This is a genomic window from Pseudoalteromonas sp. McH1-7 (genome assembly GCF_013366255.1).
Lineage (GTDB): Bacteria > Pseudomonadota > Gammaproteobacteria > Enterobacterales > Alteromonadaceae > Pseudoalteromonas > Pseudoalteromonas peptidolytica.
Map to the genome: position 1 here is coordinate 115343 of NZ_JABWPQ010000001.1, position 115343 is coordinate 230685.

The following is a 115343-nucleotide window of genomic DNA, read 5'->3' on the forward strand; positions in this document are numbered from 1 at the left end:
TCATGTTGACCTAGGTGAAGCGTTGGACAAAGGCCTAGATTTTGAAACGGGTGTTAAGTTAAGTGGCTCACGTTTTACCGTGATGCGCGGTGGCGTTGCGCGTATGCATCGAGCGCTTGTTCAGCTGATGCTAAACACGCACACTGAGCAAAATGGTTATACAGAAATGTATGTACCATATTTGGTAAATAAAGCGAGCTTATTCGGTACGGGTCAACTACCTAAATTTGCAGAAGATCTATTTCATACTGAAGCCTTGTCTGAAGATCAAGATGGCTTTAGCTTGATCCCGACTGCGGAAGTTCCGCTCACAAACTGCGCTCGTGATGTAATATTTGATGAAAAAGAGCTACCTGTAAAAATGACAGCCCACACACCATGCTTTAGAAGTGAAGCTGGTAGCTATGGCCGTGATACTCGTGGACTTATTCGTCAACATCAATTTGATAAAGTTGAGCTTGTGCAGTTAGTTAAGCCTGAAGATTCGATGGCAGCATTAGAAGAGCTTACAGGACACGCAGAACAAATCTTACAGTTATTAGACCTACCATATCGAAAAGTAGTCTTGTGTACTGGCGACATGGGCTTTGGTGCAACTAAGACTTATGATTTAGAGGTGTGGTTACCTGCACAAAACACATATAGAGAAATTTCTTCTTGTTCAAATATGTGGGATTTCCAAGCTCGTCGTATGCAGGCTCGTTTCCGCCGCAGTGGTGAAAAGAAACCAGAACTATTACATACATTAAATGGTTCAGGGCTAGCGGTTGGCAGAACTTTGGTTGCAATCCTTGAAAACTATCAACAAGCAGACGGTTCGATTGTTGTTCCTGACGCATTAAAGCCTTATATGGGCGGGTTGGAAGTGATTAAGGCGAGCTAAGTGCCAAGCACTTAACCGAGCAAATGCTTGCATTGAGATACAAGTTATTGAAAAAAGGCTGGATCTATCTGGCCTTTTTTTATGACTATCTTATGAATGTTTTTTTACAGGAATTACAATAAAAACAAGCCCAGATTAAATGCAAATTTAGCTTGCCTATCCAACTTATGATTAATCTAAAGCAAATTTATGCTTTTTGCTGCTGTACATCCAAGAATTACAATTATGATCATTGCATGACTCCCCTAGATATGATTTATTGAAGGCATGGGTTTGGCCAAATCTCATCGGTAAGTAGCGCATCTGTATTTTTATGATGTGGCTAGTGTTTAACTTTTCTCAATAAAATCTAAGTTTTAGTTTATTAGTTAGATGAGCAAAACCACGTTCGTGGATACTCGGAAAAGTGAGTTTTGTTCTAATCAAGTTTGAACTACGCAGTATCAGTACACTCAAAAGCTGATAGAGAAAAAGGTGAGGATATTACCTATGAAGAGACAGAAAAGAGACCGTTTAGAAAGAGCACATTCACAAGGATTTAAGGCTGGATTAGCCGGACGGTCGAAAGAAAATTGTCCCTATCAACAAGTAGAACACAGATCAGAATGGTTAGGCGGATGGCGAGAAGCGATGGACAATCGCAACATCTTTAAAACCTGATACCGAATTTTAGGAGAACAAAGCCCCGCTAGGGGCTTTGTGCGTTTTACAGAAAATCGTGAGATTATACCAATTTGACTTAATACTTGCTCAATTTTAAGGAGTAAATCTGACGCTAACCGCGTTAAAAATCTCTTATTTAGAACAACTAAAGAGCAAAATTTTTGCTTGCCTACAGGACTTAGGTACCTCGGCGTGAGCAGGACGCGGAAGCGGTGTTATCGACAAAACTTTCTCGCCTCAAAATAGACTACTTAAATAAGAAAATTGGTATTAAAAAGCGCTGGTGTCTTGGAAAAGGCCAACTTTTAAGTCTTTTGCTTCATAAATAACACGACCATCTACTTCAACGACGCCATCAGCAAGTCCCATAAATAGTTTTCGCTTTATTACACGCTTCATTTCAATACGGTAAGTCACTTTTTTCGCTGTCGGTAATATTTGTCCTGTGAATTTTACTTCACCAACACCAAGAGCGCGACCAAGGCCAGGGCCACCAGACCAACCAAGGAAAAAGCCAACTAGCTGCCACATTGCATCTAAACCTAAACAACCAGGCATAACCGGATCACCTTTAAAATGGCAATCGAAGAACCATAAATCTGGATTGATATCTAACTCTGCTATGATTTGGCCTTTGCCGTGTTCACCGCCATCATCGTTAATTTGGACAATGCGATCCATCATGAGCATGTTGTCACTTGGCAGTCGGCAGTTGCCTTCACCAAACATTTCGCCGCGACCACATAAAATAAGTTCTTCTTTTGTATAGCTGTTCTTAGGTTCCATAACTTTTCTTCTTAGCTTGCAAATTGACGCTACTTTAGCGTACAGATGTACGCTAAACAACTCCGAACAGTTAAAAAGCGTACGCTGACTTGTAAACTTTGCGCTAAGGATATGTCTATTTGATTAAATTTCAAAAAATTGAAGAGATTAAATGCAAATCAGTTCTGATTAGGGGCGATTTATAGTGGGAAAATCATTATAATCAACATTGATTTTTTGTAGGCTATTTTGGGTAATTTATGATCCTTTTTGTTGACTCTTTAACCGTGATTGATTTTTCGTACCTTTGCCCTCGTCGTGGTGCGGTAGGGGAAAGTTGGATCACGGATATCGTATTACATGGCGACTTAAACGCTGAGTCTATGGTGCTAGATTTTGCGAAAGTCAAAAAACAAATCAAACAAATTATCGATGAAAAGCTAGATCACAAATTAGCAATACCTAGCGCGCTTAGCGCTAATACCAAACACACAAATGGTCGATTTGAACTTGATCTTCATATTGGTGATAGTCATTTAGCAATGAGTGCGCCAGAGCAAGCTGTGTGTATGATTGAAGGTGAAGAAGTCAACGAAGTAAATACAATTGCCTATCTCAAATCAGTGATCTTGCCTCACTTACCGGATAATGTGAAAGATCTCGATATCACTTTACGACCAGAGGCGACAAGCGGCTTCTATTATCACTATAGTCACGGTCTTAAAAAACATGATGGTAACTGTCAGCGTATTATTCATGGTCACCGTTCACTGATTGGTATCAAGCTAAACGACGTCAGTATGCCGAGATTACAAAAGCAATGGGCAGATAAATGGCAAGATATATATCTCGCAAGTGAGGAAGATTTGATATCCTCAGCTGAGCTCAAACATATCGTAGCGGAAGAGGGAGATTACGCGTTTGCTTATACGTCATCACAAGGCTACTTTGAGCTTGCGATAAGTAAATCGCGCTGTGATATTTTGCCGTGCGATACCACCGTTGAGTGCATTGCCGAATACTTGGCAGGTCAGATAAAAGTGCAGCATCCTAACGATCATGTGCAAGTGCGTGCCTATGAAGGTGTGGGTAAAGGAGCGATTGCTTATGCTTAAAGCGCTCATGTTTGCCGTAATTGCAAGTACAGCACTTTTTACTGAAGCATTAGAACTAAAAGGCAATTTAACCCAAGGTGGTATGGTCATTGGTAAACTGCCACAGGCCAGTAATATAAAGTTAAATGAAAGAGCAATAAAGCGTTCAAAAGAAGGCTACTTTGTTTTTGGATTTGGTCGCGATGCTGAGTTAAGTCATACGTTAAGCTGGCAATCTCAAGACGGCAAAAAACACTCTCAACCTCTGCTTATTACTAAACGTGATTATGATATAGATAAAATTACAGGGGTGGCTAAAAAATATGTTTCACCGCCTGAGTCAGTCCTCAAACGTATTCGTGAAGAAGCGCAAGCTGTGTCGAAAGCCAGACAAGGTGACTCAGATTTATTGTATTTTAAAGAAACAGTATACCGACCTGCCAAAGGCCGAATATCAGGCATATATGGAAGCCAAAGATACTTTAATGGTGAGCCGAGACGCCCTCACTTTGGTTTAGATATAGCGAACAAAACAGGTGAGCCAGTGTATGCACCTGTATCCGGTGTGGTTGTTTTTGCAAATTCAGATCTATACTACAGTGGTGGCACATTAATTATCGACCATGGTCACGGTATTACGTCAACATATATTCACCTCAGTAAGTTAGATGTAAAAGCAGGCGACAAAGTTACAACAGGTGACAAAATTGCTGAGATAGGTGCTACGGGAAGAGTAACCGGCCCTCATTTAGATTGGCGATTTAATTGGTTTGGGGAAAGACTTGACCCAGCTCTACTTATGAAAGAAACATTAGCAAACAAAGCAGTTAAAAAATGACAGAAGAACAAAGAAAGATAATTATAGAGCAGCGTATCGCAAGCTCTATTACTCACGTAACCAAGACAGTGTTTCCTGGACGTACTAATCATCACAACACTTTGTTTGGTGGGGATGCACTAGCGTGGATGGATGAGGTGGCGTTTATTGCAGCCACACGCTTTTGCCGTAAACCGCTTGTAACTATTTCTTCTGATCGTGTTGATTTTAAAGAGGCGATACCAGCCGGCACGTTTGCTGAACTGGTATCAAAAGTAGTGCATGTTGGTAATACAAGTTTGAAAGTAGATGTTGAGATTTATCTCGAGAGAATGCACAAAGACGATAAACACCTAGCAATAACGGGGAGCTTTACCTTTGTTGCAGTAGACGATAACCACAGACCAACCCCAGTGGTATGTGACAAAATGCTAAATGGCTTTTGATGATTTTAACAAGGCATAGTCTTTATATGTCTTGTTAGTCCCTTACAACAAAAAGAACACATCATACAAATTGGTGTTAACTCAATATACGGTACGGTTTTGTGGAACTTAATCTTAATGTGCAAGTAGAAACCTTGAGTGATAGGGTCTATCAGACCGATATTTTCAGAGTTAGCGAACTATGTTAAACGCATTTTTGAATTCAACGGTTGGATAATAAAGCTTAAGAAAGGCACCATGATACAAGGTGCCTTTCATCAGTCAATATTTTGATAATTTATAGCACCATTGCAGCTATCCAACCAAAGCAGAGTAGAGGTATATTAAAATGAATAAATGTAGGTACTACAGAGTCCCAAATATGGTCATGCTGCCCATCAGCATTTAACCCTGATGTCGGACCTAGTGTTGAGTCGGAGGCTGGGGAGCCTGCATCACCCAAGGCACCAGCAGTACCGACCAAAGCTGCCGTTGCCATGGCTGAAAAGCCGACTTCCAATGATAGAGGCACGAACAGCGTCGCTATAATTGGCACTGTTGAAAAGGAGCTACCAATGCCCATCGTGATCAGCAGGCCAACTAATAGTATCATTGCTGCTGCGAGAGGTTTGTTGTCGCCAACAAAGTTTGCGCAACTAGAAACTAGGCTAGCTACATCACCTGTCGCTTTCATCACTGAAGCAAAGCCTTGTGCCGAAATCATAATAAAACCTATCATTGCCATCATGGCAACTCCTTTACTAAAAACGTCAGAGTTTTGCTCCCATTTTACAATACCAAATAAGCTGAAAATCATAACACCAACTAGTCCGCCTAGAATCATCGAGCCACTGATATTTTGCGCAATAAGCGATACAGCTACAGCAACAGCGCCAACTAGCATCACCTTTTTAGCTTCTTTGCCCTCGGGCAAAACAGGTGCTTGCTCGCTTTGCAGTTGACCTACTTGATATTCGCGTTTTTTTCTATAGCTAATGAATAGGGCAATGATCAATCCCAGTAACATACCAAGCGCAGGAATAACCATTGCGTAGGGCACATCAAACTTTGCGAGTGTTAAACCATTATCAATGAGGTTTTTATGTAAAATAGAATATAAATAAATACCTCCAAACCCATATGGAAGCACCATGTAGCTAGTCGCAAGGCCAAACGTCAAGATACAAGCAATGGCGCGGCGATCAAGCTTTAATTTATTCAACACTACAAGCAAAGGTGGGATCAGGATTGGAATAAATGCGATATGAACCGGGATCAGATTTTGCGATGCCACAGAGCAAGCTAAAATAACAACCATAATAAACATACTCAAGTATGTTGAACCTTCATTGCTATTAGCATTAACAAGCTTAAGGAGCCTTTGTGCTAAAATTTGTGTTAAGCCTGATTTCGAGATAGCGACAGCGAAGCCGCCAAGCATTGCATAACTAAGCGCGATCTCTGCACCACCAGATAACCCATCATTGAACGCATTGAGTGTTGTCTTTATGTCTAAACCAGCAACAAGTCCGGCAGCCATAGCACTAATAGTCATTGCAACGATGACATTAATTCTTACAAGGGTTAGCCCCAACATGAGCAACACGCCCAAAATAACAGCATTCATTTATTTCTAGCCTTTCTTTTTTATTTGCCTGTATAAGGTCTTTAATTTTTTTAACTCAGCCTTAGATAGTGGTTTTTGTTGATACTGTGACTTCTCAAATAACGCATAGAACTGCCAAAGTACCTTCTCATTCTCCGGAAGCAATTGTGTTAATTCCTGAATATTCTGTCGAACGCTACCACTGTGTGAGTCCCTATTTAAATAACGCACTATATCATTGTAATAAGCCAACTCGATAGGGGGAGTAGCCCTACGTATATAGTTTACCAAGAAGAAGAGAATGACAGATAGTATCGCAAATATTAGTAATGATATAATCCCAGCCCACAGTGTGCCGTATTTACCAAACCAATTTTTGAACAACCTGCTTTGTTTGTCTCTATCAAAGTTGATGACAACTCTAGTCCACTGATAATCTAGTTCTTCTAGTTTTAATCGCACCCAATTAATTGAATGCCAATTTGAAAAAGCGATTAAGCTGTATCCTAATCCTTGTTGAAACTCATTAGACAATTGCGCTAGCTGTGACAGGCTACCTGTCATGCGTTCTGGTGCTATCCATGCTGTCGGATCTAACCGTTGCCAACCTACTCCAGGCGTAAAATACTCGACCCAAGCGTGAGCATCATATTGATAAACACTATAATAACCTTGGTTTTTGTTTTGCTCACCACCTAAATAACCCGATACCAAGCGCGCTGGAATGTTTGCGCTTCTCAGCAAAAATGCAGCTGCCGAGGCGTAGTGCCCACAAAAACCATTTTGTGTATTAAACAAAAATTCATCAACTCTGTTATCAGACTGACTAGGTGTTGGGGTCAGAGTGTAAATAAATTGATTATTGAGAAAATACAGCCTCATTTTCTCAATAAACTCGCTTGTATTTGACGAACTCATTACCCAAGTTTGAGCTAACTGGGTTGTTTTAGGGTTAAACCCTTTAGGGATCTTTACATTACGTTGATAATACCAAGGTTTTAGCGTGCTTTCAGGTGAAAAGTCGCTAACCATAATTGAGTACTCAATAGGCTTTGATGTGAGACTTTTGAGGTAAACTGTGCCAAATACATTGCTATTTAACTTTGGGTTATTTGAGTATGAGTAGGATAAACCGTATAACCAAGGAATGTGACTTGGTTGAGCAATGATTGTTGCATGCTCGCCTTCATCGAGGGAAGGTGGCTTCATATTCGTTCTTTGATATTCAGATATTTTCCAGCGTTTTCCGTCAAATTCATCATGAATGATGGCTCGCCAGTAGTAAGGCCCTTCAATCTGCTCATTTTCAAAGGTAGCTCGGAATACGAGTTCTTCCGATTGCGATAAGCTAACAATATCAAACGGATCGACATTTTCAGACAGGCCTGTTTTAGCTTCCTTCTGGGGTTGTGGTAGCTGCCAAAATGCCGGTAACTTTGGTAAAAAAACCACTAAAAATGCAGCCACCGGCAACACTATTATCAAACCTTTGATACTTACTTTCAAAGCCGGTTTTAATTTTAAGTTCTGCTCTAGGTTAAGCATAATAGCTAGGTTTACAGCCAGCATGCAAAGCACTAACAAAGCAGCAAACAGGCTTTGTGTGAATAAAAATAAGCACGGATAAGTAAAAAAATTCAAAATACAAATTTGCGTGAACTGGTTTGCCTTTTTGGCATGTATCTGTTTCAGCAAGGAGGCTATTAACATGAGCGCGACGAAAACATTTACGCTATTTTTCAGACCAATTAAGCTTGCAGTTGTAACTGCCCCAAGTAAAGTAACGACATTAATGAATCGCACACTCAATATTGTTGGTGTTGTGAATATGCGAATGGTTTGCCAAAGCATCAGCACGCTTACTAAACCCGTAAAGCCAACCCCAAAGTCATCAATCAGAATGAGGCTAATCAACCAAACAAATACAGAGGTGCTATAGTACCATACTGGAAACTTAGAACTCACTCAGCGCCTCCAAGCATTTTTGCTTATGTGCGTTCCCGCTACCCAGTGGTATACGCAGTTGTTTGAGTTTTAGTGCATAATGAGCTTGCTGTTTATCGGCATCTAAAATTTGTGTGCAAAGCTTACCCAAGCGTTCCTCTTTTGTGCCAAGTAATAAGTCATAATCAACGACGGTTTGATTTGAAAAGTGGCCATTAGAGTTGTGTGTTTTAACTAACATCTGCTCGGTTTTGGCGTAATGTTTCCAAGCGACCCTGCTAAGGCTCATCCCTTTTTGATAAAGGGTAAGGTGGTCAAACTCAGATGCGCTATCCTGCTGTTGTGATAAAGTTTCGTTTTTATCTGGTATATGACTTGGTTGTTGCTCTTTTTCATCTAAAGGTAATGGTGTAGGGTAAATATAAAAGACATCATTTGGTCTTAAATAAGACCATGTCCGGATCAGCCCAAGTGGAAAGTAACTCATTATTTTAATGGTGCCTGTTTCATATTTACCCCGTGATAAGTTGGTAATAGGAAGCGCTATTTGTATCTCATCTTGAGTAATAGGAATATGTGAAGGTGTATGGTTGTATTCACTAGTGAGCCTTAGCGACTGTATCTCTGAGCTTGATGACAACTTTAAATTAAGGGTAGGGTGATAAGGGCTAAAGTTATCCTCAGCGCCCAAATACTGAATTTTAGCATTGTTAAAATTAAAAAAAGCGATAAACAAGGCCACGACCATGATCACGGCCATTATGTATGATGTCGCGAGGATCAGGTTATTTTGATAATTTATCCCCAAAATGAAGTTAATGAGTGCAACTGTGACAAAAAAGAAGCCATCTTTAGATGGCAAGATATAGATATTGCTGTGTGAAAACGTGAGTTCTGAACTTTGGTGCTTTTTATATATGTGCTGTTTGACTTGAGCTCGCAAGCGTTTGAACATATTTAATGTACCGGTACGTTATCAAATATTTGCAATTTGAGCTGGGCTTCATTTGTGCTCGTTACACCCAAACGATGTGCGCAAACAGAGGTAAAAACAGCTTGTACATCATCTGGGATGACAAAGTCTCGACCATTGATAAATGCGTATGCACGGCTTGCTGAAGCCAGTGCAATACTGGCGCGTGGCGATAGTGGATCGCTAAACATGCCTGAGTTTCTCGTATACGTGATCAAACGCAAAATATAGCTAACTACCGCGTCACTTAAAGTAATAAGAGGGATTTTTTGCTGAAATTTCAGTAGGGCGTCACTATCTATTACTTGCTGAGTCTTGACTGAGGCGCGAGGTATGCCAGCTTGGTGAATTAGCTGTACTTCAGCGGCCTCTGATGGGTAACCAAGACTAATCCTCATAAAAAACCTATCCAACTGAGACTCTGGTAATGGGTAAGTTCCAGATTGGTGTTGTGGATTTTGTGTTGCAATTACAAAAAATGGGCTAGGGAGCTTGTGACTCTCACCATCTATGGTCACTTGATGTTCTTCCATTGACTCCAATAACGCACTTTGCGTTTTTGGGCTTGCTCTATTTATCTCGTCCGCGAGTAAAACCTGTGTGAAAACAGGGCCTGGGTGGAATTCAAAAGATTGTTGTTCGCGGTTGAAAATAGAAGTCCCGGTAATGTCTGATGGCAGAAGATCGCTCGTAAATTGGACTCGCCGATAACTTAACCCAAGTACATCTGCCAGTGAATGCGATAAAGTTGTTTTACCCATACCCGGTAAATCCTCGATGAGTAAATGGCCTCGACAGAGCAAGCTACAAATCGCCAGTTTAATTTGCTCAGGTTTTTCCAAAATCACAGCAGAAAGAGAGTCTAAAACATCATTAATGACCTGGTTCATGTTACCAGCTCTAAACGTTTCATTACAGAGTCGACTTTGTGTGCATTGAAGGGTTTTGCAATAAAACCTTTAGCTCCTAACTCCCAAGTGTTTTGAACATTTTCCATACTGTTATGGCCGGAGCACATGATGACATGAGCTGTTGGAAAGTTTTCATTGATGTAAGCTAGAATTTCAGTTCCATCAGTATCTGGAAGCTCAATATCTAGAAAGACTACGTTGGGCTGTTTATGCTTTAGTAGCGGTTTTGCTGAATCGAAGTTTTCACAGCCGTAGACTTCTTCAAAGCCTAAATTTTCTAAAATTTGAGTAAGAAAATCTCGGATTTCAACAGCATCATCAATAATCAAAATGGGTTCTAGCGGTCTTACAAATTCCATATGTCGATACTTCAAATTACAAATTCAATCACATACTATAAAATGCTTATCCATAGCTCAACAGTTATTGTTGTAAACTTTATAGAAATGTCCGATACCGTCTAGTATTGGACATATTGCAGTAACGATAGTGCGTATAATGCAATCCACACATAACAACTCATAATTTATATTATGTTAAATAAGGTGTTTTATACTGCCAGCTGGATTCCTAATCAGTTCATTACTTCTCTTTTGCCATCTATGTGTTGCTTTAAAAGAAATACCGCACGCTCTAATGTCACATCATTACCATTTTCGTCCATATCACCTGGCATTATCACTGTCGGTTCGAAATCTTCACGGTAACGACCATCTACGTGATATAAACGTTCAAACCCCAGTTCAATCCAAGCATCGCTTTTGTCGAGTGATAATCGTTTTATGCCGCCCAGTAAATCAGCCATTGGAGTGCCAACCACAGCAATTGCACCAAGCGCGTCTAAACCGATTGTCATTCCTTCGCCTATGCTACCTGTCCATCTCCCAGCCAACGCAATAAATGGTATTTGAATACTTGGCTGCGCTGGTTGAGTGTTTGCTGTCTCAACTTGCGCGCGCTGGTAATGAATAGTCGGAGTTTGTATACGGTACTTTTGATATGCTGCAGCTGTGGTGGAAAAATGACCTAATATAGGCTCTGCAACACCCGTATTTCCACCACTTGGCGTATTGCGTAAGTCTATAATATACCCTTGAACTTGACCAAGTGCTTGCAATGCAGCTTTAAAGTCTGCAACGGTATGACTATTTCCCATGGCATTGTTAAAGCGAATGTAACCAAGTTCTTCAATTTTTTTGTATAAAACAGTATCTCCTTTAGAAAGCGCATTAATGGCGTCATAACTTGCAGGAAGTAGCATCTCAGATGTTCCCTGTTTCGTTATTAGCTTAAACCTTCTAGGTTGATAGCGCTTGCCGCCAAGCGCGATATTCAAAGCGTAATTTTTCTGAGCATCTGTTAGCCTGCTAAGCTCGACCTGCATTACATCTTCAATAGCACTCACTATTGATTGGCCATTCACTGTTGAAATTTTATTTCCTGGTCTTATGCCTTCAATGTCGGCTGCGCTGTCTCGTTTTACGTCCAAGACCACCGCTATATTTTCTTCAAACACGGCAAAAATATCTGCGCCAGTTGGATAAACAATATAGTCATCTTCATTTAGTGGGCCTAAATTGAGGTGTGGGTCGGTGAAGTGGCGTAAATAAGACTGGCTCAAATCGATAAAATCTTGCTTGTTGTAGACACCGTTTAACTTTTTTCTAAACGCTTGCTCAACAGCTTGATGATTTTCTGCATCCTCAAGATAAGCATAATGTGTTGCTAGTACCGTGTTTAGTTGTTTCCACGCGCCATTGACATCAAACGTCTTTGCTAAAGCGGCATTTGTGCTAAACAGCGCAAAGCCAAAACACCAAGCATGTACCGTTCTCATGTAGTGTTATCCTTGTCGTTATTTTTAGTTCCTAAGATAAAGCTTAGTGAAGTGCCGAGGTAAAAGGGATGGACTTACAAATCTCCGCTTCTGCAATTAAAATTTCTTCGAGCCGCTGGTCGATAATATGCTTGTCGAAATATTCATATCCAAGCTCTACAAATAGGTTTTTATGTTTCTCTTCTGACTTGGCAATGGCTACGTAAAACTCTTTCTCTTTGCCTTTAGGTAGTGCTTCAGCAACCAGTGAAAATCGTTCATGTCCCCTCGCCTCTATCACTGCGCCTATTAATAGCCTGTCAATCAGGTATTCATCACTCCCTTGACGAAATAATGCACGCATCTGTTTTATATAGGGATCTTTTTGGTCATTACCTAACAATGTGCCACGTTCTGTGAGTATTTTTAATACTTGCTTAAAATGTATCATTTCTTCTATGGCAAGATCAGCCATCGCTTTCACTAACTTTATTCTATCTGGATAATGTCCAAGCATTGCCATTGCCATGCCTGCTGCTTTCTTTTCCGCCGCAGCGTGATCTTGTAGAAAAGTATCGAAATCAGCTAAGACTGCATCAGTCCAGCTAAATGGAGTGTGATATTTTAGTTCAAACATAACTTCTTTTTAATTTTAAACCTTTAATTACTATTTTTAGATAACGTTATTGTATAGTGTTGCGTCTTTATCTGACTTTCCATTTCTTGTGGAGTCAATCTTATTTGAGTGTTGGAACCACTTCCATGCTGTGACTTTACCGTTAATGTTAACATGCGGGATCCGGATGTTTTGTCCAGGACAATCCATAAACTGTGCTAGTTTAGTCGTTATATCCGCATCAGTTAGCATCACCTCGATGTTTTCTATCTGGTTTGAAGCAACAAAATGACGAACTTTTCTTGTATGCTGGTTATAACATGTTAGCCAGTAATCATCATCTTCAAAGTGTTGCTCAAAATTTGGAAAGGTAGCTAGGTAACAACGTTTGATAGTGTCGTTAAACCCTCCTTGCTGAGAGAGTAAATTTGCACGCATTGATGACATTAACCGTCGAATTGAAGGCAGCCATTGCTCAAATTCTCGCGTTAAATGGATAATCTTAGAGCTTGGATACAAGGTATACAGCTTTTCAAAGTCTGCGAACACTGGCGTATCTGCTAAAAAGTTAGCGTCTTTTATAGCCTGTTTTGTATAGGCTGTGTGAGCTGTTTTATATCCTAAATTGAGGGCTGTAATACATAAGCTCGTGGTGCCAGTTCTAGGAAGTCCAGTGACGAGTATTTTCTGTGTGGCCATTATATTAACTAAATAAAATATAGGTATAAATTGGACAGAGATAAGGTAAGGATAACGCCATAGGTAGTGGCCATTGACACTTTGCGTATAGAGAAGTTATTGCGCTGTAGCGCGATAAAATGAGCAACTCGAGAAAAGACAAATGCCGCACCTAAAATGTGAACAAATAAAGCGCTAATATCTTGTAGTTCGAGCAGTAACATCATAATCAGCACAAACGGCGTATACTCAATGAAATTAGCATGAATTCGAATGGCACTACGCAATGTATCAATATCACCATCACCGAGTGAGATCTTATGTTTGTGCCTCAATGAAATGATATTAAAACTCAATTTAATATATAAAAGCGCCAACAGTGCCGCATATAATCCTGTAATCATAAAAAACCCTCCGATTGGAGGGATAGTTTATAACTTTACGGTATTGGCCGCTAGCTCTACTTGAGTAGATAAACGGCATAAACTTCAGCGTTTAGTGTTATTGAGCCTGTGTTATATGCGTCTTTATACGATCCTCGATCAGCTTCCATCGCCATAGCTGCTGTGCGAACATATGGTTGGATGGGTGTTTGCATAGGTTGGAACGACACAGAGTAAAGCTTGTCTAACTCGACTTCAAACTCGCCTGCTAATTCTTTGGCTGCTTTTTTGGCGTCTTTTATCGCCGCTTTTTTAAGGCTTTGCAGGTATTTACCTTCATTTTCTACACTAAACTCAGTGTTATTAAACTGATTAATACCACTATCTACAAACTCTTGTAAAAGCTTTGGGTATTTCGCAATGTCTTTGAGTTTTACTGTCAAACTGCGGCTGACCCGAAACCCATCAAACTCTTCTTCATTGGTTTGACGGTTATAACGCGTTTGCCTGTAAATGTTTAATTGATCTGCGTGAATATCACTTTCCTGAATGTTGAAATCTTTTGCTATTTCGATAGCTTTTGCCATGACTTTGTCCACATTTTCCTTGGCAGTTGGCAATGACTTGTGATTTTCAGTTATTGCCACGCGAACGGTAGCAACGTCAGGCTGTACTTGTATAAAAGAAGTTCCCTTCACATACAGGTGAGGTGAATCAGGCAAGCTGCTTGCCTTTGTAATGCTACTAAAGATCAAAATTAAGGGGAATAAAAGTAAGCGCTTCATATACACGTCTCGTAATGGTTTGGTCAGTAAAGTTTATTAGACCATAACTGTGTTAATCATTGCTGAACGCTAAACGCATTTTCCAGTGACTGGATTATATAAGGTTCCTCTAATTCAAAGAAAAGTCCTTTGTGAGCATCAATTATTTTTGCTTGCATTCTTGGCTCGGATAGAGCCTGTTGAAACAAACGAATTGCTGCTTTACCCTCGTCGCTTCTTGCGCATGCTATGTACCCAAAAATAGTGAAGTCGGCTTCTGTAATTGCATGAAAGCTATACTGATTGAGCGAATGTGCTGACGGGTGCTCAGCTATAAACACTGAACTGTATTCAATTATGCCATCCAACTTCCCTTGGCTTAGCATCGCTCTTAAGCGATAAGCGCTTTGGTTTCCCTCTGCGAACCAAAACGTGTCTTTGTGTTGTGATATTAAGTTATCTATTTTGTTACCGTACGAGCGGCCATCGGAAACCCCTATGCGCAGGCCTCTGTCTATAACAGTTGCCAGTGAGACAATGTCAGGTATCTCTTTTTGATTTCGCAGTATAAGTCGGTTGGCAGGAAATGACATCAGTGGTAAGTCTGTAAAAACCGCAACTTGCTCTCGCTCTGCTGTTTTTACTTTATTATAGAGGCAAGCGTTGGGGTTTTGGCTCAGCTCTCTCCACTCCCTTGCTCGACTGGCTGCAATAAATGACATTGTCATTGCATTACCCAAGCTTCTTTCCAATTTGATTAAGAGTTGAGTCGCTAAATCGTTTGGTGCGGTTTGCCTGTCGGGGTCGTAATCGGACACCACTTCTATTTTCAAATCAGCGGAGTACACAAATATACTGAAAATAGCTGCAAACAAGGCGACCAAATAGCGCATGCCATTCCCCTTTCAATAAACAACATGCAGTGATGCATATGCTCCTTGACCGAGTAACTGCATTTAAACGCTTAAGTGCTCCTAGCACCGTTGATTATAGAAGTATGGCGCAACTTTAACCATTGCGCCAAAATAAAGCGTTTAAATACTGCAACGCTTGTAGTTTCTGTATTCAGGCGTCCAATAGTTTTTCTCTAATGCTGCCCAAATGGCATCATCATCCATTTCAAGTGCGACGCCCTCTTCCATCGCCTTTTTCGCAACAGCGAATGCGATACGTTTACTCAACGGTTCAATTTCAGTGAGCGCAGGTAAAAGGCTTCCCTTGCCAGTGTTTGCACGTGGCGATGACTCAGCGAGCATTTCACTTGAAACCATCAGCATGCTGTCTGTAATGCGTGTAGCTTTAGCTGCTAACACACCAAGGCCAATACCTGGGAAGATATAGCTGTTGTTACACTGAGGGATAATAATAGTTTCGTCACCGTGTACCACAGGCTCAAAAGGGCTGCCAGTCGCAACGATAGCTTGGCCATCAGTCCACTCAATCACATCTTTTGGATGCGCTTCGACTTGCCTTGACGGATTACTCAATGGGAAGATAATCGGCTGTGCGCAGCCACTGTGCATAGCTCTGATCACTTGCTCAGTAAACAGACCTGCTTGACCCGATACGCCAATCAAGATGTCTGGTTTTGCACAGTGCATAACGTCTAGCAAAGAGGCAAACTCTCCGCTGTACGTCCAGTCATCTAAATTAGCTTTTTGCTGCACAAGGGCTTGTTGGAAGTCTCTTAACCCTTCCATTCCTTCTGTTAATAACCCAAAACGGTCAACCATGAATACTTGGCTTCTCGCTTGCTCATCTGTTATCCCTTCAGAGATCATTTGACTGATAATCTGTTCAGCAATTCCACACCCTGCCGAACCGGCACCAACGAAGACAACTTTTTGTTCAGAAAGCTTAGCGCCTTTCACGCGACAAGCCGCAAGTAGAGAACCCACGGTTACTGCTGCTGTTCCTTGAATGTCATCATTGAAACTACAGATTTCATCGCGGTAACGTTTTAGTAAAGGCATCGCATTAGGCTGAGCAAAATCTTCAAATTGTAGCAATACATTTGGCCAACGACGCTTTACTGCTTTGATAAATAAGTCAAGAAACTCATCATACTCATCTTGGCTAATACGTGGGTGTCTTGCACCCATGTACATCGGGTCGTTGAGTAGTTTTTCGTTATTTGTACCCACATCTAACATTACCGGTAGTGTATAAGCTGGGCTGATCCCACCACACACTGTGTAAAGCGCTAATTTACCAATCGGGATCCCCATACCACCGATACCTTGGTCGCCCAAGCCTAGAATACGTTCACCGTCAGTAACTACAATGACTTTTACTTTACCTTTCGTTGCGTTTCGTAAAATATCGTCAATCTGATGGCGCTCTTCATAAGAGATAAATAAGCCGCGAGAACTTCGGTAGATGTCAGAGAATTTTTCACACGCGTCACCTACTGTAGGCGTGTAAATAATAGGCATCATTTCCTCTAAATGATCACGTACTAGACGGTAGTACAACGTTTCATTGTTATCTTGAATGGCGCGCAGATAAATATGCTTATTAAGGTTATCACTGAAGCTTGAGTACTGCTGGTAGCAACGCTCAACTTGTTCTTCAATGGTTTCATAGCGAGGAGGAAGAAGACCTGCTAAGTTAAAATTTTCCCGCTCACGTTGAGAAAAAGCACTGCCTTTATTTAGTAGTGGCGTTTCTAAAAGTGTAGGTCCTGAATATGGAATGTAGAGATAATTTGGATCGGTTTGTTTAGTCATATTTACAAGCTTGACACGAATTTTTTAGTCTAAGGGTTTATTATTGTCGAAAAGGATTAAATTACAATGAATTTAGTGCTCATCAGACCAATATTAACGCGCTCCAGAGCGCATCGATGAATCGTTTTCTGGAACGCGAAATTATAGCTTAAAAGCACCTATATAACTATGGCTTATTCACTACTTTCACCAAGCGCGATGCCTTCTCTTCTTGGATCGGCACCACCTACTAAATGACCACCTTTAATCTCGATGGCATGCAGCCCTGAGTTTAAGTCACGGATCTGTACCTCGTGTCCCTTTTTTTCAAAAAATTGCACGTGACCTACAAGCTCGGTGCCTTTTTCAAGGGTGGTATATTTATTGCGGTTGGTAATTTTAGGCAAATCAATTGCAGCTTGAGGAGATAAACCCCAATCTAATACACCTACTAAGGTTTGTGCAACGTAGTTGATGATACGGCTTCCGCCAGGAGAACCAACAACGAGTTTTAGTGAGCCATCCTTATTAAACACCATGACCGGTGCCATGGAGCTTCTTGGACGTTTATGGGCTTCAACACGGTTTGCTACCCATTTATCTCCCGATTTAGGAGAGAGTGCAAAGTCCGTTAGTTGATTGTTAAGCAAATAGCCATTGACCATAACAGTTGAGCCAAATGCCATTTCAATCGAGCTAGTCATGGAAATTGCGTTACCGTCAGCATCGACTATTGATACATGGCTTGTAGAAGGTAACTCATAGCTATCATTCATAGCATAAGCCAGCTTCCCAGCAGTTGGATCGCCTACTGGAAAATCATGGTTATCCATCTCACTAATAAGTTTGCTTCTACCTTGTAAATATTGCTCATTGAGTAATTCGTTTGTAGGTACTTTAACAAAGTCAGGATCTGCTACATAAAAGTCCCGATCCGCAAACGCTAGCCTTGAAGCTTGAGTAAACAGGTGAAGCGCTTCAGGGGCATTGGCTTTGTATTTTCCTAATTCGAATGGTTCTAGCAACTTCATCATTTGTAATACAGCAATACCACCGCTACTTGGTGGTGCCATAGAGCACACTTTATAAACTCTATAGCTGGTACAAATTGCCGACCTTGTCTTGCTTTCGTAGTTTGCTAAATCACTTAACGCTAGTGTGCCAGGTGCAATCTCAGACTTTTGTACCGCTTCAATTAGCTGAGTAGCATTTTGCCCTTCATAAAAAGCTTGAATGCCTTGTGTTGCCAGTTTGAAATATAGATTAGCCAAAGGTTGGTTCTTGAGTAAGGTGCCAGTTTTTAGCGCTTCACCATTAGGGTAGAAATATTCTTTCGCAGGGCTTAGCTTTGTCAAACCTGGATTTAGCCTCTTCTCAAGTAACATATTTAATCGTGGTGATACGATAAAACCATCGCGGGCAAGCTCAATTGCCGGTTTAAAAAGCGTTTGCCAGGGTAGCTTTCCGTACTTGTCATGAGCAGACTTAAAAGCATGTAAGATCCCGGGAACACCGACTGAGCGCCCTCCAACAACGGCTTCTATCCATCTAACAGCGTTTCCTGAGTCGTCAAGGAATAGTTCAGGGCTTGCGCCTTTTGGCGCTGTTTCTCTACCATCAAAAGTAATTAATTCTTTGCTCTTCTTATCATAGTGCAAGATAAAAGCACCGCCGCCTATCCCCGAGGATTGCGGCTCTACTAAAGTTAACACCAGTTGCGTGGCTATCATGGCATCGACGGCACTACCGCCTTTTGACAACATCAGTTGTCCAGCTTTACTAGCATATGGATTTGCGGCTACCACCATATACTTTTCAGCAATGCGAGCTTCTTTTGACTGAAAGCCTGTCGCTGCTTCTGGCTCTCTAATTTCGGTTGTTTTTTCTTCAGCTAAGGTGTTTGTTGAAAAGCTGAATGCGGCTATCACGCTGAGTGATGCAAGTGTATGTTTCATAATACCCACTTTGCTAGCTACTAATATTTGGCATCATAAAAGCAATTAGGCACAATATGCAAAAAGAATAATGCGAAATTGTATGTTTGAGCTTCCGACCAACAAAGAATATGTCATAGCACCACTGTCTCTGGCGATTTTATCAACAGTATTAATGCTATTCAATCTTGGTTATTACCTAGATTTTGACCGAACAGCGATTGCCAATGGCGAGGTTTGGCGTTTATTAACAGGGCAATTTACCCACAGCAACTGGTATCATTTGTTACTCAACATATTGGGTATTGTGTTTATATGGTTATTACATGCTGAGTACACAACAATCAAAAAGTATTGGGTCAACGTCGGCCTTTTAGGCGCGTTTACGGGACTTATGATCTGGTTGTTTGCACCAAACATAGTTGTATATACAGGGTTGAGTGGCTTGCTACATGGTTTAATTGTCTGGGGGGCGCTTGAAGATATAAAGCGTAAGCTAACCACTGGATACCTGTTGTTGATTGGTGTTTGGGCAAAGGTTTTATGGGAGCAATATGCTGGCGCAAGTGCTGATGTTGCTATGCTTATAGATTCGAGAGTCGCCATTGAAGCGCATCTATTTGGTGCTATTGGAGGCGTACTGTTAGCCATTATTTATTTATTCTACAAAACAAAAAAGCCAGCTTAAGCTGGCTTTTTATTTGCGAGATATTGTACTAATTTAACTTGATACTTGCTCGAGTTGAAGACGCAAATATGCCGAGAACCGCATTAAATGTTTTTCATTTAGCATAGCTAGATAGCCATCTAACCATATGACTCTCGGCAAAGTTTTCTTGCCTCAATATAACGCTCTTCGTTGAGCAATTGGTATTATAAGTTTTCCTTAAACAGCTTGTATATACGACGGTATTCATCCAACCAACTTGATGGCTGTCTGAAACCATGTGGTTCCACCGGATAAATTGCGGTTTCAAAGTCTTCCTTTTCTAACTCAATCAAACGTTGTACAAGACGCACGACATCTTGGAAAAACACATTATCATCGACCATAGGTGCGTTGATGAGAAGTTTGTTTTTCAACCCTTCAGCATGGTAGATAGGTGAGCTGCGCTCGTATGCTATTGGGTCAACATCCGGTCGGTTAAGAATATTTGACGTGTAAGGGTCATTGTAATAAGCCCAATCGGTTACCGGACGCAGTGCAGCACCTGCTTGGAACAGGTCAGGCTGAGTGAATAACGCCATAAAGGTCATAAAGCCGCCATATGAGCCGCCGTAAGTTCCCACTGCGCCACGGTCAACGTTTGCATTATCAACCATCCACTCTACACCATCTGCCAAATCTTCAATTTCTGGTTTACCCATATGGCGATAGATAGCAGTTCTCCAATCACGTCCGTAGCCTTTCGAGCCACGATAGTCCATATCCATGACAACATAGCCTTCACTAGCTAGGAGTGAGTGGAACATAAACTCTCTAAAGTAGTTGGACCAACCCATATGCGAGTTTTGCAAGTAGCCCGCACCATGGTTGAAGATAACCGCTTTACGATTTTTACCGGTTTCACCTTCTTGATAGTCGGCAGGGTAATATACTTTTGCATAGACAGGCTCACCTTGATGACTAGAAGGTACAGCCACAATTTTTGGTGCGATTAACTTTTTATTTAAAAATGTGTCTGAAACAGTGTTTGTTAATCGAGATACTGAGGCTTTTGGTGCTGCATCTGCAACGTAAAGCTCAGGTGGCATCATGATTTTAGAGTGTGTAAGTAAAAGCTGTTGTTCATTTGGACTTAGCTGATAATCCGTAAGGCCATCTAAATCTGTGATTTGCTCGTCTTGCCCTGTCTCTAAGTTTACACGATAGATTTCATACAAGCCCGGATGCTCTTTATTCGCCTTATAGTAGATAAACTTGTTATCTGAAGTTAAGGTCGGCTCTGAGACTACAAACTTACCAGCAGTCACTGCCTTTGCTTTGCTATTAAGTGGTTTCAGATATAGTTGGCTGTAACCTGACTGTTCAGAAAGGTAATACAGTGTATTTTGATCATTTAGCCAGCCAAAATCATTGTAGGTATAATTGATCCACGCATTGTCATGAAGACGGTGCTGTGAGATGAATTGCTGCTTATCGAAATCCACCGTGGCGATCCAGCGATCTTTATTATCCCATGCGCCTAACATGACAGCTACCTGTGAGCCATCACTGTTCCACCGGATAGCAGATTGATTCCAACCCCAAGTATCTATCAGGTTAATGTCACGAGGTACCTTTTTGCTGTTATAGGTTCCGCCGTTAGCCTCAGCATTTTCACGTTTAACCTCGGCTAATACGTCCTCATCAAAACCAGGTAATGTGTCGTAACTTAGTGTTACTTGCTCAGCACGGTTTAAATCAATGAAAATGACTTCCGAACTCATTGGCTCTGTATCAGCCACTCGACGGCGTGCTTTAACCGGATCGATATCGCCATTTTGACTCACGTAATTAGGCATAATGTCGGTATCTGCACGACTAGGTTTGTTATCGGTTATGACAGCAATAAGCTTATCTCCTGTCGGAGCTAAGCTTACAGACACTAATGCCTTGCCTTTGCCTAAGTAGAATTGGTTGCCTTGAATACTGGCATTATTGGTGTCAATCTCTTGCGCGCGAGCTTCACGGTCTTTACTATTTTTATGCGTTAGTGCCACAAATTGAATAAGCTTGTGCTGTTGCTCAGCAATATAGCCACTGGGCTCTTTCACCCCTTGTGGTTTATCGGCCAAATGTAACTTAACTAGCTCTTTGGTTAGGCCAGTTTTTAAATCCACGGCAAATAACGCATTACCAGCGCGGTAAGCTAAACGATTGTCTGTTAAAAACTGCGGTGCATATTCATAAGCTGATGAGTGAGTAACTTGTGTTAAATCGCCTGACTCTATGTTTTTTACGAATATGTTTCCTTTGAACTCATACGATTGCAATGTTCTATCCGAATTGTAAATCGCATTTTGGGCACCAACCGCGTGTAATTCAGCAAGTGACACCTTTGTACTTTTTTGTTTATTGCTAACTGCAAAAAGATCCCTTAACTCGTTTCCTGCTTGCTTGCGTTTGTAATAAATCGTGTCGCTATCAGCACCCCAGAATGCACTTTCAGGCTGACGTCCTAGCCAGTCAGGATGTGCCATTGCTTGTTTTAAAGTGATCTGCTCACTGCCAAAATCAACAGGAGTCGTTACAACAGGCGAAACGGAATTATTTGTTGCAACATCCTTGGTTTGCTGGCTTACTTCGGTCGTTTGGCAACCTGAAAGAAAAAGGCTTGAGGCTACAGCCACTGAGATAAGAGAGAGTTTTAACATGTGCTTTCTTATAAGTGATTAAATTTGCCTAATTTAAGCAGAAAGCCAGCGGAATATCGAATAATTTAAGATTAAAGACCACATGGGTGGGACAAAAAAAGGCCAGCATGGGATGCTGGCCAAATACTCTCTGCGCTCACATAGTCGTTGATGGACAACGAGTATGAAGTGAGGCCTATCCACGCCTCATTAAAGTAGACAGTACATTTGAAAAAGAGTTCCAAAAAAACAGCAAAAAAGTAAACTTTTTTAATGCTATCAAAAATTGCATTTTTATCAGGGAGCTAGAGCCACTAGCAAGCTTGTGAGAAACTAAGTGCTGAAGGAGTTAATAAAAAAACTTAACTCCTTCTAAAATGTGTTAATTTAAGACTAACTGCTGTGCAGTGTCCATCACACCGGGGTAATGCTGCTCTGGTAAAATGTCGGCCAGCTCAGCCAGTACTTCACCTAATTTATGTAAAGAGTCTGCTGAAACATTAATGTGTCCAACTTTGCGTCCTGGTTTTGCAGATTTACCATACCAGTGGCTAGTGACTCCAGGTATTGCGAGTACTTGTGGTGGGATATGCGCTTGTCCTAACACATTTATCATAGCAGTTGGACGCAGTAGATTTGTATCACCGATAGGTAAACCCGCTACAGCACGAATGTGGTTTTCAAACTGACTTACGTGAGCGCCCTGCTGAGTCCAATGACCTGAGTTGTGAACTCTTGGAGCAATTTCATTAACCAGTAGCTGTCCTTCAACATCAAAGAATTCGATAGCTAAAACACCGACATAATTCAGCTCATTGGCGAGCTTGGAAAATGCTTCTTCTGCTTGAGCTTGAATACTCGCCTTTTCTTTACCTGCAAGAGAAAGCGTCAGTACACCATTTGTGTGCTGATTTTCTGTCAGAGGATATATTTTGCAATCGCCCTCTTTTGTTCGAACACCAATAATTGATACTTCGCGATCAAATGGGATCATTTTTTCCGCAACAATAGAGTGAGGCTGCGCTTGTGTACCTGCTTGCAAAAATGCTGACATTTCATCCCAGATTGCATCGATTTCTGCTTCTGACTTTACTCGCCATTGCCCTTTTCCATCGTATCCCGCTTGGCAAGTTTTAACCACCAATGGCATACCAAGTTCATCAATTGCTTCAAGAAAGTGGGATCTATCTGTGATAATTTTAAACGGTGCACATGGTACTTTGGTCTTGTCCAAAAGTGCTTTTTCTTTTTCTCTGTCTCCACCCGTCGCAATGGCTTCAGCACCGGGATAAAACTTACCACTTTGTTGGCACAAAGCCAGTATATCCAGTGGGATATGTTCAAACTCAGCAGTAATCGCATCGGCACTTTCGATTGCTTGTTGAAGTGACTCTGATGTCGTTGTAAAAGTAACGGGGTTTATTACTGTTTTACTACCAACATCGTAAGCAAGCACTTTGATATCTAGATGAGTTGCTGACAGACTCATCATACGAGCCAACTGGCCCGCACCTAAAACAAGAATATTCATGTTACTTCGCAGGGTCTGGGTTAGCTAATACGGTGTCTGTTTGCTCTTTTCTGAACGCTTCTACCTTTACAAATATTTCAGGCTGTTGACAACCTAAGATTTGAGCTGCTAACAATCCTGCATTTGCAGCACCGGCATCACCAATTGCAAGCGTGCCTACTGCAACACCTTTTGGCATTTGGCAAATAGAAAGTAATGAATCAACACCGTTTAGGGTCTTCGATTTTACTGGAACTCCAAGTACCGGTAAGCTAGTGAATGCGGCTGCCATACCAGGCAAATGCGCAGCGCCGCCGGCACCTGCAATAATTACTTTGATCCCACGCTCAGCTGCTGTCGAAGCGTAGTCAGCCAGAAGCTGAGGTGTGCGGTGAGCAGAAACCACCTTTGTTTCATACTCGATACCAAACTTTTCCAACATTTCGGCTGCATGCTGCATTGTAGGCCAATCTGATTTTGAACCCATAATGATGCCAACGGTCATAATAATTCCTCGACTAATTTTGAACGATACAGAGCTAAGGCCCTTCATGCCTTAGCTCGGCGCATTATACCTGAGTTCGTCTTTAATGCGAAGAATCAACTTATTGGAACAATCGGAGGAGTGATTACCAATTCAAAACTTACTTTTTTTGCAGTTATTGGACCGCGTAGTAACGTAATTCTATCCGTGTACAGCCTTACGCACTGACTATTCAACATATGGAAACGTTAATCCAATGAGTAAAGTAAAATCTGAGCTGTGCCTAACTTCTGGCTCTACTTTCATTAGTTTGTACTGTTAATTCTAGACCTTTAGCTCTTTTAAGGTGAGCAAAGAAAGATTTTGGTCCCATAATCAAACACAAAACCGCCAACCCTCCTGGCAACAAAACAAGCTTTAATATTGGTCCTAGTACATAACTATAAAAGCCAATGAACGGCATAAAAAGTATATATCCTATGAATAAACGCAACTGCTGCATGGTCGAGACTCCTATCTTTTTTGAGCGTGCTCAATTATAATAATGAGCACGCTCAAAAAATGCAAATTATATCTGAAATTACTTATAACCGTGCTACAATTGCCTGCAAATAAAATGGTAACCTTATGAAAAAAAGAGAAATTACATATAAGAAGATCCTAGAGTCAGGTTGGCTGCTGTTCCAGCAAAAAGGCTTTGAAGAGACCACTACAAGGCAAATTGCTCAACAGGCAGGTGTTGCCACGGGCACGGTATTTGCGCACTTCCCTACTAAACTAGAGATTTTAAAAGTAGCGATGTACGAACAGATAGAGCAGCTCATAGCACAAGCCCAAAAATCTGATACTCAACACAGTGCCAGCTTGAAGCTTAGGCATTATGCTAAATACTTATTTGCCTTTTATCTTGATAATCGCGCGTTTAGTAAAGAACTAATAACTGGGATAATCTGGCAGAGCCATTTTTTCTCTGCTCAGTTGGACTTATTTAAGCAGCTACTTTTTAGTGAGCAGGAATATGATGAATTAAAAGCTTCGGTAATGATGGATTGCTACTTTATGACGGTAATTGAAGGGTTAAATGATGAGACCTCTTCTGTTGACGATCTTATCTATAGATTATCACAAAAGTTAAAATTAATTAGCCACCAAAGTGTATGATGTGTTCCTTTTGAAATATTCATGTAATTTAACTTGTACTTTTGTACAGATGGCCATATAAATGCAGCAAGGGCTGATGTAATAAGCAAGTGCTTGGGAAAAGTTACTTAGTTCCTTACTTTGTCTAATGAGGTCAAAATGAAACGCGTCATCTTATTCTTGATAACTAACTTAGCAGTTATGCTGGTGTTAGGGATCGTGCTATCTATTATAATGTCTGTATTTGGCATATCTAGCCGTAGTTACACTGGCATTATGATTATCGCCGCCGTATTTGGGTTCGGTGGTTCCTTTATTTCATTGTTTATGTCCAAATGGGTGGCTAAAAAGTCCACTGGCGCAGTTGTTATTGAACAGCCACGTAACGAGACTGAACATTGGCTAGTATCAACTGTAACGCAGCAGGCTAAAAAAGCAGGAATTGCTGTGCCTGAAGTTGCAATTTATGATAGTCCTGAAATGAACGCTTTTGCTACAGGTCCTAGTAAAAATAACAGCCTAGTTGCTGTTAGTACAGGCCTGCTGCATAACATGAGTCAAGACCAAGCCGAAGCGGTATTAGCACATGAAGTATCACATATCGCTAACGGTGATATGGTTACGCTTACGTTGATCCAAGGCGTGGTTAATACCTTTGTTATCTTCTTTGCCAAAGTATTAGCTGGGATTGTAGATAACTTCTTGAATAGTGATGAAGAAGAGTCTGGCGGTAGTTGGACGTATTTTATCTTCGATATGATCTTCCAAATACTGTTCGGGATTTTAGCTTCTGTCGTCGTTGCCTACTTTAGCCGTAAACGCGAATTTGCAGCTGATAAAGGCGCAGCAGACTTAGTTGGTGCACATAAAATGCGTTCAGCTTTAGAGCGTTTAAAGCATAACCACGAATCGCAGCTTGAAGGCTCAATGATGGCTTTTGGCATTGCATCTGGTAAATCAGTGGCTGATTTCTTTGCATCACATCCACCGCTAGATGAGAGAATCAAAGCATTATCGTGATAGAATGTAGATAGATTACAGGGCAGCGCTTAGCTGCCCTTTTTTATAGCGAAATACGATATAATCCGTCACTTCCACAGCAAAACCCTAATCGTGATAATAAGTTAAGCGAGCGATGATTTTTAGGAGATACCCTTGCTATCACTGTAGAACAAGCAAATGGTAGTTGTTTTGCTTGTTTAAATAGGTGACTGAGTGCTTCAAACATCAACCCACTCCCCCAATACTCAGGTGAAAGTTCGTAGCCTACATAAATGCCATCAGGCTCTTCATGTTCTAGATAAAAGCCAACACACCCAATGATCGTGTTGCTCTTTTTGCAAATAAGGCAAAAGCGCCCTCCAATTCGTTCATACAACCGCTCAATATCCATCTGGATCATACACTTTAAATCTACTTCCGTGAGATTATCACCATAATCATTAAAGGCTTTGACTTGTGGTAAATTGAGTAACGGAAGTAATTGACTACAGTCTCTATGACGAATTGGTCTAATAACCAGTCTTTTGGTTACGAATTCCATTTAAGGCCTACACAAATAAGTGATTGATGCGATAGTAGCACTATTGATAACGATTGGATCTTTCAATTTTATGATTTATTGGAATGTTTTATAATATCCATTTTTGGGAATAGTATAAATGAGCGAAGAATTCAAAGTTATCCCACCTACAACAAAAGTTTATTGCCCAGAGCGAGGCGAAGGCTGGACATTAACAGGCATTACAGGAATAGATGAAAACGCGTCAGTGATGTTTTCTGGGGTGCGTTACACTATCTCAGCAAAAGAAATCATAGGTTCTTTATTGCCCAATTATGAAGCAAAACACAAAGCCGAGTAAATACACCTTGATAGCGGCTAAAATAAGCCGCTGTCAAGATCACTTAGCTATACCGAAGACGGCAAATTTAACAACGATAGCAGCGAAGCACGCAGTTGTAGTTTTGGCGTCCCATCACTGTATGGTGCAGTTGCAAGTAACGGACAATCTAAACGCAGTTTAAGGCTCTCAAGGTTTTCTTCAAACACAGCCATATTAGGATCCACTTGATTGGCAATCCAACCCACCAAGTTAAGCCCTTTTTGTTTTATCGACTCCGCGGTTAAAAACGCGTGGTTTAAACATCCAAGCTTCATACCCACCACCAAAATGACCGGAAGCTGTGCTCGCGCCACCCAATCATATAGATATTCTGTGTCATTGATAGGTAGCGCCCAGCCACCTGCGCCTTCACACAATATATATTCAGCACCCAATTGGGTTAGATCTTCGTATCGAGCATGTAATTTATCAACGGTGATCTCAACATTCGCCTGCTTTGCCGCTATGTGAGGAGCAATAGGTGGAGCAAAACAAAACGGATTCACTTGTTCGTAGGTACCATGCACAGTCGCCGCTTCCATTAGGCTGATAGCATCAACATTAACTAACTCACCAAACGCTTCTTCTGCATCAGCCGCAATGGGTTTAAAGCCAATTGCTTGCTTAGTATGTTTCGCTAATAGCTTTAACAACAAGGTAGAGATGTAGGTCTTACCTACTTCGGTATCTGTTCCGGTTATAAAATATGCGTGTTTCATTTTTGTAGTTCCAAAAAGCCCACTTGATAACTTACATCAAAACCGCAGCCACTTTGCGGATAATGTCCTAATAAACGCCTAAACGCCGTCTTACCCAATAGTCCTTGGCGCTTTGTTGGCGCTTTAACGTCATTGGCACCGATTTTTTTAACTGAGCGCAACGCCTTGAGCGCAGAATCATATCTATCGATTAAGGTTTCTTCTTGTGTCCAAACTACCTTAAACCCTGCTTTTTCAGCAAATTTGCTAAGTTGCGTTAAAGTATGGAACGTATTGACATGACTACACTCATCAATTGCTTGCCAAGCAGTGTTGATTTCGGCTAATGAGCCAGTTAATACCGAGCTAAGTATCACACGCCCCTGATTTTTTAATACTCTATAAAGCTCTTGAAATAGCATTTCAGGTGAATTGGACCATTGAATAGCAAAGTTACTAAACACTAAATCGATGCAGTTTGCTTGCAGCGCTAATTTGTCCATATCGCAGCAAACACTCGCGCTCAAATTTACTTGGCTTGCGAGCATTGTATAGCTTAGATCTGCACCTAGATATTGGGTGGTATACCCTTTGAGTCTGTGGTAGTTTTCATGAGGCCCACACCCCAAATCAAGCAAACAAGGAAACATACGCACTACCCCCGGCTCGCTATTGTTCTGAGCTAAACGAGAGAACAATATGTTTGCGGCTTGCTTTTGTACATTGGCGTGTTGTGAGTACGTTTTCGCGGCTTTAGAAAAACACTTAGCAGTTTGTGTTACTTCTGCTTTTGCTTTACTCATGACACCTCCACTAGAGCAGAAACTAGATATTCAATATCTTGAGTGCTGTGTTCTGCCGTGATTGTTATACGTAAACGCGCTGTATTTTGAGGTACGGTCGGCGGCCTTATCGCCCCTACCCAAATTCCTTTTTGCTTGAGCTTATTTTGTGCTGCTATCACATTTTCGCTCGTGCCGAATACCAATGGCTGGATGGCTGTGTCGCTTGGAATAGGTGATAGCTTAGTGACACTAATTAACTTTTTAAAATACGCAATATTCCTCGACAACTTGTCCCTAGGCTCTGTAGCCAACAATAATCGATTAAGCTGATGTAAAGCCACACTGGCCATAATTGGCGATAATGCCGTGGTATAAACAAACTCACGGTTAAATTGCACCAAATATTCGATAACCTGTCGACTGGCTAATACTGCAGCCCCTTGGCAGCCCATTGCTTTACCAAACGTTACCACTAGTATTTCTGGTTTAATACCTGTATCTACTGTTCCTAGGCCATTTTCACCAATCACCCCGAAGGCGTGGGCATCATCAACCATTAGCCATGAAGAATGGGATTGCGCGAGTTTACTTATTTCAACAATAGGAGCGGTATCTCCATCCATAGAAAATACACCTTCCGTAACAATCAATTTATTGTTAGCTTTTGTTTTTTCCAGTCTCGACCTTAAGTGGTTCAGATCATTATGGTTAAAGCGCACAAATTTAGCATTTCCGGCTAATCCACCATCTATTAAGCTGGCATGATTTAATTTATCTTGAAACACCGCTGCACTAAATTGCTTTTCTCCAGAGGTAAATAATGCCTTGAGTGTGCTAGTATTCGCAGCAAAACCACTTGGAAATAACAGCGCAGCTTCATATCCAAGTGCGTCACACAGTTGACGTTCAAGCTGTTGATGTACGCCCAAATACCCTGTTACCAATGCCGAGCTTCTGCTTCCAGCCTCTATGGAGACCAGCTGAGTAGCATCTAGTTGAGTCGCAAGGCCGAGATAATCATTGCTCGCAAAGTTAAGGTATTGCTCACCAGCAATCGTAATTCGACTTGCACACGCATGCTCTACTAACACGCGCTGTCTAAACAGCCCTTCGGCGCGACGCGTTGCAAGGGCTTGCGTTATATATGAAAATGACATCAATTAGTTTGCTTCGTAGAACAACTCTGACGTCGCTTTATCGGCAATAGCTGAACTTAACGATGCTTCATAAGCTTCATCTGAATAGTCTTCCCGCGTCTCAGGGTTCATGCCCAACTTTTTGATCAGATTCATATCTGCATCTGCTTCTGGATTCTCTGTGGTCAGTAGCTTATCTCCGTAGAATATAGAGTTTGCACCGGCAAAGAAACACATAGACTGCATTTGTTCATTCATTGCAGTTCTACCCGCAGATAAACGCACATAACTATGTGGCATCATAATACGCGCGACGGCAATCGTACGAATAAACTCAAAATGATCTAAGTCATCAACATTTTCAAGTGGCGTGCCCTTAACCTTAACAAGCATATTAATCGGTACACTTTCAGGTTGCTTTGGTAAGTTTGCAAGTTGAATCAACAGACCATAACGATCAGATGCCTGCTCTCCCATTCCAACGATACCACCAGAGCATACCTTCATGCCTGCGTCTCTAACATGGTCAAGCGTATCCAAACGGTCTTGATATGTTCTTGTGGTAATAATTTGTTCGTAATACTCAGGAGAGGTATCCAAATTATGGTTGTAATAATCAAGGCCTGCCTCTCGTAGCGTATGTGCCTTTTGATTATCAAGCTTACCCAAGGTCATACAGGTTTCTAGGCCAAGCTCCTTTACTTCTTTGACCATTTTGGCGATGTAAGGCATATCTCTGTCTTTAGGATCGGACCACGCAGCCCCCATACAAAAGCGCGTCGCCCCTTTTTCTTTCGCCAGCTTTGCTTGAGTTACAACCTTCTCCACTTCCATCAAGCGCTCACGCTCTAGATCTGTTTTATAGTGGCCTGACTGCGGACAGTATTTACAATCTTCGGGGCAAGCTCCCGTTTTGATAGACAGCAAAGTTGAGATCTGTACTTCATTGGGGTTGAAATTTTTTCGGTGAATGCTTGCAGCATAAAAAAGTAAGTCATTAAAAGGCATAGTGAACAGCGTTTTTACTTCTTCATGTGTCCAATCGTGTCTTAGCGCGCCTAATTCCATATTTTCATTCTCTTTTTATTCTTGCCTAAATTTAGCGCACGGATACCGTGTGGTGGTTAAATTTAGAGCATTCAAACTGACGGTGATTGGCTTAGTCTACTTCTTAGCTTAGTATTGTCAACGTTGCATGCGCCCACAAGGTTTACAAATGAACAATAAACAAACAATTGATATTGAATTCGATCGCCAGCACATTTGGCACCCCTACACCTCAATGATTGACCCTTTGCCTGTTTATCCAGCCAAAAGAACGTTTGAAAACAAAATTGAGCTTGAAACGGGTGAAATACTCATTGATGGTATGGCCTCTTGGTGGAGCGCTGTACATGGCTATGGACACCCAGAAATAATCACGGCAATAAAAAACCAAGCCGACACCATGAGTCATGTCATGTTTGGTGGTCTAACCCACCAGCCTGCCGTTGACTTATGCAAATTACTTATAGAGCTAACCCCTGCACCACTTAATCGAGTTTTTCTCGCCGACGGCGGCTCTGTCAGTGTGGAAGTGTCAATCAAAATGGCTATTCAATATTGGCTGAGCAAAGGCAAAAGAAATAAGATCCAAATTATGACGGCCAAAAAGGGCTATCACGGTGACACATTCGCAGCCATGAGTGTGTGTGATCCTGTCAACTCCATGCACGCGATGTACCAAGGCTTTTTACCTGAGCAAGTGTTCGTCAACGCTCCTAGTAGCAAATTTGAAGGCACTCAATGTCAAGAAGAGCTCAACCAGCTGGAAGCCGCTTTTGCAACCCACCATGAAAATGTGGCGGCGTTTATTATCGAACCCATTGTGCAAAATGCTGGAGGCATGAACTTTTATCACCCTGATTACCTAAAAGCGCTTAGGAAGCTATGTGATAAATATGAAGTGCTGCTGATTTTAGATGAAATAGCCACTGGGTTTGGCCGTACTGGTAAAATGTTCGCTTGTGAACACGCCGATATTTCACCTGATATCATGTGTGTAGGTAAAGCACTAACCGGTGGTAATATGACACTAGCCGCGACCTTGGCTACAGAGGACGTGGCATTGGGTATTAGCCAAGGTGAAGCTAAGGTATTAATGCACGGCCCGACTTTTATGGGCAACCCACTTGCCTGCGCTGCTGCCGTCGCCAGTTTAACACTCCTAAAGCGTAAAGAGTGCGACGCCAATATTAAACGAGTATCTCAAGCGCTAGAGGCACTCAAGCGTTGTCAAAATCTAAGTGTAGTAAAAGCAGTCAGAGTGCTTGGTGCAATCGGCGTTGTTGAAGTAGATAGAGTGGTCGATGTTGCCAAAATTCAAAAGTTCTTTATCCAAAAAGGCGTATGGATAAGACCGTTTGGCAAACTTATTTATATCATGCCTGCATATATTTCATCTGATAAAGACATCTTAACGTTAGCTGATGCCATTTATGCAGCAATTGCAGGTGATCATTTTTAATTGGTAACTTTAAAGGAGTTAGGTCTAATTAATGAGCTAACTCCATTAAACTAAGCCAAAGAGATTATCACAAAGCAGTGAAGTTGCATTTTTTCGAACTTTCCGACATTTGTACCTGAAATGATAATGGCAGCATGTTACCATGCTCGTTTTTATAATTTGCAAGTGAGAAAGAGACAAACTAAATATGCAGCAAACCGTCAAATTGCAGCCAGCTGAAGCTTACCAGCCACCTCGTTTTACCGTTTATCAGCACCGCCAAATCGATAAGATTGAGCAGTTAGATAAACTGCCAGAGCACCTGCGCTTTCAAATGAAAGTCGTTGCCAACGTATTTCCTTTTCGCGTTAATAATTTTGTAATTGAAGAGCTTATCGACTGGGACAAAGTGCCTAACGATCCTGTATTTCAATTAACTTTTCCACAGCGTGGTATGTTGGATGACGAATCTTACGATAAAATGGCTGCGCTGTTGAGTAAAGAACATACCCCAGAAGAGGTATTTAACCTTGCGACTGAAATTCGCCAAAAGTTAAATCCACACCCTGCTGGGCAAATGGAAAAAAACGTCCCTGAATATGAAGGTGAGCGTGTAGACGGGATCCAGCATAAATATAAAGAAACCGTTTTATTCTTCCCATCTCAAGGTCAATACTGCCATTCATATTGTACATTTTGCTTCCGCTGGGCTCAGTTTGTCGGCAAAGCAACGAGATTCAATAATAATGATGCCGAGCTACTTCATAATTACTTAGCACAGCACACCGAAGTGACGGATCTCTTGATGACTGGTGGCGACCCTATGGTTATGCGCACTGTTAAACTACGAAAATATCTAGAGGCATTGAAAGAGCCAAGGTTTGATCACATTCGTACTATCCGTATCGGTACGAAGTCCCTCACCTTCTGGCCATTTAGATACGTAACTGATCCAGACGCACAAGAGTTGCTAAAATTACTTAAAGAGCTTGTTGACGCTGGTAAACACGTATCAATTATGGCGCATGTTAATCACAAGCAAGAACTTCGTACAGAAGTCACCCGTGAAGCAATCAAGCTCATACGTAAGACTGGTGCTCAGATAAGAACACAAGCGCCTCTTTTAAATAATATAAACGTAGATGCAGATATGTGGGCCGAAATGTGGAAAGAGCAAACTCAGCTTGGCATGATCCCATACTACATGTTTATCGAGCGTGATACAGGAGCCAAGCGCTACTTTGAAATTCCACTACATAAAACGTGGGAAACCTTCCGTGAAGCTTATAAACAAGTGTCTGGAGTCAGCCGTACAGTGAGAGGTCCTTCAATGAGTGCAGGCCCTGGTAAAGTTGAAGTGTCAGGTGTGACTGAGATAGCCGGTGAAAAGGTATTTGTGCTGCGCTTTATTCAAGCACGAAACCCTGACTGGGTGCAGCGCCCATTCTTTGCCAAATTTGATGAAAATGCTCACTGGCTAGATGACTTAAAGCCAGCATTTGGAGAAGAAAAATTCTTCTGGCAAGACGAATACGACGCCATGTAAATGTAAAAACATCAAAAAAGCCAGCAAATTGCTGGCTTTTATTTGGCGCATTTAAATACCCTTGGGCTTGGATACAAAATGAGTTCACTCATCGCCTTTAAAATCACATTAAAGTATTTCCTTATCTAGCCAGGTAATTTTGCAATAACTGCTTGCTAAAAGCATTAATTTGATGCTCAACACCGAATTTGCCTTCTATCGTCACATTGTATTGTACAGCAATTTTTTCAACGCCTTCCGACTCAAGAATTACCTTATAAACCTTGTGAGTTAACAACTTTTAATCTTTCGAAGTTTCACAAAGTTCCAATTTTTATTCTTTGGAAATAACGTCCTGATTGATGCGTTTGTCAGCTTGTGTTGCACGAATAAAATCAAGATCACTAGTGATAACTCCAATACCCGATGCGACAACGTCATTGTATGGTTGAGTGATCGGTTCATGTCGAGACCAAAGGTAAACATCCGAACCATAGCTCTGAAGTCTTGATGCTAGGCGTTCAGGATAGCCCCAGAAATACTTTGTCATCGAGGGAGGTATAAAAAGAACAGTGTTCCTACAGGACTCTGGAACTAACCCTGCCCATCCAACTAAAAGATAACCTATTGCGCAATTCTTGACACTATCAACGCTTGCTAACCGCAAAGATGGATCCTTATTTCGAAACCATTCCATACCTTTTGAAGAGGTGATGACAATATGGTTAGGTATTTTTCCTGATAGATACTCATATAGAGTTTCGAATGAACGTATGTCGTTATTCTTTAGGTTTAACCAAAACTCATACTTTGGATATCGTTTATAAAACGCCTCTAACTTGGAAATCTCAAAACCTTTCCCTCTAAATGGGAAGGTCGCACCATCGTCAAACGTGTATCCATATCCTGCATCAATACTTTTCAACTGCTCAAATGATGTTTTATGTACCGGCCCAGAGCCGTTTGTAGCACAATCTAATGTCCAGTCATGAAAAACTACCAGTTGATCATCACTAGTTTTGTGCACATTTAGATGAATTACCTTAGCTCCGGCTGCGATGGAAGAAGCCACAGCTTCTAATGTGTTCTCAACTGAATTGGCCCTTGATGCTTTTATAGAAAGGGAGGTACAGCCAGTTTTATTTAATTTTTCATAGTTAACTGCGCTTCCGCCGCCTCGATAGGCTACAATCTCGCCATGTCGCCGTAGGTCAGGAACGAATACATAAGCATTAATAACCCCTAGAGTAATTATGCAAGCAAGAGGAATCAAAAATATCTTAACTATTTTTATAAACATTTATTATCTGAATCCTTGATAAATAATCGATGAAAGCTAAGGCTCAATTAATAGGGTTAAAAATAGTGGGCTAAAATTTGTAACGCATGAACAAAGCCAACTGTTATTTGTCCGCGTTTACAACTTTGTTAGATGACACTAATTCAGTAATTATTGGAGGCTCATGAGCTAGGATTGATACGCACTCATTCAAACCAATAATTAGATACTCCCGTGCTTCACAAAGCTTGCCTGTCACGAAATGAGCTCGCGTTTTTTCTAAAGAGTTCCAACCACCTTCAATTACTTCAAAACACCAACCTTTAGTCAAATCACATTCGGACCAAAACTCACCCAAGTCACCTTCATCAAGAACCCTAAAGCCCCATGATGCATCAAAATTGGCTTTTATTTTCCAACTCTTTGACTCAACGGTAATATCTAAACCGTTATTAGATAGTTTAACTTCATCAACTATCGTACTGCGATCTGATTTATATGGTGATTCAATTAATAGCACCTTAGGTTCGAATATCGTCATAGTCTTCTAACGCCGCATTAAGGTGCGCCTTAGGCGTCACCTGGAATGCCTTGTTATGTTTCGATTTGGAAGTAATCCTTGAACTTCAGACTCAAAGGCTACTTGCTCATCACTGTTTTCAGTGAAAAAAGCATCGGACGTTTTGAGCTTTTCAAGTAATGAAATAATTGAGTTTATATTTTCAAGTAGCTTGGACAATATTTTCACTCTTTCAATTTCATCACTGTCAGCTTTTGGAAAGCTGACAGTGTATTTTCTATACTCTTGATTTCCGTTCCATTCGTTTTCCCATGATGCGTTATTAAAAATTAAATTTTTAATGTCTTGCACATTTTGCTCGGAGCCAATCAAGTGAACTAAAGCTTCAGGGTTTAACCCTAGATCTTCCATGCAAATATTATGAATAACACTATGCCATGAAAATTTTCCATTATTATAGTTAGTCGCACTTTTCAGCAAATCCAGTATGATACTTCTAATGGAATTACAATGCTCTGTGATAATAAAATCAGACTTTAGTGAATTGATATCAATTTTAGCGGTAGTATGAATATTACAGAGAAGTACTTCAAAAAAGACTTCTATATCATCTGATAATCTATGTACTGCTTTCGTCTTAGCATTTATATGCGAGTGAGGCTGTTCTACAGCTGTATATATGCTTCTCTTTAGCTCTGGTAACCTTGTATGAATCCAGTTTAAAACCTCTTCTGAATCCTTCATGATTTGAGAGCTCATTTGACACAATAAATTATCATTAGTTATCGTTCTCAATCTCATCCATGTATTAAAAACAGTTCCTCTTTTAATTGTTAGCTCTTGATGCTCTCTTTGTTTGAGTTTGATTTCTAACTCATTATGAAAGTAATGAATTATCGGAGTAAAATCGAAGACTTGTACCCTGTTTCCTTCTTCCAAGTCTTTCGATAGTAGAGGTAAAAAGTCACTCAAGTCTCTTTCATCAACCGCTTTAATATATTTGCCCGTAGCTTTGTCAACCAACAAAGAGCGCACAGAAAGATCATTATTCATAAATTGTTACACATTCCTCTAATAAAGTGAGGCTAAATTATACGGTATTTCTAGAAGATGAACCCAAGAAACATAGACATAATGACTCCCACACGGTGCTAGCCTCCGCATTTTCGTGGGTTAGCTTAAAGCCAGAGCCATAATTAGTTTGTCAAATAACTAAATAGCAGAGGCTAGCATGACTAAACATAACGCAGCAAATCGCTGACACCCACCTCTAATTTGCACCTTCCTAAGATACCGCCTAAGCTTTAGTTCTGCACTCAATGGATTGAGGAAACCAAACGATGGCGACTGCCCGTAAAAGACAAATCAGTTTAACCGATACCAAATATTATCACTGTATCTCCCGTTGCGTCAGGCGCGCATTTCTCTGCGGCGAAGATAAATTCACTGGTAAATCATACGAACACCGCAGGGATTGGGTTGAAGAAAAGCTATTGATGTTGGCTTCCATATTTTGCATTGATGTTTGTGCTTATGCTGTGATGAGTAATCATACTCACATTGTGTTATATGTTGATGATAAAAAGGCGAAACGTCTGTCCGATGAAGCGATAGTGATACGATGGCACAAGTTGTTTAAAGGTAATGGGATAAGCCAAAAATTTACTGAAGGTGAGCCACTCAATGAGTCGGAGCAGTTGATATTAGATGAACTGGTTGATAAGTACAGGGAAAGGCTGGCCGATATTAGCTGGTTTGTGCGAGTGCTTAACGAAAACATCGCCCGCCGAGCAAATAAAGAAGACAATTGTACAGGCCGTTTTTGGGAAAGACGGTTTAAATCCCAGGCATTACTGGACGAGGCTGCATTGGCCGCTTGCCTCGCATACGTAGACCTAAACCCAATTAGAGCCAACATCGCCGCAACGCCTGAAACCTCAGACTACACCAGCATCAAAAAACGCATCGACCACGCGAAGATGGGAAAGCAACCAAAAAGCCTACTACGCTTTGTGGGCAGTCCACGAAAACATATGCCAAAAGGCCTGCCTTTTGAACTCAAGTCTTATATCGAATTGGTTGAACTCACAGGCCGCTGTATTCGAGACGACAAGCGAGGCTATATCTTTGAGTCTCAGCCCATACTCACTCGACTCAATATAGAACCTGAGAACTGGATAAAGCTCACTACGCAGTTTTCACGTGTATTTCACGGCGCGGTTGGTCGAGAGCGAACAGTAACCGCCTACTGTGAAACACTACAAAAGCGACGGCGGACAAACCTAACAAACTGCGAGCGCTTGTTGGCTTAGCAAAATTCACATTCTCAACGCTAGAATTTTCTATTGCTGTACTTACAGCGCGTTGTCGTGCGCGACAACCTGGTTTTAGTGTAGAGATACGCTCGAGTGCTAAAAAATAACCTATCGATATACGCTTTTGACCAAAGTGATGCAAGTGCATTCATACGTTTTTACTTGACGTCCTCAGCTTGGGTATTAATAGTAATGGGTGTCATTCGTTTTTTTTGTATGACCGTGCAACTATAATGACCGGGTTGTCACCCGCAACATGTTGAATAAGAGACACTTGATGTTGAGCCTTTTGGTTCGTCGTAAAATCCGTAGGAATGTTGTCACTGCCGCCATGACCTAATCGGTCGTAATAACATGACGTGAATGTCCTTGGTAATTGTTCATTAAACACCAAGCGAAACGCATAATAAAAATGCTACGCGTTGCGAATAACTCTTAAACAGTTTATAGTGATCCGTAAATCGCATTACATCCATTCGTTCTCCAAAGCTCTTGATGAACTAGTTTCCAGTCGAAACTATATGCCTCTTTTAACTGAACTTTCTTAGCTTCGAACGCCTTGTCAGGTTCAGACATTTTTGCGACCATATAACCCAGTAAAACCTTACAGTCTTGCAGCATTTTTAGAAAAGCCAACATCAATTCATCATTAGCTTGAAGCTCTATCTCTATGAGCTGTTCAGTATTGGCTGTAATGACTCCGAAAAACTTGGACATTGCTTCTTGAGCTTGGGCATCTGATTTAAAATTGCCTAATACAACATCCAAACACTTTGCATAGTCTTGGTTCACAGCATAGAGTTGCTCCGCAGAATCCGTATTAGCATGATTAGTTAAAGACACTGTCAGCGCAAGCAAACATAGACTAGTAAGAAACTTCATATGTTTTTCCTCAAACGTATAACGCCCCGAGCAGCGGTGAGGAACATTGGCGGGTTAGAAAAAAGCGCGCCAATGTTACGAATCAGACTGACTTGGCTTGTTATAGCTATACTCTCCCAGTTCCAATACACAAAGAGCACATGACTCCAAAATACTTTCCAGTTCCACCACATCGTGGGCAAGGAACTCCAATCAAAAACTCTATTTTCACTGCTATACCACCTTCCATCTTTGATTTTTTGGGGCTAACGAATTGAAGATCAGAATCCTCTACAGTCTTTGCAGTAAATGTTTCCATACCCAATCCATTTTCTACAGCCTTTGCAATACCCTGAGCTACTATCAGCTATCAGCTTTTTTATTTCCAAATCAAGATTTTTATTATTCATTTCTTCCCCCCAATCTCAGGCTTTTTCGAACATATCGGACAAGCTTCTCCAAGTATATTGATAGATCCACAAACACCACAAGTCCAAGTTACCTCACCATTGTAAGTAGAAAATTTCTTAAAATTCATTCAAACCTCCAGATTGTTTATCCAAATTAAGTGGAACCTTGTTTCTACATGTGCACATCGAATTACTGGGCTATAACGCCCCGCACAGGGTCAGACAAATAAGCGTAGCGTTTTGGCTGTCCCAGCGACCAACGGGAGTGATTGCTGCGGCTCGTTATACCTTTTTGGCAACAATTAGCATGCCTTCTGTATAACTGTAGCCATAACCATAACCGTAGCCGCCAATGTTACCCTGAGGCCCTTTCTCCCAGTTATAATTTCCGGAGGTTATTGGTGAAACGGAAACCACTTCAAAACCGTCATTGTTAAGGTCATTAATTGCTACTTGTAGATCTTCTTGCAATTGATAACCATCAATCTCTTTATCAGACCAACCCGTTTGCTCCCACTTTTCTTCTTTTGTTGTGATTTCTTTTTGACCAAAGAATCCATCTTTATATTGTCCAGTGCCTACTTTAACCGTTTTGTTTTTCCCGATAGGTTTTGGTTTCGCAGGTACGAAAACAGTTATGTTCCTCATCATTACTCCTTGTTACAGTTGGGTATAACGCCGCGCTCTGCGGAAATTTAGGAGCGCCAGCGAGTAAACTTTCCGTAGCAGCGCCTTGTTAGCTCTACTAGCAATGACTAGATTTTTGCAGTTGATTTAGCACATCCAAAGCCAGCTCTTCATCCCTATCAAAGCTACTATTCAAAAAACATTGGTGTCTTGGTTTGCTCAGGCCATGAAGGCACGCAAACTCTCTAATAAAGCTATTTTTAGATTTCATAAGATCTTTCATTCCGGTTGATGAAGCTAGTTGCATTAACTCTGTTTTTATTTCCTCGCAATTATGCTGGACACCGTTAATTGCTAGAACCGCCAAAGATTGCTCCGAAACTGGAGACAAATCAATATTACCATCAACCCGAACAGGCTCATTTCCTTCAGCACGAACAAGTTGAGCAGCAGAGTGGGTGGCATTTACCCCCATAGACAAGACATCAGTAAAGTCTCTGGATGAAACGGCTTCCATTGTTTTAGCAATCAAATACATGTCAGGGCGATTTTTTAAAATTTCAGAAATTTTACCTAAATATTCTCTACTAGATAAATACAGTAGCCTTCCCGATAAATATCTAAGCTTTGGGGTTATTCTTTTTTCAGCATATGGTGATAATGAACTGTCTTCAGCTAGCAATTCTGCCAATCTTTCAGAGAAAGACTCCTCGCACTTCTTTGCTTGGGCTAGCAAACCATTTATAGTTATTGACTTTACAGACCTAGTTGCCCATTTATACTTTCGCATCCAGTCTTGAAATTTTTGTAAATAATTTGAAGATTTAACGGCATCTGAATAATCAACAATAGGGATTCGAATGTTGTTTCTCTGGAAGCTTTGTTGTAGTGCATTCTTTTTTGATGGGTTTGCGAGCAAAAATCTTTTTACATCACTTATTAAGGAAACCCATTCATTCCCAATAGCGTTATCAAAATCAAACTCCCCTTCTAGCCATTCTTCACATGAGACTTGAAAATCTTTATCTCCATCATGGAGTACTAAGTTGAGCTCGTTAAATTTCTCCTCAAGCCTTTCTCTCCACGAAGAAACTTGCTCAGAAGTTCCCACAAAAACTACATCATCAACATAACGCCAGTAGTTTCCATTTGAAATCTCATTCATTTCCTCATCAATGCGATCAAGTAATAAATTAGCGATCAGATGACTAAACGTCGGGCCAGTTAATAAGCCCTTACCAGTTCCATCCTGCTCGGAGACCTTCTTGTGATTTTCAAGTATTTTAAGGCCAAGTTGTTCGTATTTTTGATTTAATTCTGACTGTTGGCATGCTTTTTTCCAAGCTGATACAGCATCTACTGAAGCTATGCTTGGGTAAAACTTTTTAATATCGGTGTAGAGAACTAATCCATTTTCAGTTTTCCAACACGAATCTGATATGGACTTATGCCTTTCCCTGAAACCATCAAAATATGGCTTAAACACACCGTTTTTTTCTTTCTCAGAAGATAATCGGTAGCTATAAACATAAGGTTTGGGTTTGAACACTTCATGCTTGGCAAGTTCAGTAATTAAAGCTACTTCAGCCAAAGCTTCGCTAGGTGCAGGGACATATATATCTCTGTGTACAAAATCATCTTCAGCAACATCTTTAAAATGATACATCCTTAGATACCCAAAACTCTCATTTTGAGTCGTGAGCCTAGTACACACATCTTTAACCCAACGATTTTGCCGTCCAACTGAACTTTCTAAATAGTAACGAAGCGCAAGGTATGGGAAGATATCTCTCCTGCGATATTGATTAAGGGCTTTAACCGCAAGTTCGTTACTCATTCTTGAACCTCAACAGGAAGATCAAACCTCATAACAGTCAATCTTACAGGGAAGCTTCCTTCCTTAATTGGCTGCTTACACTTTACTTCTGTCTGCGCATACCAATTTGAGCCTTCTAATTCTGCTTGGCTACCTATTAAGTTTATGAATGACTCTTTGAGCCACTTAATAGCTCTAGAAAAGAAAGTAACTACATTTTTTCTTTGAGGCTCAATCCAAATGGCAGTGCTCATAGAGTCTCTGCTATGTAAAAAAATATCATCAAATTGGGGCTTGGCCTTTTTCCAGTTACCAGAGCTCTCAAGGAAACCTGTAAAATTAGTCAGCAAGAGCATTCTTGCATGACAATCATGACTTAAAAGAGTCATTCGCTTAATTAAATCAACCGTACTTACCTTACTTAATGTGTCCCATTCCAATATTTCAAATTTTATCCATATTGCTTGATCCTCAAGCATCTCTTTCAAATCTTCTAGCTGTTTTTGTAAATACCCTCTGGCAGTCTCAGATATCTCTCCAGCTATAATTGTAATTTCTAACGGATGGCGTGGAAGGACGTTACTTTTTCTAAGTTCATATAGAGTACAAAGTATACTAACTATTGCAGCGCCAGAACCACTTGGGAGATCCGCGACAAAAACCTTATTTCCTGCAAAGATTGAAGCATAAGCATCAGAAACTTCAGACAGTTTTGCTTTAGGATCTAATAATGACAAAATGACTCGCGCGCACGACCCGTTATAACGCCAAGCAAGATGTTTGTCGGTATCCTCTTTCGATATACCACCTTCAAAACCCTTAGGAGCCTTTTTATTAGCCAAGTCCATAATTGAATTTTCATTCAACAGCCCTTTCCACAGGTCGACTAGATGACTTGGTAGTAAAATATTTTCTGTCTTTTCACACCATAAACTGTCTGGCAGATTTTCTGTCTTTATGAATCTGTTTTTCAAGTATCTACCCTTGTTAATTCTGACAAGATCATTAATTACGATAAGTCGCTCAAGCCTATTCAGAGAGCTAACATTTTATTCGTGCGCATGCGCGTTTACCTCGTTGGACCAGTGAAAACGCGCGCAGTTAACTATCAGTATGTAAAGAACTTATCAGCATTCTTCTAAATATACCATCTAGAAAAATGCGCATGCGCGTTTCCCAAACCTATTATCTCAAATCGAAAATAAATAACCTCTTGATAAAAATAATATTTTTAATTTATTCATGCGTAAACGCGCAAAAATTTTTTCATTATTTCCCTTGATATCCGAGAACTTCAGACAATACTGTATATATACACAGAAATGTGAAATAAGGAGTTATCATGAGTCTAAAAAGCCCATTTCTGAAAGGCCTTCAGGGAGAAATGCGTATGCGTGGTTACAGCATTAGAACAGAAAAAACCTACCTATATTGGATTAAGGCATTCATTAACTTTCACCACAAGCGTCACCCTGAGACAATGGGAACGGAAGAGGTTACACAATTTTTAACTTTCCTTGCCAACCAACGAAATGTGGCTATCAACACACAAAAAATTGCACTTAACGCGTTAGCCTATTTGTATCAGAAGCATTTGCACCATGAGCTTGGGGATTTAGGCTTTTGCTATGCCACTAAACAAAGACATTTACCTACGATGTTATCCCCATCAGAAATCTCACTAATACTAAATGAACTTGATGGCCGCGATAGACTAATAATAGAACTACTCTATGGTAGCGGACTAAGAGTTTCAGAATGCCTCAGGTTACGTATCCAAGATATTGATATTGATAGAGCTTCGCTGACCGTTAGAGACGGAAAAGGGCATAAAGATAGGCAAACCATCCTCAGCAATAGATGCTAAAAAAGTTGGTCACGCATTCCACTGCTGAATCGAAATGGAGCAGAAATGAGTTGACTAACCGGCCGCTATGTAGAATAAGGCTAACATTGACGACCGTCTCTTGTTTGCTCGAAGGCGAACTCTAAACCCGCTCTTTTTGACTGTAAGATCGGATACGATACTACCCTGTTTACTTGCACGAGCATTGTTAGCGGTACTCTACTCTAAGCTTTATCACCATTCGAAGATGTGTGCCATTTTCGAAATCGTTTTCAGCCCAACGCCATGGCCATTTCGTTTGGCGTATAAATGTTGTAGTGACTTATCCCTAATTTCACCAACGATCACTTCTTTAACTTGATAACCCATCGCAGTAGCCGCAGAGGCGTAAGCAACAAATTCCCACTTTTTAATATTGGTGTTATCAACGACCACAAGCGGGATCCCCTCTGCTAGTGCGTTTATAAAACGGGCAAGATTTAAATTGTGGTACTCGGACAAGCGCTGCTTTTCAAAGTGATACTCACCATTTTCATTAACGAAAAAGTCGTCCGTTGAGCAAATAAAATACTGTGTTTCATCACCAGCAACTAAGTCATCAGCTAGCGTTTGCGCGTAATGCGATTTACCAGAGCCTGGTAGCCCCCTCAAAATAAAAACTTGTTTCATCGAATTTTGAACGTCACTGTTAGTATTATTTAAGTAATTTTTATCATCGAATGTTCATAATGCCACAACATCGGTATTTTTTCATGGTTTTAGTCGTTTAATTGAGTGTAGTTTTTTGCATTTCAGTGTTTTTTTATTTGTTCATCGCAGGTAAGATACGGCTTACATGACGATAAGACATTCTGTCTTTTAATTTACAAATAAAAAATAAATCATTTGGAGTAAAGATGAGCCACACAGCGATAACGGAGCTACTAGCAGGCACCGTTGCGGTTGACAGCCAAGTTACAGTAAAAGGCTGGATCCGTACACGACGTGATTCAAAAGCAGGTATTTCATTTCTAGCCGTTCATGACGGTTCTTGTTTTGACCCTATTCAAGCCGTAGTCCCTAATTCGCTGAATAATTATGACGAAGTGACTCGTCTTACTGCTGGGTGTTCAGTAGCGGTGACCGGTGTGCTTGTACAATCTCAAGGTCAAGGTCAATCTTTTGAGATCCAAGCTAACAGTGTTGAAGTATTAGGCTGGGTTGAGAATCCTGATTCTTACCCTATGGCGGCAAAGCGCCATAGTATTGAATACTTACGCGAACATGCACACCTTCGCCCGCGCACTAACGTAATGGGCGCAGTGACACGTGTGCGTAACTGTCTTGCACAAGCTATCCACCGCTTTTATCACGAGCGTGGCTACCAGTGGATCAGCACACCTATCATTACCGCGAGTGACTGTGAAGGTGCAGGCGAGATGTTCCGTGTATCTACACTTGATATGAACAACCTACCACGCACAGACAAAGGCGATGTAGACTATTCAGAAGACTTTTTTGGTAAAGAAGCATTCTTGACGGTATCAGGTCAGCTTAACGGTGAAACCTACGCCAGTGCCCTTTCAAAAATCTACACGTTTGGCCCGACATTCCGCGCTGAGAACTCAAACACGTCTCGCCACCTAGCTGAGTTTTGGATGGTTGAGCCTGAAGTTGCGTTTGCCGACCTGAACGACATCGCAGCACTTGCAGAAGATATGTTGAAGTATGTGTTTAAAGCAGTACTTGACGAACGTCGTGATGATATGGAATTTTTCGCACAACGCATCGAAAAAGATGCCATTACTCGCCTAGAGTCATTCATCGACAAAGACTTTGCTCAGGTAGATTACACAGATGCTATCGACATTCTTAAAGCATGTGATAAAGAGTTTGAATTCCCTGTTGAATGGGGCGTCGACTTACAGTCTGAGCACGAACGCTACCTAGCTGAAGTACACTTTAACGCACCGGTAGTAATCAAAAACTATCCTCGTGATATTAAAGCGTTCTACATGCGTCAAAACGAAGACGGTAAAACCGTTGCCGCAATGGACGTTGTTGCACCTGGTATTGGTGAAATCATTGGTGGCTCACAACGTGAAGAGCGTTTAGATGTGCTAGATGCGCGTCTTGAAGAAATGGGCTTGAACAAAGAAGATTACAGCTGGTACCGTGACCTACGTAAGTATGGAACAGTGCCTCACTCAGGCTTTGGTCTTGGCTTCGAGCGTTTGGTTGCATATGTAACGGGTATGGGCAACGTACGTGACGTGATTGCATTCCCACGCACAAAAGGTAGTGCAACGTACTAAGCCTTAGTAATACCAAAGTTGTGCTCTTATCGACTTTGGTTAAATGTAAAAAGGCCTTCATTTAGAAGGCCTTTTTGTTTGTGTAACAAATACTATTTATTACAAAACTTCTAGTAGCTCAACGTCGAAGATTAACGTTGAGAAAGGTGCGATTGATGCACCCGCACCGCGCTCACCGTATGCAAGCTCGTGTGGAATGTATAGACGCCATTTAGAGCCAGCAGGCATCATTTGTAGTGCCTCAGTCCAGCCTTTGATAACACCATTTACAGGGAATTCAGCTGGCTGACCACGCTCGTATGAGCTATCAAACGTTGTACCGTTAATAAGTGTACCGTGGTAATGAACGCGTACTTTTGATTCCGCTTCAGGCTTAGCACCTTCGCCTGTTTCAACAACCTCGTATTGAAGGCCAGACTCAGTTACCGTTACTTCTGCACGTTTTGCATTTTCCTCAAGGAATGCAATGCCCTCAGCAGCCAATACTTTCGCTTCTTCTTCACGACGCTGTTGGATCTCAGCATTGATCTTTTCAAATGCTGCTTGGATTTCAGGGATCTCAACGCGGAAGCTGTCACCAGCATAAGCGTCTTTCATACCTTCGAATACAGAGTTAAGGTTTAAGCCTTCGAAAGGATTCGCTTTTAATTGCTCACCCATCTGTAAGCCAATACCATAGCTCGCTTTATCTGCGTCTGTGTTGAATTGAGACATAGTCTTTCCATATTTTTATTTAACAAGAATTTATGATTGTATCACAGCAAAATTACTCAAGATACCGAAGCTGCTGGAATATCAAGCACTCGAGCTCAGCTGCAAAGACAAAAAAACCGCTAACTAGCGGCTTTTTCTTCGGCGTATTGTTTGAGTTTTTTCATCACAAAGGTTGCAAACGGTAGTAACAAAACTAAGCCAACATTTAGCTCGTCACTGTATTCACCTAAGCTACCAGTAAAATAGTGACCAAAACCAATAACACCACACAATGCAATAACCACACTCGCCAATTGCGGCCAGCTCTTTTCATATTTTGTTATTAAGTGGCCTGCCAGACAATTAAATAAAAACACATGTAATAGTGTCATCGTTATGTCTGGATCTTGTTGCGAGTCAATCGATAGCGTAAGCGCCATGTTGAGACCACTAAGATAAAAATAACTAAATACAATCCAAAGAGAACTATGTTTTATTATTACAATATTACTAGCCGCTGACATGTACGCCTCCAAACGAAAAAAACCGCCAAATAAAGGCGGTTTTGGGAATGAGGTGGCGGAGAGATAGGGATTTGAACCCTAGATACGCTATTAACGTATGCCGGTTTTCAAGACCGGTGCTTTCAACCACTCAGCCATCTCTCCGTTGTTGGCGCGCATTCTATGTATTAAATACCCGCTTGTAAAGCTCTATTTTGATTTTTGCATTTAATCGAGCAAATTACGGTCAATAATATTGCTTTGGTCTCTTAGCGATATAGGCAAACACACTACTAGCCACAACCACTCCAATAATAATGATCCCCGAGTCAATCATACCAACAACGGCATTTTTTGCCGGTAACACCCGCTCAATGATGACAGGTATTGTCGACACTAATACCACGGTACTAAGGACTTTAAATGCTCTAGAAAAGTCGAATCGCTTGGTATAACTCATCCATGTAGTTAATACACCTAATACTATGATTGGTGCAAGTAGGTTCATCCAAATTTGGCTGGTATAGCTTGAAAGCATCACAGTCGCGGAGCATCCTATTAGGCTCCAAATGATCCAGGCAGTCCAATTTTCCCGTTCTTTTAAAAATAAATTACCCATGACACATCTTCTTTCAATTAGCTTATTATTTTTTATTGTTATAGAAAACAGGATTTACTGTCTTAGAGTAGCAAACATAATGGCTATAAAACAACCACATCGACTGAGACAGTTTAATTTGTGGAAAGTTCAAGAAAAAATACCAAAGTATCCGTTACCACAGCATTAATCATTGCACAAAAAAAGCACAGCTATTGCTGTGCTTTTTAGGGGTTATTTTGAAGTGATAAAGTTAACTGTCTGCTTTATCAAGTTCATCTATTAATAACTTGGTTTCATCAGCTCTTGGTTTAGTGAATCTAGCTAACCCAAGATAAACGACAGGTGTGAGGTATAAAGTAAAGAATACAGCTAACCCAAGACCACCAAACACAACCCAGCCAATCGCATTTCTCGACTCAGCACCTGCGCCAACCGATAAAATCAACGGTAATGCACCTAGTAATGTCGACACCAATGTCATCATGATCGGACGTAAACGTATTACCGCAGCCTCTTCTACTGCTTGCCTAACAGTACGTCCTTTGTCACGTAATTGATCCGCGAATTCAACCAATAAAATTGCATTTTTAGCAATTAGCCCTATCAGCATGACTAAACCAATTTGAGAATAGATATTAAGTGAAGTGCCGGTTAGATAAAGTGCGAGTATCGCTGAGGAGATCCCAAACGGCACGGTTATCATCACAACAACCGCACTATTCACGCTTTCAAATTGTGCAGCAAGTACTAGCAATACAATTAAAAAGGCCAACACGTAAGTCAATAACACCTCATTAGCAGTCTCTTCAAACGTTAACGCTTCCCCTTTGAACGCCAAGGTTACGCTATCCGGTAAGCTACGCTCTGCTAGCGTGCGTAACTGTTCAACTACTTCAGCCATTGGTATTGCTTCAGGCTGCTTCATATCAAGCTCAATACTACGACGCTGAGCATGACGCTCAAGCTCAGCCGCAACGCCCTCTTCTACAATTACCGCGAGGCTACTGAGTGGGACTAATGCACCAGAGCGACTACCCACGTAGAGATTGGCCAAGTCACTGGGATCTCGAATAGTATGATTTTGTGCTTGGAGCATGATAGGAATAGATTGATCGCCAACATTAAGGTCGGCAACATCATCTCCATTGATTGCAGCCCTGAGAGTGGTTGAGATGTCACTCAAACTCACACCAAGCTCTTCTGCTCTGCGGCGGTCAATGTTAACACGAAGCTGAGGTTGCGAAGGTTGATAAGATATTTGCACAGGAGCCGCATCCGGCATTTCTTTTTCAACTAAAGCAGCAAACGTCTGCGCTGCTTTGAATATTTCAAGGTAGTCATTACCAAGTAACGCAAGTTCAATTCCCCCACCTTGACCTCTTAGGTTTAGGCTATTTGCGCCAAAAGCGCGTGCCGGGGCACCAGGAATATTACCAAGGGGAGCTCGGATTTTGTCAATAATCTCTTGTTGTGAGAAATGCCTTTCATCCCAGTGCTTTAATGGCACAGTAATAAACACAATATTGGGATCCCACTGGCCAACTACAGTGTAAATAGACTCTATCTCGCCACTCTCTACAAACGGTAACAAAATGTCTTCCATTTGCTTGGCTTGCCTATCCATAAAGTTAAGACCAACACCGTCAGGCCCTCTAGCGAATATTCGGATCTTACCTCTGTCTTCTGATGGTAACAGCTCATTGTCTAGCTGTGTATACAGCGCGCCTGATAGTCCAGCGACAATCACAAATATGCCAAACGTAAGCCAAGCATGATCTAGTACCCAATGGATCGTACCACGGTACCAAGTCGCGAGCTTAACTCCCGCTTCAGAGAAAATGTGCTTTTTACCATCTTGTTTTAATTTTAGCTTTGAAGTCAGTGCCGGTACTAACGATAAAGCTACAAACGAGGAAATAATCACAGCTCCTGCCAGCACACCACCAAACTCTCTAAATAATCGACCAGCCGTTGAGGGTAAAAAGGCAATGGGCACAAATACCGCAGCCAATACTGCTGTTGTGGCCACCACAGCAAAAAAGACTTCTCGGGTGCCTAATACCGCCGCTGCACGACGGCCAATCCCTTCCCCGCGACGACGCTGGATATTCTCACTGACTATGATGGCATCATCAACAATAAGCCCTGTCGCCAAGACTAATGCCAGCAGAGTAAGAATATTCACTGAAAATCCCAGCGCCCAAATAAGTGCCAGCGAGCCGATCAGCGCAACTGGGATGGCAAAAGCAGGGATCAGCGTTGCACGCCATGAACCGATAAAAACCCACAGTGTGAACACGACTAGTAATATAGTTATCACCAAAGAGCTAAGCACTTCATCCACTGACGAACGGATAAACTGGGCATCATCAGAGGTAACAGAAAGCGCGAGATCAGGAAATCGTGCTTTAGTTTTCTCAACAAGCTGTAACACTTCATCGGAGATCTCAATGGTGTTGGACTGGGCTTGACGAATAATTTCAAGACCAATGACAGGTTCACCATCTAGCCGTACCATAGAGCGAGGATCTGCTGGACCGAAATACACAGACGCAATGTCTCCAATGCGTGTATCACCTCGAATGATGATGTCACTGATCTGCTCTGCGGTAATAGAGGTCGCGTCTGCACGAACAATCAGCTGCTGGTCATCTGATTTCAAGCTACCGGCAGGCACATCAAATGGCGCTTGTTTAAGTGCAGCTGCTACATCTGGCACTGTTAAGTTAAAACTCGTCAACTTGAGTGGATCAAGCCTTACCCTAAGCACTCGCTCTCGGTCACCGTTGAGGCGAACATCTGCAACACCTGGAATGGTTAAAAATTGTGGTGCTAAATCTTTCTCAACACGCTCGGTTAGACCTTCAAGTGTCAATGAAGCCGAGCTTACCGTTAAAGACACAACAGCTTCAGCGTCATTATCCGCTTTTATTATCGAAACACGCTCAACTTCTTCAGGCAACTCTCTTTGTACTCGCGATACAGATTCACGGGTTTCGTTTGCCGCATCATCGAGGTTAATCCCAGGACGAAACTCAACAACAATGCGCGCATTATTTTCTTCGCTTTGCGCACGGATGCTTTTGACTCCGCTTACCCGAGCTACTGCGCCCTCTAGCTTACTGGTTACTTCGGTATCGACGGTTTCGGGAGAGCCACCAGGAAAAGAAGCTGAAACAGTTAATCTTGGCCTATCTACATCAGGCAATTCCCGTACTTCTACACCGGCTATTGCCGCAATTCCCGCAATAATGATTAACAAATTTAAAACGACGATAAGTACCGGACGGCGAATGGCCATTGACGGTAAATCTTGTAGTTGTGGTAAATCAGGCTTGGTCACAGTTTATTCCCTCGCCAGCACATTTGTAATTGCAATCTCTTGACCAGGACGAAGTCGTTGCCCCCCTTCAACAACTAATAACTCTCTTGCTGCTAACTCCCCAGACACCAGTAACTTGCCGGGTAAGCGTTGCTGGATTTTCACATCAACCCGTTTAGCTTTACCATTTTCTTCTTTCCATACATAAGGACCTGTTGCCCCCCACAGAAGCGCAGCTTCTGGAATAACTGCAAATTCTTGGCCTAGCAAAGTTAGAGATACTCTAAAGCTCATGCCCGGTAAAAACCGCGCATTTTGATTGTCGAAAATGGCTTTCACTCTCAAGGTTCTTGCTGTCGGGTCTATCCGCGAGTCCATCTGAGCTATATCAGCACTAATGCGGGTGTCATTATCATTCCATGGTGTTAGTAGAACGTTATCAATCGCTTTGAGCATGCTGTAAGCCGATTCAGGTGCGGCAAATTGAACGTAAAGTTTGTCGAAATTATCAATACTGGCAATCGCGGTTTGTGTTGTAATACGGTCGCCCACTTCAACGTCAGTTAACCCCATCACGCCACTAAACGGCGCAATAACGCGGCGATCTTCAAGCTCGTTTTCGGCTTGTACTACTGCAACTTTTGCAAGATCACGCTCTGTTACCGCCTTATCTAACTCATTGATAGGCACGGCTCCGCGCTTTTGGCTGTCGGTCAAACGCTCAACTGTACGTTGTGCATCAGCCAAGCGAATTTGTGCTTCTTTCAGCGCAGCTTTTTGACGGCGTGAATCTAATTCAAGTAACAAGGTGCCTGCTTCTACATGGTCGCCCGGACTAAAATGCACGGCGGTTACCTTGTCTCCTGTTGCGGGATAAAGTATGATTGATTGGATCGCTTCTGCATTGCCTACAGCTTGGATTTGCTCACTGCTACTTTCAAATTGAATTGGCTCTGCAATCACTTGCGAAGGTTTTGCCTGCACGGCGCTGGTTATCAACATGGTAGCTACAATAGCTACCAAGCGCGTTACTTTACACATATTAACCTTATAAACTACCTTTATTTTAGCTGCTTTGAGTGTAACAGTTATTCACTCAAACCAAGATAAACTATTCGATAACACACAGTATAAGTGCGATAAAATGCAGTATGCCTTACAGTGGCCTAAAGAAAAGATAAGCCCATGTAAAGTAAGGTAAAGTTATGTAAAGATAGTGGTCAAAATGAGCGCGATAGGCATTCGCGCTGTGGTGTTTTATTGCGCGGCTGCGCGCATTAGCCTGTCATTCACGTCTCGCCACTTAGGCGTACGTGGAGGTGCTTCCAATAAAATTTCTGTTGCACTAGATTGGTCTAACTGATGCAGGCCGTAATACAGCCCTTGTGCATACTTGGTTTTTTCCGCACCAAGTTTTAGATCCACCAGCTCATTTATATCGCGATGCTCCGAGAGTATTGACTCTATTTCTGAAGAATAATATAAAATTCCCGTATTGGGCGCACATCCTAGCTGCAAGCGAGACGTCAGCGCTTGAGTTGATAGAATAGTAAGACGTTTGCTGGGCTGATAATGCGCTTTTACATTACCAGGCACAGCCACAGTGTGGACATCAGGTTCTTCCACTTCCATATTTAGTACCGCTTCAAGATCAGCTTTGGTAATAGGCCCCGCCCTTAAGATCCTTGGTGTAGGCGATGAAATATCAACAATGGTCGACTCGAGACCCACTTCACAGGAGCCACCATCTAAAACCGCAGCAATTTTACCAGACAAACCAAATAATACTTGCTCGGCAGTGGTCGGACTGATTTTTTTGTAGGGATTCGCTGATGGCGCAGCAAGTCCCGACTGCACTTGTTGTAACAATGCTAACATCGCTGGGTGATTTGGTACTCGGATCCCAACTGTTTTGTGACCGCCAGTAACTACATCGCTGACATGTGCACGCTTTTTAGCAACTATGGTCAACGGTCCTGGCCAAAATGCGTCAGCCAAGGCATCAAAATAATCAGGCAAGGTTTCAGCCCATTGGGTTACCAAAGACTTGTCGGCCACATGAACAATGAGAGGGTGATCAGCTGGGCGCCCTTTTGCTGCAAAAATTTTTTTTACTGCATTTGGCTGATTAGCATCAGCTGCTAAGCCGTAAACGGTCTCAGTTGGAACCGCAACCAGTTGACCATCACGTGCAAGCTCAGCCGCTTGAGTCACCGCGGTTGGATCTGTTGCCAATAAATGTAAGGTAGTTAAGCTCGCTTCACCCACGTTGTCTTCTCACTGTAAAAAATGGACGCGAATTATAACCAATTTAAAATGCAAAGAGCCAGCATTACTGGCTCTGGTATACATCTATAGTCAAAAATACTTAACTTGAGATTTGGATAAGGAATGCTCCAACTCATTGTTGCTATCGCACAACTTAGTTGTTCCCTTGTCTAGCCAGAAAGTTTTAGGGAAGACACCGCTTCCGCGCCCTGCTCTCGCAAAGGTGCCTACATCCTGTAGGCAAGGCGAATTTACGCACCACTAGCTGGCAATTGGAAAGACTGGCTGCTAGAAGGCATTGATTATCCGCGGCTCAAGTTACTTACTGTGCATTTGCAACCATTACCGTTTTCACATTAACAAATTCCTTTATTCCAAAACCACCGTGCTCTCTGCCATAGCCGCTGTCCTTTACCCCACCGAATGGTAAATTGGGCTGTGCAAGAGAATAATCATTTATGTTCACCATACCTGTGTCGAACTCTTTGATGGCAAGCTCCGTTGCATGCTGCGTATCTTTGGAGAAAATCCCACCACCTAAGCCATAGCGCGAATCATTAGCCACCATCATTGCTTCAGCTTCATCTTTTACACGGATCAAAGACGCTACTGGCCCAAATAACTCATCATCATACGCAGGCATACCGGGTTTAACATCTTCTAAAATAGTGACCGGATAATAAAAGCCTTTGTCCTTTGGAATTTTGCCACCAAGTGTGCACCTTGCACCAGCGTCAATAGATGCTTCGACTTGCTGGTGTAACTCGTCACGTAAGTCTTTGCGTGCCATAGGACCAAGATCTGTGTCTGCCGCGCTCGGATCTCCAACTTTTAACTGTTTAAACCATGACACAAAGGCATCTCTAAACTGATCATAAATTTCATCAACAATAATAAAGCGCTTCGCGGCAACGCAGGTTTCACCGTTGTTGACAATACGCCCTTGTATACATGCTGCTACTGACTTTTCGATATCGGCATCCGCCAACACGATAAAAGCATCGTTACTGCCCAGTTCCAGTACTGTCTTTTTGGACAGCTCAGCAGAGCGCTTCGCAACTTGCTTTCCTACTTTGTCACTACCCGTAAAGGTCACACCACGAATGTGGTGATTTTCGATCAGTTCACCTGCTGTCTTTCCGTCAATGAGTAAAGATTGAAAACAGCCTTTTGGAAACCCAGCTTCTAAATATAACTCTTCAATTAGTTTCGCCATCCCAAACACATTAGATGCATGTTTCATGACAGTGTTATTGCCCGCCATCACATTTGAAACACTATACCTAATAACTTGGTACAGCGGAAAATTCCACGGTTGGATCCCTAGAATCACACCAATTGGCTGGTACGTGATAATCGCATGACCCTGTTCAAATACACGATGTTCATCTTGGAGCTCACTTTCTCCTTGCTCCGCTGTATAACGGCAAATCTTTGCACATAATGCGACCTCTTGCTTGCCTTGCTCCGTTACTTTGCCCATTTCCTCGGTCATTAACGCAACTAACTTGGGGGAGTTTGCCTCAATCAAATCAGCCAGTTTATTTAACTTTTGAGCCCGTTGTGTAAAGGTAGTTTTTTTCCAAAATTGATAGCAATCATTCGCTAAATCTACCGCTTTATTTGCTTCATGCAAATTCATCAATTGATATTCGTTTACTGGTTGCTCGTTGGCGGGATTAATTGTAGTGACCATATTTGGCATCATGAGACTCCTTCAAAGATTGTAACAACGTAAATCAGTATTAGTGATTTACTGCTATTGCCTTTAGCTGTTGCAAAGAAAGCGCCATCAAGATATAAACATGTAACAGCATGATTTTTAATTAATTTATTTTTATTATTTGTTTTAAGAATAATAATGGGGATAACTTGGTTAGAAAAGACTACACACTGAGTATGAAAAGTTTGCACATCTAATAGCAAAAAGGAGCCATTGGGCTCCTTTTATTCATTTTATTAAAAGCAGCGCTTAAGACTTTTGGCGCTGAGCTTCTTTTTGCGCTAATTTTTCTTCTTTACGCTTTCTAATTGCCTCTTGAGCGTCATGGCCAATATGCCCTTCACCACGTTGTTTAGCCAATTCAATCTGCTTTTGACGCTCAGCAAAACGGGCAATTTGCTCTTCTGTTAGATCTTTGTGGCAATGATGGCAAGACACGCCTTCCATATACTCATCACGTTGCTTTTCTTGTTCGGTGATTGGCATACGACAAGCATGACATTGATCATAAGAGCCTTTATTCAAATCGTGATCAACCGCTACACGGTTATCAAAAACGAAGCACTCGCCTTCCCACATCGTTTCTTCTTTAGGCACTTCTTCTAAATATTTTAAAATGCCGCCTTCTAGGTGATAAACCTCTTCGAAACCTTGCTCTTTCATGTATGCTGTTGATTTTTCACAGCGGATCCCGCCAGTACAGAACATCGCTACTTTTTTGTGCTTTTCTGGGTTTAGATTATTTTGCGCCCACTCAGGAAACTCGCGGAACGTCTTAGTCTTTGGGTCGACGGCATTTTTAAACGTACCAATCTCAATTTCATAGTCATTACGCGTATCAACAAGTACCACATCAGGGTCTGAAATCAATGCGTTCCAATCTTGCGGTTTTACGTAGGTGCCAACCACTTCTTTAGGGTCGATACCTTGTACACCCATGGTGACGATTTCTTTTTTAAGCTTTACCTTGGTGCGATAAAATGGGCAGGTTTCGTCGAATGACTCTTTGTAAACAATATTATCAAGGCCAGGTTGCTTGTCTAACCATGCTAGTAGTGCATCAATACCCTCTCGCTTTCCCGCAACAGTACCGTTAATACCCTCTTCGGCAAGTAATAACGTACCACGAACTTCGTTCGCTTCCATGACATCATGAAGGGGTTGTCTTATCTCTTGATAATTAGGTAAAGAGACAAACTTGTACATAGCACAAACAACGTATTGTTCTGACATTGTATTTTCCTAGATTTAAGCTTTGATTCGCTTACACATTAAGCATGACGATGTGTAAAGCATGAAAACCGAGTCGTAAACCCGGCGCTGAGGCGCGTATTCTACGGATTTTTGATTAAAATGCAAAAAACACAAATTCTATATCCGATAGCGTCTATGCTTTGGTATAATCTCGTGTTTTTAAAATTCAAGACTTGGAGAAATTGACTTGAGATTCACTGAACTTGGGATAGATACGCGCCTAGAACAACAATTAGCTCACCAAGGGATCACGGAACCGACCGAGATCCAAGCGCATGCCATCCCAACGGCTTTAGCTGGCCACGATGTTTTTGCGCAGTCTAAAACAGGCTCAGGCAAAACCCTTGCCTTCTTGCTGCCCGCCGTACAGCGTGTAATGAAGCAAAAAGCGCTAAGCAAACGCGATCCACGCGTGGTTATCGTCGCCCCAACTCGTGAACTCGCGACTCAAGTATTCTCTGAATGTCGTGCTTTGTGTGCTGGCACAAATATTCAAGTCTGTAAGGTTTTAGGTGGTGAGAACTACAACGATCAAGTAAAAGCGCTTCGCCGCGATCCACATTTTGTGGTGGGTACACCGGGACGTATTGCCGATCATGTTGAAAATCGCTCTTTGTTTTTGGGCGGCCTTGAACTGCTTATTTTTGATGAAGCAGACCGTATGTTTGACCTTGGCTTTGAGAAACAACTAGACATCATTAATGACTCTGCGGATCATCGACAAAGACAAACCCTTCTGTTTTCAGCCACGCTAGACCATACTCAGGTTGAAGCGTCTTCGCGTCAACTACTGAAATCGCCAAAACGCATTATGCTAAGTAATGCCCACCAGCAACATGAAGACATTAAACAAGCCCTGTACTTTGCCGATCATTTAGATCATAAAGAAGCGCTGCTGAAACACTTCATCACAAAAAGTGAGGTTGGCCAGTGCATAATATTTACTGCAACCCGCGGCGACACCGACAGGTTAAGTAAATTATTAAACGACATGTCGATTAAAGCGGTATCACTCTCAGGCGACATGCCACAAAGCAAACGCTTAGATATCATGGAAAGCTTTAGTCGTGGCATTTATAAAGTGTTAGTAACCACAGATGTCGCTTCCCGCGGATTAGATTTATTGTCAGTAACGCATGTTATTAACTTTGACTTACCTAAGCAGGCTGAAGAATACGTGCACCGTATTGGCCGTACAGGCCGAGCTGGCTTCAAAGGTCATGCGATTTCGCTTGTGGGTCCAAAAGACTGGAATAGTTATGTGGCAATCAAGAACTATCTTGATGAACCATTGCGCTTTGAAGAAGTGGAAGGCTTGGTCGGTAAATTCAAAGGGCTTAAACAAAAACCACAGCATGGTAAAAATCGTCCTGCAAATGTAGCGCCTAGCAAAACGAGTAAACCAAAGAAAAAGCCTGTGAAAAAAGCACAGCCACGAAAAGTGATCCAGCCACCAATTGATATTGATGGCTCAATGCCACTACGTCGCAAACCAAAACCACAAACTGACGAGGAATAATCATGCTAGGTCAAATTAAGATGTTAACCATTGAAGAACTTACCGCTGAAGGTGCGTACTTGAACGGTGGTGAACTTGGCGATGTGTTTCTTCCGCGCACAGAAGTGCCAAAGCACATGGAAGAAGGCGACTCTGTTGAGGTTTTTATTTATCAAGATAACCTTGGGCACGCTACCGCAACGACGAAAAAGCCGTTAGCGCAAGTTGGAGAGTTTGCCTTACTGCGTGTAAAAGAAATCAATAAAGTTGGTGCCTTTTTAGATTTGGGCATAGATAAAGACGTGCTTGCTCCATACAATGAGCAAAAACCGAAAATGCGCGATGGTTACAGCTATTTAGTGAAGTTGTATCTAGATAACGCCAGTAAACGCATTTGTGCATCCAGTGCACTGGGTAAATTTTTGGGTAAATCGAAAGCTCAGTATGATAAGTTTGAAGAAGTAGACTTGATTGTCGCTGCAAAAACTGACTTGGGCTATAAAGTTATTGTCAATGAAAAACACTTTGGCTTGGTTTTTTTCAACGATGTGTTTAAGCGCATGTACATCGGCCAGCGGATGAAAGGCTTTGTTAAAGCAGTTCACGACGAAGATAAGATTGACGTGGTATTAGAGAAACCTGGCATAGGGAAAGTAAAAGACCTAGCAGAGGAAATATACAGTAAACTAGAAGAAAGTGGCGGCTATTTACCATTGGGTGACAAGTCAGATCCTGACGCCATCAAACGCACTTTCTCTACCTCTAAGGCTAACTTTAAAAAAGCCATTGGTGGTTTATTTAAAGATGGCCGAATTGACATTGAAGCGACTTCTATTTCAATTCGCAAGTCTTAACCGATAATCATAGGTAGCAAGTCTCAATCTGAGATTTGCTATTACATCGGGCTGGCTTCAAACATATCACGCCACTTATCTACTGCCTTTAGCCCTAATTCAAAGCCCAATTTATAGTCTGACTTTAAGGTCTCGGAACTTGATCCTAGTACCATCGACTCTAGTGTTCTAGTTGGCGCAATTTGAATGACATTAACGTCCTCTGGCGGAGCCTTCATAAAGTTAACTGCATCGGCGTAGCGACTTTGATAGTGATGATACATTTCAAACATTTTGGGAGATTGGTTAACCCGTCGCATAATTGGTTTTAACCGCTCAAGCACTGGCATTTTGCCATCGTCGTGGGCCTCTATTGTCCTTATCACCCATATATTTTTTGCACCTTTTTGATGCGCCCAGCGAACAGGTAATGGATCGGCAACACCGCCATCCATCAAGCCATGTCCTTGCACATTCACACCAGGGCGATATAAAAATGGAATTGCACTCGACGCTTTAAGGTGCGTAAACATATTGTCATGCCACGTATGCAAATAATGTGGCGCTAGTGATTCAAGATCACTTGCTACCGCATAAAAGTTACTCTTTGGCGTTAAATGATGCGGCTCTGTAGGAAAGCGTACCTTAGTGCTGTGCTCGACTTGATGAAAATACCAATCGAGATCAATAACATTCCCCCCAGTAAAAAAGCGTGCGGGGCGAAAGAATTGCTGCTCTGTCGTTAGTGATTCAATGGCTGTTTGCGCATACTGGCTAGCACGAGCGCAATATGCAGCAAGATTTTGTGCCCCAGCTGATACTCCCACTTTTAAATCAAACGGCGTAAACCTTTTTTCAAGAAAAGCATCAAGCACTCCCGCAGTAAAAATACCTTTTTGACCTCCGCCTTCAGCAATAATTGCGGAGCGTATATTATTTGCCATAGTGTGCTCTTTTGTTATGAAAAACTGTGCTTCACTCTATTTACTGAGGACAAAACCCTGTAAATTCAAGTTTTCATTCGGTAATAAAAATGCCCTGCTGAGCATCAAAGTTCAAGCAAGGCATTTATAGTACTCTCTGAGTGACAAGGATGAGATTAGAGTTTGCTTACTGAACTCTCTAATGGCCTTTTTAAAAAGGTGACCAATAACGCAGGTAAAATGGTGAGTGTTACGATAGTTGCCATAGCAATACCGCAAAGTACTATCATACCCACTCCCCGATAAAGTTCAGAGCCTTCTCCTGGAATAAAGACCAAGGGTGCAAGACCACATAGCGTCGTCATTGTCGACATGACAATCGGTTTTAATCGTGTTTGCAGTGCAGAGATCACAGCTTCATAAACACTCATTGAGGTGTTTTCCAGATTTCTACGACTTTGATCAACGATTAGTATTGGGTTATTTACCACAGTTCCAAGCAAGATTAAAAAGCCAAGCATAGTGATCATGTCAAAAGGCTGATGAAAAGCTCCTGTAACACTTCCAAGACCATTGATAGCAATCAAACCCAGTAAACCGCCAGCCATACCGAGGGGGACTGTTGCCATAATAAATAATGGGTAACCCCAGTGTTTAAAAATAGCGACCAACAATAAATAACAAAGTGCCAATGCAACGATAAAATTACTACCTAACGCTTCTTTTGTTTTGTCTAGTTGGTCGGCTGCCCCACCAATACTCACATTGACACCGGGCAACAGATCGCCTTGTCTCTGAAGCTGTGGTAACAACTCAGTTCTAACCAACTCTTGTGCTTGCTCAAGCGCCACATTTCTTGGTGGAATGATATAAACAGTCACCGTTCTGCGACCATCAACTCGGCGCAAACTATCGCTGTCAGCTTTTTCTTGCAGATCCGCTAAGGAGCTTAATGGGATTAGGCCTGCTTTTGTGACAACGGGCGACTGCGCAAGTTGTGACAGGCTTTGCTGATTTCCTGCCTCTGAAAACAAGAAAACATCCACTTTATCGTCGCCTAAAATAAGCTCATCGACATAAGCACCATCACTCAAGGCCGCGACTGTGTAGCCTAATTCATCTGCACTCATACCGACCTCAGCGAGCCGCTGCCACCTAGGTTGAATCTCAATGAGAGGTTGGTCAAGAGTCAGTGAAGAAGGTGCCGAATCTATCTGAGGGTTATCAAACACCTCTCCTGCCAATCGGTAAACCGCATCTGCAGCACGATAAAGTGCTGTTTGATCTGTGCCGCTAATGTCCAAGGCAACAGCTCTAGAACCACCATCATTACTTGAAATGATAGATCCTCTAGAAGAAAATGCACGCATGCCTGGATAGCTTCTGAATTTACTCGTGATCGCATCCATCATCTCGTCAATGTATTCGCCATTATACGGCTCGCTTAATAGCCAAATACTGCCAACACCGACGGACATTGAATAATATTTAAGAGGTGGTAACTGTGTTTTCCCCGCAACAAAATCACTATCGTCCTTTTCCAGATGCTTGTTTAAGTACGGGAGTATTTCGTCACCAATCTTCTGCATATGACTAAGGTTATACCCTGGCGGTGCTATCATCATCGAAAACGCTTTGGGCTCTTCACCTTCTGGTAGATACTCAGCTTTTGGCATAAATAGCCATGCACCACCTAGCAGTAACACACTCCCCAAAACAATACACCCAACACGAGCAGAACTGCTTGATAGCATAGCTGGAACAACTTTTGGCAACGTCAGTGTTGATAGCATGCCGCTGGTAATATTCTTGCACGCGAAATTCGCATTTGCAGCAGGCACGACGAATAACGCAACTAGCATAGAAGCGATGATCGCAGCGGAAATTGCAATAGCGACATCTGAATATAACTGCCCTGCTTCTTGCTGAATAAATAAAATCGGCGCGAACACAAGCACGGTAGTCAATGTTGACGCCAGTACGGCTGGCCACACTTCTTGTACACCAGAGATAGCCGCTTGCAACTTATCTAGCCCACGACGTCTGGCTTGCTCTATATTTTCAAGCACAACGATAGTGTTATCAACCGTCATCCCAATAGCAAACGCGACTCCAGCTAAAGAAATAACATTAATCGTCCTATCAAAAAGTAGTAATCCCAAAAACGCTGCAATAGTACAAATAGGTACGCCCATTACACCAATGAGTGTAGAGCGTGGGCTTTTTAAAAACCAAAACATCACCAAAGTGGCGAGGAGCGCGCCTAAAATGAGGTTGGTCCATACGTTTTCAACAGATCCTTTGACATAACGAACGTCGTCACTGAGCAACGTTAGCTGTAAACCATTGTGTGAGAGCATGTCACGATTGATACGCGCCACTACCTGCATCATTTCTTCTTTTATCGCCATCACGTTAGAGCCACTTTCTCGTCTAACCGAAAGCATTAATGCTCGCTCGCCGTTGTTATATGCAACATCTCTGACCTCGTAGTGGTCAAGCTTGACTTCAGCAATATCTTTCAGTTTGATAGTTGTATTCTGGCGTTGACTGACTACCAATTCCTCCAGTGCTTGTGCAGATTGAAAACGACCGACCATCCGCAGTAAATAGCGACGTTTGCCACTGTCTATATCTCCAGCTGACGCATCTTGGTTGCGACTTCTTATCGCATTTCTAACATCAACCAAACTAATTCCGCGACTTGCTAGTTTTTGTTGGTCGACCAAGATTTGCACCTGATAAAGTGCACCACCACGGACGTTAACTTGAGAAACACCGGAAACTCTTTCCATCTCTGGACGAATAAAGTCTTCGGCATAATCACGCAGCATATCAATATCGATGTTAAGCGGATTACCTGATTGTGGCTTTAAGTTAAAGAACATAAACGCATTGCTCGAAAATGAGCTGCTATACAACACTGGTTGATCAACATTTTCAGGATAATTTGGCACTTGAGACAATGCGTTACTGACATTTATCAGTGCTTCATTTACATCAACACCAAAAGGAAACTCTAATTCAATCTCGGCTTCACCAGTACTTGCATAACTCGACATCCGCTTGAGATTGGCAAGGGAGCGTAGGTATCGCTCTTGCTCTATTAATATTTCCTTCTCTACGTCTTGAGGTGTTGCCCCAGGCCAATTGGTAACAACAGAGATTGTTCTTACTTCCAGATCAGGGATCATTTGTACGGGGATCTTAAATGCAGCAACAATACCTAATATTGAACAGATTAATACCGTCACGGCAACGAGAATGGCATGCTTTACACTCGCTTTTAACATGACTACTCCTATAGCCTCGGCACGATATTTAACAGCTGATCGGCTTGTAACAGCTCATTGCCTTCCACTACCACTTGATCACCAACCTGCAAGCCTGAAGTCACTTCAATATATCCGTTTAATCTACTACCTACTTTTATGTGTTGGCGCTTTGCTTTACCGTTATCTACAACGAATACGCTGAAGCCACCATCAGGGTGACGCAGTACTGCATCATTTGGAATAACGACACTTTGTTGTGCATCGACCAGAGGCAGTTGCGCTGTCGCTGAAGCGCCGACTCGCAGCCCGCTATCTGTTGCTACAACCAGTCTAAGTAGAAAAGTCCGGCTAGCTTGGTCGACCACAGGAAGCTTAGCTAATACTTTTGCTTGATGTACCAAAGAAGTATCACCAGCGACATTGAAATTAACTGCGCTGCCAACTTTAACCAGTTGGAAATACTCCTGAGGTACTTGTAAATCAAGCCAAAGTGTTGCTTCGCTTACCAATTCAAAGACCGTTTGGCCTCGGGTTACCCACTCACCTAAGTCAACCGTACGTTTTGCAATAACACCGGAAAAAGGTGCGCGTAATTGGTGTCTATTTAACAATTCTTGTTGATATGTAATATTTGCTCGCGCTTCTAATAACGAGGCCTCTGCTAATTTCAGTCTAGTGTTTCGCTCTGCAAGCTCTGTTTGTGCAAACAATTTTTGTTTTGATAAGGATTTGGCTTCGTTTACGAGCCTTAATGCGTTATTTCGTTCAACTTGAGCTCGCTCTAGAGCCGCTTCTAAACTTTTAAGCTCCGCGTTTATCAATGCGGCATCTAAACCTAGCAGGACAGTTTGTGCAGTAACTATATCACCGGTTTCAGCTAAAATAGTTGTCACCACGCCATCCGTTAAGCTTGATACCTCAGCATGCTGGGCGGCGCTGATCGATCCTGTTAAAGATAATGTTCGTTGAAGTTTCTGTTGTTTCACTTCTGCCACTACCACATTGGCAGCATCAGCAAATAAATAGAAAGGCAACAGGAATAAAATTAAGCAAACGCTTTTCATATTACATTGTTCCAAAATTATTTGACCATAACCCTTTGAGTTCACACTCGAAGAATACAAGCAGATTGACAAACTGTTCCGTCCAATACGTAAAGTTGCCAAAACGAGGACACATTAACACAAATAGCAATCATTACCATCCAAACATGTTAAATGGAATAAAAAGGCAGCTGATATGATGTTAAAGGTAGCAATCAAAAAGCGACTAGCAATAATCTCTTAAATATAAAGTTGTGCATAGACAAAGTTTGATTGTATATATCTTGGTTGAAACTGACCCGAAGAGCGTTAAAAATCGATTGTGAACGATAGTCCCTGACTAGTGAGCTAGGAAACGTGTTTAAGCAACAGGCAATCTATTCATTTCATAGTGAACGAAGCCGCCGAAGAAAAGATAATCGGCGGCTTTTATAAAAGTTATAGTGGTTGTGTTAAATCTAACTGATACAACGCAAATCCATTTTCGTTGGTTTTTCCGGTAGGGAGAATATGAATAAACTGCTGGCTATATAACTCTGCATCAGTGCTCGCTGAGCTAAAAAACTCAATATGTGCGCCAACCACAGGAGAAAATGACCAGTTCATATCAGCGGATGGATCTAAACCCTTTGCACTATTTTTTTCACTGACATACGTAATATAATCTGCAACGACCTGACGGTTCTCATTTGGTGAATCCACCACTATTTTATCAGCTGATACGTTTGGAAAGTTACCGCCGCCCGAAGCGCGATAGTTATTTGTTGCCACTAAGAAAATTTGCTCATCTGTTACTAGTTCGCCTTGATATTTAAGTGCTTTGATCCGATTGCCGTTAGAGACCTTGTCACCATTTGCTGCGTAACGCGCAGGCTCGGTCACATCAATCTGATAAGTTACGCCATCTAACACGTCGTAATTATAAGAAGGAAAATCGGGGTTGATCAACGCCTGAACCCCCTCAGTGTTTGCTGTGATCTGGTTAAATTGTCCAGCAGACATTTCAAGCCATTCACGAACTTCAGCACCCGACAGCTTCAGTACTTTGAGCACATTTGGATAAATATACATATCAGCTACGTTACGATAAGCAATGTCTCCGGCAGGAATCGCGGTGAAATCATCGGGCCCACCTCGACCTGCGCGAAATGGTGCACCAGCGGAGAGAATAGGCAGACCTTCCAACTCCGTACCTTGGACGATTTTTGCGGTATACCATGCTTGTGCATCAGTAACGATCTGAATAGATGGATCGTCATTAACCAAGGCGAAATAGCTATTAACGGTATTGGTAATTTTTGCGAATGGTTCATTGACCCAAGTCCGCGTTTCATTATGCTCATGACGAATCGCGGCTTCAATAGTTGCATCGCTCTCTACCAAAGAAACAGTATTACGATTATCATCAGTCTCGTAAATTGACCTGAGCATTGACTGAGAATCGACCACAACCCATTCTCCTGAATTAAACCGAACATCTAAGTCAATTATACCTAAATGATTTCCCCAAAACCCCGGCATCACCGCTGCAACACCATTAATCGTACCCTTTTCGTTATCAATACCATAAGCTTGTAAATCGCCGTAGCCAGACCCGGGAAAATTAGCGTGTGCATGGCCGAACATAATGGCATCAATACCTTCAACTTTCGATAGCGCATAAGAGGCATTCTCAGCCATTGGTTTATCCGCGCTTACATCTAACCCTGAATGTGGAATAGCAACAATGATATCAGCACCCTCAGCTTTCATTTTGGGTATATAATGTTCCGCCATTTTTATAATATCTTTGGCAATCACCTTACCTTCAAGGTTGGCCTTATCCCACTGCATAATTTGCGGTGGCACAAACCCAATAAACCCAACGTTAATCACTTGCTCCTTACCAAGTTCATCAAGAAACCGTTTTTCTTTAACAATGTAAGGGGTAAAAAAAGGGACGTCATTTGATTCGTCTTCGTCGCCATCAACTTTAAACACATTGGCACTAATATAAGGAAAATTGGCATCATTAATTGCCTCTTCCAAAAACTCTAGGCCGAAATTAAATTCGTGGTTACCAATATTTGCAACGTCATACGCTAATGTATTCATCGCTTTATAAACAGGATGAACGTCACCTTCCTTTAAGTCTTTTATCTTAGCTATATAATCACCAAGTGGGCTGCCTTGGATTAAATCGCCATTATCAACAAGCATGGCGTTTTTCACTTCGCTTCTAGCATGGTGGATCAAAGCTGCGGTTTTAACTAGTCCAACTTTGTCATCTTGCTTGTCAGAAAAGTAGTTGTAGTTCAGCATGTTTGCATGTAGGTCCGTAGTCTCTAATAAGCGTAGAGAAACCAAAGTGCCCTCTTTGGGAAGCTCAGCTACCTTAGGTGTATTTATTTCAACGTCATTATCAGAGTCTGAGCAAGCAGTTATTATACTTGCCACACCTAAAAGCAGTGCTATTGGGAGTCGTGTTGTATTCATAAGTCCTTTCTTAGCGTTATCTGCATACTCACGTATGCTTAAGTGAATTTTATACCAACTTTCTTAATTAAGTGGTCTACTTTGAGGCCAGAAAATCTTGTCGATAACGAGGCAAAAATTTTGCTATTTAGTTGTTCTAAATAAGAAATTTTTAACGTGGTTAGCGTCAGATTTACTCCTTCAAATTGAGCAAGTATTAAGTCAAATTGGTATTAGTATTGCCTATCAATATCAAGCCATTGCATTTTGCATGGCGGATGTCACTATACGAGGTAAAAAAGTCAGAGAAGCTAAAAATTTGTGGCAGTTAAATGCAACAAATATGACGTTACTAAACCTGTTAGTTGATGATGAAAAGAGCCTCTGTATGACAGAGATTTATAAGCTGTTGGACAATTTATCCAACTGACAACATTTGCACACTAAACTGAGTTAATGTTAATTTGGGGCAGGTGAATGAATAATCGTTTTACTCTATTTCAACCTTGTGTAGTAGCAAAAGCAAGCTAGAGTTATTCGCTAGCTTTGAGTGTATATAATTTATTTAATTAGCTTGATGCCATAAGATTTCGATAAATAGTTTGTAACTTTCAGGCTAAGCGTCGATAAGTTAGCCTTCTCAACTCTTCAGGAATTGATGAATTGCACTGTCGCTTGGAAGGTAACAGCTATGGATAGTAATATGAATACTTTAAATAAAAGCAATAAAATTATAAAATTATAAAATAAAAACATAATTGAAAGTTTAAACGGAATAGAATGTATATGGAATTCACTGAAGATAGTAATATCAAATTCAATGTATCTTCCTGCCTTGATGAAAACGCATTACAGCAAATTGAGACAAAGTTTTATGGCGGCGATGCAAAAACCGCATGTAATCAGCAAGTCGAGTTATTTTTTAAACAACCCACACACCTTTCTTTAAGCTTTTCCAGAAATAGCACCCAGTTTTCACATCAGAAATTTATAAACGAAGCTTATGATGTGGCACAAAAGCTTGGCTTTAGGGCAAATTCAATCCCCAACAGAAGTACCTTAATAGTGCTGGGATTGGGTGCTGGCTACCATGTACCACTATTACTTGAGAAGTTAAACTACGTAGATGTAATTGTTATAGAAAATAACAAAGCGCTAGAAACTATTGCACATAACAATATAAACCTCAATTCTTTACGCGAAACATGTATAAAAAGAGGAGGAAATTTAAAAGTTCTACAGTGTCAAAACTACTCATCATTTTTATTTCAGATAAAGCAGTACTTAACCGAGCGGCATTGTGGAATACTTGCTGACATTAGCTTGTATCGACACTACAACAACGAGCTATTTGATGAAATATATGAAAAATTCACAGAGTGGAGAAACTCTCTTGTGAGCATGTGGGGATATGCTGAAGATGAAATCATAGGTATAAGACACACGTTAGCAAATAATGATAGTTTAAGAGTATTTAAAAAATCAGACTTCTCTTGCTTTTCTAACACAACAGCATTAATTGTTGGAAACGGCCCATCATTAGACTTAGTCATCCAAGATATAAAAAGCTTTAAAGGCCTAATCGTTTCCTGTGGTACCTCTTTAGCTAGCTTACTAAAAAATAATATCACTCCGCATATACATGTAGAAATGGAAAGAACTGAAAGTAATCACACGTTGAAAGAGCGTTATCTAAGTGATCCGGCATTAAAAAATACAGTTTTGCTGACATTAAACACTGTTTCACCAAAAACATTATCTTTATTTAAAAATAAACTTGTTTTTTTCAAAGCTAACGATTCAGCATCAGAAATAATAAAGCTAAGCAATAATGTCGATCTTTTGTATCACTGTAACCCAACGGTAACAAATGCAGCTGCCGCAGCGTTAATCTACATGGGAGTTGAGAAAATTATATTGTCTGGATGTGACTACGGGTTTATTGATGAAAAAGAACATCATAGTATACATTCTCAATACTACAATGAAAGTGACCGCCTAAGTAAATCCAAATTTAAAGGTAGCTTTTATGTAAAAGGAAATAATACCGATAAAGTACTTACGACAAGAATATTTAATGAGTCAAAGAAATCATTAGAATCATTATTTAGAGTAAACCCAAAGGTAAAAATTTATAATATAAGCAATGGTGCAAAAATAGATGGTACGTTACCTACTCAGAAGTTTCCATGTGACGTCGCTGAATACAATAATGAATACCTTTTACATACAATATCTACATTTAAAACTGTCAATTCAACTCGTAAAGCTATAAATAAAAATGTCTCATCTATAGTTGAAGTTATTAACAGCCTAAATAGGAAAATATTATCTTCTTTTAGCTATGGGGAGGTTGTTAACGGACTTTCAAAAACTATCAGAGAGTTAGAGGAAAATACCTATGATAGAGCAGCAATGATCCTTCTATCAGGAAGTCTTAAATATATTTTGTTTTCAATACAAAACCACACAAATCACATATCAAAAAATAGTGAGGATATATATATAAGAGAAATAAAGGAACAGCTTGTAAAAGCTATCACACAAATAAAGTTAGAAATTATAAATTTAAATAAGGATAGATAATGAAATTCAACATCTTTGCAGTTCTACCTCTCTCAGTCATCTTAGTAAACACAACTCAATCAGTGGCCTCTGCTGCAGACAATATCAGAGAAACCGCGCAGCATAGCGCTGCATATCAACTAGGTTCTGAATATAGCGCCGATATATTTAGCACAGGCGACTCATTTGGTGCAGGCGACTCATTTGGTGCAGGTGACTCATTTGGTGCAGGCGACTCATTTGGTGCAGGCGACTCATTTGGTGCAGGCGACTCATTTGGTACTGGTGATTCATTTGGTACGGGCGATTCATTTGGTACTGGCGATTCATTTGGTACTGGCGATTCATTTGGTACTGGCGATTCATTTGGTACTGGTGATTCATTTGGTACTGGTGATTCATTTGGTACTGGCGATTCAACTGGTAGCTCAACGTTCCCATATTCTAGTACTGAAATAACAAAAGGCGTATTACACGTTGAATATGAGCAATATGGGTTTAGATCCCCTCTTTATGATATTTGTGTCAGAACAAATAAAAACTTAGTTATAGCTAGGGCGACAGAACAAACAGAGATTGATAGGGGTGCAGACTTTATTGCTAGAGGCAATTATAAAGTTAAGAAAAATATTTTAACTTTGAAGATTGGCGCTACCGATGCTCATAAATTAGAGAAGTTCATCTTTAAGACAAGCGAAGATCCAAATTATACCTTTATGGGTGACTGGTACATCAATAAAAATAATAAGACGAGAGTATATGCACAATATCTCTCAGAAGATTATTACTATGCTTATGGCTGTGACTTAAAACTAGGACAATAAAAAAAGCCAACGCTCATGGAGCGTTGGCTTTTTCTTCGTTATATAACAGTATTTTTTTATGAGGCTACAATACTATCGTTAACCGCTTTTAGTGCTGCTGCAGGATCTTTAGCTTGTGTGATAGGACGACCGATAACAAGATAGTCACTACCAGCTTGCACAGCTTTTTGTGGTGTCATAATTCGCTTTTGATCGCCAGCATCAGTTCCTGCTGGTCGGATCCCTGGTGTAATAAGCTTAAACTCTTCACCAAGTTCGCGTTTCAACAATTCTGCCTCTTGTGCAGAACAAACGACTCCATCAAGACCTGACTCCTTTGCAAGTTTTGCTAAATACAGCACTTGCTCTTGCGGAGTCTTTTCAATTCCAAGTTTAAGCAATTGACCCTGATCCATACTGGTTAAGACTGTAACGGCAATAAGTAGCGGTGCTTTATCACCGTAAACTGTTAAGGCTTCTTTCGCCTTTGACATCATTTCATGACCACCACTTGCATGAACATTCACCATCCATACCCCTAGCTCAGCAGCAGCTGCTACTGCTTTTGCGACTGTATTGGGAATATCGTGAAACTTTAGGTCCAAGAATACATCAAAGTCCATGTCTACAAGTTTTTTTACAAACTGTGGGCCAAAATAGGTAAACATTTCTTTACCCACTTTCAATCGGCATTCGTCAGGTGAAAGTTGAGAAACAAATGATAATGCAGCGTCTTCATTATTATAATCAAGCGCAATCAAAACCTTTTTAAAATCTTGTGTCGACATAGTTACCCTATTTGGCCAAATCAAAAATTTAATAACCGTCTAATCCACGGCTTGGAGCAAGAGACTCCCAGTGTTTACATGAGGGACATAACCAATACATCGTATGGCTTGTAAACCCACAATGACCACATTGATAATTTGGTTTAGTCGCAATATAAGACTTAACCAGTTTATCAATTTCTTGCAATACGTGATCAATTTTAGCATCTTTACCACTTAAAAGTTGTAGCAAATAACTAAAGCCTCTAATTGATGGTTCACGCTTTAAACTATCAGTTAGAAACTCTACGGCCTCTGAGATTTTCCCTTGTCTTACCATACCTTGGCAAAACTTTATTCTAATCAATACCCCACCTTTCTCTAATAACTCAGATATCAACTCAAAGAACTGTTCGTGAATGTTTAATTTAACATAACAAGATTCAAGCTCTTCTAACACTAGAGGAGCCATAAATACAAACTGACTTACAAGTTTACGCCAATAATATATACACTTAACATAGTCATCGTGTTTATACGCATCTTTTCCCATTTCATAAAGAGGTCTAACCGTTTCATGGGCTAGAGAGGTCGCCTTTTCAAATAAGCTTGGATTATTTTCGAGAACGGCAGCTTCACAGTAAAAATTTGCAATCGTTGCACAATGGGAATTTTTTTTGAATAACTCAGAATGCGCCTCATACATATGCATTCCTTTACGCCAGTCTCTAGTTTGAGAGTAGAGGTTTAAAATCGGATCAAGCGCCTCTTTAAAACCCAATTTTACTAGAATAACTAAGTGCTCCTCGGCACTATCTAATAAACCTGCCAATATGTAATCTTGAGCAAGTTCTAAACGGCATGATTTAACAACTTCTTCATCAAGATTTGGCTGTTTAAGTAACAGTTCATGAATTTTGATTGCTCTATCTAGCTCTCCTCGCTTCCTAAATAAAGATGCAAGGGTAAGATAATGATCTACTGAATCTGCAGAGACTTCTAAAAGTTTGGTAAGATGTTCAAGACCTTGATCTTCCTCTCTATCTAATAGGAACTTCAGGCCTTTACTATATTCTGAGGTGATCTGCCTGCTTTGTTCTAGAGCTTGATTTTTAGCACTATTTTTACCCATAACATAACCGTATGCAGCGGCCACAGGTAGTAATAAAAACAGCAGCTCGATCATGACTAGCGTTCGGTTGCTTGGCTAAGCTTACTATTACTTTTTTTTAGGCGATGGTTCTGCCATTTAAGCTTAGATAAAACCGGTGCGGTTACCAATAAGCCAATCATTATTCCAAACGCTAAACAAATGCTCATTAAGGTTGCGAGTGGTAACTCTGCACTTGCAATTACAAAATTGACACCAACTACTTGTGGATTTTGTGTTCCAACTAAAAATGCAATCAGTATGGCAACAACAGCTAATCCCTTTTTCAATACTGCAACCAAGTTTTGCTCCGTTAGACTTAATTATTTAAGCTTTCGTTTACTCTATCGCGCAGTTCTTTGCCTGGCTTAAAGTGCGGGACATATTTACCGTCTAATTCAACTGTTTCGCCAGTCTTAGGATTACGACCAGTACGAGGTGAACGGAAATGAAGCGAGAAACTACCAAAACCGCGGATCTCTATGCGTTCCGAGTCTGATAATGAGCCAGCCATTTGTTCAAGGATTTCTTTTACCGCATTTTCTACATCTTTAACAGGAACATGAGCGTGCTGCAGTGCAAGTTGTTCTATCAATTCAGACTTTGTCATAATGTTTCCTTTAAGGGTATAAGGAAGGGCTAAGCGCCCTTCCTAGTGTAAAGACTTATTAATTAGTCTTTTTGAGCATTTTTGAAAGCTGCAGCCATTGCGTTTTCGAACGCAGGCTCTTCTTTCTTAAGCTTCTCTAGAGCTTCTTTTTCTTCAGCTTCGAAGATAGCTTTAACTGATAGGCTGATAGTACGATTCTTACGATCAACACCTACAAATTTAGCTTCGATTTCGTCACCTTCAGAAACAGCAGCAGTTGCGTCTTCAACACGCTCCTGTGCGATGTCAGCTACACGGATGTAACCTTCAACGCCTTCACCTAGCTCTACAGTTGCGCCTTTAGCGTCAACTTCAGTCACTTTACCTTTAACAATAGCACCTTTTTTGTTGGCGTCTAGGTAGTTAGTGAATGGATCAGCATCGATTTGCTTAACGCCTAGAGAGATACGCTCACGCTCTGGGTCAACTTGTAAAACGATAGCTGTGATTTCGTCACCTTTCTTGTACTCACGTACAGCTTCTTCGCCTGGAGTATTCCAAGAGATGTCAGATAGGTGTACAAGACCGTCAATACCACCGTCAAGACCGATGAAGATACCAAAGTCAGTGATTGACTTGATCTTACCAGAAACTTGGTCGCCTTTATTGTTAAGACGAGCAAATTCTTGCCAAGGGTTAGCTTTACACTGCTTAAGACCTAGAGAAATACGACGACGCTCTTCGTCAATTTCAAGAACCATAACTTCAACAGTATCACCTAGTGAAACTACTTTTGAAGGGTGGATGTTCTTGTTAGTCCAGTCCATTTCTGAAACGTGTACTAGACCTTCAACGCCTTCTTCGATTTCAACGAAACAGCCGTAGTCAGTTAGGTTAGTTACGCGACCAGTAAGCTTTGCACCTTCTGGGTAACGACCAGCGATAGCAGCCCATGGATCTTCGCCAAGTTGCTTAAGACCTAGAGAAACACGAGTCTTCTCTTTGTCGAACTTAAGTACTTTAACGTTGATTTCGTCACCTACGTTCACGATCTCTGAAGGGTGCTTAACACGCTTCCAAGCCATGTCAGTGATGTGTAGAAGACCGTCAACACCACCTAAGTCTACGAATGCACCGTAGTCAGTAAGGTTCTTAACGATACCTTTAACTTCTTGACCTTCAACAAGGTTTTGAAGTAGTTCTTCACGCTCTTGAGAGTTTTCAGACTCGATAACAGCACGACGTGAAACAACAACGTTGTTGCGTTTTTGGTCTAGCTTGATTACTTTGAACTCTAGCTCTTTACCTTCAAGGTGAGCGGTGTCGCGAACTGGACGTACATCAACAAGTGAACCAGGTAGGAATGCACGGATTGAATCAACTTCAACTGTGAAACCGCCTTTAACTTTACCGTTGATAACACCAGTAACAGTCTCTTGCTCTTCACAAGCTTTCTCAAGACGGATCCAAGCTTCGTGACGCTTAGCTTTTTCACGAGAAAGGATAGTCTCACCGAAACCGTCTTCGATTGCATCTAGTGCTACGTCTACTTCGTCGCCTACTGCAACTTCTAGTTCACCAGCAGCATTTTTGAATTGCTCTGCAGGGATTGCACTTTCAGACTTAAGGCCAGCGTCAACAAGAACAACGTTGTTCTCGATAGCGATTACTGTACCTTTAACGATTGAGCCTTGCTCAACTTCAAAACCCTGTAGGCTTTCTTCAAATAACTGCGCAAAATTTTCTGACATACTAAATACGTCTCTATAAAGTTAAATTACCAATTAGCAACCATGCTGCATGGGGTTGTTAAATAAACACTAGCTTCCTGCCTGTGTCATTAAAAAACTACTTCGGCAAGCAACTTTTAGGAAGCTTACCTGCCACAATGGCGTCTTGGATAAAAGACATAACCTGTTCGAACACTTGCTCAGCGTTATGCTCTGTTGTGTCAACAACAATAGCATCACTGGCAGGCACTAATGGGGCAACCTTGCGATTCATATCGCGATCATCGCGAGCTTTAATGTCTTCCAACAGACCACTTAGTGTAACATCATGGCCTTTTTCATTCAACTCAACAAATCGTCTACGAGCACGTTCTTCTGCGCTTGCCGTTAAATAAATTTTGAGCTCTGCGTCAGGGAACACTACCGTTCCCATATCACGTCCATCTGCTATCAAACCTACTTCGCTTCTAAAAGCACGTTGACGACGCAGTAAAGCTTCTCTCACGCGAGGAAGTGCCGCAATTTTTGATGCTGCCGCACCAACTTCTTCATTGCGAATGGTGTTTGTGACGTCTTCACCTTCAAGTACAATTTTGCTTTTTTTAGTTTCTTTATCTATTGAAAATTGTACATCCAAATTGGCAGCGAGTGGGACTAACCCCTCTTCGTTGTCTGTAGCAATTTGGTGGTGTAGTGCAGCCAAAGAAAGTACGCGATAAATCGCACCACTGTCCAACACTTCCCAATTTAATGTTTCAGCTAACAAGCGACAAACAGTTCCTTTGCCTGAACCACTTGGGCCGTCTACGGTGATAACTGGCATAGCTGCCTGCATTTAGACCTCCTAAAAATGCTCACCTGAATTTGACGGCGCACAGTATACGTCAATTTGCTGAATATATCCTTATTTACCTGTCATTTTTTGTTATATGTCAAATTATTAGTGCCATTAAATACCGTAAGACATAAGCTTTTGGCATAAAACCAACCATCAAATTTATACAAATAATTGTTAGAACAAGTTACTTTTTAGCTGAGGTAAACTGAAAGTTGATGCCGAAGAGACTCGGCATCAAGGTAGATCTCAGTACTGGCTAATACTTTCTAGTACTGAAAAATAAGTGGGAAAAGTCTTGGCTGTACATTTAGGGTCGTTAATAGTGATAGATTGCCCTCCTACCGCAACCATAGAGAAACACATCGCGATACGATGATCGTTATATGTGTCCACATCTGTAAAGTTAAAATTAACAGGAGGAGTCACTTCGATATAATCATGCCCTTCAACTACGTGCGCACCAACCTTTTTTAGTTCAGTCGCCATTGCAGCCAACCTATCAGTTTCTTTGACACGCCAGTTGTAAATATTTCGAATCGCCGTTTTACCACTGGCAAATAACGCTACCGTTGCAAGTGTCATTGCCGCATCAGGGATTGCATTGGCATCAATGTCTACACCATTTAACTGGCCTTTACGAACCACAATACGTTCATCATACCACTCGATATGCGCACCAACCTGTTCCATCACTTTGGCAAAACCAATGTCCCCTTGCACACTTTGTTTACCCACTCCATTGATCTCAATTTCCCCCCCTGCAATGGCTGCTGCAGCAATAAAATAGGACGCCGACGACGCATCTCCTTCAACCATGAGTGTACCTGGAGACCGATACTGCTGACCGGCCTTCACAACAAAGTACTGATAATCGTGGTTTTCTACATGAACCCCAAAGTGAGCCATCACGCCAATGGTAATATCAATATAAGGCTTAGATACAAGTTCACCTTTAATCCTGATCTTAGTATCGCCACTGAAAAGTGGCGCTGCCATCAGCAGTGCTGTTAGAAATTGACTTGAAATACTGCCATCAATTTCAACTTCACCACCGCTAAGTTGCTTACCGACAATCTTTAGCGGTGGATAATCTTTGTTTTTGAGATATTGAATATCTGCACCAAGCGTTTGCATGGCATCAACAAGATGGCCAATTGGGCGCTCTTCCATTCGCGGCTCACCAATCAGTTCATAATCACCAGATATAGCAGCAAGCACAGCAGTTAATGGCCGATACGCCGTACCAGCATTGCCTAAAAATAGAGGGGCAGTAGGCGTAGAAAAGTTGCCACCGTTACCCTTTACTATCGCGACAGTGTTGTTTTCTTCAAGCGTTACAGCAACACCAAGTTGAGATAACGCCCCTAGCATATGGCGAATATCATCACTATCTAATAAATTTGTTACTTTTGTTGTGCCTTCGCACAAAGCTGCTAGCAACAAAATACGGTTTGATAGGCTTTTTGAACCAGGTAACGTGACACTGCCACTAACTTTGGTTATAGGCTTAAGCGTTAACTGTTCCATCAACCATTCTCCTTGGCAAACTTGTCCATAAATGCAACTAAGGCTTTAATCCCTTCAATTGGCATTGCATTATAAATACTTGCACGCATGCCACCTACAAAACGATGGCCCTCTAGCGCTATTAAGCCGTTTTGCTCAGCTTCAGCTAAAAATTTGTCGTTGAGACTTTCATCATTTAGCCAAAATGGTACATTCATTAGCGAACGGCAATGTTTAGCCACTTTGTTTGAGTAGAAATCTGAGCTATCAATGTAATCGTAAAGTACAGCAGCTTTCGCTGTATTATGCGCTTCCATTGCTTTCACGCCACCGATACTTTCTAAGTGCTTGAATACTTCAAAGGCAAGATACCAAGCAAATGTAGGGGGTGTGTTGTACATACTTTGCTGTTCAGCTTCAATAGCGTAGTCAAGAATCGCAGGCCTAGGCAAGCCCTCTCGTTTTAGTAATGTTTTACGAACAATTGCAATACTTAATCCTGAAGGGCCAATGTTTTTCTGCGCACCTGCGTAAATCAAATCAAAATCATCCACATTGATTTCGCGTGAAAGGATGTTGGAGGACATATCAGCAACAATTGGTGCTGTAGGATGCTTAGGTACTTCAAATATTTCGATGCCGTCTATAGTTTCATTTGGGCAATAATGAATAAATGACGCTTCCTCCGGTAATTTCCACTTAGATACAGGCAAAATGTCAAACTGACCATTTTCGTCGGCTCGGATATTAACTGCGTGTGTTTGAGTAAACTTCGCGCCCTCTTTTGTCGCGCCGGTTGACCAAATACCATTTTCAACATACACGCCAGGCAAACCATCCACATGCAAATTCAATGGTACTGCTGAAAAGTGACCACGGCCGCCACCGTGCATAAATAACACTTCAAACTCATCAGAGATGTTCATTAAACGACGTAGGCTGGCCTCGCACTGCTTCGCCATCTCCAAATAAGGCGCAGAGCGATGGCTGACTTCCATCACTGATACGCCTAAATTTTGCCAATCTAAAAACTCTTTTTGCGCTTTTTTCATCACTTCAACAGGTAACATCGCAGGACCCGCGCAAAAATTATAAACCGTCATATTTTTCCTCATTCCTAATAAACTAGCCCATCCAAATTATCGATGAATTGTTATCATATTTTTTGAATGAACAGTGAGTTGCCCAAGCAAAAGCCGGATAGTTCGTAGCCTTAATTTATCAGGGTTCGAGCTATTGTCATAGAGGGGGAGATTGAAAAAACTGACATAAAGAAAAAAAGCGACCGAAGTCGCTTTTTATATTAAAGATAAGGTTGTGTTATTCCTCGGTGTCCGAATCAACCGCTGGGGTTGCTTCACCTTCAGCTTCAACAATTTCACCTTCTGGCAAGTCTTCTACTTCAATTTCTTCAATCCGTTGAAGACCGACCACTTTTTCTTCTTCCATCGTACGAATTAGGATAACACCTTGAGTGTTTCTTCCTACCGTCGATACTTCGTTTACACGTGTTCTTACTAGTGTGCCACGATTTGAAATCAACATGATTTCATCGTTATCATCAACTTGAACAGCGCCAACCACCGAACCATTTCTTTCAGTCACTTTGATAGACACAACACCTTGTGTCGCGCGACTCTTCGCTGGATACTCTTCAAGTGGAGTACGCTTACCGTAACCGTTTTCAGTCACGGTCAAGATTGCACCCTCTCCTTGCGGTACAATTAGCGATACAACTTTCACATCGTCTGGCATCTTGATACCACGAACACCTGTAGCGGTACGACCCATAGGACGTAAGGCTAGCAACTCTTCACCTGTTTCAGGGTCACGTTTCACTTCACCCGTTTCCGAGTCACGTTGTTTCTCATTGAAGCGGACAACTTTACCATGCTCTGTAAACAGCATGATGTCATTTTCGCCTGTGGTAATGTTAGCACCGATAAGGCTATCGCCTTCGTTCAAGTTGATGGCAATAATACCACTTGCACGCTGACGGCTGTATGCTGTCAGAGGTGTTTTCTTAACGATACCACTTGCCGTCGCCATGACGATAAACTTATCCTCTTCGTATTCGCGAACCGGTAAAATTGTCGTGATGCGTTCATCGGCTTCTAATGGTAATAAGTTGACGATTGGTTTGCCGCGCGCAGCACGAGACGCAAGTGGCAATTGGTAAACTTTTAACCAATATAAACGGCCAGCGGTTGAGAAACACAAGATTGTATCATGTGTATTTGCCACCAGTAGACGCTCGATGAAGTCTTCATCCTTCATCTTAGTTGCAGAGCGCCCTTTACCACCACGGCGCTGTGCCTCGTAATCACTAAGAGGCTGGTACTTCACGTAGCCTTCGTGAGAAAGTGTAACCACGACGTCTTCTTCGTTGATCAAATCTTCAAGGCTGATGTCATGTGCAGCCGCGGTGATCTCTGTGCGACGCTCATCACCATACGTATCTTTGATTTCAACTAGTTCATCGCGGATAACTTCCATCAAGCGTTCTGGAGAAGATAGGATGTACAGAAGTTCAGCAATGATGTCGAGTAGCTCTTTATACTCAGCTAAAATTTTCTCATGTTCAAGACCGGTTAGCTTGTGTAGCCTTAAGTCAAGAATGGCTTGCGCCTGTTGTTCAGACAAGTAATATTGACCATCGCGGATCCCTAGCTCTTCAGCTAACCAATCTGGACGTGCAACATTCTCTTCTCCAGTGCGCTCAAGCATTGCTTTCACGTTACCGAGGTCCCACCCACGCGCCGTTAATGCTGCTTTCGCCTCAGCTGGTGTTGGTGAGCGACGGATCAGCTCAATAATTGGGTCAATGTTTGCAAGTGCAATTGCTAAACCTTCAAGCGTGTGTGCTCTGTCTCTGGCCTTACGAAGATCAAATACAGTACGACGAGTTACTACTTCACGACGGTGAATAATAAACGCATCGAGCATTTCTTTGAGGTTAAAACATTTAGGCTGGTTGTTGTCTAGCGCAACCATATTGATACCAAACACGGTTTGTAACTGCGTTTGTGCATATAAGTTGTTTAGTACAACCTCACCGACTTCACCGCGCTTAATTTCAATAACAATACGCATACCGTCTTTATCTGACTCGTCGCGCAGCGCACTGATCCCTTCTACTTTTTTGTCTTTTACAAGCTCAGCGATCTTCTCTATTAATCTCGCTTTGTTTACTTGATACGGAATTTCGTGGACGATGATAGTTTCTTTGTTTGTTTTTTCATCGACTTCGATTTCCGCTTTGGCGCGGATATAAATCTTACCACGACCTGTTTTATAAGCTTGTTCGATGCCTTTTTTACCACTGATAATAGCAGCAGTTGGGAAATCTGGACCTGGTATATAGTCAATCAATTCTTCAATGGTAATGTCTGGGTTTTGGATAACAGCCAAACAGCCATTGATCACCTCAGTTAAATTATGAGGTGGAATATTGGTTGCCATACCAACTGCGATACCAGAAGAACCGTTAACCAATAGGTTGGGTATTTTTGTTGGTAAAACATCAGGTATTTGTTCTGTACCATCATAGTTTGGCACATAATCCACGGTTTCTTTTTCAAGATCTGCAAGTAACTCATGTGCAACTTTCGCCATACGAACTTCCGTATAGCGCATTGCAGCAGCAGAGTCACCATCAACAGAACCAAAGTTACCTTGTCCATCTACTAGCATATAGCGCAGAGAGAAAGGTTGAGCCATACGTACAATTGTATCGTACACAGCACTATCACCGTGCGGGTGATATTTACCGATTACATCACCAACTACACGAGCTGATTTCTTATAAGGTTTATTCCAGTCATTTTTCAATTCATTCATCGCGAATAATACACGGCGGTGAACTGGTTTTAGGCCATCACGTACATCAGGTAATGCACGGCCTACAATAACGCTCATCGCATAATCTAGATATGAATTTTTTAATTCATCTTCGATATTGACTGGCAGGATTTCATTGGCGAGATCAGACATTTGACTCCACTTTCCTTCAGTGTCCACCCCTTTTATGTCACACTATTACGTGTGTAGCGCTGTTTGCTGAATATCAAATGGCTTGTTAATTGAAATGCAAAATCAAAGCACTTATTAAAAACCGAATTGCTTCAGCGTATCAGCAAGGGTGTTGTTTATTATAAAATTCGTTAGCCATGCTATCACACTTTTTAGCGTTTTACAGGTGCTATTTTTATCAAATCCCTTTTATAATGCGCTCAATTCGACGAGGAAGTTTTTTATGACCGAACATCAAAATGTAGACCCTAATGAAATAGCAAAATTTGAAGAAATCGCCGAACGCTGGTGGGACAAAGAAGGAGAATTTAAGCCGCTTCATAATGTTAACCCCTTGCGATTAGACTTTATTAACGATAAATGTGGCGGTTTATTTGCTAAAGATGTACTAGATGTTGGCTGCGGTGGCGGAATACTAACGGAAAGTATGGCGAAGATGGGGGCACATGCAACTGGTATTGATATGGGTCAAGAGCCACTAAATGTTGCCAAACTACACGCACTAGAAGCCAATATTCAGGTGAACTACCAAAAAGTGCCAGTTGAAGATTTTGCCCAGCAGCGTGCTGGTACATTTGATGTAGTTACCTGTATGGAGATGCTTGAACACGTACCCGATCCAGAGTCTATCATCCGCGCAGTTGCAAAATTAGTGAAACCTGGTGGACATGCGTTCTTTTCTACCTTAAACAAAACCACTAAAGCTTATTTGCTAGCTATTGTTGCCGCTGAAAAGTTACTGAAGATTGTGCCAGAAGGCACTCACGAACATGACAAATTTATTCGTCCTTCTACTTTAATAAATTGGGCCGAGAGTTATGGCTTAAAAGTAAGAGCAGCAAGCGGTATTCACTACAATCCGATTGGACAGACATTCACTTTAACTAAAGACGTTTCCGTCAACTACGTACTTCATTTTGAGAAGCTAGTATGATTAACGCTGTTTTATTTGACCTAGATGGCACACTGCTCGACACGAGTGAAGACTTGGGTGCTGCGCTAAATCACGTTTTAGCAATGAATAATATGGCTGTGGTTGAAAAAGCCATTTACAGCAGTGCCATATCTGACGGGGTCGCGGCAATGCTAAAAGTGGGGTTTGGCGACACCTTGCATCAATTTGATGTTAATCAACTACGCCAATCTGTACTCGACTATTATGCGGATAACCTTGCCAAACACTCTCATTGTTTTGCAAATATTGGGGCGTTATTGGATAGCCTTCGAAAGCAAAACATAAAGGTAGGGATCATGACCAATAAACCTGAGTTTTTGACGCTACCGTTATTAAAGCAAATACCAGAACTGGCAATGATAGATATTGTGGTTTGTGGCGATACGCTTTCAGTCGCAAAACCACACCCAGAGCCGCTCTTATTGGTTGCCTCAAAATTGGGGGTTGATCCCAGTCAATGTATGTATGTAGGTGATGCAGAGCGTGACATTATTGCTGCAAAATCTGCAAAAATGAAAAGTGCTGTTGCGATGTGGGGATTCATCCCTTCTGAACAAGTTGCTAAGTCTTGGAATGCGGATCTATATCTTACTAACCCGTTGGATGCAATATCGCATATCTAGTGCTATAATTTTTTCAAAGCACAAGATATTGTGCTTTAACGATTATAGAAACGAATTTGTGTAGAAAAAAATCACTTAAACTTTTTTTTTATTTTTACTAAAAAGCACCATCTTTAAGTTGATTTTTCTTTGTGAGCAGATAAGCGGATTGTCGAAGGTGAGTGGGCACTAACATAAATAAATTATCCCAAACTTATCCACAATTCTCCTAAAGTTGTTCTCTTGCAAATTCGCACTAACCCCACTATCTTGTGATCCCTAGCCGCTATAGCACCATATATAGTGGTGGTTTGCTAAACAATTTTTAATTCGTGCGATATCTAAAGCGCGTTCCTAAGGAATACAGGCACATAACATGAACCAACAGCTATCTGTATGCAAAAGAAACGGTCGCAAAGAGCCGTTAGATCTAGACAAGATCCATCGTGTCATTACATGGGCCGCAGAAGGCCTAGATAACGTCTCAGTTTCTCAGGTTGAGTTAAAGTCACACATTCAGTTTTATGACGGTATTCGCACTGGTGATATCCACGAAACGATTATAAAGGCTGCAGCGGATCTTATTTCAAAAGAATCTCCGGACTACCAATACCTTGCAGCTCGACTTGCTATTTTTCACCTACGCAAAAAAGCATATGGATGCTTTGAGCCGCCTCACCTATATCAGCATGTGGTAAAGCTTGTTGAAGACAAACGATATGATCAACACTTGTTGACTGATTACACTGAGGCTGAGTTCAACGAATTAAACGATTATATTGACCATAATCGCGACATGAATTTCAGCTATGCGGCCGTTAAGCAGCTGGAAGGTAAGTACCTCGTACAAAACCGTGTTACAGGTGAAATCTACGAAAGCGCACAGTTTTTGTATGTGTTAGTTGCTGCAAGCTTATTCGCAAATTATCCAAAAGAAACACGCTTAGATTACATCAAGCGCTTTTATGATGCCGTCTCTACGTTCAAAATTTCACTACCAACGCCTATTATGGCTGGTGTTCGTACGCCTACACGCCAGTTTAGTTCATGCGTATTAATTGAATGTGCTGACAGCTTAGATTCAATTAACGCTACTTCATCTGCAATAGTAAAGTACGTAAGCCAACGAGCAGGTATTGGTATCAATGCAGGACGTATCCGAGCGCTAGGTAGCCCAATTAGAAATGGTGAAGCATACCACACAGGATGTATTCCATTTTATAAGCATTTTCAGACTGCAGTTAAAAGCTGTTCTCAAGGCGGTGTACGTGGTGGTGCGGCTACCCTATTCTACCCACTTTGGCATTTAGAGATTGAAAACCTACTTGTACTTAAGAACAACCGCGGTGTTGAAGAAAACCGTGTCCGTCATTTAGATTACGGTGTGCAGTTCAATAAAACCATGTACAGCCGACTGATTAAAGATGACTATATTACCCTGTTTAGTCCATCAGACGTACCTGGGCTCTACGATGCTTTCTTTGAAGATCAGCAAGAATTCGAAGCGCTTTATACAAAATACGAGCAGGATGAATCTATTCGTAAAAAGCGCATCAAAGCAATTGAGCTTTTCTCAATGTTTGCACAAGAGCGCGCAAGTACAGGTCGTATTTACCTACAGAATGTTGACCACTGTAATACTCACAGTCCGTTTGACTCTAAAGTAGCACCAATTCGTCAGTCAAACCTGTGTCTTGAAATTGCATTGCCAACAAAACCGTTGAGTCATGTTAATGACCCTGAAGGCGAAATTGCACTGTGCACGCTTTCTGCATTTAACCTAGGTGCGATCAAATCTTTAGATGAATTAGAGGAGCTTGCTGAGCTGGCAGTTCGTGCGCTTGATAACCTGTTGGATTATCAAGATTACCCAGTACCTGCTGCTTACAACGCAACTATGGGTCGTCGTACTCTAGGCATCGGCGTTATCAACTTTGCTTATTACTTAGCAAAAAATGGTGTGAAGTACTCTGATGGTAGCGCGAATGGTTTAACCCATAAAACATTTGAAGCAATTCAATATTATCTGATGAAAGCCTCGAATGAACTTGCCAAAGAGCGTGGTGCTTGTCCTAAGTTCAACGAGACAACTTACTCACAAGGTATTATGCCTACTGATACGTACAAACGAGATCTAGACAAAGTTTGCGCTGAGCCATTGCACCTTGACTGGGACGCGCTCAGAGAAAGCATCAAAAAGCATGGTATGCGTAACTCTACATTGTCTGCTTTAATGCCTTCTGAAACTTCGTCTCAGATTTCAAACGCTACCAATGGTATCGAGCCACCACGCGGTCACATCAGCGTGAAAGCAAGTAAAGATGGTATCTTGAAGCAAGTAGTACCTGAATATGAAAGACTGAAAGACAGTTACGAGTTACTGTGGGATATTCCTTCAAACGATGGCTACTTGACATTAGTAGGCATCATGCAGAAATTCATTGATCAGACCATTTCTGCAAACACGAATTATGATCCAAGTAAGTTTGAAGCGGGTAAAGTACCTATGAAGCTACTTTTAAAAGACTTACTAACTGCATACAAACTTGGTGTTAAAACCCTTTACTACCATAACACCCGTGATGGTGCGTCAGATGCTCAGGACGAACTAAAACCTGAAGTAGAAGATGATGGCTGTGAAGGCGGCGCTTGTAAGATATAACGTTTTATGCGGGTGTGCTTCACCCGCTTTTTTAGGTATTGAGTAACACATTTATGGCATATTCAACGTTTAGCAGAAATCATAACGATCAACTAAAAGAGCCGATGTTTTTCGGACAGACAGTTAACGTATCTCGCTACGACCAGCAAAAGTACCCGATTTTCGAAAAGCTCATTGAAAAGCAACTTTCTTTCTTTTGGCGCCCTGAAGAGGTTGATGTAAGTAAAGACAGACTTGATTTTCAGGCTCTTCCTGAGCATGAAAGACACATTTTCCTTAGCAATCTTAAATATCAGACGTTGTTAGACAGTGTTCAAGGTCGCTCGCCAAATGTTGCGCTGTTACCCATCGTTTCTATCCCTGAGCTAGAAACGTGGATAGAGACATGGGCTTTCAGTGAAACGATACATAGCCGCTCTTACACGCACATTATTCGTAACGTTACACAAAACCCTGAGATTATATTCGATGATATTGTTGGCAATGACAAAATCGTTGAACGTGCAGATGCGGTTACCAAGTATTATGATGAACTCATTGAAAAAGTTAGCCTGTATAACCAGTATGGTGAAGGCAAGCATGAGATAAATGGTAAAACGGTTGTCATCAATCTGTTCGAGCTTAAAAAGCTACTATACCTTTGCATCATGTCCGTTAACATCCTAGAAGCAATACGTTTTTATGTCAGCTTTGCATGTTCATTTGCTTTTGCAGAGCGTGAGTTAATGGAAGGTAATGCCAAAATCATCAAATTAATTGCGCGCGACGAAGCCCTTCACCTTTCAGGTACTCAGCATATTTTAAATATTATGCAAGAAGGTAAAGACGATCCTGAGATGTCCATTGTTGCTGCCCAATGTCGCGAAGAAGCAATCAAGATGTTTGTAGAGGCCGCTGAACAGGAAAAAGAATGGGCCGAGTACTTATTTAAAGACGGCTCTATGATCGGTCTGAATAAAGATATCTTGTGTCAATATGTCGAGTACATAACCAATATTCGTATGACCGCTGTTGGTTTACCTTCAAAGTTTGAGACCAAGTCAAACCCGATCCCTTGGATCAACGCTTGGTTAGTATCAGATAACGTACAGGTTGCACCACAAGAAGCAGAAATAAGCTCTTATCTAGTTGGTCAGATTGATTCAGAAGTAGACGCTGCTGACTTTGGCGATTTCGATTTGTAATGGTTGAAAAGCCAATATACCTCATTCAGGTTAATAATATTGAGGAGCCACTGAAATATGTGGCTTCTTCATGTTCAATATTAGAGACTTTAGAAAACGCCAATATCCAAGTGTCTTACCAATGTCGAGAAGGGTTTTGTGGCGCTTGCCGTGCAAAATTGCTAAATGGAAGCACGCAATATTCCAATGAACCATTAGCGTTTGTCCGCGAAGGCGAGATCCTGTTATGTTGCAGTAAACCGCTCAGTGACATCACAATTGAATTGCCAGAGTAATATAATTTACTGCGATTACATTAATTTTGTCACCGGTGTTCGAATGTAGTGTTCGCCATCTGTGACGCTTACCGCATTGGTCTCAAATATTACATCCCAATGCAAGCTTCGAGTCAACATATCGCTAAGCTCATCAATAAATCGCTCAGGAATATTAAATACAGAGAGTGAGTCAATAAATTCAAGCTGTGATTTGCGTGCATCAAACCACTGCTGACCTTCTAGGCAGAAAATAACAACCTTAGGAAATAGTTTTTCATACTTAGTAATTTCAGCTACTTCAAAATTGCCAATAAAAAGTGCAACCTCAACGTCATTATTATCATTAACTATCCAGACATCGGGCCAGTTTTTTCTTTCCTGTTTACTCCATTTCACCGGTTTGTTAAACGACAACGCACAGATCCCAATAAGTTTAATAGCAAAGTGTTTACAGCTCTCTTTTGACAACATGGCTGCTGTAAATGCTTCTTCATGATGACTGTGATGAAATAAATCAGCAACTTTAATTCTTGCTTTGAATACAAATGGTTTGTTCATCATGGCATGCCTAGTTATGCGCATCTACTAACTATAGTACCTATATTAATTTCAACAATAACTAAGTTATAGTATAACGTTATTGATCCACCTAAACTGTAGTGTTATATTATAACTCTATTGCCTAAAGGGCTCACTCGTTCAGTAAATAATCTAACTCGTGGTAAAATAAATATGTTTAAGCAGTCTCTTATCGCCAGCGCGTTATTCTCGTTACTAGGCACTTCTCAGGCCTACGCAGGACAATTAACCGGAAAAGTCGTTGATGCCAACAATCAGCCTCTAAGTAATGCGACCGTTCACCTCCATGGTAAAAGTAAAACCGTCAAATCTGACAAAAATGGGCAATTTACAATTGAAGTAGACTCTGATGCTCAATTACACATTACAAAACCAAACTATTTAGACAACCGCGTTAATATCACTGAACAACAAGGGTTTGTACGTGTACAACTTGAGCCAACATCAGTTGAGAGTATCGTTGTTTATTCATCGGCATTACACAAAAATAGTATGGAGATGACCTCTCCTGTTAGTGTATTAAGTGGTGATGAATTAAAAAACCGTGCTAAGCCCACACTAGGGGAAACATTAAAAGGTCAACCGGGTATTAACGCCAGTTACTTTGGCCCAGTTAGCTCAAGCCCAATTATTAGAGGCTTAGATGGACCTCGTGTCAAAATCACGCAAAATGGCCTAGACAGCAGCGATGCTTCAAGAGTCGGCCCTGATCACGCAAATACCAATGACTCACTGGCAGCGCAACAAATAGAAGTACTCAGAGGACCTGCAACATTGCTTTACGGTTCTGGTGCTATTGGTGGCGTAGTTAACGTTGTAGATAATCGTATTCCTACAGATGTCATAGATAGCTTGCAAGGTGCTGCGGATTACAGCCATGACACCAATTCGAATACCAACACATTTGCCGTATTACTTGAGTCAGGGTTTGATGGTTTTAATTTCCACTTTGATGGTGTTAAGCGCAAAGGCGGCGATTATGAAACGCCTAATTTTGCACAACCGCACGACGATCATGAGTCACATGATGAACACGAACACGAACACGAACACGAACACGAACACGAAAGTGAATCACATGAAGTCGAATATGCGAATAAAGTAGATAACACTTTCATCGATTCAGAGCAATTTAACTTTGGTACAAGTTACGTTGGCGATCACCTCACTCTTGGTTTGTCTTACGGCCGTATTGATACTGACTATGGGATCCCTGCACACTCGCATGTTGGCCATGACCACGAAGCACATGATGATCATGAGAGTGAAGAGACCCATGCAGAAGAATCAGTCTTTGCCCGAGTTAAGCAAGACCGTTGGCAAGGTCTTATCAACTATGCGGTACACAGCGATTGGCTAGAATCAATAGGATTACGTGTAGGCTACACTGATTATGAACATGCTGAGATCGAACATGGTAATATTGGCACAGTATTTGAAAATGATACTACAGAGCTGCGTTTAACTGCAGAGCACCGCTTGGGTGAGTGGCATGGCACCGTAGGCTATCATTTTTCTGACAGTGATTATTCAGCAAATGGTGAAGAAGCATTTACGCCTTCAACTCAAACTAAAACTCACGCTTTCTATATTCTTGAAGAACGCCGTTTCGGTGATTTTACATTAGAACTTGGTGCAAGAGTCGAAGATTATCAGCTTTCTAGCAAAGGTGATTCATTAGAAGATGACCATGACCATGACCATGACCATGACCATGACCATGACCATGACCATGACCATGACCATGACCATCATGATACTGAGATAGAAACTGGATTCATAGCTTATGATCTTGATATGACAAACTTGAGTGTTTCTGTCGGCGGTGTATATGACTATACAGCAGGTAGCAATGTTGCTGTTTCATTATCACGCTCAGAGCGTGCACCTTTAACAGCCGAGCTACTTTCAAATGGTATTCATATCGCTACAAGCACTTATGAGCTTGGCTTAGGCTATGAACTTGAGGGCGATCATTTACATTTTGAACCACAAGATATTGAGCAAGAAACATCAACTAATCTAGATGTTAGTTTCAGAAAGTTTTCTGGTGATTTTGGCTATACGGTTAATTTCTTCTACAACGATATAGAAAACTTCTATTATCAAGCACTGACTGATTACATTTTTACTGCTGAACATGGGCTAGAAATCGCAGATCACGCTCATGATGACGCAATCCCAGTATTTAAATTTGAAAGTAGCGATGCAAAGTTATATGGCCTTGAGTTTGATGCTCACTATAAGCTTAATCGCTTCGCCCGAGTCAAAGTTTTTGGTGATTCAATCACAGCTAAATTAGATAATGACGAATACTTACCTCGTATTCCTAGTAATAAACTAGGTGTGGATTACGAGCACCGTTATGAAAATTTAACGGCAAACTTTACCGTTACTCATTATTTTGACCAAGACAATTTTGCCCGCTATGAGAGCGAAACTAAAGGCTATACTATGGTTGATGTCTCGTTAAATTATGACTTTGAGTTGATGGGCAATGATATGGTTGGTTATCTGAACCTAGACAACCTAACGGATGAATTGGGTTATGTGCATAGCTCATTTATCAAAGAGCAGGCACCATTGCCTGGTCGCAATATTAAGCTTGGGATCAGAGGCTACTTTTAACAGTTCCTTTCTTTTATAGAAACCAAAAAGCTACCTTCTCGGGTAGCTTTTTTATTAGCTAATCACGTGTCTTACTGCTCAACCATTCAAGAATTTGAAACTACTCCCTCACGTTGAGCAAGTATTAAGTCAAATTGGTATTATGCTCTAGTACCAAAAATTTTATCACCAGCATCACCAAGCCCAGGAACAATATACCCCTTTTCATCAAGATGGCTGTCTAGCGATGCGGTATATATCTCAACATCTGGATGTGCTGCCTCAACTAATTTTACGCCCTCAGGTGCAGCAACAAGCACAATCGCTCGGATTTCCTTGCACCCTGCTTTCTTAAGCATATCTATTGTGGCGACTAGAGACCCACCTGTTGCTAACATTGGGTCTATCACTAGTGAGAGTCTAGCATCTATATTACCCACCAATTTTTCAAAATATGGTACTGGCTCTAATGTCTCTTCATTTCTTTGCAGGCCGACAACACTTACCTTAGCAGCTGGAATAAGTTGTAATATGCCATCAAGCATACCAAGACCAGCTCGCAAAATAGGTACTAGTGTAATCTTTTTGCCAGCAAGACGCTTCACAGTCAACTGTTTGCCGTCCCAAGCAGAGACTATCTCATCACCGAGTGTTAAGTCTTTAGTTGCTTCATAAGTCAGTAAGTTTCCAACTTCTGATACAATCTCACGAAAATTCTTGGTCGATACTCCCTGCTCTCGAAGTAACCCAAGTTTATGTTGAACCAACGGGTGGTCAATTACATGTAATGCCATTGGGGGATCCCTTATAAACTACTGAAAAAGTCTTCTGGCTTGTGTCTAACTGGCTTTGTACATAACACTGTTGGCGTACCTAAGTATAAATAGCCAACAATCTCATCTTTTTCATCCAGTCCTAGTTGCTTTTTAACTTCCACACTCTGCGCAAAATAACCGGTTCTCCATACACCTGATAAACCTTGTGCAAAGGCAGCTTGCTGCATCGCTAAAACACTACAACCTGCGCTTTGGATCTGTTCAATACGAGGAACTTTAGGGTGTTCTTGATACGGTGAAACAGCAATAATAAGCATTGGCGCACGCTGAGGTAGCGCCTTCGCCCTATCTATGACTCTTTGTTCTTGCTGCTCCTTTATAGCTGCTTGATAATAAATATCACCCAGCTTTTCACGACCTTGCTCTTCGACCACAATAAACCTAAACGGCGTAAGGCCACCATGATCTGGTACCTTCAAAGCAGCTTTTTTAATTATCTCTAGTTGCTCTGGGTTTGGTCCTGGATAAGAAAGATTGCTATCTGATTGACGTGTCAAAAGTAATTCTATTGCGTCCATTAGTTCGTTCCGTATTGTACCTTCAAAATCGGTATCATTAATATGCGCTTAGTCTACCATTTCAAAGCGCCTGCGACTATGCAGCACGCTTAAGTTTACAGTGCTTTGTTTTATATGATCATCAATACTGTATACTTTTTGATTGGCTGCTCATTAGCAGTTTCAACCAATAGTCGATACTGACGTAACGTCCTCCCCCCATAAAAAATAGCGACAGTAACAACACAAAATAGGTAGCGGCAAATTCGATGCCATTGTTCAATATGACTATGTTTCCTTTTTCGTATAGGTAATCCGGCCGCCCATGCTCTGCAACCAACCCTTTGATTATGTCTAACCTCTGTTTTACCTCTAGGCTATTATCTAAACTATTTTTTGCCTGCTCAACACCCAACCAGTGTACAACCTTAGCTGCACTGGTATCAGGGTTTGATGGCGCAACTGAAAACCAGCCGTTATCAAGGTGCACTGTTACTGCTGCAACCACCATAGTTATCATTAGCGGGATCGTGACTAAACGGGTTAATAAGCCAACCAAAATCAGCCAACCACCTAAAAATTCAGTCCAAGCAGCCATAAATGCTAATAAGTCAGGAACAGGCAGCCCCAACCCCCATTCACTATTACCAAACCACTCTACTACACCAGGGTCTGGAAGCAGTTTTTGGTAAAGTTCGATGTCTTGGTGCTTAAAGTTTAGTTTATTGTACCCAGCGATAATCATCACTGGTGCGAGGAGTAATCGGATGAGTAAAGGGGCAAGCCCTGAGAAGTGTTCCAACGTTAGTTTAGTGTTGTTATAAAACTTTAGCAGGTTTACAAGCATAAGATAGGCAGTCCATAGTTGATAGTTACAATATCAGTATAGACCGCCTAATTCTTAGGGTTATTACATTAAATTTTTCTCGCGACCTGAAGAGCTTCAGCTATCGCTCGTTTTGCATCGATTGCAGCAGCAAGTTTCGCTCCACCAATAACATGATGGTTTTCTGGCAATGTTTCTTTATCAAACAATGTATCGTTGGATACTTGGCCGATACATGCAATAACAGTATCAACGTCAAGTATCTGCTCATCGTCTGCGACTTTGATAGTCAGCCCTTGACCATCAAAACGAATGTACTCACTTTGTGCAATTTGTTTAACGTTATGGTGCTTTGCAACCGCTCTGTGGATCCAACCTGTGGTTTTGCCTAAATCTTTACCAAAGCGACCAGCTGAACGCTTTAACATATAAATTGTTTTTTGCTCTTGGGATGGTTTAGGATCGCATTCGATACCCCACTGTGCCTTAAAGTCTGAAATAGATTGCTCTCGCGGTTCTGTCAGATAGGCAACCATATCAAAACCAATACCACCCGCACCTAAAATCGCGATTTTATCACCGAGTTCTACTTCTCCTTTAATCACTTCATCATAGGCAAACACGCGACGCCCATCAGCACATTCGATTTTGGACATTCGTGGACTTACACCAGTTGCAAAAACGACATCATCAAAAGCATCTGCCATAGACAATTCATAAGATGTGTTTAGACAAAGCTCTACTCCAAGGCGGTTAATTTCGCTCACATAGTATTTTAGCGTGTGTTGAAAGTCTTCTTTTCCAGGTATACGCATCGCTAGGTTAAATTGTCCACCTAGTTCGCTTCCCCTATCAATGAGCTTAACTTGGTGTCCCTTTTTAGCCAAATAATAACTCACTGATAATCCAGCGGGGCCAGCTCCCACCACTAATACCTTTTTCTTTGTAGTTGCTTCTTCTAACGGGTAATCCAGCTCAAACCCTGCTTGAGGATTAACTAAACAAGTAGCCCGTTGCCCTTTAAATACATGATCTAAGCAGCCTTGGTTACAACCGATACAAATATTAATTTGCTCTTCACGTTGTGCTTGGTACTTATTGAAAAACTCAGGATCAGCAAGCAATGGACGCGCCATAGAAATAAGATCAGCGTCGCCTTTAGCTAAAATATCATTTGCTAGCGTCGGGGTATTTATTCGATTGACGGCCACAACGGGTATGTCAACAACCTGTTTTAACCTATTTGACGCTTCTCGATACGCGCCTGGTGGTACCATTGAAGCAATTGTAGGAACTCTAGCTTCATGCCAACCAATTCCAGTATTAAGAATATCAACACCGGCAGACACTAGCGCTTTTGCCTGAAGCGTAACTTCTTCTGCTGTCGAACCATTTGGGATTAGATCCATCACTGACAAACGAAATACGATAATAAACTTATCGCTCACCTTCGCCCTCACCGCTTTTACGATGTCAGTCGCCAAACGCATTCTATTTTCTAGACTACCACCGTATTCGTCAGTACGTTTATTGGTGTGATTCGCCATGAATTCGTTAATTAAATACCCTTCAGAGCCCATGATTTCGACACCATCATATCCGGCCTTCTCAGCTAGCTTTGCTGACTGTGCAAAATCTTTAATGGTACTTTTAATAGCGCCCAAGCTCATCGCTTTTGGCGTATAAGGATTTATTGGTGCTTTGATTGCACTTGGTGCTGTATTAAAAGGGTGGTAAGCGTATCTTCCTGCATGCAGTAGTTGTAAGCAAATTTTTCCACCATTTTGGTGAACCACGTTGGTGTATGCTTTATGCTTTATCACATCATACCGCGAGTTAAAAGAAGACGAAATGGGCGTCAATTTACCGCGTAAATTTGGACTATAGCCACCAGTGATAATTAACCCCACCCCTCCTTTTGCACGTGCTTCATAGAACGCAGCTAAGCGCTTTCGATTGTGCCAACCTTCTTCAAGCCCGGTGTGCATCGATCCCATCACCAAGCGATTTCGCAAACTTGTATGTTTAAGTTTTAGTTCTTTTTCTAACATTTGCCGCCCCACAAAACTGGTCTTACCTGTGAACATTAACGTTTTTTTATTATTTGGCAAGTCTTAAACAGAAAGAAATTAACGAACCTAGACTCATTGCTGATATTTCACGCATGAAAATACTTAGTTACGTTTTTCTATTATCTATGAAACCGACTCTGATATATGATAAATAAATAGTGTTTTATTGATGTTAAGCATAAGGGATCGATTTGAAACTGATAGCGAATATTTTTAAAGGCATATGGGCCACCTTGAACTTTTCTAGACGATTGATTTTAAATCTGTTGTTCTTATTCATTCTGATTGCCATTGTGATTAATATTATATCCGGTGAAGACCAAGTCCAAGTGGAAGATAAAAGTGTCTTACGCTTAGATCTAAATGGCATCATTGTAGAGCAACTAACCTATGTCGATCCGTTTGAAGCGGCAATGAGCGGCAAGTTTGGTGACTCAGAGCAACCTGGTGAGATTTTACTTGATGATATAATTGACGTAGTCAACAAGGCAACGCAAGACCAACAAATATATGCAATGTACCTAGACTTACAACGCATGCACAGCGCACATTTAGATAAACTCCGCGACATTAGAGATGCGCTGGTAAAATTTAAAGCTGCAGGCAAAAAGATCTATGCTCACGGTGCATATTACACTCAAGCACAATATTATTTAGCCTCTATTGCTGATCAAGTAACCTTACACCCATACGGTGGTGTCAACATCACCGGTTTTGGCATGTACCCTCTTTATTTCAAAGAAGCCCTAGATAAGCTAAAAGTGACTCAGCATATTTTCCGTGTTGGTACCTATAAATCTGCCGTTGAGCCTTTCATCCGCAGTGATATGTCACCAGAAGCAAAACAATCTAACCTTGGTTGGATAACACCACTTTGGAGTCAATACAAATCAGAAGTGGCTGAGAACCGAGGTTTCGATGTCACAAATTTTGATGAAACATTCGCTGCATTGACGGATAAAATGGAAGCTGCACAAGGCGACTCTGCTAAATATGCAATTGATAACCAATGGGTGGATGAACTGGTTACAGATCAACAGTTCGTACAAAAGTTGATTGATGAAGTGGGGCTAGATGCTAAAGGCAAATCGTTCAAGCAAGTGTCCTTTGAACAGTATCTGTCAACACTGCCACCAAAAGAATTTGCTGAAAATCCATTTACAGAAAAAGTTGCAGTGATCGTTGCTAAAGGTCAAATATCCGATGGTAAACGTAAGGCTGGTGCCATAGGCGGAGATTCAACAGCTGCACTGCTCAAAAGAGCGCGTCTAAACGATAAAGTAAAAGCGGTTGTTTTAAGGATAGATTCTGGCGGCGGCAGTATGTTTGCTTCAGAAACGATTCGTAATGAAGTATTAGCATTAAAAGCGGCAGGTAAACCCGTTGTCGCATCTATGGGCTCAGTTGCGGCTTCAGGTGGCTATTGGATTGCGGCCTCAGCGAATGAAATTTGGGCCTCGCCGAGCACAATTACTGGGTCAATTGGCGTTTTTGGCATGATAATGACTTTCGAAAACGCGGCTAATTCACTTGGTATTTATTCAGATGGTGTAGCAACGACAGAGCTAAAAGGTCAATCACCATTTAGAGGAATTGAAAGTAATTATAAACATCTTATTCAAATGGGCGTTGAAGATGCCTATGACAAGTTTATCTCTATGGTTGCAACTGAACGAAACCTTGAGAAATCAGCGGTTGATGAAGTAGCGCAAGGCCGTGTATGGCTTGCAACTCAAGCGCTAAATTTTGGTCTCATTGACAAGTTAGGCAATAAGAATGATGCCATTAACGCAGCAGCCAGTCTTGCAAACTTGGAGATGTATGATGTTATCACCATAGAACAAGCGCTAACTGAGCAGGAAAAGCTAGTGCAACAGTTATTTGGTGCTACGATAGTACAAAGTGCTGTTGACGCCATTATGCCTGAGCAATCGATATTTGCAAAAACAGCGTTAAACGCACTAGATGATATAAGTCATACACTAGAAGCTCAGAGCAAAGTACTCGGTCAATTAAATGACCCAAATCATGTTTATACCCTGTGTTTAGTATGTAATGTATCGGCTGAATAACCCTGAATAAGACTGCAATTGCGGATACACAATTGCTATAATAAGCCCAGATTTTATTCTGGGCTTATTTATGAAAAGAAAAAAAATATACATTGCTTATACCGGCGGTACTATTGGTATGAAGCAATCGAGTCGTGGTTATGTTCCTGTTGCCGGCTACCTTACCGATACGGTGAAGAATAACGCTGAGTTTACACGCGATGAGATGCCACTTTTTGATATTCACGAATACAGTCCTTTAATTGACTCATCTGATATGTCTCCCCATCATTGGCAACTAATTGCTGATGATATCCAATCAAAGTATCAGGATTACGACGGCTTTGTCGTACTACATGGCACAGACACAATGGCGTATACCGCTTCAGCGCTGTCTTTCATGTTTGAGAATCTGACCAAGCCTGTGATTGTAACCGGCTCACAAATACCACTATCTCAACTTCGTTCGGATGGTCAAGTAAACCTGCTAAATGCCATGTACTTAGCGGCTAATTATCCCATTGCGGAAGTTAGCTTATTTTTCAATAATAAGTTGTATCGTGGTAACCGAGCAATAAAAGCTCATGCTGACGGGTTTGATGCCTTTGCGTCTCCAAACTTATCACCCTTAGCGCAAGCGGGGATCAACATACAGCTACTAGAAGGAAAGCTCAGCCCTTATGTTGAGCAAAGTTTGCAAGTAACCCAGATTTCCCCACAACCTATCGCTGTGATGCACCTTTATCCCGGAATTTCAACTGAGATCCTTAAGAACCTCATGAAAGGTCAAATGAAGGCATTGATATTATTGAGCTTTGGTGTTGGAAATGCGCCACAAGACGAGCACTTTTTAAGTGAGCTTAAGGCAATAAGTGACAGCGGAGGGGTGATCATTAATCTAACTCAGTGTATCCAAGGTAAAGTGAATATGGGCGGCTACGCTACTGGCAACGCTTTACTCAATTGTGGAGTGATCAGTGGTTATGATATGACTTTGGAAGCATGCTTAACAAAACTACATTATCTATTCAGCCAAAAGCTCGAAATAGAAACTATCCGCCACCTTATGCAAGATAGCCTTCGTGGTGAACTCACTAGGTAAAGAAAGATAGAAGAAAAGAAAAGTAAAAAGCCGCAAGTGGATACTGCGGCTTTGTCATTTCTAGTGTCGACGTGACTATCTTACTTTTGCATCAATCTCGACAAGATCAGTGAGGTGACACGTTTCACCACTGTGCGTCTTAATGCCATGTTCACCAAAGTAATCACGTTGTGCTTGTACTAAGTGACCATTGCTTGGAGTGCTCAACGTCGCAATGTATGTTTGCGTCGCAGCAAGCACAGGGAAAGATAAACCTGTTGCAATCGCTTTACCGGTAGTGCGACGAAGTGCCAGTGCTGGCTCCTCTAATGAATCGATAAACTCAACACCCTGAGCAACATCATCTAGGTAGTCGGCACGAATGATACAACCGGCGCGCCAGGTTTGAAGTGTCTTATTTAAGTCGACTTTCCATTGGTGAGCTCGTGACGCACCTTTAATTAATGCAAGGCCTTGACGATAGCATAGCAAGCTCGCGAAATAGAATGCTTGTTTCAATTCGTCTAAATCAACTCCAACCGACTCGGTAGATTTGGCAGCATACGTCATTTCTTTGGCCGCTGGCGTATCTATCGTATTAGTTAAATGGCGAGCTTGCACCGCTGCGACCAAAGATGGGACGGCAATCCCTAATTCTAACGCATTTTGTGCTGTCCAAAGGCCAGTACCTTTAGCACCTACTTTGTTATCTATAAGGTCAACTAGTGACTCGCCCTGTTCTGTTTCGAGGCTGAGAATATGACTCGAAATAGCGAGTAGGTAGCTATTTAGGTTACCCTCTGACCATGACTCAAAAATTTCAGCGACTTCTTTCGGTGAGCGGCCAGTACCATGACGAAGTAGTTGATACACTTCAGCAATCAGCTGCATTAACGCATATTCAATGCCGTTATGTACCATTTTTACAAAATGGCCACTTGCAGATTGACCCACGCGAGCAAAACATGACTCGTTATTGTAGCTTGCCGCAACTTTCTCAAACCAAGGTTCGATACGTTCCCATCCGCCTTCAGAGCCACTCGCCATCATCGCAGGACCGTGACGCGCCCCTTCAGCTCCGCCAGAGATCCCCATGGTGGCAAACTCAAATTTATTTTGATATTTCAACTTACGAGCAATACCATCTTTGTAGTTACTATTACCACAATCCACAATGATATCTTCTTTCTCAACCCCGGCTTCAACCAAGTCGCTACAAACTTTATCTACTAATTCACCTGCTGGAACCAGTAATAAAATCGAGCGAGGAGTCTCAAGCCTTCTGATCATATCACCGAGATCAGACACTATGTGTAAGCGCTCCGCCATACCTAACGACTGTGCGCAACTTAATAATTCCGCACCTACTTCGGGGTTCTTGTCATATGCGACTAAGGTCATCCCCTTCTCTATTAGATTTAGCGCGAGGTTTTTACCCATCACACCCAAACCAACTAATGCAACCTGCATTTAGTTTCCTCCTCGGTAACATCAAAACTTTATGCGTTCGTGTATGTGCATTATACCTTAGCAACCATGATTGACCAGCGAGACACACTATTCGCTGGCTACTTATCAGTTACAAAAATATGACAGCTAACACAATTCACTGTATAGCAATATAGTGACAGCGGCGCGTATTCACCACTATTTGTGATTAATCGCAAATATTCTCTTATCATTAAAAGGTAAAATATTCGAGATTGACGCCTACTGACACCGGTGTCATAATGATGACATATAGATCATATAACTTAATGAGAGTGTTAAAAAGGGTATTTGCATAATTCTTTATGCTCAAGTTAGTTAAATAATGGTTTCACAATGTGTGATGTGTAAAAAGACAGCAAGTTTAATTTATTTTTAACACATTCATAAGTTTTTGCTTACCTTGATAAGCTTACAGGAGAATCTGATGCTTAGACGCACTAAAATCGTTGCAACTCTGGGGCCCGCAACTGATAGAGATAATAATTTAGAAAAAATAATTCGTGCCGGCACCAACGTAGTCAGACTAAACTTTTCACACGGCGTTGCTCAGGATCACAAAAACAGAGCTGAAGCGGTACGCGAAATATCTCAACGCTTAGGTGTGAATGTCGCTATCCTAGCTGATTTGCAAGGACCTAAAATCCGTGTTTCAACCTTCAAAGAAGGTAAAGTATTTTTAGAAGTGGGTGCAAAGTTTACTCTAGACGCAAAAATGGAACCTGGACAGGGTCATGTTGAAGCTGTTGGTATAGATTACAAAGAGCTACCAAATGATGTAAAGCAAGGTGATTTGTTATTGTTAAACGATGGTCTGATCCAACTGGTTGTTGAGCAAGTGCAAGGTCACTTAGTCCATACCAGCGTCAAAGTAGGTGGTGTGCTATCTAATAATAAGGGTATTAACCGTTTAGGTGGTGGGTTAACGGCACCGGCATTCACGGATAAAGACAAAGAAGATTTAATCACGGCAACGGAAATCGGTGTTGACTACATTGCAGTATCTTTCCCTCGAAGCGGTGATGACATGCGTTATGTCAGAAGCTTAGCTGAAAAAGCAGGCTCTAATGCGCAATTGTTAGCAAAAATAGAGCGTGCAGAAGCTGTTGAAACTGTTGAAGCAATTGATGACATTGTGCTTGCTTCTGATGCGGTGATGGTCGCACGTGGCGACTTAGGGGTCGAAATTGGCGACGCTGCGCTTGTGGGTAAACAGAAACAAATTATCAGCCGTGCTCGTTCATTAAACCGTACTGTCATTACAGCAACACAAATGATGGAATCGATGATTGACAACCCAATGCCAACCCGTGCTGAGGTGATGGACGTAGCAAATGCTGTATTGGACGGCACAGACGCGGTTATGCTCTCTGCAGAAACAGCTGCGGGAGATTACCCAGAGCAAACAGTTGCAGCGATGGCTCGCGTTTGTTTAGGCGCTGAGTCGCAACCACAAATTCACATTTCTAAACACCGTCTAGATAGTCGCTTTGCAGACACTTGCGAAACCATTGCGCTTTCGGCCATGTATGCAGCTAACCACTTAGACTCAGTAAAAGCCATTGTTGCATTAACGGAATCCGGCAATACTGCGAAATTAATGTCACGTATTAGTTCCGGTTTACCAATTTATGCCCTGTCTCGCCATCAATCCACACTCGGTCAAGCCTCGTTGTATCGTGGCGTTTATCCGGTAAGGTTTGACTCTACCCAATGTTCTGATGATAGTGCGGTTAGAGAAGCACTAGACACTCTTGTTGCAGCAGGATCTTTAGAAAAAGGCGACACAGTTATCATTACCCATGGCGATAAAATGGAAACTATCGGTGCAAGTAATACACTAAAAATTATTACAGTATAAAAACCACAACGAACTGGGTAGCCACGCTACCTAGTTCTGTTATTTCGCCCGTGTGAGTGCGCGTAAAAGCTGTATCGATAATAAAATGAGGAAACAGCGCTAATCACTTGGCGTTATTTTATACCATTCTCTTGTTGTAACACTTTAATAAAACCAAACTGCCTAATGTGAGGCAGAACGTTTAGCTTAAAACCGAGCAAAGCTTTGTTATCAACAAGTTGCTCTAAATAAGACATTTTATCGCTTGTAGCGCCACAATAGCTTCTTCTAACTGAGCAAGTATTAAGATTAATTGGTATTAGCTTGCTAATGCTGCCTTCACTTTATCTCTGTAGCTTCTGCTTACTTTTAGCTCTTGACCATTTTCAAGCACCAACAAGTATTCACCACTGCTCTGGGTTACTAGCTTACTAATTTGTTTAGTGTTTACGATAGCAGAGCGATGCACGCGTACGAATAATGTTGGGTCCAATTCTTGCTCTAAATCCTTCATTGTTTTTCGTAAGATGTGTGTTTGACCATCACTACAATGTAGGCACATGTAATCTCCAGCAGCATCCACCCACTGAATTGAGCCGGTAGAAACACGAATGATCTCTCCTTGCTCTTTTACCGCAAGTGACTCAGGGAACTTTTTATCTTCGATTGTATCCCCTGTCGCTAACTTCTTTAGGATTTCTTCACAATTGTTACCTGTGATCCCTGCAACAAAGCTGGCTAGCTTTTTCTTATGCGCATTGTCTTGTTGTGTTTTTAAATAGCTTTGCACTTTTTCCACCGCCTGTTTTAATCTGTTGTCATCAACGGGTTTTAAAATGTAATCTAACGCATGGATCTCAAATGCTTTGACAGCATATTGATCAAACGCAGTTACAAAAACGATAGCAGGCAATGGTTTGACACTTTCACTCAAGGCTCTCGCTACTTCAAAGCCATTCATGTTTGGCATTTGAATATCAAGAAAGACTAGATCTATGTCCTCAGACTTACATAAATCAATAGCCTGTTGGCCACTGCCACATAATTCTACAATTTCAATTTCAGGAAAATCTCTTAACCTTACCGCCAAGCCTTTTCTGGCTAGCGGTTCATCATCTACGATTAATGTTCTAATTTTGTTCATTACTTCTTCGCCCTTTCGTATGGCACGCGAATGTTTACCTTTAAACCCGAAGGCTCATTGTTTGACAGCACAAACGAGTAATTGTTTTCATATAATGTTTTTAGGCGATCTTTGGTATTCGCTAAACCCACTCCTTGTGCACTTTTCAACTGCCCATCTTCCAACTCTGCGCCTGGACCGTTATCACCTACTTCCAAGAGTAGCTCATTGGCAAAAACCTGTGCTTTAATCTCAATTTTGCCGCCATGTTCAATATGTGCAATAGCATACTTGATGCTGTTCTCAATCAATGGCTGTAAAATTAAACTTGGCACTAGCGCTTGTTCTGCCTCTTCTGTTACATCTAACTCAATTGACAACCTTTCATCAAAGCGTACTTTCTCAATTTCAAGGTATAACGTTAACGCATGTAACTCTTGCTCTAGTGGTACTTTTTTGATCGGATCTGTATTTAAGGTGTGTCTCAAAAAGTCACTAAGCCTTGATACCATTTGATTTGCATCTTTATTCTCTTCAACGAGAATAAGTGTTGAGATTGCGTTGAGTGTATTGAAGAGGAAGTGAGGATTAAGCTGATACCGAAGCATTTTTAGTTGTGCTTCATGAGCCATCGTATTGGCTTTTAGTGCCTTTTGTCTCTCACTTTGTAATAATTGATAGTACTTTATACCGAAGTATAGTCCGCTCCAGCATAAAACGATATAGACGGAGTCTAGACCTTGCTGCAAATAATAAAACCATTCATCGGGTCGATAACCATGACGGTATATTTCCCAATGATTGAATTTTTGCACCACAGCCCAGAGCGTTCCGGTTAAATATGATGCAGTAAATACGACCAAGATTAAGACAACTGGAGAGGCGTTCCATATCTTACGATATAAATAACGCAGTGGTACTGTCATCAAACAACCGGCATAAGCATTTAATGCAATAACAAATACATAGATGTCGCGCATTTCAAATACTTTCGAGCCAATGTAATTCACCAGCGCATAACCCAACCAGCCGGCTATTTGTAATACCCAGAAAAACCTCTGCCTGTTATCAACCAGTGATTGCCACTTCAAAATGATTATACCTCTTCTATCTTAACTGGATTATATCTCAGCTCGTTGCATTTATTCACTGCTGATGGTCTCAGTTTTTACACGACCTACCGCAAATAAAAAAAGACACCACAGTGTCTTTTTTAAGATAAATTATAATGACTTATTTAATTTAACCGCTCTGTTTTGGAACACCAAAAAAGTGCTATTAGGTTGTTATGAATAAGAAATATAACAACCCCTTAGCTTCAATCTATGTTCCCTCAGGTTAAGCAGTTCTACACAAATTGCTATAAATGCCTTGTCTTGTAGACTGTATTTACGCCAGCTTATCTGAAGCGACTTTATATGTTGGATCGGCTTGACCATCTAATTCGACTAAGTCTTTAGCCTTTTCGAGTAACACTTTGCAGTCTTGGCTCAAGTGGCGCAGATGAAGTGTTTTTCCAGCTTTTTTGTAGCGTTCTGCTAACGCATCTATCGCTTCAATCGCGCTGTGATCAGCAACTCGGCTATATTTAAATTCTACAATAATGTCGTCGGGGTCATTATTTATATCAAATAATTCAGCAAAGTTTTTTACAGAGCCAAAGAATAGTGGTCCGTGTAATTCATAAACCTTTGAGCCATTTTCATCAATATAATTATTGGTGTAGATATGTTTTGCATGTTCCCAAGCAAACACCAATGCCGATACAATTACACCGACACAAACTGCAATCGCGAGATCTGTGATCACAGTCACACCAGATACCAATACAATCACAAAAGCATCTGATTTGGGGATCTTTCTGATCAGTCTAAAGCTAGACCATTCAAACGTACCTAGAACAACCATAAACATCACACCAACTAGTGCGGCTAATGGGATCATTTCTATTAAGCTAGCAGCAAATAGAATAAAGACCAATAGTAGAAGCGCAGCTGTTATTCCCGACAAACGACTACGGCCACCAGAATTAATGTTGATCATTGACTGGCCTATCATCGCACAGCCGCCCATCGCACCAAATACGCCACAGGTAACATTTGCTGCACCTTGACCGATACACTCACGATTACTATGGCCACGTGTTTCTGTGATCTCATCAATCAAAGTGAGCGTCAACAGCGACTCTATCAAGCCAATTGCTGCCAATACTAACGCATAAGGGAATATGATTTTAAGTGTTTCAAGTGTCCATGGTACATCAGGAATATGAAAAGCAGGGAAACCACCTGCGATAGTCGCATCAGAGTTGCCAGACATGTCTTTAAGATAGTCAAGTACATTCCTCGCATCTAGGTCCAGGCCTATTACGATTCCAGTTACTACAAGGATAGCGGCAAGGCTTGAAGGTACTGCTGTCGTCAACTTAGGGAGAAAATGAATGATAGCCATTGTAAGCGCAACTAGGCCACACATAATATAGAGCGCTTCGCCCTGCATCCACGTCAAGTTACCTTGCTCATCAAGCACCTTGAACTGCCCAAGTTGTGCTAAGAAAATCACAATTGCCAGGCCATTTACAAAGCCGAGCATAACTGGGTGAGGCACCATGCGAATAAACTTGCCGAGTTTAAATATACCGGCCAATATTTGCAAAAAGCCCATCAATAAGACTGTCGCAAACAGATATTCAACACCATGCTCTATCACCAAGCTAACCATAACGACTGCAAGTGCACCAGTTGCACCAGAGATCATACCCGGTCTACCACCGAAGATTGAGGTAATAAGACCTACAATGAATGCCGCATATAAGCCAACCAAAGGGTCTACTTGCGCAACAAAAGCGAAGGCTACAGCTTCTGGCACCAACGCCAGTGCAACTGTAAGTCCTGATAGTACATCGTTTTTAGCAGAGCTAGGCGCTTTGCTGATCAGATTAAACATCTATTTCCTCTGGTCTGAATTGACAATGAACACAAAGGCTGCGGATTCTAGCAAAAAGCAGCAATTTAAACAAATAGCAGACATCTAGCATTTAAAGCAGATTGGTTTGTATGCAATAAATTCTAGTATAGAACAGTGACAGCAGGATGTTAGAAATGCACTATTTCAGCTAAAAGGCAGGCCAGTAATCGTCTGCTCACTATCATTTAACAAGCAGACGATGATGCTGTACTAAAGTGGTAAAGAGGTACTGCGTTTTACGCAAGTCATGGTTACATTTGAATGTACTTCTTGAACAAACTCAAGGTTAAGTAAATTGTCTCGAACAAACTGCTCATAACCTTCAATTCCCTTAGATATAATACGCAGCATGAAGTCCATCGTGCCTGCCATTGAATAACACTCTGTCACTTCGTCGTAGCTCAATATAAGTTTTTCAAACTCAGCGAGGTTATTTCTGCCATGGTTCGACAAGCGAACGTGTGCATAAACCAGCATATCAAATCCGAGCTTTTTCTCGTCTAACAGTGCGACTTTACCTTTGATGTAACCATCTTGCTCCAATTTGGCGATACGTCGCCAGCAAGGAGATTGAGAAAGCCCTACTTTATCTGCAATTTCGGCGGTCGAAAGACTCGCATCTTGTTGTAACAATGCCAAGATTTGGCGATCTACTTGGTTTAATGACATATCTATTCTAGTTTAATTAGCACATTAGCTTACAAAGCCAATGTTGATTATTATTCCCTGACGTATAGTAGACTAACTTATTGTATATGAATACTACTTAGCGCCTACTATTCTACCCAAATCGGCCACTCATAAAGGGGTTTGTAGCCTTTTCATACCCTATCGTGGTATTTTCACCGTGCCCTGAATGCACAACGACTTCGTTAGGTAACGAAAATAACTTACTCTCAATGGAGTGCTTCAGCTTTGCTGCGTCCCCTTTAGGAAAGTCAGTTCGCCCTACTGAACCTTTGAACAAAACATCACCTACCAACACCTGCTGTGAGACAGGTTCATAAAAAACAACATGTCCAGGCGTGTGACCAGGGCAATGCCTAACTTCTAACTTTAGCTTCCCTACCTCAACTGTATCACCATCATTTAGCCATGATGAGGGTAAAAATGCAGCGTGGTTTTCAAAACCAAACATTTGTGATTGCATTGGTAATGCTTCAAGCCAAAATAGGTCATCTTTATGAGGGCCTATGATTTCAATATCATAATACTCTCCCAGTTTCGTACTTGCCCCCACATGATCTAGATGCGCGTGGGTGAGCAAAATCATCTTCGGTTTAAGCCCCTCTTCAGTCAAGCGCGCGATGATCTTTTCCGGCTCGCCACCTGGGTCGACAATTGCGGCGATTCTGCTTGTCGGGCAAACTAATACACGGCAATTTTGCATAAACGGCGTAACAGGTATTGTTAATACTTGCATTGTTAATTTGCTCCAAATGCCATCAAAACAGGATACTTCAAATAAGCGCTGTCATAAAATGGTGTCCGAGCGTACAGCCACTCCATTCTCGCTTTAGAGTCGTTGGCAAACTTTTTGTCTTCACGAATTTTTTTATCAAATGCTAATGCCATTGCTGGATTTTGTTTTAGCATCTTTCTGGCAAACGGTTCAAGCGCATAATTTTCAACATATTCTGTACGTTGAAAAATCGTATTAAACTCACCCCAAGCAAAGAAAGAGTCCGGGGCTTTAGGGTGCAGTAAGTGAGTTGCTAACTCTCCCGAAGGTTGCGCTGTTTCAACTTTATACCAGCCACTTACATCCACTTTTTCTGGCAATACGTTAAAGTTAAATGATGCCTCTACTCTAAAGCGACCTTCAAAAGGCACACTGTCGAACTGATAGTCACTTACCGCTGCCTGACTGACATTTTCAACTACTGACGATGCTGGCAATTTAATGACTTCAACACCATGAAGCTCTAGCTTTTCAACGACTTCGGGATACGCTGGTGGTATATAAAACTGCTCTGGAACATTAACTATCGTTTTTACTTCTTTTTGCCAATAAATCGGTAATTTCTCATAGTCGACTGGCGTACCAAGGTATTTTGCTTCTACATGCCCAGAAAGTGCACTTTCGAATTGCTTGTATTCGATACCTTTAAATTGAATGAAATCAGGAGTTTTAGCGTAGCTACGCTCAACCACTAATTTTTTGGGCAAAAACTCAGCTTCTTTTTTCACAGCTTCTCGTAATATATCTATATTGTTGGCCAGTCCATCAATGACGCCATCCATAAATACATACGTCCCTAAAACACGCTGTTTATACGGTTTTAAAGAGTGATTTTCCACAAGTATTGTTGGTAGCCCTTTTAAGTCGCCCCAACCATTTGAGAATCTTGGTGTTGCTACCCAACCTGCTAAACCCTGCTTAAAATCACGCTTGTCCATGACAAACACCAAAGGTCCGGGAATATGCCCCTGTTTGCGAAGTGCTTTATCTATTTCAGGAGAGAGTTGACTTTCCAATACTTGGGCAATTGCTGGAGATTCACTGGCAAAACTTGGATTAAAGCCGTAGGTCACATCATACTGGTAATCCGCACCGTCAGTAACATGAACATCAATGTATAGGTCTGGCTTATACTCATTGATCACAGACATGATCGCTCTAATACCAGGAGTATCTAGCTTTGTATAATCACGGTTGAGATTAAGGTTTTTACCATTCGTCCTAAATCCCATCACCGCTGGGCCGCGCTGATTAATACGGTTATATTCGCTGCGACGCTCATGACCATCGACATTTAAAATCGGTACAACTAGTAAGTTGACTTTCGCTAAAATGTCGCGACGTTTCCCTGTGGCAATATCACGCAGCAACATAAACATGGCATCTTTACCATCAATTTCACCGGCATGAATACCCGCTTGAACTAAAATAGTCGGTTTATCGCTATTAATGACTTTAGATTTGCCACCACCTTGCTCAGTGGCAACAATCATCTTGATAGCGCGATGACTATCACTAGTACCTATAGTTTCAAGCTTAAACTGTGTTGGATTGGCCGCGACTAGACGGTCAACAAACGCCATTGTATCTTCATAATTTGGGGAATCGGTACCATCACTAAGTTCGAAATCAGTCGTCAATGGGCCTTGTTGTTGTAATAGTTGTTCACTGTTACCCTGCCACTCCATTAGCGGTGGCAAATGACTATTCATACCTAGCATTGCAGTAAGCATAATAATGCTGGAACTCATCATAATTCTCTATTCCTCTGCTTTTATCCGTCAATTATATCAATATTTTATCTATCGGCTTACAATGTGCGGTGATTCAACAAAAATTTGCAGTTAATCGCAGATAACTATCACTTTAGGGAACAAATGAGCGTACAAAAATCAATTTTAATCACTGGTTGTTCTACCGGGATTGGTTATTACTGTGCATTGCAGTTGTCAAAAGCCGGATATCAGGTCATCGCATCAGTCAGAAATGCAAAAGACCTGAATAAGTTTGAAGGTACAGGTGTTCATTGCATCGTATTAGATCTAGCTTGTGAGCAAAGTATCAAAGATGGATTTCATCAGGCACTTACAATCGTCAATGGGCAATTGGACGCATTATTTAATAATGGCGCCTACGGTCAACCTGGTGCGGTCGAAGATTTGCCTACAGATATATTAAGAAGGCAGTTTGAAGTTAACTTTTTTGGTTGGCACACACTAACATGCTTGGCTGTCGCGCAGATGCGAAAGCAAGGTTCAGGCCGAATAGTTCACAATTCTTCAGTGCTTGGCCTTGTTGCATTACCCTATCGAGGAGCCTATAACGCTAGTAAATTTGCACTGGAAGGGTTAACCGACACATTACGCATGGAACTCGCCAACACCAATATCCAAGTCAGTTTAATCGAGCCAGGTCCAATCGTATCAAAGTTTAGAGAAAACGCGAAACGCGCATTTTTAACTAACATCAATCATCAACATAGCGCACATCACAACGAGTATCAGGCGCAGCTTAATCGCTTAGGCGCTGAAGACGCACCACAGAAATTTACCTTAGGGCCTGAAGCGGTTTATAAAGCCCTGCATCACGCATTGAGTGCTAAAACTGCGAAGCCAAGGTATTACGTAACGTTCCCTACATACTTGATGGGGTATCTAAAACGAATATTGAGCAGTCGCATGCTAGATAAAATATTGATGAAAAACCGTTAAGGGCTGAGTAATTTATGAGTATAAAACTAAAAAAGGAGCCAACGGCTCCTTTTTAATACAAGATCTAGTCCTAAGACTAAGTCATGCTCTGCTTATTAAGCAGCTAGACCGTCTTTTGCTTTAGCAACTAGTGCTGCGAAAGCTACTTGGTCGTATACTGCGATATCAGCTAGGATCTTACGATCGATTTCAATCGATGACTTTTTAAGGCCATTGATGAAACGGCTGTAAGAAAGACCATTTTGACGTGCAGCTGCGTTGATACGTGCAATCCATAGTTGACGGAAAGTACGTTTCTTAGCACGACGGTCACGGTAAGCATATTGACCAGCTTTTGTTACCGCTTGGAAAGCTACGCGGTAAACGCGTGAACGCGCTCCGTAGTAACCTTTAGCTTGCTTTAATACTTTTTTGTGACGTGCACGTGCAACTACGCCGCGTTTAACTCTTGCCATTTCTGATATCCTCTATTAAGCGAATGGTAACATACGATCGATTAGGCCTAGGTCATTCTTATGAACCATAGACTTAGCACGAAGGTGTAGTTTACGCTTTGAAGACTTCTTAGTCAGAATGTGACGAAGATGCGACTGTTTACGCTTGTAACCGCCTGAAGCAGTCTTTTTGAAGCGCTTTGCAGCACCTCTGTGTGATTTTAGCTTATAAGCCATTTGCAATAACTCCGAATGATATTGCTTAACACTATGTAAGTAGGCGGAGATAAACTCACTTGTAGGCCTAGCTTACTACCTAAAACCGGTGAAGGATCAAGTCCTTACTTTAAAACCGGATAACGCAGGTGGCCGAAGCACTTGAAACCTGCGTTAAATTCGATGCGTATTATGCCGAGATTAAGACTTTTTAGCAATAGGTGCCATCATCATTATCATTTGACGGCCTTCTACTTTCTTCGGGAAAGACTCTACTGAAGCAATCTCTTCCAACTCTGTCTTGATACGATTTAACAGGTCGATACCAATTTCTTGGTGCGCCATCTCACGACCACGGAAGCGAATTGTGACTTTAGCTTTGTCGCCACCTTCCAAAAACTTGCGAAGGCTACGTAGCTTAACTTGGTAATCACCAACATCAGTACCAGGACGGAATTTAACTTCCTTAACCTGAATTTGCTTTTGCTTTTTCTTTTGTTCTTTTTGGATTTTTGCTTTTTCAAAAAGGAACTTACCGTAGTCCATCACTTTACAAACTGGTGGCTCTGCATTTGGGCTGATCTCTACTAGATCTAAGCCTGCTTCATCCGCCATGTTTTGTGCGTCTCTAGTTGAGACAATGCCAGCCTGCTCGCCTTCAGCGTCAATTAAGCGAACCTCTTTCGCTGTAATCTCTTCGTTAATACGATTTTTCTGAGCGTTATTTTGCCCTTTTTTGCCGCCTCTAATGGTACGTTCCTCCAAAAAATTCAAAAGTAGTTGCGTGTACCAGAAAAAGTGAAGTACACGCAAGTTTATATTTATAGTCGATTTTTAATCTCTTCGCTAACTTTCGCGATGAAATCGTCAATCGAGAATTTACCTAAGTCTTCACCAGTGCGAGTTCGAACAGCAACTTCTTGTTGCTCAACTTCTTTGTCACCCACAACTAACAAATAAGGTATACGTTTTAAAGTATGCTCGCGGATTTTAAAACCAATTTTCTCATTTCTCAAGTCAGCGCAAGCTCTTATTCCAAGTTTATTTAACTTTTGTACAACTTCGTGAACATAATCGGCTTGTTTATCCGTAATATTCATGATCACAACTTGCTTAGGCGCAAGCCAAGTTGGGAATTGACCCGCATATTCTTCTGTTAAAATGCCGATAAAGCGCTCTAACGAACCAAGAATTGCACGGTGGATCATAACTGGCGTTTTACGCTCGTTATTTTCCGCAACATAAGTAGCCCCTAAACGCCCTGGTAATGCAAAGTCTAGTTGTACTGTACCACATTGCCATGCACGTTCTAAACAGTCATACAAAGTAAACTCAATCTTCGGACCGTAGAATGCACCTTCACCTGGTAAATATTCAAACTCGATGTCGTTTGCTTTCAACGCATCTGCCAATGCAGCCTCTGCTTTATCCCACATCTCATCTTCGCCGATGCGTTTCTCAGGGCGTGTAGATAATTTAACAACGATCTTTTCAAAGCCAAAGGTTGAGTAAGTATCATACACCATTTTGATACAAGCTGATACTTCGTCCATGATCTGTTCTTCTGTACAGAATACGTGCGCATCGTCTTGTGTAAATCCACGAACACGCATCAAACCATGTAGTGCACCCGACGGCTCATTACGGTGACAACAACCAAACTCAGCCATACGCAGTGGTAGATCACGGTAAGATTTTAAGCCTTGGTTGAAGATTTGAACGTGGCCTGGGCAGTTCATCGGCTTAATAGCATATTCACGCTTTTCAGACTCCGTAGTGAACATCGCATCTGAATACTTGTCCCAGTGACCTGACTTTTCCCACAAACCACGATCCATCATCAGTGGACCTTTTACTTCTTCGTACTGGTACTCGCGTAACTTTTCGCGTACAAAGTCTTCAAGCTCACGGTAAATGCTCCAGCCATCATTATGCCAAAACACCATTCCTGGTGCTTCTTCTTGCCAGTGCCATAAATCTAGTGCTTTACCAATTTTACGGTGGTCGCGCTTTTCAGCTTCTTCTAAACGCTTAAGGTAAGCTTTTAATTGCTTTTTATCTGCCCATGCAGTGCCGTAAATACGTTGCAACATTTTGTTTTCTGAGTTGCCACGCCAGTATGCGCCTGCCACCTTCATAATCTTGAAGTGATGACAGAATTTCATATTTGGTACGTGAGGACCACGACACATATCAACATATTCTTCGTGGTGGTATAAACCTGGCCTATCATCTTTAGCGATATTCTCGTCTAAGATTTCCATCTTGTAGGTTTCACCACGTGCTTCGAATGCGTCGCGGGCTTCTTGCCAGCTTACCTTTTTCTTCACTACATCGTAGTTGGTCTTAGCAAGTTCCAACATACGCTTTTCAATCGCTTCAAGGTCTTCTTGCGTCAATGAGTGGTCAAGATCAACATCGTAGTAAAAGCCATTGTCGATAGTCGGACCGATCGCCATTTTTGCTTCAGGGAACAATTGTTTAACTGCGTGACCAATTAAGTGCGCGCAAGAGTGGCGAATAATCTCAAGGCCATCGTCGTCTTTAGCGGTGATAATCTCAAGCGCAGCATCATTTTCAATGATGTCACACGCATCAACACGCACACCATTGACGCGACCAGCGATAGTTGCTTTTGCAAGTCCTGGACCGATGTCTTGAGCGACGTCTAGAGTAGTTACTGGGTTTTCAAAAATACGCTGACTGCCGTCAGGGAGAGTAATAACTGGCATGATAAATCCTATTTACAGTGGTGACACCTACAATGCGCCACATGTATTTAATTAATTTTAAATGTAAAGTGTGCCTATCAACGCTTTTACGAATAAGCATTGTCTTGCGCGACTTATCGCGGCTCATTCAAGGTCTTTCGTATGAGAGACACTATTCTCGCGTGTAACTTGGCTAAGTGCAAGCCTAGGGCTAAAATTAATCTATTAATTTACAAAAACTATTTCGGGATCCTCTGTGGCCAAAAAGCGATATCGATTTGCAACCTTTAATCTATTGAATTTTACAGCACCACCTTTTTCGTTTTATCAACTTCATGAGCATTATAACGACACCCAATGGCAAACTAAGACCCAGTTCATCACCGGTCTTATTCAACATATCAATCCTGATGTGATTGTATTTCAAGAAGTGTTCACACCCGACGCATTACAGATAATTTGTGAAGATTTAGGGTTAGTTCACTTCGCCACGGTAGACTCACCCAGTCCAGACCACGTTTACCCAAATGTTCTATTTAAACCTGTCGTCGCTATCGCCTCTAAGTTACCTATAAAGTCTTTCGCTCCGCTTGAGCCTTGCCCTGAATTACTTGAATACCTAAATAACCAACATCAGTTCAAGTTCAACCGTACGCCAATAAAATGTAAATTTGATATTCCCGGATTTGGGTTACTCGCATGTTATGCCATACATCTAAAGTCACAACGTGTTCACTCCATGGCGCACATGTTGGGAGAATCACATCAAGATGACCCTCTATTGACGCTATTACATGAAACTGTAGGCACAATGCAATCACAAATATCTCGGTCACTAGAAGCCTCTATTATTTATTACGATGCCTTGAAAACACAACGCGAAAAACAGGCAGCCACATTAGTAATGGGAGATTTTAATGATGCGTTAGAAAACCCTGCCCTGTCTTTTATGACTCAAGCTTTTCCACCGTTGGCAAATAGCAGTTTTGATAGCGTTGGATTATTTGACAGTTTTTTTTACGCTGATAATAGCAATGGCAAAAAACCACCTAGCCACTACTATCGCGGGGAAGGCAATGTGCTGGACTACATTTTATGCTCCAAAGAGTTTAATCCCAATCGCGCGGAACAAAAAGTGACCTCGCTGAACTACTATAGTTATGATGCTCATCTAGATCCGAGGCGTATAGATGAAGATATTTGTTATTCTGACCATGCAGCAATAGCAATAGAAATAACACTGTGAGATAATTCAATTTTTGCATAATCTGGACACGAAAATGAGAACACTTGGGGTTGAAATTTCTGGCAGCGAAGCGCTTCTTTGTTTGCTAACTAAAGAAGATGATGTTTTTGATATCAGAGATATTCGTCAGCGACGCTTTACTTTGGGCAACCAAGGAGCTGACCTTGAGGAAATGCGCAAATTTCAATTCGACTTTGCAAAACTAATACAAGATTATGGCGTAGACTCTGTTGCCATTCGCCAGCGTCCGCACAAAGGTAAATTTGCAGGTAGCGCCGCAGGGTTTAAGATGGAAGCCGCTATCCAACTTATCTCTGATGTAGATGTGCAACTCCTCGCTGGAACCGAAGTAAAAGAGCAACTAAAAAGAAACCCTATTCCTGTGGACTTTGAAGATACTGGATTAAAAAAGTTCCAAGAGCAGGCTTTTACTAATGCATACGTTTATATCCTTCGTAAAACATACGCAAAAGATGAATAGCTAAAACGATAAAGGTCAGTACGCTGACCTTTATACCCTATTGCGTTACCAACATTTCTCGACAGACCAGACACCTTCATTGCAACTCTCTTCCTAATTAATTCAAGATAGCTAAACTCTGTGCTCGACTGCTAAATAGTATTTTTAGGACACTTGTAATAATGAATGCTTGCAACACAACGGAGTCATAGTAATTTGCTTCACACACTAACCGGTTTTGAGTTTGTAACACGATAAGTCAACTAGCTCCTTGTCCCAATATCAAATGAATAAATCACAAGCTATTTGTGCAAATTTAGCACCAATCTGTGACTCGCGCATGGCGCACTATCAAGGTAGACTAGCTACTGAACAAATTTAGGGATTATTCATGTATCGAGTTTTTGAACGCTTTACCAACCCATTTCCAGAACATGAGGTCGGTCAGCCGCCACAAGGTTTACTGGCATTTTGTCGTTTTTATACCCAAGGTATGGGATGGCCACTTTTCTTTATGTCACTTAGTGCTGCGATATTAGCAGTGTTGGAGGTTACACTCTTTGGTTTTATGGGTGACTTAGTTGATTGGTTATCCAGTTATACGCCAGAAACGTTATTCGCTGAAAAACAAACCGAATTGATCAGAATGTCTTTGGTCACCTTAGTTGCTTTACCGTTGATCGTTTTCTTCCATAGCGCAATTTTGCACCAAAGTTTACTGGGTAATTACCCGATGGCGATCCGCTGGCAAGCACACCGCTATTTGCTAAAGCAGTCCATGACATTTTACCAAGACGAGTTTGCTGGGCGTATTGCGACTAAAGTAATGCAAACAGCACTAGCTGTGCGAGAGTCCGTCATGAAGCTACTTGATGTACTGGTATACATATTGGTTTATTTCACTGCTATGCTTGCGCTCGTTGCCAGTAGTGATATGCGTTTGATGATCCCACTTATAGTATGGCTTGGATGCTATATAGGCTTTCAGTTCTATTTTGTACCTAAGCTAAAACAAGTCTCTAGCGAACAAGCTGATGCGCGCTCAGAAATGACAGGCCGAATTGTTGACAGCTACACCAACATCTCGACAGTCAAGCTATTTTCTTACACTAAACGTGAGGAAGAGTATGCCAAAGATAGTATGGATGTATTCATCCAGCCTGTTTATAAACAAATGCGTTTAGCAACTAGCCTTAATGTAAGTATTCAGACGTTAAACTACCTTCTCGTTTTTTCGGTTGCTGCGTTGTCTATTTATCTTTGGTCTTTTAATGCCATTAGCGCTGGTGCAATTGCCATAACTGTTGGCCTAGCGCTGCGGTTAAACGGCATGGCACAGTGGATAATGTGGGAAATTAGCGGCCTATTTGAAAATATAGGTACCGTTGCAGATGGCATGAATACTCTCTCTAGACCACTTGAAATTGTCGATCAAAAGACCGCTGCACCATTGGCTTTTAAAGCAGGAAAAATAGATTTTTGTAACACAACTTTTGCTTATAAACGAAAAGATGCTGCACGTCAGCATAATGTTATTGAAAATCTTAACCTCAATATTAAACCTGGGGAGAAAATAGGTGTTGTTGGACGCTCAGGTGCTGGTAAGTCTACACTCGTCAACCTATTACTAAGATTTTATGATACTGATAATGGTAGCATTAACATTGACGATCAGAATATCGCAGAGGTTAAGCAAGAGAGTTTGAGGCGTTATATCGCCATGGTGACACAAGACACGTCACTGTTGCACCGCAGCGTGCGAGACAATATTCTTTACGGTCGCCCAGATGCCTCAGAAGCAGAATTAATCGCAGCAACAAAAGAAGCTCAAGCGTACGACTTTATTCAAGATTTAGAAGATAGTCATGGAAATACAGGTTTTGATGCTCAAGTCGGTGAACGTGGCGTCAAATTATCAGGAGGCCAGCGACAGCGTATCGCTATTGCCAGAGTGTTATTAAAAAATGCGCCTATTTTGATATTAGATGAAGCAACATCGGCGTTAGACTCAGAGGTTGAACAGGCAATTCAAGAAAGCTTAGATGCACTGATGGAAGGCAAAACCGTAATCGCCATAGCTCATCGTCTTTCCACCATAGCGCAAATGGATAGACTAATAGTAATGGACGAAGGCAAGATTGTTGAAGAAGGCAGCCATCAATCCTTGCTAGCCTTG

At 41.5% G+C, this 115343-nt stretch carries 99 protein-coding genes, 1 tRNA gene and 1 pseudogene (2 of these 101 running past the window's edge); 32 read left to right on the top strand and 69 right to left on the bottom strand.

The annotated features are described in order from the left end of the window. On the top strand, positions 1–883 hold the 3' portion of the coding sequence (gene serS / locus HUZ36_RS00455) for a serine--tRNA ligase (protein WP_125251387.1). The gene continues 413 nt to the left of window position 1, outside the view; the window shows 883 of its 1296 coding nt (coding positions 414–1296); its start codon lies off the left edge, out of view; it ends in the stop codon at positions 881–883. A gap of 489 nt (positions 884–1372) precedes the next feature. After that, the gene (gene rmf / locus HUZ36_RS00460; RefSeq protein ID WP_010372771.1) at positions 1373–1543 is read left to right on the top strand and encodes a ribosome modulation factor; all 171 of its coding nucleotides are present in this window, start codon (positions 1373–1375) and stop codon (positions 1541–1543) included. Positions 1544–1816: 273 nt separating this feature from the next. Here the strand turns inward: rmf and fabA are convergent, their stop codons facing one another. Then, a complete protein-coding gene (gene fabA / locus HUZ36_RS00465; protein ID WP_176031724.1) occupies positions 1817–2332 on the bottom strand; it encodes a 3-hydroxyacyl-[acyl-carrier-protein] dehydratase FabA in 516 nt (171 codons plus the stop codon). A gap of 239 nt (positions 2333–2571) precedes the next feature. Between fabA and HUZ36_RS00470 the strand changes: the two genes are divergently transcribed. The 3 genes from HUZ36_RS00470 to HUZ36_RS00480 are packed head-to-tail and all read left to right on the top strand — an operon-like array spanning position 2572 to position 4668. After that, entirely contained in the window at positions 2572–3426 is an 855-nt protein-coding gene (locus HUZ36_RS00470; protein WP_176031725.1) for a 6-carboxytetrahydropterin synthase, read from the top strand. Further along, entirely contained in the window at positions 3419–4243 is an 825-nt protein-coding gene (locus tag HUZ36_RS00475) for a M23 family metallopeptidase (RefSeq protein ID WP_147391456.1), read from the top strand. Before HUZ36_RS00470 ends, HUZ36_RS00475 begins: the two co-directional genes overlap by 8 nt. Next, the gene (locus HUZ36_RS00480) at positions 4240–4668 is read left to right on the top strand and encodes an acyl-CoA thioesterase (protein ID WP_125254139.1); all 429 of its coding nucleotides are present in this window, start codon (positions 4240–4242) and stop codon (positions 4666–4668) included. Before HUZ36_RS00475 ends, HUZ36_RS00480 begins: the two co-directional genes overlap by 4 nt. 277 nt (positions 4669–4945) lie before the next feature. Here HUZ36_RS00480 and HUZ36_RS00485 read toward each other — a convergent pair whose 3' ends face one another. From HUZ36_RS00485 to ggt, 13 genes are all read right to left on the bottom strand, one after another. Then, entirely contained in the window at positions 4946–6274 is a 1329-nt protein-coding gene (locus HUZ36_RS00485) for a Na+/H+ antiporter family protein (RefSeq protein ID WP_176031726.1), read from the bottom strand. A 6-nt stretch (positions 6275–6280) separates the two neighbouring features. Next, on the bottom strand, positions 6281–8218 hold the full coding sequence (locus tag HUZ36_RS00490) for a transglutaminase family protein (protein WP_176031727.1): 1938 nt from the start codon (positions 8216–8218) through the stop codon (positions 6281–6283). Beyond that, on the bottom strand, positions 8208–9152 hold the full coding sequence (locus tag HUZ36_RS00495; RefSeq protein WP_176031728.1) for a DUF58 domain-containing protein: 945 nt from the start codon (positions 9150–9152) through the stop codon (positions 8208–8210). Before HUZ36_RS00495 ends, HUZ36_RS00490 begins: the two co-directional genes overlap by 11 nt. Positions 9153–9154: 2 nt before the next feature. Beyond that, complete coding sequence (locus tag HUZ36_RS00500) at positions 9155–10060, bottom strand: AAA family ATPase (protein WP_176031729.1); 906 nt, start codon at positions 10058–10060, stop codon at positions 9155–9157. Continuing rightward, positions 10057–10440, bottom strand: a complete 384-nt coding sequence (locus HUZ36_RS00505; RefSeq protein WP_125254144.1) for a response regulator — start codon at positions 10438–10440, stop codon at positions 10057–10059. The genes HUZ36_RS00500 and HUZ36_RS00505 overlap by 4 nt, the downstream gene beginning before the upstream one ends. A gap of 215 nt (positions 10441–10655) precedes the next feature. Further along, positions 10656–11918 (bottom strand): S41 family peptidase, encoded by a 1263-nt coding sequence (locus tag HUZ36_RS00510; protein ID WP_176031730.1) that lies wholly within the window; start codon positions 11916–11918, stop codon positions 10656–10658. Between the two features lie 43 nt (positions 11919–11961). After that, the gene (locus HUZ36_RS00515) at positions 11962–12534 is read right to left on the bottom strand and encodes a tRNA-(ms[2]io[6]A)-hydroxylase (protein ID WP_176031731.1); all 573 of its coding nucleotides are present in this window, start codon (positions 12532–12534) and stop codon (positions 11962–11964) included. 36 nt (positions 12535–12570) lie between these two features. After that, positions 12571–13212, bottom strand: coding sequence for a sulfotransferase (locus HUZ36_RS00520; protein WP_176031732.1), 642 nt, complete (start codon positions 13210–13212; stop codon positions 12571–12573). An 8-nt stretch (positions 13213–13220) separates the two neighbouring features. Further along, complete coding sequence (locus tag HUZ36_RS00525) at positions 13221–13595, bottom strand: MAPEG family protein (protein ID WP_125254148.1); 375 nt, start codon at positions 13593–13595, stop codon at positions 13221–13223. Positions 13596–13651: 56 nt separating this feature from the next. Further along, complete coding sequence (locus HUZ36_RS00530) at positions 13652–14296, bottom strand: SIMPL domain-containing protein (protein WP_225740719.1); 645 nt, start codon at positions 14294–14296, stop codon at positions 13652–13654. Positions 14297–14415: 119 nt separating this feature from the next. Further along, positions 14416–15231 carry an ABC transporter substrate-binding protein gene (locus tag HUZ36_RS00535; RefSeq protein ID WP_176031733.1) on the bottom strand — a complete coding sequence of 272 codons (816 nt, stop codon included), beginning with the start codon at positions 15229–15231 and terminating at the stop codon, positions 14416–14418. A gap of 141 nt (positions 15232–15372) precedes the next feature. Next, positions 15373–17067, bottom strand: coding sequence for an NAD-dependent malic enzyme (locus HUZ36_RS00540; protein WP_147389497.1), 1695 nt, complete (start codon positions 17065–17067; stop codon positions 15373–15375). A gap of 173 nt (positions 17068–17240) precedes the next feature. Next, on the bottom strand, positions 17241–19001 hold the full coding sequence (gene ggt, locus HUZ36_RS00545) for a gamma-glutamyltransferase (protein WP_147389498.1): 1761 nt from the start codon (positions 18999–19001) through the stop codon (positions 17241–17243). An 82-nt stretch (positions 19002–19083) separates the two neighbouring features. Here ggt and rrtA point away from each other — a divergent pair, with 82 nt between their 5' ends. Beyond that, positions 19084–19668 carry a rhombosortase gene (rrtA, locus tag HUZ36_RS00550; RefSeq protein WP_147389499.1) on the top strand — a complete coding sequence of 195 codons (585 nt, stop codon included), beginning with the start codon at positions 19084–19086 and terminating at the stop codon, positions 19666–19668. Between the two features lie 185 nt (positions 19669–19853). Here the strand turns inward: rrtA and HUZ36_RS00555 are convergent, their stop codons facing one another. The 4 genes from HUZ36_RS00555 to HUZ36_RS00570 all read right to left on the bottom strand — a co-directional run bounded on the left by HUZ36_RS00555 (position 19854) and on the right by HUZ36_RS00570 (position 24812). Then, a complete protein-coding gene (locus HUZ36_RS00555; protein WP_176031734.1) occupies positions 19854–22337 on the bottom strand; it encodes a S9 family peptidase in 2484 nt (827 codons plus the stop codon). 361 nt (positions 22338–22698) lie between these two features. Beyond that, on the bottom strand, positions 22699–23847 hold the full coding sequence (locus tag HUZ36_RS00560; RefSeq protein WP_176031735.1) for a 5-(carboxyamino)imidazole ribonucleotide synthase: 1149 nt from the start codon (positions 23845–23847) through the stop codon (positions 22699–22701). A gap of 1 nt (position 23848) precedes the next feature. Then, positions 23849–24331 carry a 5-(carboxyamino)imidazole ribonucleotide mutase gene (gene purE / locus HUZ36_RS00565; RefSeq protein WP_176031736.1) on the bottom strand — a complete coding sequence of 161 codons (483 nt, stop codon included), beginning with the start codon at positions 24329–24331 and terminating at the stop codon, positions 23849–23851. Between the two features lie 262 nt (positions 24332–24593). Beyond that, complete coding sequence (locus HUZ36_RS00570; RefSeq protein WP_128732508.1) at positions 24594–24812, bottom strand: hypothetical protein; 219 nt, start codon at positions 24810–24812, stop codon at positions 24594–24596. A 125-nt stretch (positions 24813–24937) separates the two neighbouring features. Here HUZ36_RS00570 and HUZ36_RS00575 point away from each other — a divergent pair, with 125 nt between their 5' ends. Next, entirely contained in the window at positions 24938–25471 is a 534-nt protein-coding gene (locus tag HUZ36_RS00575; protein ID WP_147389502.1) for a TetR/AcrR family transcriptional regulator, read from the top strand. 138 nt (positions 25472–25609) lie between these two features. After that, positions 25610–26470, top strand: coding sequence for a protease HtpX (gene htpX, locus HUZ36_RS00580; protein ID WP_128732506.1), 861 nt, complete (start codon positions 25610–25612; stop codon positions 26468–26470). 43 nt (positions 26471–26513) lie between these two features. Here the strand turns inward: htpX and HUZ36_RS00585 are convergent, their stop codons facing one another. Beyond that, complete coding sequence (locus HUZ36_RS00585) at positions 26514–26993, bottom strand: GNAT family N-acetyltransferase (protein WP_176031737.1); 480 nt, start codon at positions 26991–26993, stop codon at positions 26514–26516. Positions 26994–27111: 118 nt separating this feature from the next. Here HUZ36_RS00585 and HUZ36_RS00590 point away from each other — a divergent pair, with 118 nt between their 5' ends. After that, positions 27112–27312, top strand: coding sequence for a hypothetical protein (locus tag HUZ36_RS00590; protein WP_125254165.1), 201 nt, complete (start codon positions 27112–27114; stop codon positions 27310–27312). 47 nt (positions 27313–27359) lie between these two features. Here HUZ36_RS00590 and bioD read toward each other — a convergent pair whose 3' ends face one another. Genes bioD through bioB form a run of 4 tightly spaced genes read right to left on the bottom strand, consistent with a single transcriptional unit; the run spans position 27360 to position 31020 of the window. Further along, positions 27360–28052 (bottom strand): dethiobiotin synthase, encoded by a 693-nt coding sequence (gene bioD / locus HUZ36_RS00595; RefSeq protein ID WP_176031738.1) that lies wholly within the window; start codon positions 28050–28052, stop codon positions 27360–27362. Continuing rightward, a complete protein-coding gene (locus tag HUZ36_RS00600; protein ID WP_176031739.1) occupies positions 28049–28834 on the bottom strand; it encodes a methyltransferase domain-containing protein in 786 nt (261 codons plus the stop codon). Before HUZ36_RS00600 ends, bioD begins: the two co-directional genes overlap by 4 nt. Continuing rightward, the gene (locus HUZ36_RS00605) at positions 28831–29973 is read right to left on the bottom strand and encodes an 8-amino-7-oxononanoate synthase (RefSeq protein ID WP_176031740.1); all 1143 of its coding nucleotides are present in this window, start codon (positions 29971–29973) and stop codon (positions 28831–28833) included. The genes HUZ36_RS00600 and HUZ36_RS00605 overlap by 4 nt, the downstream gene beginning before the upstream one ends. 3 nt (positions 29974–29976) lie before the next feature. Then, positions 29977–31020 carry a biotin synthase BioB gene (gene bioB, locus HUZ36_RS00610; protein WP_125254169.1) on the bottom strand — a complete coding sequence of 348 codons (1044 nt, stop codon included), beginning with the start codon at positions 31018–31020 and terminating at the stop codon, positions 29977–29979. A 148-nt stretch (positions 31021–31168) separates the two neighbouring features. Here bioB and bioA point away from each other — a divergent pair, with 148 nt between their 5' ends. Continuing rightward, on the top strand, positions 31169–32458 hold the full coding sequence (bioA, locus tag HUZ36_RS00615; protein ID WP_176031741.1) for an adenosylmethionine--8-amino-7-oxononanoate transaminase: 1290 nt from the start codon (positions 31169–31171) through the stop codon (positions 32456–32458). 187 nt (positions 32459–32645) lie between these two features. Next, positions 32646–33983 (top strand): KamA family radical SAM protein, encoded by a 1338-nt coding sequence (locus HUZ36_RS00620; protein WP_176031742.1) that lies wholly within the window; start codon positions 32646–32648, stop codon positions 33981–33983. Positions 33984–34296: 313 nt separating this feature from the next. On the opposite strand, the gene HUZ36_RS00625 is transcribed toward HUZ36_RS00620, so the two are convergent. The 3 genes from HUZ36_RS00625 to HUZ36_RS00635 form a co-directional block, all read right to left on the bottom strand. Continuing rightward, a complete protein-coding gene (locus HUZ36_RS00625) occupies positions 34297–35262 on the bottom strand; it encodes a glycerophosphodiester phosphodiesterase family protein (protein ID WP_176031743.1) in 966 nt (321 codons plus the stop codon). Between the two features lie 103 nt (positions 35263–35365). Then, the gene (locus HUZ36_RS00630) at positions 35366–35782 is read right to left on the bottom strand and encodes a hypothetical protein (RefSeq protein ID WP_176031744.1); all 417 of its coding nucleotides are present in this window, start codon (positions 35780–35782) and stop codon (positions 35366–35368) included. A gap of 36 nt (positions 35783–35818) precedes the next feature. After that, positions 35819–36814 (bottom strand): hypothetical protein, encoded by a 996-nt coding sequence (locus HUZ36_RS00635; protein WP_176031745.1) that lies wholly within the window; start codon positions 36812–36814, stop codon positions 35819–35821. Between the two features lie 287 nt (positions 36815–37101). On the opposite strand from HUZ36_RS00635, the gene HUZ36_RS00640 reads away from it, so the two are divergent. Next, positions 37102–38073, top strand: a complete 972-nt coding sequence (locus HUZ36_RS00640) for a transposase (protein WP_176031746.1) — start codon at positions 37102–37104, stop codon at positions 38071–38073. A 447-nt stretch (positions 38074–38520) separates the two neighbouring features. On the opposite strand, the gene HUZ36_RS00645 is transcribed toward HUZ36_RS00640, so the two are convergent. The 4 genes from HUZ36_RS00645 to HUZ36_RS00660 form a co-directional block, all read right to left on the bottom strand. Next, a complete protein-coding gene (locus HUZ36_RS00645) occupies positions 38521–38958 on the bottom strand; it encodes a hypothetical protein (RefSeq protein ID WP_176031747.1) in 438 nt (145 codons plus the stop codon). 671 nt (positions 38959–39629) lie between these two features. After that, positions 39630–39995 (bottom strand): hypothetical protein, encoded by a 366-nt coding sequence (locus HUZ36_RS00650; protein WP_217704558.1) that lies wholly within the window; start codon positions 39993–39995, stop codon positions 39630–39632. A gap of 97 nt (positions 39996–40092) precedes the next feature. Continuing rightward, entirely contained in the window at positions 40093–41811 is a 1719-nt protein-coding gene (locus HUZ36_RS00655; RefSeq protein WP_176031749.1) for an RNA-directed DNA polymerase, read from the bottom strand. Continuing rightward, a complete protein-coding gene (locus HUZ36_RS00660; RefSeq protein WP_176031750.1) occupies positions 41808–42764 on the bottom strand; it encodes a hypothetical protein in 957 nt (318 codons plus the stop codon). The genes HUZ36_RS00655 and HUZ36_RS00660 overlap by 4 nt, the downstream gene beginning before the upstream one ends. Before the next feature lie 368 nt (positions 42765–43132). On the opposite strand from HUZ36_RS00660, the pseudogene HUZ36_RS00665 reads away from it, so the two are divergent. Then, a pseudogene (locus HUZ36_RS00665) lies at positions 43133–43654 on the top strand (phage integrase N-terminal SAM-like domain-containing protein); the annotation flags it as partial. A gap of 216 nt (positions 43655–43870) precedes the next feature. On the opposite strand, the gene HUZ36_RS00670 reads toward HUZ36_RS00665, so the two are convergent. Next, the gene (locus tag HUZ36_RS00670) at positions 43871–44305 is read right to left on the bottom strand and encodes an AAA family ATPase (RefSeq protein WP_176031751.1); all 435 of its coding nucleotides are present in this window, start codon (positions 44303–44305) and stop codon (positions 43871–43873) included. A 227-nt stretch (positions 44306–44532) separates the two neighbouring features. On the opposite strand from HUZ36_RS00670, the gene asnS reads away from it, so the two are divergent. Further along, positions 44533–45930 carry an asparagine--tRNA ligase gene (gene asnS, locus HUZ36_RS00675; RefSeq protein WP_125253939.1) on the top strand — a complete coding sequence of 466 codons (1398 nt, stop codon included), beginning with the start codon at positions 44533–44535 and terminating at the stop codon, positions 45928–45930. A 99-nt stretch (positions 45931–46029) separates the two neighbouring features. Here asnS and HUZ36_RS00680 read toward each other — a convergent pair whose 3' ends face one another. The 9 genes from HUZ36_RS00680 to trhO form a co-directional block, all read right to left on the bottom strand. Continuing rightward, positions 46030–46644 carry an FKBP-type peptidyl-prolyl cis-trans isomerase gene (locus tag HUZ36_RS00680; protein WP_125253938.1) on the bottom strand — a complete coding sequence of 205 codons (615 nt, stop codon included), beginning with the start codon at positions 46642–46644 and terminating at the stop codon, positions 46030–46032. 119 nt (positions 46645–46763) lie between these two features. Continuing rightward, positions 46764–47147, bottom strand: a complete 384-nt coding sequence (locus tag HUZ36_RS00685; RefSeq protein WP_125253937.1) for a hypothetical protein — start codon at positions 47145–47147, stop codon at positions 46764–46766. 53 nt (positions 47148–47200) lie between these two features. Continuing rightward, a tRNA-Ser gene (locus tag HUZ36_RS00690) sits at positions 47201–47291 on the bottom strand. A gap of 82 nt (positions 47292–47373) precedes the next feature. Beyond that, positions 47374–47745 carry a hypothetical protein gene (locus HUZ36_RS00695; RefSeq protein WP_176031752.1) on the bottom strand — a complete coding sequence of 124 codons (372 nt, stop codon included), beginning with the start codon at positions 47743–47745 and terminating at the stop codon, positions 47374–47376. Between the two features lie 232 nt (positions 47746–47977). Beyond that, positions 47978–51028, bottom strand: coding sequence for an efflux RND transporter permease subunit (locus tag HUZ36_RS00700; RefSeq protein ID WP_176031800.1), 3051 nt, complete (start codon positions 51026–51028; stop codon positions 47978–47980). 45 nt (positions 51029–51073) lie between these two features. Continuing rightward, positions 51074–52090 carry an efflux RND transporter periplasmic adaptor subunit gene (locus HUZ36_RS00705; protein WP_176031753.1) on the bottom strand — a complete coding sequence of 339 codons (1017 nt, stop codon included), beginning with the start codon at positions 52088–52090 and terminating at the stop codon, positions 51074–51076. Positions 52091–52306: 216 nt separating this feature from the next. Further along, entirely contained in the window at positions 52307–53317 is a 1011-nt protein-coding gene (locus HUZ36_RS00710; RefSeq protein WP_147389514.1) for an L-threonylcarbamoyladenylate synthase, read from the bottom strand. Positions 53318–53639: 322 nt separating this feature from the next. Further along, complete coding sequence (locus HUZ36_RS00715) at positions 53640–55022, bottom strand: NAD-dependent succinate-semialdehyde dehydrogenase (protein ID WP_176031801.1); 1383 nt, start codon at positions 55020–55022, stop codon at positions 53640–53642. 267 nt (positions 55023–55289) lie between these two features. Further along, positions 55290–56273: an oxygen-dependent tRNA uridine(34) hydroxylase TrhO gene (gene trhO, locus HUZ36_RS00720; RefSeq protein ID WP_176031754.1), complete on the bottom strand. Its 984-nt coding sequence runs from the start codon at positions 56271–56273 to the stop codon at positions 55290–55292. Between the two features lie 208 nt (positions 56274–56481). On the opposite strand from trhO, the gene HUZ36_RS00725 reads away from it, so the two are divergent. After that, positions 56482–57813, top strand: coding sequence for a DEAD/DEAH box helicase (locus HUZ36_RS00725; RefSeq protein WP_125253931.1), 1332 nt, complete (start codon positions 56482–56484; stop codon positions 57811–57813). 2 nt (positions 57814–57815) lie between these two features. Then, on the top strand, positions 57816–58646 hold the full coding sequence (locus HUZ36_RS00730; protein WP_125253930.1) for a CvfB family protein: 831 nt from the start codon (positions 57816–57818) through the stop codon (positions 58644–58646). 41 nt (positions 58647–58687) lie between these two features. On the opposite strand, the gene HUZ36_RS00735 is transcribed toward HUZ36_RS00730, so the two are convergent. From HUZ36_RS00735 to HUZ36_RS00750, 4 genes are all read right to left on the bottom strand, one after another. Beyond that, positions 58688–59569 carry a patatin-like phospholipase family protein gene (locus HUZ36_RS00735; protein ID WP_176031755.1) on the bottom strand — a complete coding sequence of 294 codons (882 nt, stop codon included), beginning with the start codon at positions 59567–59569 and terminating at the stop codon, positions 58688–58690. Positions 59570–59724: 155 nt separating this feature from the next. Then, complete coding sequence (locus tag HUZ36_RS00740) at positions 59725–62841, bottom strand: efflux RND transporter permease subunit (protein ID WP_176031756.1); 3117 nt, start codon at positions 62839–62841, stop codon at positions 59725–59727. Positions 62842–62849: 8 nt separating this feature from the next. After that, positions 62850–63887: an efflux RND transporter periplasmic adaptor subunit gene (locus HUZ36_RS00745; RefSeq protein WP_176031757.1), complete on the bottom strand. Its 1038-nt coding sequence runs from the start codon at positions 63885–63887 to the stop codon at positions 62850–62852. 417 nt (positions 63888–64304) lie between these two features. Beyond that, positions 64305–66341 (bottom strand): bifunctional 2',3'-cyclic-nucleotide 2'-phosphodiesterase/3'-nucleotidase, encoded by a 2037-nt coding sequence (locus HUZ36_RS00750; RefSeq protein WP_176031758.1) that lies wholly within the window; start codon positions 66339–66341, stop codon positions 64305–64307. A gap of 97 nt (positions 66342–66438) precedes the next feature. On the opposite strand from HUZ36_RS00750, the gene HUZ36_RS00755 reads away from it, so the two are divergent. From HUZ36_RS00755 to HUZ36_RS00765, 3 genes are all read left to right on the top strand, one after another. After that, positions 66439–66750 (top strand): hypothetical protein, encoded by a 312-nt coding sequence (locus tag HUZ36_RS00755; RefSeq protein ID WP_176031759.1) that lies wholly within the window; start codon positions 66439–66441, stop codon positions 66748–66750. 356 nt (positions 66751–67106) lie between these two features. Then, positions 67107–68906, top strand: coding sequence for a motility associated factor glycosyltransferase family protein (locus HUZ36_RS00760; RefSeq protein ID WP_176031760.1), 1800 nt, complete (start codon positions 67107–67109; stop codon positions 68904–68906). Beyond that, on the top strand, positions 68906–69709 hold the full coding sequence (locus HUZ36_RS00765) for a hypothetical protein (protein ID WP_176031761.1): 804 nt from the start codon (positions 68906–68908) through the stop codon (positions 69707–69709). The genes HUZ36_RS00760 and HUZ36_RS00765 overlap by 1 nt, the downstream gene beginning before the upstream one ends. A 56-nt stretch (positions 69710–69765) precedes the next feature. Here HUZ36_RS00765 and pyrF read toward each other — a convergent pair whose 3' ends face one another. The 9 genes from pyrF to gyrA form a co-directional block, all read right to left on the bottom strand. Then, positions 69766–70476 (bottom strand): orotidine-5'-phosphate decarboxylase, encoded by a 711-nt coding sequence (gene pyrF, locus HUZ36_RS00770; RefSeq protein ID WP_125253923.1) that lies wholly within the window; start codon positions 70474–70476, stop codon positions 69766–69768. Positions 70477–70504: 28 nt separating this feature from the next. After that, complete coding sequence (locus HUZ36_RS00775) at positions 70505–71641, bottom strand: lipopolysaccharide assembly protein LapB (protein ID WP_147390633.1); 1137 nt, start codon at positions 71639–71641, stop codon at positions 70505–70507. A 2-nt stretch (positions 71642–71643) separates the two neighbouring features. After that, on the bottom strand, positions 71644–71907 hold the full coding sequence (locus HUZ36_RS00780) for a lipopolysaccharide assembly protein LapA domain-containing protein (RefSeq protein ID WP_125253921.1): 264 nt from the start codon (positions 71905–71907) through the stop codon (positions 71644–71646). A gap of 17 nt (positions 71908–71924) precedes the next feature. Next, positions 71925–72215, bottom strand: a complete 291-nt coding sequence (gene ihfB, locus HUZ36_RS00785; protein WP_010377033.1) for an integration host factor subunit beta — start codon at positions 72213–72215, stop codon at positions 71925–71927. Between the two features lie 62 nt (positions 72216–72277). Continuing rightward, positions 72278–73945: a 30S ribosomal protein S1 gene (gene rpsA / locus HUZ36_RS00790; RefSeq protein WP_125253920.1), complete on the bottom strand. Its 1668-nt coding sequence runs from the start codon at positions 73943–73945 to the stop codon at positions 72278–72280. A 97-nt stretch (positions 73946–74042) separates the two neighbouring features. Further along, entirely contained in the window at positions 74043–74759 is a 717-nt protein-coding gene (gene cmk / locus HUZ36_RS00795) for a (d)CMP kinase (RefSeq protein ID WP_128730591.1), read from the bottom strand. A gap of 249 nt (positions 74760–75008) precedes the next feature. Further along, positions 75009–76289, bottom strand: coding sequence for a 3-phosphoshikimate 1-carboxyvinyltransferase (gene aroA, locus HUZ36_RS00800; RefSeq protein ID WP_176031762.1), 1281 nt, complete (start codon positions 76287–76289; stop codon positions 75009–75011). Continuing rightward, entirely contained in the window at positions 76289–77371 is a 1083-nt protein-coding gene (gene serC / locus HUZ36_RS00805) for a 3-phosphoserine/phosphohydroxythreonine transaminase (RefSeq protein WP_176031763.1), read from the bottom strand. The genes aroA and serC overlap by 1 nt, the downstream gene beginning before the upstream one ends. A gap of 217 nt (positions 77372–77588) precedes the next feature. Next, positions 77589–80261: a DNA gyrase subunit A gene (gene gyrA / locus HUZ36_RS00810; protein ID WP_125253916.1), complete on the bottom strand. Its 2673-nt coding sequence runs from the start codon at positions 80259–80261 to the stop codon at positions 77589–77591. 262 nt (positions 80262–80523) lie between these two features. Here gyrA and ubiG point away from each other — a divergent pair, with 262 nt between their 5' ends. The 5 genes from ubiG (at position 80524) to yfaE (ending at position 85978) form a co-directional block, all read left to right on the top strand. Then, positions 80524–81234, top strand: coding sequence for a bifunctional 2-polyprenyl-6-hydroxyphenol methylase/3-demethylubiquinol 3-O-methyltransferase UbiG (gene ubiG / locus HUZ36_RS00815; protein WP_125253915.1), 711 nt, complete (start codon positions 80524–80526; stop codon positions 81232–81234). Beyond that, positions 81231–81878, top strand: a complete 648-nt coding sequence (locus tag HUZ36_RS00820; protein WP_147390637.1) for an HAD family hydrolase — start codon at positions 81231–81233, stop codon at positions 81876–81878. The genes ubiG and HUZ36_RS00820 overlap by 4 nt, the downstream gene beginning before the upstream one ends. 355 nt (positions 81879–82233) lie before the next feature. Next, complete coding sequence (gene nrdA / locus HUZ36_RS00825; protein ID WP_125253947.1) at positions 82234–84519, top strand: class 1a ribonucleoside-diphosphate reductase subunit alpha; 2286 nt, start codon at positions 82234–82236, stop codon at positions 84517–84519. A gap of 53 nt (positions 84520–84572) precedes the next feature. Further along, a complete protein-coding gene (gene nrdB / locus HUZ36_RS00830) occupies positions 84573–85703 on the top strand; it encodes a class Ia ribonucleoside-diphosphate reductase subunit beta (protein WP_128730586.1) in 1131 nt (376 codons plus the stop codon). After that, complete coding sequence (yfaE, locus tag HUZ36_RS00835) at positions 85703–85978, top strand: class I ribonucleotide reductase maintenance protein YfaE (RefSeq protein ID WP_128730585.1); 276 nt, start codon at positions 85703–85705, stop codon at positions 85976–85978. The genes nrdB and yfaE overlap by 1 nt, the downstream gene beginning before the upstream one ends. Before the next feature lie 15 nt (positions 85979–85993). Here the strand turns inward: yfaE and HUZ36_RS00840 are convergent, their stop codons facing one another. Continuing rightward, positions 85994–86521 carry a YaeQ family protein gene (locus HUZ36_RS00840; RefSeq protein ID WP_225740698.1) on the bottom strand — a complete coding sequence of 176 codons (528 nt, stop codon included), beginning with the start codon at positions 86519–86521 and terminating at the stop codon, positions 85994–85996. Between the two features lie 171 nt (positions 86522–86692). Here HUZ36_RS00840 and HUZ36_RS00845 point away from each other — a divergent pair, with 171 nt between their 5' ends. Beyond that, a complete protein-coding gene (locus HUZ36_RS00845; protein ID WP_176031764.1) occupies positions 86693–89167 on the top strand; it encodes a TonB-dependent receptor in 2475 nt (824 codons plus the stop codon). 140 nt (positions 89168–89307) lie between these two features. On the opposite strand, the gene upp is transcribed toward HUZ36_RS00845, so the two are convergent. The 4 genes from upp to HUZ36_RS00865 all read right to left on the bottom strand — a co-directional run bounded on the left by upp (position 89308) and on the right by HUZ36_RS00865 (position 93356). Next, positions 89308–89940 carry a uracil phosphoribosyltransferase gene (gene upp, locus HUZ36_RS00850; protein WP_147390041.1) on the bottom strand — a complete coding sequence of 211 codons (633 nt, stop codon included), beginning with the start codon at positions 89938–89940 and terminating at the stop codon, positions 89308–89310. Between the two features lie 11 nt (positions 89941–89951). Beyond that, on the bottom strand, positions 89952–90500 hold the full coding sequence (locus HUZ36_RS00855; protein ID WP_125253952.1) for an NAD(P)H nitroreductase: 549 nt from the start codon (positions 90498–90500) through the stop codon (positions 89952–89954). Positions 90501–90621: 121 nt separating this feature from the next. Then, entirely contained in the window at positions 90622–91326 is a 705-nt protein-coding gene (locus tag HUZ36_RS00860) for an HvfX family Cu-binding RiPP maturation protein (protein WP_176031765.1), read from the bottom strand. 68 nt (positions 91327–91394) lie between these two features. Beyond that, positions 91395–93356 carry an FAD-dependent oxidoreductase gene (locus HUZ36_RS00865; RefSeq protein ID WP_176031766.1) on the bottom strand — a complete coding sequence of 654 codons (1962 nt, stop codon included), beginning with the start codon at positions 93354–93356 and terminating at the stop codon, positions 91395–91397. A gap of 212 nt (positions 93357–93568) precedes the next feature. On the opposite strand from HUZ36_RS00865, the gene sppA reads away from it, so the two are divergent. Further along, complete coding sequence (gene sppA, locus HUZ36_RS00870) at positions 93569–95449, top strand: signal peptide peptidase SppA (protein ID WP_176031767.1); 1881 nt, start codon at positions 93569–93571, stop codon at positions 95447–95449. A gap of 70 nt (positions 95450–95519) precedes the next feature. Then, positions 95520–96530, top strand: coding sequence for an asparaginase (gene ansA / locus HUZ36_RS00875; protein ID WP_128732819.1), 1011 nt, complete (start codon positions 95520–95522; stop codon positions 96528–96530). Between the two features lie 75 nt (positions 96531–96605). On the opposite strand, the gene gndA is transcribed toward ansA, so the two are convergent. Next, the gene (gndA, locus tag HUZ36_RS00880) at positions 96606–97979 is read right to left on the bottom strand and encodes an NADP-dependent phosphogluconate dehydrogenase (RefSeq protein ID WP_176031768.1); all 1374 of its coding nucleotides are present in this window, start codon (positions 97977–97979) and stop codon (positions 96606–96608) included. A gap of 445 nt (positions 97980–98424) precedes the next feature. Between gndA and pyk the strand changes: the two genes are divergently transcribed. Next, entirely contained in the window at positions 98425–99858 is a 1434-nt protein-coding gene (gene pyk, locus HUZ36_RS00885; protein WP_128732817.1) for a pyruvate kinase, read from the top strand. Positions 99859–100156: 298 nt separating this feature from the next. Here the strand turns inward: pyk and HUZ36_RS00890 are convergent, their stop codons facing one another. From HUZ36_RS00890 to HUZ36_RS00915, 6 genes are all read right to left on the bottom strand, one after another. Beyond that, positions 100157–100981, bottom strand: coding sequence for a LytR/AlgR family response regulator transcription factor (locus HUZ36_RS00890; RefSeq protein ID WP_125253959.1), 825 nt, complete (start codon positions 100979–100981; stop codon positions 100157–100159). Then, positions 100981–102051 (bottom strand): sensor histidine kinase, encoded by a 1071-nt coding sequence (locus HUZ36_RS00895; protein WP_128732816.1) that lies wholly within the window; start codon positions 102049–102051, stop codon positions 100981–100983. The genes HUZ36_RS00890 and HUZ36_RS00895 overlap by 1 nt, the downstream gene beginning before the upstream one ends. Positions 102052–102349: 298 nt before the next feature. Beyond that, positions 102350–103906 carry a SulP family inorganic anion transporter gene (locus HUZ36_RS00900; protein WP_147390046.1) on the bottom strand — a complete coding sequence of 519 codons (1557 nt, stop codon included), beginning with the start codon at positions 103904–103906 and terminating at the stop codon, positions 102350–102352. A gap of 231 nt (positions 103907–104137) precedes the next feature. Then, complete coding sequence (locus HUZ36_RS00905; protein WP_010376979.1) at positions 104138–104596, bottom strand: Lrp/AsnC family transcriptional regulator; 459 nt, start codon at positions 104594–104596, stop codon at positions 104138–104140. Positions 104597–104708: 112 nt separating this feature from the next. Next, complete coding sequence (locus HUZ36_RS00910; RefSeq protein WP_147390047.1) at positions 104709–105350, bottom strand: MBL fold metallo-hydrolase; 642 nt, start codon at positions 105348–105350, stop codon at positions 104709–104711. 2 nt (positions 105351–105352) lie between these two features. Next, on the bottom strand, positions 105353–107140 hold the full coding sequence (locus HUZ36_RS00915) for a M14 family metallopeptidase (protein ID WP_176031802.1): 1788 nt from the start codon (positions 107138–107140) through the stop codon (positions 105353–105355). Between the two features lie 126 nt (positions 107141–107266). Here HUZ36_RS00915 and HUZ36_RS00920 point away from each other — a divergent pair, with 126 nt between their 5' ends. Further along, positions 107267–108100, top strand: coding sequence for an SDR family oxidoreductase (locus HUZ36_RS00920; RefSeq protein WP_147390049.1), 834 nt, complete (start codon positions 107267–107269; stop codon positions 108098–108100). 95 nt (positions 108101–108195) lie between these two features. Here HUZ36_RS00920 and rplT read toward each other — a convergent pair whose 3' ends face one another. The 4 genes from rplT to thrS all read right to left on the bottom strand — a co-directional run bounded on the left by rplT (position 108196) and on the right by thrS (position 111482). After that, a complete protein-coding gene (gene rplT / locus HUZ36_RS00925; protein WP_010376973.1) occupies positions 108196–108555 on the bottom strand; it encodes a 50S ribosomal protein L20 in 360 nt (119 codons plus the stop codon). A 15-nt stretch (positions 108556–108570) separates the two neighbouring features. Next, on the bottom strand, positions 108571–108771 hold the full coding sequence (gene rpmI, locus HUZ36_RS00930; protein WP_010604868.1) for a 50S ribosomal protein L35: 201 nt from the start codon (positions 108769–108771) through the stop codon (positions 108571–108573). A gap of 180 nt (positions 108772–108951) precedes the next feature. Beyond that, complete coding sequence (infC, locus tag HUZ36_RS00935) at positions 108952–109515, bottom strand: translation initiation factor IF-3 (protein WP_125253974.1); 564 nt, start codon at positions 109513–109515, stop codon at positions 108952–108954. A 56-nt stretch (positions 109516–109571) separates the two neighbouring features. Then, on the bottom strand, positions 109572–111482 hold the full coding sequence (gene thrS / locus HUZ36_RS00940; RefSeq protein ID WP_128731720.1) for a threonine--tRNA ligase: 1911 nt from the start codon (positions 111480–111482) through the stop codon (positions 109572–109574). A gap of 235 nt (positions 111483–111717) precedes the next feature. On the opposite strand from thrS, the gene HUZ36_RS00945 reads away from it, so the two are divergent. The 3 genes from HUZ36_RS00945 to HUZ36_RS00955 all read left to right on the top strand — a co-directional run. After that, positions 111718–112707: an endonuclease/exonuclease/phosphatase family protein gene (locus HUZ36_RS00945; protein WP_128731719.1), complete on the top strand. Its 990-nt coding sequence runs from the start codon at positions 111718–111720 to the stop codon at positions 112705–112707. Between the two features lie 34 nt (positions 112708–112741). After that, positions 112742–113188 carry a DUF3010 family protein gene (locus HUZ36_RS00950; protein ID WP_176031769.1) on the top strand — a complete coding sequence of 149 codons (447 nt, stop codon included), beginning with the start codon at positions 112742–112744 and terminating at the stop codon, positions 113186–113188. Positions 113189–113558: 370 nt separating this feature from the next. After that, a protein-coding gene (locus HUZ36_RS00955; protein WP_176031770.1) for an ABC transporter ATP-binding protein crosses the window boundary here: on the top strand, positions 113559–115343 show its 5' portion. Its footprint extends 60 nt past the window's final position; 1785 of the gene's 1845 nt are visible here — the first part of the coding sequence; it begins with the start codon at positions 113559–113561; its stop codon lies off the right edge, out of view.

Bases quoted from the DNA above. Each gene is read 5' to 3' on its own strand.
- rmf (WP_010372771.1), top strand. From the start codon at position 1,373: ATGAAGAGACAGAAAAGAGACCGTTTAGAAAGAGCACATTCACAAGGA.
- fabA (WP_176031724.1), bottom strand. From the start codon at position 2,332: ATGGAACCTAAGAACAGCTATACAAAAGAAGAACTTATTTTATGTGGT.
- HUZ36_RS00470 (WP_176031725.1), top strand. From the start codon at position 2,572: ATGATCCTTTTTGTTGACTCTTTAACCGTGATTGATTTTTCGTACCTT.
- HUZ36_RS00475 (WP_147391456.1), top strand. From the start codon at position 3,419: ATGCTTAAAGCGCTCATGTTTGCCGTAATTGCAAGTACAGCACTTTTT.
- HUZ36_RS00480 (WP_125254139.1), top strand. From the start codon at position 4,240: ATGACAGAAGAACAAAGAAAGATAATTATAGAGCAGCGTATCGCAAGC.
- HUZ36_RS00485 (WP_176031726.1), bottom strand. From the start codon at position 6,274: ATGAATGCTGTTATTTTGGGCGTGTTGCTCATGTTGGGGCTAACCCTT.
- HUZ36_RS00495 (WP_176031728.1), bottom strand. From the start codon at position 9,152: ATGTTCAAACGCTTGCGAGCTCAAGTCAAACAGCACATATATAAAAAG.
- HUZ36_RS00500 (WP_176031729.1), bottom strand. From the start codon at position 10,060: ATGAACCAGGTCATTAATGATGTTTTAGACTCTCTTTCTGCTGTGATT.
- HUZ36_RS00505 (WP_125254144.1), bottom strand. From the start codon at position 10,440: ATGGAATTTGTAAGACCGCTAGAACCCATTTTGATTATTGATGATGCT.
- HUZ36_RS00510 (WP_176031730.1), bottom strand. From the start codon at position 11,918: ATGAGAACGGTACATGCTTGGTGTTTTGGCTTTGCGCTGTTTAGCACA.
- HUZ36_RS00515 (WP_176031731.1), bottom strand. From the start codon at position 12,534: ATGTTTGAACTAAAATATCACACTCCATTTAGCTGGACTGATGCAGTC.
- HUZ36_RS00520 (WP_176031732.1), bottom strand. From the start codon at position 13,212: ATGGCCACACAGAAAATACTCGTCACTGGACTTCCTAGAACTGGCACC.
- HUZ36_RS00525 (WP_125254148.1), bottom strand. From the start codon at position 13,595: ATGATTACAGGATTATATGCGGCACTGTTGGCGCTTTTATATATTAAA.
- HUZ36_RS00535 (WP_176031733.1), bottom strand. From the start codon at position 15,231: ATGCGCTATTTGGTCGCCTTGTTTGCAGCTATTTTCAGTATATTTGTG.
- HUZ36_RS00540 (WP_147389497.1), bottom strand. From the start codon at position 17,067: ATGACTAAACAAACCGATCCAAATTATCTCTACATTCCATATTCAGGA.
- ggt (WP_147389498.1), bottom strand. From the start codon at position 19,001: ATGAAACATACACTTGCATCACTCAGCGTGATAGCCGCATTCAGCTTT.
- rrtA (WP_147389499.1), top strand. From the start codon at position 19,084: ATGTTTGAGCTTCCGACCAACAAAGAATATGTCATAGCACCACTGTCT.
- HUZ36_RS00555 (WP_176031734.1), bottom strand. From the start codon at position 22,337: ATGTTAAAACTCTCTCTTATCTCAGTGGCTGTAGCCTCAAGCCTTTTT.
- HUZ36_RS00560 (WP_176031735.1), bottom strand. From the start codon at position 23,847: ATGAATATTCTTGTTTTAGGTGCGGGCCAGTTGGCTCGTATGATGAGT.
- purE (WP_176031736.1), bottom strand. From the start codon at position 24,331: ATGACCGTTGGCATCATTATGGGTTCAAAATCAGATTGGCCTACAATG.
- HUZ36_RS00570 (WP_128732508.1), bottom strand. From the start codon at position 24,812: ATGCAGCAGTTGCGTTTATTCATAGGATATATACTTTTTATGCCGTTC.
- HUZ36_RS00575 (WP_147389502.1), top strand. From the start codon at position 24,938: ATGAAAAAAAGAGAAATTACATATAAGAAGATCCTAGAGTCAGGTTGG.
- htpX (WP_128732506.1), top strand. From the start codon at position 25,610: ATGAAACGCGTCATCTTATTCTTGATAACTAACTTAGCAGTTATGCTG.
- HUZ36_RS00585 (WP_176031737.1), bottom strand. From the start codon at position 26,993: ATGGAATTCGTAACCAAAAGACTGGTTATTAGACCAATTCGTCATAGA.
- HUZ36_RS00590 (WP_125254165.1), top strand. From the start codon at position 27,112: ATGAGCGAAGAATTCAAAGTTATCCCACCTACAACAAAAGTTTATTGC.
- bioD (WP_176031738.1), bottom strand. From the start codon at position 28,052: ATGAAACACGCATATTTTATAACCGGAACAGATACCGAAGTAGGTAAG.
- HUZ36_RS00600 (WP_176031739.1), bottom strand. From the start codon at position 28,834: ATGAGTAAAGCAAAAGCAGAAGTAACACAAACTGCTAAGTGTTTTTCT.
- HUZ36_RS00605 (WP_176031740.1), bottom strand. From the start codon at position 29,973: ATGTCATTTTCATATATAACGCAAGCCCTTGCAACGCGTCGCGCCGAA.
- bioB (WP_125254169.1), bottom strand. From the start codon at position 31,020: ATGGAATTAGGCGCGCTAAGACACGATTGGACACATGAAGAAGTAAAA.
- bioA (WP_176031741.1), top strand. From the start codon at position 31,169: ATGAACAATAAACAAACAATTGATATTGAATTCGATCGCCAGCACATT.
- HUZ36_RS00620 (WP_176031742.1), top strand. From the start codon at position 32,646: ATGCAGCAAACCGTCAAATTGCAGCCAGCTGAAGCTTACCAGCCACCT.
- HUZ36_RS00625 (WP_176031743.1), bottom strand. From the start codon at position 35,262: ATGTTTATAAAAATAGTTAAGATATTTTTGATTCCTCTTGCTTGCATA.
- HUZ36_RS00630 (WP_176031744.1), bottom strand. From the start codon at position 35,782: ATGACGATATTCGAACCTAAGGTGCTATTAATTGAATCACCATATAAA.
- HUZ36_RS00635 (WP_176031745.1), bottom strand. From the start codon at position 36,814: ATGAATAATGATCTTTCTGTGCGCTCTTTGTTGGTTGACAAAGCTACG.
- HUZ36_RS00640 (WP_176031746.1), top strand. From the start codon at position 37,102: ATGGCGACTGCCCGTAAAAGACAAATCAGTTTAACCGATACCAAATAT.
- HUZ36_RS00645 (WP_176031747.1), bottom strand. From the start codon at position 38,958: ATGAAGTTTCTTACTAGTCTATGTTTGCTTGCGCTGACAGTGTCTTTA.
- HUZ36_RS00650 (WP_217704558.1), bottom strand. From the start codon at position 39,995: ATGAGGAACATAACTGTTTTCGTACCTGCGAAACCAAAACCTATCGGG.
- HUZ36_RS00655 (WP_176031749.1), bottom strand. From the start codon at position 41,811: ATGAGTAACGAACTTGCGGTTAAAGCCCTTAATCAATATCGCAGGAGA.
- HUZ36_RS00670 (WP_176031751.1), bottom strand. From the start codon at position 44,305: ATGAAACAAGTTTTTATTTTGAGGGGGCTACCAGGCTCTGGTAAATCG.
- asnS (WP_125253939.1), top strand. From the start codon at position 44,533: ATGAGCCACACAGCGATAACGGAGCTACTAGCAGGCACCGTTGCGGTT.
- HUZ36_RS00680 (WP_125253938.1), bottom strand. From the start codon at position 46,644: ATGTCTCAATTCAACACAGACGCAGATAAAGCGAGCTATGGTATTGGC.
- HUZ36_RS00685 (WP_125253937.1), bottom strand. From the start codon at position 47,147: ATGTCAGCGGCTAGTAATATTGTAATAATAAAACATAGTTCTCTTTGG.
- HUZ36_RS00695 (WP_176031752.1), bottom strand. From the start codon at position 47,745: ATGGGTAATTTATTTTTAAAAGAACGGGAAAATTGGACTGCCTGGATC.
- HUZ36_RS00700 (WP_176031800.1), bottom strand. From the start codon at position 51,028: ATGGCCATTCGCCGTCCGGTACTTATCGTCGTTTTAAATTTGTTAATC.
- HUZ36_RS00705 (WP_176031753.1), bottom strand. From the start codon at position 52,090: ATGTGTAAAGTAACGCGCTTGGTAGCTATTGTAGCTACCATGTTGATA.
- HUZ36_RS00715 (WP_176031801.1), bottom strand. From the start codon at position 55,022: ATGCCAAATATGGTCACTACAATTAATCCCGCCAACGAGCAACCAGTA.
- trhO (WP_176031754.1), bottom strand. From the start codon at position 56,273: ATGTCAGAACAATACGTTGTTTGTGCTATGTACAAGTTTGTCTCTTTA.
- HUZ36_RS00730 (WP_125253930.1), top strand. From the start codon at position 57,816: ATGCTAGGTCAAATTAAGATGTTAACCATTGAAGAACTTACCGCTGAA.
- HUZ36_RS00735 (WP_176031755.1), bottom strand. From the start codon at position 59,569: ATGGCAAATAATATACGCTCCGCAATTATTGCTGAAGGCGGAGGTCAA.
- HUZ36_RS00740 (WP_176031756.1), bottom strand. From the start codon at position 62,841: ATGTTAAAAGCGAGTGTAAAGCATGCCATTCTCGTTGCCGTGACGGTA.
- HUZ36_RS00745 (WP_176031757.1), bottom strand. From the start codon at position 63,887: ATGAAAAGCGTTTGCTTAATTTTATTCCTGTTGCCTTTCTATTTATTT.
- HUZ36_RS00750 (WP_176031758.1), bottom strand. From the start codon at position 66,341: ATGAATACAACACGACTCCCAATAGCACTGCTTTTAGGTGTGGCAAGT.
- HUZ36_RS00760 (WP_176031760.1), top strand. From the start codon at position 67,107: ATGGAATTCACTGAAGATAGTAATATCAAATTCAATGTATCTTCCTGC.
- HUZ36_RS00765 (WP_176031761.1), top strand. From the start codon at position 68,906: ATGAAATTCAACATCTTTGCAGTTCTACCTCTCTCAGTCATCTTAGTA.
- pyrF (WP_125253923.1), bottom strand. From the start codon at position 70,476: ATGTCGACACAAGATTTTAAAAAGGTTTTGATTGCGCTTGATTATAAT.
- HUZ36_RS00775 (WP_147390633.1), bottom strand. From the start codon at position 71,641: ATGATCGAGCTGCTGTTTTTATTACTACCTGTGGCCGCTGCATACGGT.
- ihfB (WP_010377033.1), bottom strand. From the start codon at position 72,215: ATGACAAAGTCTGAATTGATAGAACAACTTGCACTGCAGCACGCTCAT.
- rpsA (WP_125253920.1), bottom strand. From the start codon at position 73,945: ATGTCAGAAAATTTTGCGCAGTTATTTGAAGAAAGCCTACAGGGTTTT.
- cmk (WP_128730591.1), bottom strand. From the start codon at position 74,759: ATGCAGGCAGCTATGCCAGTTATCACCGTAGACGGCCCAAGTGGTTCA.
- aroA (WP_176031762.1), bottom strand. From the start codon at position 76,289: ATGGAACAGTTAACGCTTAAGCCTATAACCAAAGTTAGTGGCAGTGTC.
- serC (WP_176031763.1), bottom strand. From the start codon at position 77,371: ATGACGGTTTATAATTTTTGCGCGGGTCCTGCGATGTTACCTGTTGAA.
- gyrA (WP_125253916.1), bottom strand. From the start codon at position 80,261: ATGTCTGATCTCGCCAATGAAATCCTGCCAGTCAATATCGAAGATGAA.
- ubiG (WP_125253915.1), top strand. From the start codon at position 80,524: ATGACCGAACATCAAAATGTAGACCCTAATGAAATAGCAAAATTTGAA.
- HUZ36_RS00820 (WP_147390637.1), top strand. From the start codon at position 81,231: ATGATTAACGCTGTTTTATTTGACCTAGATGGCACACTGCTCGACACG.
- nrdA (WP_125253947.1), top strand. From the start codon at position 82,234: ATGAACCAACAGCTATCTGTATGCAAAAGAAACGGTCGCAAAGAGCCG.
- nrdB (WP_128730586.1), top strand. From the start codon at position 84,573: ATGGCATATTCAACGTTTAGCAGAAATCATAACGATCAACTAAAAGAG.
- yfaE (WP_128730585.1), top strand. From the start codon at position 85,703: ATGGTTGAAAAGCCAATATACCTCATTCAGGTTAATAATATTGAGGAG.
- HUZ36_RS00840 (WP_225740698.1), bottom strand. From the start codon at position 86,521: ATGATGAACAAACCATTTGTATTCAAAGCAAGAATTAAAGTTGCTGAT.
- HUZ36_RS00845 (WP_176031764.1), top strand. From the start codon at position 86,693: ATGTTTAAGCAGTCTCTTATCGCCAGCGCGTTATTCTCGTTACTAGGC.
- upp (WP_147390041.1), bottom strand. From the start codon at position 89,940: ATGGCATTACATGTAATTGACCACCCGTTGGTTCAACATAAACTTGGG.
- HUZ36_RS00855 (WP_125253952.1), bottom strand. From the start codon at position 90,500: ATGGACGCAATAGAATTACTTTTGACACGTCAATCAGATAGCAATCTT.
- HUZ36_RS00860 (WP_176031765.1), bottom strand. From the start codon at position 91,326: ATGCTTGTAAACCTGCTAAAGTTTTATAACAACACTAAACTAACGTTG.
- HUZ36_RS00865 (WP_176031766.1), bottom strand. From the start codon at position 93,356: ATGTTAGAAAAAGAACTAAAACTTAAACATACAAGTTTGCGAAATCGC.
- ansA (WP_128732819.1), top strand. From the start codon at position 95,520: ATGAAAAGAAAAAAAATATACATTGCTTATACCGGCGGTACTATTGGT.
- gndA (WP_176031768.1), bottom strand. From the start codon at position 97,979: ATGCAGGTTGCATTAGTTGGTTTGGGTGTGATGGGTAAAAACCTCGCG.
- pyk (WP_128732817.1), top strand. From the start codon at position 98,425: ATGCTTAGACGCACTAAAATCGTTGCAACTCTGGGGCCCGCAACTGAT.
- HUZ36_RS00890 (WP_125253959.1), bottom strand. From the start codon at position 100,981: ATGAACAAAATTAGAACATTAATCGTAGATGATGAACCGCTAGCCAGA.
- HUZ36_RS00900 (WP_147390046.1), bottom strand. From the start codon at position 103,906: ATGTTTAATCTGATCAGCAAAGCGCCTAGCTCTGCTAAAAACGATGTA.
- HUZ36_RS00905 (WP_010376979.1), bottom strand. From the start codon at position 104,596: ATGTCATTAAACCAAGTAGATCGCCAAATCTTGGCATTGTTACAACAA.
- HUZ36_RS00910 (WP_147390047.1), bottom strand. From the start codon at position 105,350: ATGCAAGTATTAACAATACCTGTTACGCCGTTTATGCAAAATTGCCGT.
- HUZ36_RS00915 (WP_176031802.1), bottom strand. From the start codon at position 107,140: ATGAGTTCCAGCATTATTATGCTTACTGCAATGCTAGGTATGAATAGT.
- HUZ36_RS00920 (WP_147390049.1), top strand. From the start codon at position 107,267: ATGAGCGTACAAAAATCAATTTTAATCACTGGTTGTTCTACCGGGATT.
- rplT (WP_010376973.1), bottom strand. From the start codon at position 108,555: ATGGCAAGAGTTAAACGCGGCGTAGTTGCACGTGCACGTCACAAAAAA.
- rpmI (WP_010604868.1), bottom strand. From the start codon at position 108,771: ATGGCTTATAAGCTAAAATCACACAGAGGTGCTGCAAAGCGCTTCAAA.
- thrS (WP_128731720.1), bottom strand. From the start codon at position 111,482: ATGCCAGTTATTACTCTCCCTGACGGCAGTCAGCGTATTTTTGAAAAC.
- HUZ36_RS00950 (WP_176031769.1), top strand. From the start codon at position 112,742: ATGAGAACACTTGGGGTTGAAATTTCTGGCAGCGAAGCGCTTCTTTGT.